At 71.5% G+C, this 110,664-nt stretch carries 103 protein-coding genes, 3 tRNA genes and 1 pseudogene (2 of these 107 cut by a window edge); 58 read left to right on the top strand and 49 right to left on the bottom strand.

Annotation, left to right across the window (positions count from 1 at the left end; all coding sequences use genetic code 11):
- On the top strand, window positions 1–567 hold the 3' portion of the coding sequence (locus ACZ7MF_RS23250) for a S66 family peptidase (RefSeq protein WP_471479376.1). It extends 462 nt beyond the left edge of the window; the window shows 567 of its 1,029 coding nt (coding positions 463–1,029); its start codon lies beyond the left edge, outside the window; it ends in the stop codon at window positions 565–567.
- On the opposite strand, the gene ACZ7MF_RS23245 is transcribed toward ACZ7MF_RS23250, so the two are convergent.
- Entirely contained in the window at window positions 548–1,135 is a 588-nt protein-coding gene (locus ACZ7MF_RS23245) for a TetR/AcrR family transcriptional regulator (RefSeq protein WP_471479375.1), read from the bottom strand. The genes ACZ7MF_RS23250 and ACZ7MF_RS23245 overlap by 20 nt on opposite strands.
- A 127-nt stretch (window positions 1,136–1,262) precedes the next feature.
- Here ACZ7MF_RS23245 and ACZ7MF_RS23240 point away from each other — a divergent pair, with 127 nt between their 5' ends.
- The 3 genes and pseudogenes from ACZ7MF_RS23240 to ACZ7MF_RS23230 all read left to right on the top strand — a co-directional run bounded on the left by ACZ7MF_RS23240 (window position 1,263) and on the right by ACZ7MF_RS23230 (window position 3,126).
- Window positions 1,263–2,117, top strand: coding sequence for an NAD(P)H-binding protein (locus ACZ7MF_RS23240; RefSeq protein ID WP_471479374.1), 855 nt, complete (start codon window positions 1,263–1,265; stop codon window positions 2,115–2,117).
- Between the two features lie 123 nt (window positions 2,118–2,240).
- Window positions 2,241–2,477, top strand: a pseudogene (locus ACZ7MF_RS23235) (helix-turn-helix domain-containing protein); the annotation flags it as partial.
- An 82-nt stretch (window positions 2,478–2,559) separates the two neighbouring features.
- Window positions 2,560–3,126 (top strand): dihydrofolate reductase family protein, encoded by a 567-nt coding sequence (locus ACZ7MF_RS23230; RefSeq protein ID WP_471479372.1) that lies wholly within the window; start codon window positions 2,560–2,562, stop codon window positions 3,124–3,126.
- Window positions 3,127–3,167: 41 nt separating this feature from the next.
- Here ACZ7MF_RS23230 and ACZ7MF_RS23225 read toward each other — a convergent pair whose 3' ends face one another.
- Window positions 3,168–4,025, bottom strand: coding sequence for a methyltransferase domain-containing protein (locus ACZ7MF_RS23225; protein ID WP_471479370.1), 858 nt, complete (start codon window positions 4,023–4,025; stop codon window positions 3,168–3,170).
- A 138-nt stretch (window positions 4,026–4,163) separates the two neighbouring features.
- Here ACZ7MF_RS23225 and ACZ7MF_RS23220 point away from each other — a divergent pair, with 138 nt between their 5' ends.
- The 3 genes from ACZ7MF_RS23220 to ACZ7MF_RS23210 all read left to right on the top strand — a co-directional run bounded on the left by ACZ7MF_RS23220 (window position 4,164) and on the right by ACZ7MF_RS23210 (window position 6,516).
- Window positions 4,164–4,757, top strand: a complete 594-nt coding sequence (locus ACZ7MF_RS23220; RefSeq protein ID WP_471479368.1) for a TetR/AcrR family transcriptional regulator — start codon at window positions 4,164–4,166, stop codon at window positions 4,755–4,757.
- 77 nt (window positions 4,758–4,834) lie between these two features.
- Complete coding sequence (locus ACZ7MF_RS23215; RefSeq protein ID WP_471479365.1) at window positions 4,835–5,296, top strand: pyridoxamine 5'-phosphate oxidase family protein; 462 nt, start codon at window positions 4,835–4,837, stop codon at window positions 5,294–5,296.
- 119 nt (window positions 5,297–5,415) lie between these two features.
- Window positions 5,416–6,516 (top strand): LLM class flavin-dependent oxidoreductase, encoded by a 1,101-nt coding sequence (locus ACZ7MF_RS23210; protein ID WP_356858366.1) that lies wholly within the window; start codon window positions 5,416–5,418, stop codon window positions 6,514–6,516.
- On the opposite strand, the gene ACZ7MF_RS23205 is transcribed toward ACZ7MF_RS23210, so the two are convergent.
- Window positions 6,492–8,396, bottom strand: a complete 1,905-nt coding sequence (locus tag ACZ7MF_RS23205; protein WP_471479363.1) for a putative bifunctional diguanylate cyclase/phosphodiesterase — start codon at window positions 8,394–8,396, stop codon at window positions 6,492–6,494. The genes ACZ7MF_RS23210 and ACZ7MF_RS23205 overlap by 25 nt on opposite strands.
- Window positions 8,397–8,680: 284 nt before the next feature.
- Here ACZ7MF_RS23205 and ACZ7MF_RS23200 point away from each other — a divergent pair, with 284 nt between their 5' ends.
- Window positions 8,681–9,997, top strand: coding sequence for a M6 family metalloprotease domain-containing protein (locus tag ACZ7MF_RS23200; protein WP_471479361.1), 1,317 nt, complete (start codon window positions 8,681–8,683; stop codon window positions 9,995–9,997).
- A gap of 167 nt (window positions 9,998–10,164) precedes the next feature.
- On the opposite strand, the gene ACZ7MF_RS23195 is transcribed toward ACZ7MF_RS23200, so the two are convergent.
- The 6 genes from ACZ7MF_RS23195 to ACZ7MF_RS23170 form a co-directional block, all read right to left on the bottom strand.
- Window positions 10,165–10,238: transfer RNA gene (locus tag ACZ7MF_RS23195), tRNA-Lys, on the bottom strand.
- Entirely contained in the window at window positions 10,229–10,843 is a 615-nt protein-coding gene (locus ACZ7MF_RS23190; RefSeq protein ID WP_471479359.1) for a bifunctional DNA primase/polymerase, read from the bottom strand. Before ACZ7MF_RS23190 ends, ACZ7MF_RS23195 begins: the two co-directional genes overlap by 10 nt.
- A gap of 142 nt (window positions 10,844–10,985) precedes the next feature.
- Window positions 10,986–11,333, bottom strand: coding sequence for a hypothetical protein (locus tag ACZ7MF_RS23185; RefSeq protein ID WP_356858374.1), 348 nt, complete (start codon window positions 11,331–11,333; stop codon window positions 10,986–10,988).
- A 147-nt stretch (window positions 11,334–11,480) separates the two neighbouring features.
- The gene (locus tag ACZ7MF_RS23180; protein WP_471479357.1) at window positions 11,481–13,049 is read right to left on the bottom strand and encodes a pectate lyase family protein; all 1,569 of its coding nucleotides are present in this window, start codon (window positions 13,047–13,049) and stop codon (window positions 11,481–11,483) included.
- 391 nt (window positions 13,050–13,440) lie between these two features.
- Window positions 13,441–14,172: a maleate cis-trans isomerase family protein gene (locus ACZ7MF_RS23175; protein WP_471479355.1), complete on the bottom strand. Its 732-nt coding sequence runs from the start codon at window positions 14,170–14,172 to the stop codon at window positions 13,441–13,443.
- The gene (locus ACZ7MF_RS23170; RefSeq protein ID WP_471479353.1) at window positions 14,169–15,074 is read right to left on the bottom strand and encodes a maleate cis-trans isomerase family protein; all 906 of its coding nucleotides are present in this window, start codon (window positions 15,072–15,074) and stop codon (window positions 14,169–14,171) included. The genes ACZ7MF_RS23175 and ACZ7MF_RS23170 overlap by 4 nt, the downstream gene beginning before the upstream one ends.
- Before the next feature lie 187 nt (window positions 15,075–15,261).
- Here ACZ7MF_RS23170 and ACZ7MF_RS23165 point away from each other — a divergent pair, with 187 nt between their 5' ends.
- The 3 genes from ACZ7MF_RS23165 to ACZ7MF_RS23155 all read left to right on the top strand — a co-directional run bounded on the left by ACZ7MF_RS23165 (window position 15,262) and on the right by ACZ7MF_RS23155 (window position 18,246).
- Window positions 15,262–16,245, top strand: a complete 984-nt coding sequence (locus ACZ7MF_RS23165; RefSeq protein WP_471479351.1) for a D-2-hydroxyacid dehydrogenase — start codon at window positions 15,262–15,264, stop codon at window positions 16,243–16,245.
- 35 nt (window positions 16,246–16,280) lie between these two features.
- Entirely contained in the window at window positions 16,281–17,663 is a 1,383-nt protein-coding gene (locus ACZ7MF_RS23160; protein ID WP_471479349.1) for an amidase, read from the top strand.
- A gap of 79 nt (window positions 17,664–17,742) precedes the next feature.
- The gene (locus ACZ7MF_RS23155; protein WP_471479347.1) at window positions 17,743–18,246 is read left to right on the top strand and encodes a hypothetical protein; all 504 of its coding nucleotides are present in this window, start codon (window positions 17,743–17,745) and stop codon (window positions 18,244–18,246) included.
- Here the strand turns inward: ACZ7MF_RS23155 and ACZ7MF_RS23150 are convergent.
- Window positions 18,227–18,721: a DUF3830 family protein gene (locus tag ACZ7MF_RS23150; RefSeq protein WP_356858388.1), complete on the bottom strand. Its 495-nt coding sequence runs from the start codon at window positions 18,719–18,721 to the stop codon at window positions 18,227–18,229. The two genes, ACZ7MF_RS23155 and ACZ7MF_RS23150, sit on opposite strands and share 20 nt — an antisense overlap.
- A 107-nt stretch (window positions 18,722–18,828) precedes the next feature.
- On the opposite strand from ACZ7MF_RS23150, the gene ehuB reads away from it, so the two are divergent.
- The 6 genes from ehuB to ACZ7MF_RS23120 all read left to right on the top strand — a co-directional run bounded on the left by ehuB (window position 18,829) and on the right by ACZ7MF_RS23120 (window position 23,007).
- A complete protein-coding gene (ehuB, locus tag ACZ7MF_RS23145; RefSeq protein WP_471479344.1) occupies window positions 18,829–19,758 on the top strand; it encodes an ectoine/hydroxyectoine ABC transporter substrate-binding protein EhuB in 930 nt (309 codons plus the stop codon).
- Window positions 19,755–20,456, top strand: a complete 702-nt coding sequence (gene ehuC, locus ACZ7MF_RS23140) for an ectoine/hydroxyectoine ABC transporter permease subunit EhuC (RefSeq protein ID WP_471479342.1) — start codon at window positions 19,755–19,757, stop codon at window positions 20,454–20,456. The genes ehuB and ehuC overlap by 4 nt, the downstream gene beginning before the upstream one ends.
- Window positions 20,453–21,103 carry an ectoine/hydroxyectoine ABC transporter permease subunit EhuD gene (gene ehuD, locus ACZ7MF_RS23135; protein WP_356858394.1) on the top strand — a complete coding sequence of 217 codons (651 nt, stop codon included), beginning with the start codon at window positions 20,453–20,455 and terminating at the stop codon, window positions 21,101–21,103. The genes ehuC and ehuD overlap by 4 nt, the downstream gene beginning before the upstream one ends.
- Window positions 21,093–21,878 (top strand): ectoine/hydroxyectoine ABC transporter ATP-binding protein EhuA, encoded by a 786-nt coding sequence (gene ehuA, locus ACZ7MF_RS23130; RefSeq protein WP_007449894.1) that lies wholly within the window; start codon window positions 21,093–21,095, stop codon window positions 21,876–21,878. The genes ehuD and ehuA overlap by 11 nt, the downstream gene beginning before the upstream one ends.
- Before the next feature lie 181 nt (window positions 21,879–22,059).
- A complete protein-coding gene (locus ACZ7MF_RS23125) occupies window positions 22,060–22,818 on the top strand; it encodes an IclR family transcriptional regulator (RefSeq protein ID WP_471479337.1) in 759 nt (252 codons plus the stop codon).
- Between the two features lie 115 nt (window positions 22,819–22,933).
- Window positions 22,934–23,007 (top strand) — tRNA-Lys (locus tag ACZ7MF_RS23120).
- Window positions 23,008–23,052: 45 nt separating this feature from the next.
- On the opposite strand, the gene ACZ7MF_RS23115 is transcribed toward ACZ7MF_RS23120, so the two are convergent.
- The 3 genes from ACZ7MF_RS23115 to ACZ7MF_RS23105 all read right to left on the bottom strand — a co-directional run bounded on the left by ACZ7MF_RS23115 (window position 23,053) and on the right by ACZ7MF_RS23105 (window position 26,048).
- Window positions 23,053–23,658 (bottom strand): lytic polysaccharide monooxygenase auxiliary activity family 9 protein, encoded by a 606-nt coding sequence (locus tag ACZ7MF_RS23115; protein WP_471479334.1) that lies wholly within the window; start codon window positions 23,656–23,658, stop codon window positions 23,053–23,055.
- A gap of 120 nt (window positions 23,659–23,778) precedes the next feature.
- A complete protein-coding gene (locus tag ACZ7MF_RS23110; RefSeq protein ID WP_471479331.1) occupies window positions 23,779–24,930 on the bottom strand; it encodes an SPFH domain-containing protein in 1,152 nt (383 codons plus the stop codon).
- Window positions 24,931–24,986: 56 nt separating this feature from the next.
- A complete protein-coding gene (locus ACZ7MF_RS23105) occupies window positions 24,987–26,048 on the bottom strand; it encodes a peptidoglycan-binding protein (RefSeq protein ID WP_471479329.1) in 1,062 nt (353 codons plus the stop codon).
- 197 nt (window positions 26,049–26,245) lie between these two features.
- Here ACZ7MF_RS23105 and ACZ7MF_RS23100 point away from each other — a divergent pair.
- From ACZ7MF_RS23100 to glxA, 3 genes are all read left to right on the top strand, one after another.
- Window positions 26,246–26,319, top strand: a tRNA-Lys gene (locus ACZ7MF_RS23100).
- 292 nt (window positions 26,320–26,611) lie between these two features.
- Window positions 26,612–28,579 (top strand): glycosyltransferase family 2 protein, encoded by a 1,968-nt coding sequence (locus ACZ7MF_RS23095; RefSeq protein WP_471479327.1) that lies wholly within the window; start codon window positions 26,612–26,614, stop codon window positions 28,577–28,579.
- Window positions 28,576–30,513, top strand: coding sequence for a radical copper oxidase GlxA (gene glxA / locus ACZ7MF_RS23090; protein WP_471479324.1), 1,938 nt, complete (start codon window positions 28,576–28,578; stop codon window positions 30,511–30,513). The genes ACZ7MF_RS23095 and glxA overlap by 4 nt, the downstream gene beginning before the upstream one ends.
- 75 nt (window positions 30,514–30,588) lie before the next feature.
- Here the strand turns inward: glxA and ACZ7MF_RS23085 are convergent, their stop codons facing one another.
- The gene (locus ACZ7MF_RS23085; RefSeq protein WP_471479322.1) at window positions 30,589–31,614 is read right to left on the bottom strand and encodes a glycoside hydrolase family 6 protein; all 1,026 of its coding nucleotides are present in this window, start codon (window positions 31,612–31,614) and stop codon (window positions 30,589–30,591) included.
- Window positions 31,615–31,695: 81 nt separating this feature from the next.
- Window positions 31,696–32,280 (bottom strand): hypothetical protein, encoded by a 585-nt coding sequence (locus tag ACZ7MF_RS23080; RefSeq protein WP_471479321.1) that lies wholly within the window; start codon window positions 32,278–32,280, stop codon window positions 31,696–31,698.
- 116 nt (window positions 32,281–32,396) lie between these two features.
- Here ACZ7MF_RS23080 and ACZ7MF_RS23075 point away from each other — a divergent pair, with 116 nt between their 5' ends.
- Window positions 32,397–33,290 (top strand): LysR family transcriptional regulator, encoded by an 894-nt coding sequence (locus tag ACZ7MF_RS23075; protein ID WP_471479319.1) that lies wholly within the window; start codon window positions 32,397–32,399, stop codon window positions 33,288–33,290.
- Here the strand turns inward: ACZ7MF_RS23075 and ACZ7MF_RS23070 are convergent.
- The 10 genes from ACZ7MF_RS23070 to ACZ7MF_RS23025 all read right to left on the bottom strand — a co-directional run bounded on the left by ACZ7MF_RS23070 (window position 33,280) and on the right by ACZ7MF_RS23025 (window position 42,171).
- Entirely contained in the window at window positions 33,280–34,020 is a 741-nt protein-coding gene (locus ACZ7MF_RS23070; RefSeq protein ID WP_471479318.1) for a class F sortase, read from the bottom strand. The two genes, ACZ7MF_RS23075 and ACZ7MF_RS23070, sit on opposite strands and share 11 nt — an antisense overlap.
- A gap of 2 nt (window positions 34,021–34,022) precedes the next feature.
- Window positions 34,023–34,577 (bottom strand): hypothetical protein, encoded by a 555-nt coding sequence (locus tag ACZ7MF_RS23065; protein ID WP_471479316.1) that lies wholly within the window; start codon window positions 34,575–34,577, stop codon window positions 34,023–34,025.
- A gap of 103 nt (window positions 34,578–34,680) precedes the next feature.
- A complete protein-coding gene (locus tag ACZ7MF_RS23060) occupies window positions 34,681–35,460 on the bottom strand; it encodes an HAD-IIA family hydrolase (protein ID WP_471479314.1) in 780 nt (259 codons plus the stop codon).
- Between the two features lie 75 nt (window positions 35,461–35,535).
- A complete protein-coding gene (locus ACZ7MF_RS23055) occupies window positions 35,536–36,597 on the bottom strand; it encodes a 2-aminoethylphosphonate ABC transporter substrate-binding protein (RefSeq protein ID WP_471479312.1) in 1,062 nt (353 codons plus the stop codon).
- 42 nt (window positions 36,598–36,639) lie between these two features.
- Window positions 36,640–37,437, bottom strand: coding sequence for an ABC transporter permease (locus tag ACZ7MF_RS23050; protein ID WP_471479310.1), 798 nt, complete (start codon window positions 37,435–37,437; stop codon window positions 36,640–36,642).
- Window positions 37,424–38,248, bottom strand: coding sequence for a 2-aminoethylphosphonate ABC transporter permease subunit (locus tag ACZ7MF_RS23045; RefSeq protein WP_471479308.1), 825 nt, complete (start codon window positions 38,246–38,248; stop codon window positions 37,424–37,426). Before ACZ7MF_RS23045 ends, ACZ7MF_RS23050 begins: the two co-directional genes overlap by 14 nt.
- Window positions 38,238–39,305: an ABC transporter ATP-binding protein gene (locus ACZ7MF_RS23040; protein ID WP_471479304.1), complete on the bottom strand. Its 1,068-nt coding sequence runs from the start codon at window positions 39,303–39,305 to the stop codon at window positions 38,238–38,240. The genes ACZ7MF_RS23045 and ACZ7MF_RS23040 overlap by 11 nt, the downstream gene beginning before the upstream one ends.
- Window positions 39,302–40,033: an HAD family hydrolase gene (locus tag ACZ7MF_RS23035; protein ID WP_471479302.1), complete on the bottom strand. Its 732-nt coding sequence runs from the start codon at window positions 40,031–40,033 to the stop codon at window positions 39,302–39,304. Before ACZ7MF_RS23035 ends, ACZ7MF_RS23040 begins: the two co-directional genes overlap by 4 nt.
- A 7-nt stretch (window positions 40,034–40,040) precedes the next feature.
- Window positions 40,041–41,186 (bottom strand): TIGR03364 family FAD-dependent oxidoreductase, encoded by a 1,146-nt coding sequence (locus tag ACZ7MF_RS23030; RefSeq protein ID WP_471479298.1) that lies wholly within the window; start codon window positions 41,184–41,186, stop codon window positions 40,041–40,043.
- A 67-nt stretch (window positions 41,187–41,253) separates the two neighbouring features.
- On the bottom strand, window positions 41,254–42,171 hold the full coding sequence (locus ACZ7MF_RS23025; protein WP_471479294.1) for a helix-turn-helix transcriptional regulator: 918 nt from the start codon (window positions 42,169–42,171) through the stop codon (window positions 41,254–41,256).
- A 141-nt stretch (window positions 42,172–42,312) separates the two neighbouring features.
- On the opposite strand from ACZ7MF_RS23025, the gene ACZ7MF_RS23020 reads away from it, so the two are divergent.
- Window positions 42,313–43,017: an SDR family oxidoreductase gene (locus ACZ7MF_RS23020; protein WP_471479291.1), complete on the top strand. Its 705-nt coding sequence runs from the start codon at window positions 42,313–42,315 to the stop codon at window positions 43,015–43,017.
- A gap of 12 nt (window positions 43,018–43,029) precedes the next feature.
- On the opposite strand, the gene ACZ7MF_RS23015 is transcribed toward ACZ7MF_RS23020, so the two are convergent.
- Together ACZ7MF_RS23015 and ACZ7MF_RS23010 are read right to left on the bottom strand one after the other, a co-directional pair.
- On the bottom strand, window positions 43,030–43,785 hold the full coding sequence (locus tag ACZ7MF_RS23015) for a GntR family transcriptional regulator (RefSeq protein ID WP_471479289.1): 756 nt from the start codon (window positions 43,783–43,785) through the stop codon (window positions 43,030–43,032).
- 259 nt (window positions 43,786–44,044) lie between these two features.
- Window positions 44,045–45,379 (bottom strand): ROK family transcriptional regulator, encoded by a 1,335-nt coding sequence (locus tag ACZ7MF_RS23010; RefSeq protein WP_471479287.1) that lies wholly within the window; start codon window positions 45,377–45,379, stop codon window positions 44,045–44,047.
- 56 nt (window positions 45,380–45,435) lie between these two features.
- Here ACZ7MF_RS23010 and ACZ7MF_RS23005 point away from each other — a divergent pair, with 56 nt between their 5' ends.
- From ACZ7MF_RS23005 to ACZ7MF_RS22995, 3 genes are all read left to right on the top strand, one after another.
- Complete coding sequence (locus ACZ7MF_RS23005; RefSeq protein WP_471479284.1) at window positions 45,436–46,518, top strand: Gfo/Idh/MocA family oxidoreductase; 1,083 nt, start codon at window positions 45,436–45,438, stop codon at window positions 46,516–46,518.
- On the top strand, window positions 46,515–46,991 hold the full coding sequence (locus tag ACZ7MF_RS23000; RefSeq protein ID WP_471479282.1) for a heme-degrading domain-containing protein: 477 nt from the start codon (window positions 46,515–46,517) through the stop codon (window positions 46,989–46,991). The genes ACZ7MF_RS23005 and ACZ7MF_RS23000 overlap by 4 nt, the downstream gene beginning before the upstream one ends.
- 106 nt (window positions 46,992–47,097) lie before the next feature.
- A complete protein-coding gene (locus tag ACZ7MF_RS22995) occupies window positions 47,098–47,970 on the top strand; it encodes an LLM class F420-dependent oxidoreductase (protein ID WP_471479280.1) in 873 nt (290 codons plus the stop codon).
- Between the two features lie 79 nt (window positions 47,971–48,049).
- On the opposite strand, the gene ACZ7MF_RS22990 is transcribed toward ACZ7MF_RS22995, so the two are convergent.
- The 5 genes from ACZ7MF_RS22990 to ACZ7MF_RS22970 all read right to left on the bottom strand — a co-directional run bounded on the left by ACZ7MF_RS22990 (window position 48,050) and on the right by ACZ7MF_RS22970 (window position 53,552).
- Complete coding sequence (locus tag ACZ7MF_RS22990; RefSeq protein WP_471479278.1) at window positions 48,050–50,638, bottom strand: SpaA isopeptide-forming pilin-related protein; 2,589 nt, start codon at window positions 50,636–50,638, stop codon at window positions 48,050–48,052.
- A 121-nt stretch (window positions 50,639–50,759) separates the two neighbouring features.
- Window positions 50,760–51,617, bottom strand: a complete 858-nt coding sequence (locus ACZ7MF_RS22985) for a fumarylacetoacetate hydrolase family protein (protein ID WP_471479275.1) — start codon at window positions 51,615–51,617, stop codon at window positions 50,760–50,762.
- 182 nt (window positions 51,618–51,799) lie between these two features.
- Window positions 51,800–52,513 (bottom strand): YidC/Oxa1 family membrane protein insertase, encoded by a 714-nt coding sequence (locus ACZ7MF_RS22980; protein WP_471479272.1) that lies wholly within the window; start codon window positions 52,511–52,513, stop codon window positions 51,800–51,802.
- 98 nt (window positions 52,514–52,611) lie between these two features.
- The gene (locus ACZ7MF_RS22975) at window positions 52,612–52,926 is read right to left on the bottom strand and encodes a DUF6412 domain-containing protein (protein WP_471479269.1); all 315 of its coding nucleotides are present in this window, start codon (window positions 52,924–52,926) and stop codon (window positions 52,612–52,614) included.
- A gap of 74 nt (window positions 52,927–53,000) precedes the next feature.
- The gene (locus ACZ7MF_RS22970) at window positions 53,001–53,552 is read right to left on the bottom strand and encodes a winged helix-turn-helix transcriptional regulator (RefSeq protein ID WP_471479267.1); all 552 of its coding nucleotides are present in this window, start codon (window positions 53,550–53,552) and stop codon (window positions 53,001–53,003) included.
- 118 nt (window positions 53,553–53,670) lie between these two features.
- Here ACZ7MF_RS22970 and ACZ7MF_RS22965 point away from each other — a divergent pair, with 118 nt between their 5' ends.
- The 3 genes from ACZ7MF_RS22965 to ACZ7MF_RS22955 all read left to right on the top strand — a co-directional run bounded on the left by ACZ7MF_RS22965 (window position 53,671) and on the right by ACZ7MF_RS22955 (window position 56,872).
- Window positions 53,671–55,095: an MFS transporter gene (locus ACZ7MF_RS22965; RefSeq protein ID WP_471479265.1), complete on the top strand. Its 1,425-nt coding sequence runs from the start codon at window positions 53,671–53,673 to the stop codon at window positions 55,093–55,095.
- Window positions 55,096–55,275: 180 nt separating this feature from the next.
- Window positions 55,276–56,310, top strand: a complete 1,035-nt coding sequence (locus ACZ7MF_RS22960; protein WP_471479263.1) for an SEC-C domain-containing protein — start codon at window positions 55,276–55,278, stop codon at window positions 56,308–56,310.
- 103 nt (window positions 56,311–56,413) lie between these two features.
- Complete coding sequence (locus ACZ7MF_RS22955; RefSeq protein WP_471479261.1) at window positions 56,414–56,872, top strand: SRPBCC family protein; 459 nt, start codon at window positions 56,414–56,416, stop codon at window positions 56,870–56,872.
- A gap of 8 nt (window positions 56,873–56,880) precedes the next feature.
- Here ACZ7MF_RS22955 and arr read toward each other — a convergent pair whose 3' ends face one another.
- Window positions 56,881–57,291, bottom strand: a complete 411-nt coding sequence (arr, locus tag ACZ7MF_RS22950) for an NAD(+)--rifampin ADP-ribosyltransferase (protein WP_471479257.1) — start codon at window positions 57,289–57,291, stop codon at window positions 56,881–56,883.
- Window positions 57,292–57,933: 642 nt separating this feature from the next.
- Here arr and ACZ7MF_RS22945 point away from each other — a divergent pair.
- From ACZ7MF_RS22945 to ACZ7MF_RS22930, 4 genes are all read left to right on the top strand, one after another.
- Window positions 57,934–58,185: a hypothetical protein gene (locus ACZ7MF_RS22945; RefSeq protein WP_471479254.1), complete on the top strand. Its 252-nt coding sequence runs from the start codon at window positions 57,934–57,936 to the stop codon at window positions 58,183–58,185.
- A 243-nt stretch (window positions 58,186–58,428) separates the two neighbouring features.
- Complete coding sequence (locus tag ACZ7MF_RS22940) at window positions 58,429–58,821, top strand: very short patch repair endonuclease (protein ID WP_398288756.1); 393 nt, start codon at window positions 58,429–58,431, stop codon at window positions 58,819–58,821.
- A gap of 5 nt (window positions 58,822–58,826) precedes the next feature.
- On the top strand, window positions 58,827–59,822 hold the full coding sequence (locus ACZ7MF_RS22935) for a DNA cytosine methyltransferase (protein ID WP_471479252.1): 996 nt from the start codon (window positions 58,827–58,829) through the stop codon (window positions 59,820–59,822).
- An 11-nt stretch (window positions 59,823–59,833) separates the two neighbouring features.
- Entirely contained in the window at window positions 59,834–61,147 is a 1,314-nt protein-coding gene (locus ACZ7MF_RS22930; protein WP_471479249.1) for a DNA cytosine methyltransferase, read from the top strand.
- A 15-nt stretch (window positions 61,148–61,162) separates the two neighbouring features.
- Here the strand turns inward: ACZ7MF_RS22930 and ACZ7MF_RS22925 are convergent, their stop codons facing one another.
- Genes ACZ7MF_RS22925 through ACZ7MF_RS22915 form a run of 3 tightly spaced genes read right to left on the bottom strand, consistent with a single transcriptional unit; the run spans window position 61,163 to window position 65,169 of the window.
- Window positions 61,163–62,026 carry a DUF6339 family protein gene (locus ACZ7MF_RS22925; RefSeq protein WP_471479247.1) on the bottom strand — a complete coding sequence of 288 codons (864 nt, stop codon included), beginning with the start codon at window positions 62,024–62,026 and terminating at the stop codon, window positions 61,163–61,165.
- On the bottom strand, window positions 62,023–63,018 hold the full coding sequence (locus tag ACZ7MF_RS22920) for a hypothetical protein (protein WP_471479245.1): 996 nt from the start codon (window positions 63,016–63,018) through the stop codon (window positions 62,023–62,025). The genes ACZ7MF_RS22925 and ACZ7MF_RS22920 overlap by 4 nt, the downstream gene beginning before the upstream one ends.
- 3 nt (window positions 63,019–63,021) lie before the next feature.
- Complete coding sequence (locus tag ACZ7MF_RS22915) at window positions 63,022–65,169, bottom strand: helix-turn-helix domain-containing protein (RefSeq protein ID WP_471479243.1); 2,148 nt, start codon at window positions 65,167–65,169, stop codon at window positions 63,022–63,024.
- A gap of 483 nt (window positions 65,170–65,652) precedes the next feature.
- On the opposite strand from ACZ7MF_RS22915, the gene ACZ7MF_RS22910 reads away from it, so the two are divergent.
- From ACZ7MF_RS22910 to drmB, 5 genes are all read left to right on the top strand, one after another.
- The gene (locus tag ACZ7MF_RS22910) at window positions 65,653–65,859 is read left to right on the top strand and encodes a hypothetical protein (RefSeq protein WP_471479240.1); all 207 of its coding nucleotides are present in this window, start codon (window positions 65,653–65,655) and stop codon (window positions 65,857–65,859) included.
- Window positions 65,860–66,015: 156 nt separating this feature from the next.
- The gene (locus ACZ7MF_RS22905; protein WP_471479238.1) at window positions 66,016–70,782 is read left to right on the top strand and encodes a DEAD/DEAH box helicase; all 4,767 of its coding nucleotides are present in this window, start codon (window positions 66,016–66,018) and stop codon (window positions 70,780–70,782) included.
- The gene (locus tag ACZ7MF_RS22900) at window positions 70,779–72,683 is read left to right on the top strand and encodes a UvrD-helicase domain-containing protein (protein ID WP_471479236.1); all 1,905 of its coding nucleotides are present in this window, start codon (window positions 70,779–70,781) and stop codon (window positions 72,681–72,683) included. Before ACZ7MF_RS22905 ends, ACZ7MF_RS22900 begins: the two co-directional genes overlap by 4 nt.
- On the top strand, window positions 72,680–75,925 hold the full coding sequence (locus ACZ7MF_RS22895; RefSeq protein WP_471479234.1) for a helicase-related protein: 3,246 nt from the start codon (window positions 72,680–72,682) through the stop codon (window positions 75,923–75,925). Before ACZ7MF_RS22900 ends, ACZ7MF_RS22895 begins: the two co-directional genes overlap by 4 nt.
- Entirely contained in the window at window positions 75,922–77,793 is a 1,872-nt protein-coding gene (drmB, locus tag ACZ7MF_RS22890; protein ID WP_471479232.1) for a DrmB family protein, read from the top strand. The genes ACZ7MF_RS22895 and drmB overlap by 4 nt, the downstream gene beginning before the upstream one ends.
- Before the next feature lie 16 nt (window positions 77,794–77,809).
- Here the strand turns inward: drmB and ACZ7MF_RS22885 are convergent, their stop codons facing one another.
- Complete coding sequence (locus ACZ7MF_RS22885; RefSeq protein ID WP_471479230.1) at window positions 77,810–78,448, bottom strand: ATP-binding protein; 639 nt, start codon at window positions 78,446–78,448, stop codon at window positions 77,810–77,812.
- Window positions 78,449–78,662: 214 nt separating this feature from the next.
- On the opposite strand from ACZ7MF_RS22885, the gene ACZ7MF_RS22880 reads away from it, so the two are divergent.
- Both ACZ7MF_RS22880 and ACZ7MF_RS22875 read left to right on the top strand, forming a co-directional pair.
- On the top strand, window positions 78,663–79,511 hold the full coding sequence (locus tag ACZ7MF_RS22880) for a helix-turn-helix domain-containing protein (RefSeq protein WP_471479228.1): 849 nt from the start codon (window positions 78,663–78,665) through the stop codon (window positions 79,509–79,511).
- Window positions 79,508–79,738, top strand: a complete 231-nt coding sequence (locus tag ACZ7MF_RS22875) for a DUF397 domain-containing protein (RefSeq protein WP_471479226.1) — start codon at window positions 79,508–79,510, stop codon at window positions 79,736–79,738. The genes ACZ7MF_RS22880 and ACZ7MF_RS22875 overlap by 4 nt, the downstream gene beginning before the upstream one ends.
- A 202-nt stretch (window positions 79,739–79,940) precedes the next feature.
- Here ACZ7MF_RS22875 and ACZ7MF_RS22870 read toward each other — a convergent pair whose 3' ends face one another.
- Window positions 79,941–80,522, bottom strand: a complete 582-nt coding sequence (locus ACZ7MF_RS22870; protein WP_471479224.1) for a hypothetical protein — start codon at window positions 80,520–80,522, stop codon at window positions 79,941–79,943.
- Window positions 80,523–81,076: 554 nt separating this feature from the next.
- Between ACZ7MF_RS22870 and ACZ7MF_RS22865 the strand changes: the two genes are divergently transcribed.
- The 7 genes from ACZ7MF_RS22865 to tgmC all read left to right on the top strand — a co-directional run bounded on the left by ACZ7MF_RS22865 (window position 81,077) and on the right by tgmC (window position 86,200).
- Entirely contained in the window at window positions 81,077–81,745 is a 669-nt protein-coding gene (locus ACZ7MF_RS22865) for a hypothetical protein (protein WP_471479221.1), read from the top strand.
- Window positions 81,746–82,021: 276 nt separating this feature from the next.
- Window positions 82,022–82,249, top strand: coding sequence for a hypothetical protein (locus ACZ7MF_RS22860; RefSeq protein ID WP_030180050.1), 228 nt, complete (start codon window positions 82,022–82,024; stop codon window positions 82,247–82,249).
- Between the two features lie 43 nt (window positions 82,250–82,292).
- Window positions 82,293–82,736, top strand: a complete 444-nt coding sequence (locus tag ACZ7MF_RS22855) for a DUF6879 family protein (protein WP_471480092.1) — start codon at window positions 82,293–82,295, stop codon at window positions 82,734–82,736.
- A gap of 40 nt (window positions 82,737–82,776) precedes the next feature.
- Window positions 82,777–83,622 carry a helix-turn-helix domain-containing protein gene (locus ACZ7MF_RS22850; protein ID WP_471479218.1) on the top strand — a complete coding sequence of 282 codons (846 nt, stop codon included), beginning with the start codon at window positions 82,777–82,779 and terminating at the stop codon, window positions 83,620–83,622.
- A gap of 62 nt (window positions 83,623–83,684) precedes the next feature.
- Window positions 83,685–83,990 carry a putative ATP-grasp-modified RiPP gene (locus ACZ7MF_RS22845; protein WP_471479216.1) on the top strand — a complete coding sequence of 102 codons (306 nt, stop codon included), beginning with the start codon at window positions 83,685–83,687 and terminating at the stop codon, window positions 83,988–83,990.
- A gap of 3 nt (window positions 83,991–83,993) precedes the next feature.
- A complete protein-coding gene (gene tgmB / locus ACZ7MF_RS22840; RefSeq protein WP_471479214.1) occupies window positions 83,994–84,974 on the top strand; it encodes an ATP-grasp ribosomal peptide maturase in 981 nt (326 codons plus the stop codon).
- Window positions 84,971–86,200: an ATP-grasp peptide maturase system methyltransferase gene (gene tgmC, locus ACZ7MF_RS22835; protein ID WP_471479212.1), complete on the top strand. Its 1,230-nt coding sequence runs from the start codon at window positions 84,971–84,973 to the stop codon at window positions 86,198–86,200. Before tgmB ends, tgmC begins: the two co-directional genes overlap by 4 nt.
- Window positions 86,201–86,218: 18 nt before the next feature.
- On the opposite strand, the gene ACZ7MF_RS22830 is transcribed toward tgmC, so the two are convergent.
- Window positions 86,219–87,487, bottom strand: a complete 1,269-nt coding sequence (locus tag ACZ7MF_RS22830; protein ID WP_471479210.1) for an alpha/beta hydrolase family protein — start codon at window positions 87,485–87,487, stop codon at window positions 86,219–86,221.
- Between the two features lie 142 nt (window positions 87,488–87,629).
- A complete protein-coding gene (locus tag ACZ7MF_RS22825; protein WP_471479208.1) occupies window positions 87,630–88,601 on the bottom strand; it encodes an SDR family NAD(P)-dependent oxidoreductase in 972 nt (323 codons plus the stop codon).
- 55 nt (window positions 88,602–88,656) lie between these two features.
- Between ACZ7MF_RS22825 and ACZ7MF_RS22820 the strand changes: the two genes are divergently transcribed.
- Both ACZ7MF_RS22820 and ACZ7MF_RS22815 read left to right on the top strand, forming a co-directional pair.
- A complete protein-coding gene (locus ACZ7MF_RS22820; protein WP_471479206.1) occupies window positions 88,657–89,079 on the top strand; it encodes a MerR family transcriptional regulator in 423 nt (140 codons plus the stop codon).
- A gap of 123 nt (window positions 89,080–89,202) precedes the next feature.
- On the top strand, window positions 89,203–89,766 hold the full coding sequence (locus ACZ7MF_RS22815; protein WP_471479204.1) for a GNAT family N-acetyltransferase: 564 nt from the start codon (window positions 89,203–89,205) through the stop codon (window positions 89,764–89,766).
- A gap of 282 nt (window positions 89,767–90,048) precedes the next feature.
- Here the strand turns inward: ACZ7MF_RS22815 and ACZ7MF_RS22810 are convergent, their stop codons facing one another.
- Window positions 90,049–91,563, bottom strand: a complete 1,515-nt coding sequence (locus ACZ7MF_RS22810; protein ID WP_471479201.1) for an MFS transporter — start codon at window positions 91,561–91,563, stop codon at window positions 90,049–90,051.
- A 257-nt stretch (window positions 91,564–91,820) separates the two neighbouring features.
- Between ACZ7MF_RS22810 and ACZ7MF_RS22805 the strand changes: the two genes are divergently transcribed.
- Window positions 91,821–94,547, top strand: a complete 2,727-nt coding sequence (locus tag ACZ7MF_RS22805) for a hypothetical protein (protein ID WP_471479199.1) — start codon at window positions 91,821–91,823, stop codon at window positions 94,545–94,547.
- A 78-nt stretch (window positions 94,548–94,625) separates the two neighbouring features.
- On the opposite strand, the gene ACZ7MF_RS22800 is transcribed toward ACZ7MF_RS22805, so the two are convergent.
- Complete coding sequence (locus ACZ7MF_RS22800; RefSeq protein WP_471479197.1) at window positions 94,626–95,519, bottom strand: SDR family oxidoreductase; 894 nt, start codon at window positions 95,517–95,519, stop codon at window positions 94,626–94,628.
- 90 nt (window positions 95,520–95,609) lie between these two features.
- Here ACZ7MF_RS22800 and ACZ7MF_RS22795 point away from each other — a divergent pair, with 90 nt between their 5' ends.
- From ACZ7MF_RS22795 to ACZ7MF_RS22765, 7 genes are all read left to right on the top strand, one after another.
- Window positions 95,610–96,302, top strand: coding sequence for a TetR/AcrR family transcriptional regulator (locus ACZ7MF_RS22795; RefSeq protein ID WP_471479195.1), 693 nt, complete (start codon window positions 95,610–95,612; stop codon window positions 96,300–96,302).
- Between the two features lie 497 nt (window positions 96,303–96,799).
- Window positions 96,800–98,419 (top strand): ATP-binding protein, encoded by a 1,620-nt coding sequence (locus tag ACZ7MF_RS22790; RefSeq protein ID WP_471479193.1) that lies wholly within the window; start codon window positions 96,800–96,802, stop codon window positions 98,417–98,419.
- 2 nt (window positions 98,420–98,421) lie between these two features.
- Entirely contained in the window at window positions 98,422–98,844 is a 423-nt protein-coding gene (locus ACZ7MF_RS22785; RefSeq protein WP_471479191.1) for a roadblock/LC7 domain-containing protein, read from the top strand.
- Window positions 98,841–99,194 (top strand): DUF742 domain-containing protein, encoded by a 354-nt coding sequence (locus tag ACZ7MF_RS22780; protein WP_115742341.1) that lies wholly within the window; start codon window positions 98,841–98,843, stop codon window positions 99,192–99,194. The genes ACZ7MF_RS22785 and ACZ7MF_RS22780 overlap by 4 nt, the downstream gene beginning before the upstream one ends.
- The gene (locus tag ACZ7MF_RS22775) at window positions 99,172–99,837 is read left to right on the top strand and encodes a GTP-binding protein (protein ID WP_471479189.1); all 666 of its coding nucleotides are present in this window, start codon (window positions 99,172–99,174) and stop codon (window positions 99,835–99,837) included. Before ACZ7MF_RS22780 ends, ACZ7MF_RS22775 begins: the two co-directional genes overlap by 23 nt.
- Entirely contained in the window at window positions 99,834–101,078 is a 1,245-nt protein-coding gene (locus ACZ7MF_RS22770) for a cytochrome P450 (RefSeq protein ID WP_471479187.1), read from the top strand. The genes ACZ7MF_RS22775 and ACZ7MF_RS22770 overlap by 4 nt, the downstream gene beginning before the upstream one ends.
- 11 nt (window positions 101,079–101,089) lie before the next feature.
- Window positions 101,090–102,316 (top strand): cytochrome P450 family protein, encoded by a 1,227-nt coding sequence (locus ACZ7MF_RS22765; protein ID WP_471479184.1) that lies wholly within the window; start codon window positions 101,090–101,092, stop codon window positions 102,314–102,316.
- Window positions 102,317–102,382: 66 nt separating this feature from the next.
- On the opposite strand, the gene ACZ7MF_RS22760 is transcribed toward ACZ7MF_RS22765, so the two are convergent.
- Together ACZ7MF_RS22760 and ACZ7MF_RS22755 are read right to left on the bottom strand one after the other, a co-directional pair.
- Window positions 102,383–102,856 carry a carboxymuconolactone decarboxylase family protein gene (locus ACZ7MF_RS22760; RefSeq protein ID WP_471479182.1) on the bottom strand — a complete coding sequence of 158 codons (474 nt, stop codon included), beginning with the start codon at window positions 102,854–102,856 and terminating at the stop codon, window positions 102,383–102,385.
- Window positions 102,857–102,958: 102 nt separating this feature from the next.
- Window positions 102,959–103,843, bottom strand: coding sequence for an alpha/beta fold hydrolase (locus ACZ7MF_RS22755; protein ID WP_471479180.1), 885 nt, complete (start codon window positions 103,841–103,843; stop codon window positions 102,959–102,961).
- A 150-nt stretch (window positions 103,844–103,993) separates the two neighbouring features.
- Here ACZ7MF_RS22755 and ACZ7MF_RS22750 point away from each other — a divergent pair, with 150 nt between their 5' ends.
- The gene (locus ACZ7MF_RS22750; RefSeq protein ID WP_356858487.1) at window positions 103,994–104,296 is read left to right on the top strand and encodes a hypothetical protein; all 303 of its coding nucleotides are present in this window, start codon (window positions 103,994–103,996) and stop codon (window positions 104,294–104,296) included.
- 15 nt (window positions 104,297–104,311) lie between these two features.
- Here the strand turns inward: ACZ7MF_RS22750 and ACZ7MF_RS22745 are convergent, their stop codons facing one another.
- Genes ACZ7MF_RS22745 through ACZ7MF_RS22735 form a run of 3 tightly spaced genes read right to left on the bottom strand, consistent with a single transcriptional unit; the run spans window position 104,312 to window position 107,644 of the window.
- Window positions 104,312–104,671 (bottom strand): VOC family protein, encoded by a 360-nt coding sequence (locus ACZ7MF_RS22745; protein ID WP_471479178.1) that lies wholly within the window; start codon window positions 104,669–104,671, stop codon window positions 104,312–104,314.
- A gap of 57 nt (window positions 104,672–104,728) precedes the next feature.
- Window positions 104,729–106,255: an MFS transporter gene (locus ACZ7MF_RS22740; protein WP_471479177.1), complete on the bottom strand. Its 1,527-nt coding sequence runs from the start codon at window positions 106,253–106,255 to the stop codon at window positions 104,729–104,731.
- A 30-nt stretch (window positions 106,256–106,285) separates the two neighbouring features.
- Window positions 106,286–107,644: a DUF445 domain-containing protein gene (locus ACZ7MF_RS22735; protein WP_471479172.1), complete on the bottom strand. Its 1,359-nt coding sequence runs from the start codon at window positions 107,642–107,644 to the stop codon at window positions 106,286–106,288.
- Window positions 107,645–107,842: 198 nt separating this feature from the next.
- On the opposite strand from ACZ7MF_RS22735, the gene ACZ7MF_RS22730 reads away from it, so the two are divergent.
- A complete protein-coding gene (locus ACZ7MF_RS22730; RefSeq protein WP_471479168.1) occupies window positions 107,843–109,207 on the top strand; it encodes an SGNH/GDSL hydrolase family protein in 1,365 nt (454 codons plus the stop codon).
- A 24-nt stretch (window positions 109,208–109,231) separates the two neighbouring features.
- On the opposite strand, the gene ACZ7MF_RS22725 is transcribed toward ACZ7MF_RS22730, so the two are convergent.
- Together ACZ7MF_RS22725 and ACZ7MF_RS22720 are read right to left on the bottom strand one after the other, a co-directional pair.
- Window positions 109,232–110,077: a DUF1707 SHOCT-like domain-containing protein gene (locus ACZ7MF_RS22725; protein ID WP_471479167.1), complete on the bottom strand. Its 846-nt coding sequence runs from the start codon at window positions 110,075–110,077 to the stop codon at window positions 109,232–109,234.
- Between the two features lie 33 nt (window positions 110,078–110,110).
- Window positions 110,111–110,664 carry the 3' portion of an ABC transporter ATP-binding protein gene (locus ACZ7MF_RS22720; RefSeq protein WP_471480090.1) on the bottom strand. 490 nt of this gene lie beyond the right edge of the window, so only the last 554 of its 1,044 coding nucleotides appear in the window; its start codon lies beyond the right edge, outside the window — the gene reads right to left on this strand; its stop codon occupies window positions 110,111–110,113.

Below are 110,664 nucleotides of genomic sequence, written 5' to 3'. Positions count from 1 at the left end.
GTCAGCGCCCCGCGCGGGCACCGCTTCAGCCAGACGCCGCCGGGCCGCCACCGGACCACCGGCTGGGACGACTACGCACTCCACCCGGACGTACGGGAGTACACACTCGACACCCCAGGCGGCTGGACCCGGCTGGACGGCGGCGGAGACGTCGAGGTCGAGGGCCGTCTGATCGGCGGCTGCGTCGAGACACTCTGCAACCTCACGGGATCCGGGTACCTGGACACCTCCGCCTTCGCCCGGACCGCGGCCCCGGACGGTCTCCTGGTGTACGTGGAGGCCTGCGGCGACGACGCCCTGACCATCTGCCGCAACCTGCACGGCATGCGGCTGGCCGGCTTCTTCGACGCCGCGAACGCGGTGCTGGTCGGCCGGACCTCGGCCCCGGGTGTCCCCTCGCTCTCCCAGCACCAGGCCGTGCTGGACGCGCTCGGCCCGCTGCGGGTGCCGATCGTCGCCGACGTGGAGTGCGGCCACGTCCCGCCCTACCTGCCGATCGTCAACGGCGCGCACGGCCGCCTGACCCATACGTCGACGCGGAGCGAACTCACCCAGACCCTGGTCTGATTCCGTCCAGCAGGTACCTGGTGCGGCGGTCGTAGTCCTCCCGGGCGGGCCGCTCGCCGTGCTTGAGGGCGAGGGCGTTGTCGAGGACGACTGCGTGGAGGTCGCCCGCCGTGAACTCCGGCCGCAGCGCCCCGCGGGCCCGCGCCGCCGCGACGATCTCCTCGTTGGCCCCGCTTCCGACCCGGCAGATCTCCATGAGCTGCTCCGAGTGCGGATACGTCTGCAACAGGACGTCGTTGAAGGCGGGCTGGCGGTACTGGAGGTCGCGGATCGCGGTGAGGTAGTACGCGATCCGCTCGCCGCCGTCGTCGATGGTCCGCGTGCGGTCGACGACGGCGAACAGCTCACTGGCGACGACCTCCTCGATGACGGCCTCGATGAGCCCGACCCGCCCGCCGAACCGGTTGAAGATCGTGGCCTTGCTCACCCCTGCCGCCTTGGCGACCTCCTCCAGCGGCACGGTCAGGCCCTGCCCCTGGAAGGCGCCGATCGCGGCGGAGCGGATCTGCTCCGAATTGCGCCGCGCGTCGGCGCGCAGCCGGGGTTCCGAAGGCACCGCACCGGCCATGGACCTCACCGTCTCTTCCTGTCACTCACTCACCGTCGCAACTTGACTCGCCGAGTCAGCTTACCTACGGTCGTCGGCAGAAAAGAAAGTGACCTGCGTGGTCAAGTTATGCGGGAAGGTCAGGAACATGATCGTTGTCACCGGCGCCACCGGTGGGCTGGGCGGCGCCACCGTCGAGCACCTCCTCAGGCGCGTACCCGCCGACCGGATCGGCGTCAGCGTCCGCGACCCCGCCAAGGCCCGGCACTTCGCCGACCGCGGCGTGCGCGTGCGGCAGGGCTCCTACGAGGACCCGGCCGCGCTGCGCGACTCCTTCGCCGGTGCCGAGCAGGTCCTCCTGGTGTCCGGCAACGACCCGGCCGCCGACATGGTCGGCCTGCATCGCCGCGCCGTCGAAGCCGCGGTCGAGGCCGGCGTCCGGCGGATCCTCTACACGAGCCAGCAGGGCGCCGTCCCCGGCAACCCGTACCGGCCGACGGACTTCCACGTCGCCACCGAGGCGATCCTCGGCGACTCCGGAGTCGCCTGGACGGCACTGCGCAACGGCGCCTACGGTCCGCTCGACCAGGTCCTCGGCCCGTGGCAGCGGACCGGCGTGATCGCCCAGCCGGAGGACGGCCCCGTCCCGTACACCGACCGTGCCGACGCCGCCGAGGCCACCGCGGTCATCCTCGCCGGTGACCGGCCCTTCGACGGCCCCGTGAACCTCACCGCGCCGACCGCCGTCACCTTCGACGATCTCGCCGGAATCGCCTCCGATCTCACCGGTCGCACCGTCGAGCGCGTCGTCCTGGACGACGACCAGTGGATCGCCGACCAGGTCGCGACCGGTGTGCCGGAGCAGATGGCCCGGCTCATGCTCACCTACTACCAGGCAGCCCGCGCGGGCTACTTCGCCGAAACCGGCCCCCTGCTGGCCGAACTCCTCGGCCGCGAGCCCCGCACCGTCGCGGACCGGCTCGCAGCCGACATCGCCGCCTGAGGGCCCGGCCGGGCATCGTGGGGAGCGCCGCGCGCAGCACGTTCCACATCCCGACGCGGAGGTAGGACCGACAGACCTCCCTTGGAGAAGCCGTCGTCGTTCCTGGCGGGACAGACTGGTTCCATGGCTCCCTGCAACCGCGAGCTGGCGGACTTCCTCAGGCGCTCCCGCGCCCAGTGCGATCCCGAGCGGGCAGGGCTGCCGCCGGACGGCCGCGTCCGGCGCGTGCCCGGACTCCGGCGGGAGGAGGTCGCCCGCCTGGCCGGTGTGTCCGCCGACTACTACGCCCGCCTCGAACAGGGCCGCTCCATCAACCCGTCCCCTGCCGTGGTCGAAGCCGTCGGGCACGCCCTGGGACTGACACGCGGTCCGTCATCGGTGGCCCCGCGCCGCCGTCGGCGGCCGTACCGTCGAACCCGAACGGCTACCGAGGAGGCTTGCGATGCGCAGAGTGATCTATTCGATGAACGTGTCCCTCGACGGCTACATCGTCGACGCGAGCGGCGCCTTCGACTGGAGCGACCCGAGCGAAGAGGTCTTCCGGTACTGGACGGACGAGATCCGCGAGGCCGGCGCCCACCTGCTGGGGCGGCGGCTGTACGAGACGATGCTGTACTGGGAGACCGCCGAGCAGGACGAGTCGCTCGGCGCGGCGGAGCTGGAGTGGGCCGCGCTGTGGAAGGCGCTGCCGAAGGTGGTGTTCTCCAGGACGCTGACGACGGTGCAGGGCACCAACACCCGTCTGGCCTCGGGCACCCTGGCGGAGGAGATCGAGCACCTGCGGGCCGAGCCCGGCGACGGCGACATCACGATCGGCGGCGCGACCCTCGCCGCCGAGGCGGCCGCGTCCGACCTGATCGACGAGTACCGGACCATGGTCCACCCGGTGCTGGTCGGCGGCGGCACCCCGTTCTTCCCCCGCAGCGAGCGCCGGGTGAACCTCGAACTCGTCGAGAACCGCCTCTTCGGCTCCCACGTCGCCTACCTCCGCCACCGCGTGACCCACTGACCCGCCCCCTCAACGTCCGCACCCGCCGGTCCGCTGCCCGGTCATGCGGCGGCGGCCGGACGGTCCGCCGTGACCAGCCACGACGTGCTGCGGAGCAGGACCGTGCCGTCAGCCGCCTCGTGCGCGCGCAGATGGTCCGTCAGGATGCCGCGGGCGCGGGCCCGCGCGGTCGGGTCGGCCCGGTCCACGAGATGGCGGCCGGGGCCCGTGCCCAGCAGGAAGTCCGCCGCGTCCTCGGCGTCCTGCCCCCACGTCCCGTGGGCCTGGACCCGGTCGACGTCGATGCCGACGAAGCCCGCCGCGGTGAGGACGTCGCCGATGCGGTCCGGGTCGGCCAGGGAGAACATGCCGGGCAGCCCGGGCTGTCCGAAGTCGCCGACCGGCAGGACCTCGCGCAGTGACGCCATCGCCGTGACCCAGCCGTTCAGCATCGCGTCGGCCGGGCAGACGAACGCCAGGCGCCCGCCGGGTCGCAGCGCCCGGCCGACGTTGCCGAAGGCGGCCACGGGGTCGGCGAAGAACATCACCCCGTAGCGGCTGACCGCCGCGTCGAACGCGCCCGCCTCGAAGGGGTGCACCTGCGCGTCGCCCCGCGCGAAGGCGACGTTCGCGACGCCTTCCCGCTCGGCACGGTCCCTGGCCTCGGCCAGCATCGGCCCGGACAGGTCGAGGCCCAGCGCGTGTCCTCGGGGCGCCCGCAGCGCGGCGAGCCGCGTGGTCTGGCCCGAGCCGCAGCCGAGATCGAGGACCCGGTGTTCCCCGGTGAGGCCGGCGGCGTCGAGGAGCGGCTCGTTGAAGCCCTCGTTCACGGCGTTCCAGCGGTCCTGGTGGCGCGCCCAGTGAGCTCCTTCCGGGCCGTTCCACGCTTGAGCCTGCTCGGTGTTGACGATGTCCGGCACAGGTGCCTCCCGGGCGCACGACGGAGAATGGGCGTGTGCCCAAACAGTATGGGCAAGTGCCCAAATCCCGCAATCCCCGTTACCATCCCTGGGGTTGAGCCCAGCCGGGGCAACCGATCCGGGACGAATGAGAGGCCCATGGCACCGCGCGGAGTGGCGACACCGGACGTACGCGAGCGGCTCTTCGCGGCCGCCGAGCGCATCGTGGAGCGGGACGGCCCCGGCGCGCTCACCAGCAGGGCGGTCACCACCGAAGCGGGCTGCGCCAAGGGCCTGTTGCATACGCACTTCGCGGGGTTCGACGCGTTCGTGGCCGAGCTCTGCCTCGACCGGTTCGCGAAGACGGCGGTGAAGGCGCGGGCACTGTGCGAGATCGCCGGAAAGGGCACGGTGGAGCAGAACCTGAACGCCGTCGCTCTCGCGCTCTTCGACTCCGGCGGCCTCGCCCTGTCCGGTCTCGCCATGACCCGCCCGGCCGCCACGCTCGCCATCCGCGAGGCGCTGGCACAGGGCGCACCCGGCTTCACCGCGATCCAGGAGGCCATCGCCGACTACCTGGAGGCCGAGCGCGCGCTCGGCCGCGTGGCGCGGACCCTCGACCCGCCCACGGTGGCCCTCGCCGTCGTCGGCACCGCCCACCACCTCCTGATGACCGGCCGGCCGGACACCCCCGACCCACGCCCCCTCGTGACCCGCCTGACCGCCACCCTCGTGGCCGCCCGGCCCTCCTAGGGCGGTCGGGGCTTCCACCTTGGCCTAGGACCCGCGCCCGATGCGCGTCGCCTCGCGACTGCCTAGGGTCGTCGTCCATGCAGGCTACGGAGATCACGCGCCGCACCGCGGCGGAGCGCAAACGCGACACCCTGGAACGGCTGAGCACGGAGCGCGACGTGTGGGTGTCGACCGCTCACCCCGACCACGGACCGCACCAGGTCCCCCTGTGGTTCCGGTGGGACGGTCAGGCGGTGTGGATGTGCACCAGAGCCTCCTCCGCGAGCGCACGCAACGTACGCGAGGACCCGCGTGTACGCCTGGCGCTGCCGGACACCTTCGATGTGGTGTTGCTGCAAGGAGAGGCGGCGGCGTACCCCGCGAGCGAGGTGCCCGACGAGGCCGCGGACGCCTTCGCGGGCAGGTTCGGCTGGGACCCGCGGACGGAACAGGGGTCCTTCCTCTACCTGCGCGTCAGGCCGACGACGGTGCGGGCCTGGCGCGGGGAGCCGGAGCTTCGCGGCCGGGTCGTCATGCGCGAGGGGGTGTGGCTGGCGTAGCACCACGTGGCCGGCGAAGGTCCGCCGGGGAATAACCGGAGACCCCCTCCTGTTACGTCGCGAAGCGAACCACGTACGACCACGTGTACGACCACGTCAAGCACAGGAGGCACCCCACCATGCCCGCAGACGCCGCAGAGGAGATCCGGGGCACCGCCCACGGCACCGCTCCCGTCCCCCTCTCCGTACTGGACCTGGTGACCGTCGGGGCGGGCCGGACGGCCACCGACGCGCTGCGGACCGGCGTGGACATCGTGCGGCTCGCCGAGGCCCGCGGCTTTCAGCGCTACTGGGTCGCCGAGCACCACTCCATGCCCGGCGTCGCCTCCTCCTCCCCCGCCGTGATCCTGGCCCACCTGGCGGCCCACACCGACCGCATCCGGCTCGGGTCGGGCGGCGTCATGCTCCCCAACCACGCGCCGCTCGTCATCGCGGAGCAGTTCGGGACGCTGGAGGCCATGGCGCCGGGGCGCGTCGACCTGGGCCTCGGCCGCGCCCCCGGCACGGACGGGGCCACCGCCGCCGCGCTGCGCCGCACCGACCGGCTGAACGAGGGCGCCGACGACTTCCCGCAGCAGCTCGCCGAGCTGATCCGGTTCCTGGACGACGACTTCCCGGACGGGCACCCGTACGCCCGTATCCACGCCGTGCCGGGGCCCGTGCAGGCCACCTCCCCCGGGGGCGTGCAGTCGGCGCACCGGCCGCCGGTGTGGCTGCTCGGCTCCTCCGGGTTCAGCGCGCGGCTGGCCGGCACCCTCGGGCTGCCGTTCGCCTTCGCGCACCACTTCTCGGCGCAGAACACGGTCCCCGCCCTCGACCTGTACCGGGAGTCCTTCCGGCCGTCCGCCGTGCTGGACGCCCCGTACGCCCTCATCGGCGTCTCCGCGCTCGCGACCGACGAGGAGAAGGAGGCGCGCAGGCAGGTGCTGGCGGCCGCGCTGAACATGGTCCGGCTGCGCACCGGGCGCCCGGGGCTGGTGCCGACGCCGGAGGAGGCCGAGGCGTACGACTTCAGCCCGATGGAGCAGGACTTCATCCAGTCCTGGAACGCCAACGTCATCCACGGCACCGCCGACGAGGTGCGGGCCGGCCTCGACGACCTGCAGAAGCGCACCGGCGCCGACGAGCTGATGCTCACCGCCAACGCCCACGGCGGCGACGTACGCCTGCGCTCCTACGAGCTGATCGCCGACGCCTACGGGTTGCCGACGCCGGCCTGAACCCCGGCCGGGCCGCCGGGCTCCGCGTGGCCCAGCAGCGCGGAGATGCGGTCCGGTGCCACCGGCCGGGAGTACAGCCAGCCCTGGCCGGTGTCGCAGCCGATGCGGCGCAGGCGGGTCGCCTGGTCCGAGGTCTCCACGCACTCGGCGGTGACGGTCAGGCCGAGGCGGTGGGCGAGCTGGACCATCGCCTCGACGATGACCTCGTCGGCCGGATTGGCGACCCCGGCACCCGCACCGACGTCGGCAGCCTCCGAAACGGCGGCCTCGTACTGGAAGCCCCGGACGAACGCACCGTCCAGCTTCAGCACCGAGACCGGCAGCCGGCTGAGGTAGGCCAGGTTCGAGTAGCCGGTGCCGAAGTCGTCGATGGCGATGTGGACGCCCATGTCGCTGAGCGCCTTGAGGACCTGGAGCGGGCGCCCCGCCGAGCCCATCACCGCCGACTCCGTCAGCTCCAGCTGGAGGAGGTGGGGCGCCAGGCCCGTCTCCTCCAGGGTGCGGGCCACGTCCGCCACCAGGTCGGAGTCCCAGACCTGGCGGACCGCCACGTTGACGCTGACGAAGATCGGCGGCTCGCCGGGGTGGGCCAGCTGCCAGCGGCGGGCCTGGTGGCAGGCGGTGCGCAGGATCCAGCGGCCGAGGGGAACGATCGAGCCATCCTCCTCCGCCAGTGCGATGAACCGATTCGGCGCCAGTACGCCGAACTGAGGATGATTCCAGCGGATGAGCGCCTCGACGCCCCGCACCCGGCCGTCCTCCATGCCGACCAGCGGCTGGTACTCCAACGCGAACTCGCCGCGTTCGATGGCCGGGCGGAGCGTGGCGGCCAGCGCCTGGCGGGTCATGCGGTTGGCGTTGCGCTCGGGGTCGAACAGGGTCCAGCGGGCCCGGCCGTCCGCCTTGGCCCAGTACAGGGTGGTGTCGGCGGCCTGCATCAGGGCGGTGGGGGTGGTGCCGGCGGTGTGGCGTTCGACGACGCCGACCGAGGCGGTGACCGACAGGCGCCGGTCGGAGAGTTCGAAGGGCGGCTGGAGGGCCGCGAGGACCGCCCCGGCCAGGTCGGCGAGCTGGTCGGTGCCGGTGGAGTCCTCCACCAGGAGGGCGAACTCGTCGCCGCCCAGCCGGGCCACCAGCGGGGCGCCGGACCGGGCGTGGGCCGCCTCCTCCGCGCACCTGGTGAGCCGTTCGGCCACGGCGGCCAGGAGCCGGTCGCCGACGCGGTGGCCGTGGGTGTCGTTGACGGCCTTGAAGCCGTCCAGGTCCAGGTAGCACACGCCGATCCGGCCGGTGCCGCCGTGCTCGTACGACTCCGCCTCCAGTGCGGCGGTCAGGCGTTCGAAGAACAGGGCGCGGTTGGGCAGCCGGGTCACCGGGTCGTGCATCTGGAGGTGGCGCAGCCGGGCCTGGAGTTCGCGCCGGGCGCTCACGTCGGCGACGGAGAGCAGCAGCCCCGGGGCGTCCCCGCCCCCGGAGTCCCCGGAACCGGCCAGTGGCTCGACCGTCACCTGCGCCCACAGGGAGTGCCCGTCGGCCCGCTTCAGCCGTCTGGTGCAGCGCAGCCGGGGCCGGTGGCCGCGCAGCACCTCGCGGTACGCGTGCCAGGTACCGGCGTCGGAGGCGAGGTCGACGAGGTCGGCCGCCACCGACCCGGCCAGCGCGCCGGGGTCGGTGCCGAGCAGGGCGCCCAGGGTGTCGTTGGCGCTGACGACCAGGCCCTCGGCGTCGACGACGGCCATGGCGAGCGGGGCCGTGGTGAACACCGACCGGTAGGCCGGGGGCTCCGTACGCACGGCACGAGGAGCCAGACCTTCATCACTCTCTGTAATGGCCGGGCCGAGATCCGCTGCGGGCGCCGGCCCTTCGGAGGTTCCGTTCACCGCTCGCTCCCGCAGTGCCTCGATCTCTGTTCGTGCTCTGTTCGTGCAGGAAAGTGTGCCGATCATAGAGGCTGACACCGGCCCCTTCCAGCCGCCGTTCCGCGTTCGGGACCGAGCGACCCGTCCGGCAGATCGTTTCTGCTCACACCTGGACGGGTCCGTCACCCCTCCGACCAGTTGTGACGTTCCGTGAGTGCCTTCGAGGTGTCAACCGGGAGAACCCCTGCGAAATCCCGGACGGCTCACCCATCCGGTGCACGCGAACAGGGCGCAATACGACAATCATGCACAAGCTGGGTGCGGTGTCCCGTCAACCGCGTCCGGAGGTCCATGTGCCGCGCCAGCTCCCCCGGACCAGGCTGCGCAGCACCGCCGCGGTGTGCACCACGATGTCGGCCCTCGCCGCGACCTCCCTGATCGCCGCGCCCTCGGTCGCCGAGCCCTTCTCCCCGGAGCCCTGCGCGCTCGAGCGCACCGCCGTGCACCACTCCGAGGGCCTGGACACCTGGAACGCCACCTATCCGCGGCCCGCCCGCGCCCTGGACGCGGTGATGGTGTTCCTGTCCTTCCCCGACTCCCAGCCGCTGACGGCACCGGCCGAACTCGCCGCCGACCACTTCCCCGCCACCGGGGACTTCTTCCGGCGCGCCTCCTACGGTGCCTTCACGCTCCGCCCGCACCCGCTGCGGGACTGGATCCGGATGCCGAGCCCGTCGACGTCGTACGCCATACGGCGGGACTGGAGCCCGGAGCACCGGGCCGCCTACCTGCGCGACGCGCTGACCGCGGCCGACCGGTACGTCGACTTCTCCCGGTACGACGTCGTCTACTTCGTCGCGGACCCGGACGCGCCCGGGGTGGACTCCGACGCCACGAAGGTCGTCAACCTGGACACCCCGCTGCGGGCGGACGGCACGGACATCCGGCGGGTCGTCACGGTCTTCGAGAACCATCCGCCGGACCGGCTGGTCCTGGCCCACGAGACGGGGCACGTCTTCGACCTGCCGGACCTGTACCACCGGCCGGCGGACGGCGAGGGCGACTGGGACACGCACGTCGGCGACTGGGACCTGATGGGCAGCCAGTTCGGGCTCTCCCCGGACCTGTTCGGCTGGCACAAGTGGAAGCTGGGCTGGCTGCGGCCCCGGCAGGTGGCCTGTGTGCGGGGCAGCGAACCGACCCGGCTGACGCTGGAGCCGCTGGGCGCGGGCCCCGGGGTGGTGGTGACCGGCGCCGCGGGCGCGCCGGCCTTCGGCCTCGGGCGGGGCACGAAGCTGGCGGTGGTGCGCACGGGCGCGGGCAGCGCGCTCGCCTTCGAGGTGCGCACGCCGGTCGGCAACGACGCGGCATCCTGCCGCGCGGGGGTGCTGGTGTACCGGGTGCACAGCGGGGCGGAGTCGGGCGGCGGACCGATCGAGGTGGTCGACGCCCACCCGGACACCGAGGCCTGCTGGGCCGACTCGGTCTACCCCCCGCTGGCGGACGCCCCGGTGGCCCTCGGCGAGAGCTTCACGGTGCCGGTCGACGGCGTACGGGTAGAGGTCGAGGACCGCACGGAATCGGGCACCTGGACCGTACAGATCACCCCCGGCAGACGCTGACCCGCCCACCCCGGACCACAGACACCCGCCCCGAGCCCCGGCCTCCGGTCCACCGACCCGGGGGGGTGTGGGTGGCGAAGCCCCCACAACGCGCGGCGAAGCCGCGCAAAAACAACGATGGCGAGGAGGTTCGCGCTTTCCGCGAACACGCCTCGCCATCGCCATCGTGCGCCGCCAGGGACTCGAACCCCGGACCCGCTGATTAAGAGTCAGCTGCTCTAACCAACTGAGCTAGCGGCGCCTGCTGACGTCGTAGACCTTAGCATCCTGGTCGGCGGGAGGAAAAATCGAAATCCGCACCGCCGCGCGGGCCGCCCGCACGGCCGCCCAGAGCATGATCTCCGGGCCGGGCAGCCACGGCTGGCGGGTGTCCGGGGCCACGAGCCAGCGGGATCCGGAGCGTGGCGGCGCATCCGCGTGGGCGGCGGGGCCCGCGGGGGCCGGTACGGTCACCGCGTCCCCGGCGCCGTGGCACAGCAGCGGCGGCACCGCTCCCGTACGGCCGCCCTCCCGGCCGCGGGCGCTCCACTCCTCCCAGTCGAGCAGCGACGGCAGCCGCTGGGCGGTGCCCGGGGCGGCGAACAGCAGCATCCGGCCGCGGAACTCCGCCACCGGGCCGGAACCGGGGCCGTCGTCCCAGAGCCGGTCCAGCATCCGGCGGCCGAAGATCGCGGGAGCGCTCACCACGTCGAAGGCGGAACCGCAGGGCAGGACGACCGGAGCCTCGGGCCGCTCCTCCCAGAGCGCGAGCGTGCTGCGCGGGTACGCGCCCGCCGAGGCCAGCCAGGCGGCGCCGTCCGAGGTGACGTCCGAGGCATGGGGCGTGGCGTTGCGTGTGCTGCTCATACCGCAAATATCTACCGGGCGTGAGGACTCCGCTCCGCTGGGTTGCGGGAAACCGGGACACAGCGGCCGGGAGGGGAGTATCTTGCCCAGCCTTCTGGCATATGCGCTCCGGTCTCCCGCCCGCCGTCTCGGCGAACTCGGCTCACTCGGCCGAATCGCCGCGCATCAGGTCCCGACCGAACTCCACCATCTTCTTGGCGTAGTCCTCGGTCCACTCCGCGCGTTCGGCGATGTCCGCCGCCGTCAGCCGGTCGAACCGCCTTGGATCGGCCAGCTGCGCCGCCGCGAGCGCCTGGAACTCCATCGCCCGGTCCGCCGCCGCGCGGAACGCGTGGGTCAGCTCGGTGGCCCGTTCGAGCAGGTCCCGGGGGTCGTCGATCGACTCGAGGTCGAAGAAGTGCTCGGGATCGGCGGCCGCCTCCGCCGGCTCGAAGAGCAGGGGCGCGGGGCGTAGCCGCGGTTCGTGCCGACGCGGCGTGGGCTCCGCCATGTCTTCTCCTCCTCGTGCGGGACGACGGCCCGTCCCCGGGTGCGGGGTCACTCCGGTGGAGTGGGCCACCGTCCATTGTCCCGCGCCCGCGCAAGAGGGCGGGGCGTGCCCGGAGCCGCGATCCGGACACACCCCCGCCTGGCCGTGTCAGCCCGCGTACGTCTCGAACTCGGCGATCCTCGGGGTGCCGGAGGCGCCGGTGATCTCGAAGGTGATCTTCTCCAGCGAGACCGGGGAGAAGCCGATCACGCCCGCTCCGCTGCCCGAGGCCAGGACGGCGCCGGTGTCGTGGTTGACCACGCGGTACGAGCCGACGGTGCCCTCGGAGCCTGCCGCCTCACGGATGTTGATCTTGCCGACGGTGGTGGCGGAGGACCACTTCACGGAGATGGAGCCGGTCGTGCCGGCCGGGGACCAGTACGTGCCGAGGTCGCCGTCGCGCACGTTGCCGTAGCTGGTGCCGCTCGCCTTGGACGAGCCGTCGGCGCCCGCCCCGACGCTCAGGTTGGTCCCGGTCGGCGGGTCGGTCGGGTCCGGGTCGGTCGGGTCCGTCGGGTCGGGGTCGGTCGGGTCCGGGTCGGTCGGGTCGGTCGGGTCCGGGCTCTGCGGGGTGCAGCTGCCGTCCGAGACCTTCAGGCCCTTGTTGGCGCCCGCCGTGCCGCTCACGACGGACGGCACGCAGGAGGCGTCGTCGAGGCTGTAGGAGTACGGGATGGACACCGTGGTGTTGGACTGCGGGTCGGGACCGGCCGGGTTGTTGTCCTCGCCGGGCTCGGACCAGGTCACGTTGTCGAAGATGTTGCCGCTGACCTGCCAGGAGCCGGCCGCGTCGGTGTAGAAGGTGCCGAGGACGTCCTTGGAGTCCTCGAAGTAGTTGTTGTCGACCTTGGCCTTGGCGCCGGCGCGGGAGTTGATCCCCGACTTGTTCAGGCTCACGTAGTGGTTGTTGTACATGTGGGCCGTGCCGCCGCGCAGCAGGGGTGCGCGGGAGTCGATGTTCTCGTACAGGTTGTGGTGGAAGGTGACGTACCCGTTCGAGGTGTCGCTCTCGCTGGACCCGATCAGCCCGCCGCGGCCGGAGTTGCGCAGGACGCTGTAGGACAGGGTGACGTACTGGGTGTTGTCCTTCATGTCGAAGAGGCCGTCGTAGCCCTCCGACTCCCCGCCGGAGGCCTCCAGGGTGGAGTGGTCGACCCAGACGTTGCGGACGTCGCTCTCCATGCCGATGGCGTCGCCGCCGTTGGAGGTGGGCGAGCCGGACTTCTTGACGTTCCGGACGGTCACGTTCTGGATGATGATGTTGCTGGACTCGCGGATGTGGATGCCCAGCTGGTCGAAGACGGCGCCGTTTCCGACCCCGACGATCGTGATGTTGCTGACCTGCTTCAGCTCGATCTTGTCGGCCGCGGTGTTGCAGCTGTCGCCCGACACCTTGCTGGTGTTGCCGTGGTTGATGGTGCCCTCGACCTCGATGGTGATCGGGGTGCTGCTGCTGGCCCGGCCGCACAGGGCCTCGTGGATCGCGGTGCCGGTGGCGGCCCGTACGGTCTGCCCGCCCGCACCGCCGGTGGTGCCGCCGTTCTGGGTCGCGTAGCCGGTGGCGCCGCCGGCCGCTGCCGTCGCCGTCTCGGGCATCGTCAGCACCACACCGGCCGCGGCCGCGAGGGCCAGCGTGCCCAGTGCCGCTTGGAGTCGCAGCGCGACTGGTCGTCTCATCCTCGGTCTCCCCATTCGCCTTCACATGCCGGAACGGAAGCCATGGCGTGATCATGTCAATCACACGATGGCGGAAAGCGCTTTCTCGGCGTGAGAATAGGGGGAGCTTCGAGTGCTGACAAGGGTTCAGGTGAGTAAGTGATGGTTCAGATTTGCGATCAAAGTCCATCTACTTGAACGGATGACGCTCGATGTGCACCCCGGCCGGAGCTGCGGTACGATCATCTTGCCTGATCACGGGGGCCAACTCCCCGCAACGGGCACTGCGTTGGTGGTCCAAGGAAAGACGCCCCACTTCCCGTGGGGAAATGCAGGTGCAAGGCCTGCCCAGCGCTCGACGAGAACCCCGGTCCGCACCCGCGGACCGGGGTTCTCCCGTCTCACGCCCTGCTCAGGCCTGCACCACCGGCTCCCGCGTGAACAGCGCGCCCAGTTCCGGCGCGTTGACCCGGCGGTCGGCCAGGCGCAGGCCCTCCCAGATGGTGACCTGGTTGGCGGTGAGAACCGGCTTGCCCAGCTCCTTCTCCAGGGCCGGGATGTACGCCGCCGTGTGCAGGGCCGTGTCCGGGAGGAGCACCGCCCGGGCGTCCGGGCGGTCGGCCGCGCGGGCCAGCGCCAGCACCTCCTCCTCGGTCCAGGTGCCGACCTCCGCCGCCGTGACGATGCCCGAGCTGACGACGTCGGCCACCTCGATGCCGGCGGCACCGAGGAAGTCCGCGAAGAGCCGCGCCACGTCCTCCGGATAGGTCGCGCCGATCGAGACCCGCCGCACCCCGAGCTCCTTCGCCGCGTGCACGAAGGCGAAGGAGGTGGAGGAGGCCGGCAGACCCGCCGCCCGGGCCAGGGCGCGCACCTGTTCGTGCGCGCCGTCCCAGCCGTGCACGAAGCTGCCGCTGGTGCAGGCCCACACCACGGCGTCGGCGCCGGCCAGCCGCAGCTCGGCCACGCCCGCCTCGAGCCGCGCGGGCGAGCCCATCTCGAGGAGCGCGTCCACCCGGTGGGCGTCCTCGCCGATGTCCGTGTGCACCAGGTCCACCCGGATGCCGCCGCTCAGGAGCTGCTCGATGCGTGGGTAGTCGTCCTCGCCGGAGTGGCCCGGGTACAGGATTCCCAGTGCTGTCATGTCCACCCTTCCTGCTGCTGTTCCGTGTCCGGGACGTCACCGACGCCCGGCATGTCCACCGCCGCGGGTCCGACCGGGCCCGCCACCGCGGGGTCGACGGGACCCACGGGTCCCACCACCGCCGCGGGACCCGACGCGCCCGCCGCCGCGGGGCCGAGGCGCGCGGCCGGATCGGTCAGCGCCTGGTACGGCCCCACCGCAGGGGTACCCAGTCGGCGCAGCGCCGCCCACATCGTCACTTGGTTGGCCGAGATCACCGGGATCCGCAGCTCGGCCTCCAGCTGGGGGATCACGTCGTAGGTGGGGAGGTTGGTGCAGGAGATGAACAGGGCGTCCGCCGCTCCCGGTGCGGGTACGGCCTGGCGCGCCATGTCGGCCACGTCGCGGTACGGCACCTTCCAGATGTGCCGGGTGAGCCCCATGAAGGCGCAGCCCGTGATGGTGACGCCCGCCTCGGCGACGTACGCCTCCAGCGCCCGGGTCACGGACACGGTGTACGGCGTCACCAGCGCGACGCGGCGCACGCCCAGCTCGGTCAGCGCGTCGAGCAGGGCGCCGGAGGTGGTGACGGACGGGACCGCGCCCGCCCAGGTCATCGCCTCGCACATGGCGCGTTCCCCGGCGATGCCGCCGACGAAGCTGCCCGAGGTGCAGGCGTAGGCGACGACCTCGGGGGCGATGGCGTTGAGGGTGCGCACCGCCTCGCCGAGGGTTTCGTGCTCGCTGACCATCCGGGCGAGGTCCAGACTGACCTCGACGGGCACGAAGGGGGTCCGTGTCATGTGCAGTGACACGTCGTCGGGCACCCATCGCCACAGCTCGCGATCGAGTGCGAAGTCGAACGGGGCGACCACGCCGACCCCGCGTTGCGGAGCTGGTCCGCCGAGAAAGGAGATGTCCATGGCACGCACCGGCCTCACACTGAGAAAGGGGAGGGCAACGCACCGTTACGCACGGCCGTGTTGACGAAGGTAGGTTCCGGTGCGAGCGTGGTCAATCCGCCCGCATCACTCCCAGGTCAACAGCCGGTTAACTTCCGCGTCAACACCTGAACCGCCCCCGCTTCCACCGACCGGAGACAGGCCGCCGATGACCACGTCCCCGCGCCCGCCCGCGCCCGCGCCGACTCCCGCTCCTGCCCTCCTCGTCCTGGACGCCGAGCCGCTCCCCCGTTTGGGTCGGCTGACCGGCCGGGCCCGGATCGAGCACGCCGACGCGGCGACGCTGGCGGAGCGGCTGCCGCACGCCGACGTCCTGCTGGTGTGGGACTTCACCTCGCACGCGGTGCGCGAGGCGTGGCCGGGCGGCGGTCCGCGTCCGCGCTGGGTGCACACGGCGAGCGCCGGCGTGGACCATCTGATGTGCCCGGAGCTGGCCGAGTCGGACACGGTGGTGACCAACGCGCGCGGGGTCTTCGACCAACCGATCGCCGAGTACGTCGCCGCGCTCGTCCTGGCGATGGCCAAGGACCTGCCCACCACGCTGCGCCTCCAGGGCGAGCGGACCTGGCGGCACCGCGAGTCGATGCGGGTGGCCGGAACGCGCGCCTGCGTGGTGGGCTCCGGCCCGATCGGCCGGGCGATCGTGAGCACGCTGGGGGCGCTCGGCATCACCACCGCGCTGGTCGGCCGCACCGCACGCCCGGGTGTGCACGGCCCGGAGGACCTGGACCGGCTGCTGGCCGGGGCCGACTGGGTGGTGGCGGCGGCGCCGCTCACCGACGACACGCGCGGCATGTTCGACGCCCGGCGGTTCGCTCTGATGCGGCCCTCCGCCCGGTTCGTGAACGTGGGGCGTGGGCCGCTGGTCGTCGAGGGCGACCTGGTCGAGGCGCTGACCGCGCGCCGGATCACGGGCGCCGCGCTGGACGTGCTGAGCCACGAGCCCCTGACGCCGGACAGTGCCCTGTGGGAGGTCCCGGGGCTGATCGTCTCGCCGCACATGAGCGGGGACACGATCGGCTGGCGGGACGAACTGGGCGCGCAGTTCGTGGAGTTGTTCGAGAGCTGGGCGGCGGGTGGACCGCTGGCCAACGTGGTCGACAAGAAGCGTGGATACGTGCCCGGACACTGACGTCGCCGACGTCTCCGACCCGCGGAGGGTGCCGCATGACCGACCTCACCGAGCTGACCGCCGTACAGCTCGTCGACGGCTACCGCAAGGGCGCGTTCAGCCCCGTGGAGGCGACCCGGGCCGTGCTGGAGCGGGCCGAGCGGATCCAGCCGGAGGTGAACGCGTTCGTCCGGCTGACCGGCGAGGAGGCGCTCGACCGGGCCCGGCGGGCCGAGGAGCGGTGGCGCCGCGGGGAGCCGTGCGGGCGCCTCGACGGGGTGCCGGTCACGGTGAAGGACATCCTGCTGACGCGCGGTCAGCCGACCCTGCGCGGCTCCCGGGCCGTCTCGCCGGACGGGCCCTGGGAGGAGGACGCGCCGTCCGTGGCCCGGCTGCGTGAGCACGGCGCGGTGTTCGTCGGCAAGACCACGACGCCGGAGTACGGCTGGAAGGGCGTGACGGACTCGCCCCTGTCCGGTGTGACACGGAATCCGCACGATCCCTCCCGTACCGCGGGCGGTTCCAGCGGGGGCGCCGCGGCGGCCGTGGCGCTCGGGGCGGGGCCGCTGGCGCTGGGCACGGACGGCGGCGGCAGTGTGCGCATCCCGGCGTCCTTCTGCGGCATCTTCGGCCTGAAACCGACGTACGGCCGGGTGCCGCTGTACCCGGCGAGTGCGTTCGGGACGCTCGCGCACGTCGGTCCGATGACGCGGGACGCGGCGGACGCGGCGCTGATGCTGGACGTCGTCGGCACCCCGGACGCCCGGGACTGGTCGGCGCTGGGCCCGGCGCCCGGGTCGTACACCGAGGCCCTGTCCGGCGGGGTGCGGGGACTGCGGGTGGCGTACTCGCCCTCGCTCGGCGGACAGGTGGCGGTGCGTCCGGCGGTGGCCGGGGCGGTGCGGCGGGCGGTGGAGCGGCTGGCGGAGCTGGGCGCGTACGTGACGGAGGCCGACCCCGACTTCACGGACCCCGTGGACGCCTTCCACACCCTGTGGTTCAGCGGGGCGGCGCGGGTGGTGCAGCATCTGCGGGCGGGACAGCGGGAGTTGCTGGACCCGGGGCTGCGGGAGATCGTGGGGGCGGGGGCTCGGTACTCGGCGCTGGACTATCTCGCGGCGGTGGACGTCCGGATGGAGCTGGGGCGGCGGATGGGCGTCTTCCACGAGGCGTACGACCTGCTGGTGACGCCCACGTTGCCGGTCACGGCGTTCGAGGCGGGGGTGGAGGTGCCGAAGGGGTCGGGGTACCGGCGGTGGACGGGGTGGACGCCGTTCACGTATCCGTTCAATCTCACGCAGCAGCCGGCGTGCACCGTGCCGGTGGGGGCGGACGGCGACGGGCTGCCGATCGGCGTGCAGATCGTCGCGGCCCGCCACCGCGACGACCTGGTCCTGCGGGCGGCGCACACGCTGTACGAGGCGGGCGCCGCCTCATGACCGTCCGGGGGGACGCGATGGTGGCCCAGGGGGACGCGATGACGGTCCGGGGGGACGCGATGACGGTCCGGGGGACGGGATGAGCGCGGAGACGGTCATCGCCGTCGCCGCCACCGTCGTCGCGCTCGGATCGCTCTGGGTCAGCTGGTCGCAGACCAGGGCGACCCGCCTGCACAACCGGCAGTCGGTCAGACCCCTGCTGCGGATCCGGCGGATACGGCAGGACGACGTCGTCGGGCTGAAGCTCGTCAACGCCGGACTGGGACCGGCCGTCGTGACGCGCAGCGCGGTGCTCCTGGACGGGGTGGTGGCCGGGGAGTGGAACCGGGAGGTCAAGCCGGCCGTCTTCGCACCCGGCCTGTGGCCGAAGACGTACTCCCTGCGGGCGGGTTCCGTCGTGCTCGCGGGGCAGGAGACGTTTCTGGTGCGCCTGGAGTCGGACGGAACCGAACAAAGCGGTTCCGACCGGCTCCAGGAGTTCTGGAGTCTGGTCGACCGGCGGCTCGTCATCGAGGTCGAGTACGAGTCGCTGTACGGCGGTGAGGGGTTCTCCGTGACGTCGGCTACGCCCGGCGGAAGCTGAGGGTCTCCCCCGCCGCTCCCGTGCGCCACAGGTCGTTGCAGGCCTCGGCCATCTCGTCGAGGCCCTCCGTGATGCGGCCCCAGACGGTGCCCGGTACCCAGCCGACGTCGGCGTTGAGGAGCAGGTTGTTGCGCTCGTAGAAGAGCGCGAGGTCGACGAGGGTGGTGCCGGGGCGGACCTCGCGGTCGTAGCCGTACGCCTTCGTGCCCAGCTCGGCACCCGCGAAGGCGAAATAGCACAGATCGCCCGGAATCGGCGTTACCGTCGGGTTCTCCAGCGGGGGTTCGGATGTCGCGAAGGGCGGGAAAAGGGCATAGATCTCGTTGCGGGCGTATTTGGCGTGGTACACGTCGCCGCCGAGGGGGAGCGCGTCCCAGACGGCCGCGCAGGTGATCGGGGCCCGGTCGTCGAGCAGTTGGGCCGTGCAGGTGATTCCGCGCTTGACCAGCGAGACTTCGATGTAGCGATCAGCCATGCCCTCCATGGCAGTGCCCCGCGGCCCCGCGGTCAAGGGCGCCGGGCCGATGTATCGGACTGAAAAAGATCGGCATAACCTGCCCACCTTCGGGTAGCTGCGCGCCCATGGCTCCACCACACAGAACCCCACCAAGGGGTATATCCGACCAATGGTCCAGGACAGCCGGGCCCACCCGCCGGTCGCTGCTCGCGGGGGTCGCGGCGCTCGGTGCGCTGGGGGCGGCCGGCTGCTCGCGGGTGGCCAGCGCATCCGACGTGGAAGGCGGTGACCTTCTCGGCAGGCTCAGGGCACAGGGAGTGGCCCGGCTCGGCATCGCGGGCGAGGTTCCCTTCGGGTACATCGACAAGAACGGCGAGCTGACCGGTGAGGCGCCGGAGCTGGCGAAGGTCATCTTCAAGCGGCTCGGAGTGGACCGGGTGCAGCCGGTGCCGACGGAGTTCGGCTCCCTCATCCCGGGCCTGGCGTCGCAGCAGTTCGACGTCGTGGCGGCCGGGATGTACATCAACGCCGACCGCTGCGAGCAGGTCATCTTCTCCGACCCCGACTACCAGATGCTCGACGCGTACATCGTGCGCAAGGGCAATCCGCTCGGGCTGCACAACTACAAGGACGTCGTCAAGAAGAAGGCGAAGTTCGCGACCGGCACCGGCTACGCCGAGATCGCCTACGCGGTGGAGCACGGGTACAAGGAGGACGACATCCTGATCGTCCCCGACCAGGTGGCCGGACTCAACGCCGTCGAGTCCGGGCGCGTGGACGTCTTCGCGGGGACCGCGCTGACCGTCCGCGAGGTGGTGAAGAAGTCCAGCAAGGCGGAGGCGACCGAGCCCTTCTCGCCCATCGTCGGCGGCAAGCCGCACATCGACGGCGGCGGTTTCGCCTTCCGTCCGGACGAGACCAACCTGCGGGACGCCTTCAACGTCGAGCTCCAGAAGCTCAAGAAGAGCGGCGAACTGCTGCGGATCCTCAAGCCCTTCGGTTTCACCGAGAACGAGATGACCGATCTGACCGCGAAGGAGCTCTGCGGCGGATGACCTCGGGACTGTGGGAACTCGTACTCCAGGGCGTCTGGGTCACCATCCAGCTGCTCTTCTTCAGCGCCCTGCTGGCGACGGCCGTCTCCTTCGTGGCCGGCATCGCGCGCACCCACCGGCTGTGGATCGTCCGCTTCCTCGCGGGCCTCTACACCGAGGTGTTCCGGGGGACCTCCGCGCTGGTGATGATCTTCTGGGTCTTCTTCGTGCTGCCCCCCGCCTTCGGCTGGCAGCTGGTGCCGATGTGGGCGGGCACGCTGGCGCTCGGGCTGACCTACGGGGCGTACGGCTCCGAGATCGTGCGCGGCGCGCTCGCCGCGGTCGACCCGGCGCAGAAGGAGGGCGGCATCGCGCTCAGCTTCACGCCCTGGCAGCGGATGAAGCTGATCCTGCTGCCGCAGGCGGTGCCGGAGATGATCCCGCCCTTCTCCAACCTGCTGATCGAACTGCTCAAGGGCACCGCCCTGGTGTCGATCATGGGCATGGGCGACCTCGCGTTCAGCGGCAACCTGGTGCGCCTGGCGCTGCAGGAGAGCGCGGAGATCTACACGTACATCCTGCTGATCTACTTCGTGATCGCGTTCCTGCTCACGCGGGTGATGCGCGGCCTGGAGAAGAAGCTGAAGGCGGGCGTCGGAAAGGCGCCGCAGAAGAAGACGGCGGCCGTGCGCGTGCCTGAGGGAAGTGGTGTGTCGTGAAATGGGACTGGAGCGCGGTCTCCGACTTCATGCCGCACTTCTGGGACGGCCTGCTGGTCACCCTGCAGATCCTGGTCCTCGGCTCGCTGGTCTCCTTCGGTCTGGGCCTGGTGTGGGCGCTGCTGATGCGGGTGCCGAGCCGCTGGGTGACCTGGCCGGTCGGTGTGGTCACCGAGTTCATCCGGAACACCCCGCTGCTGGTGCAGCTGTTCTTCCTGTTCTACGTGCTGCCCGAGTGGAACATCACCTTCTCGGCGCTCACCACCGGCGTGGTCGCCATCGGCCTGCACTACTCGACGTACACGATGCAGGTCTACCGGGCCGGCATCGAGGGGGTGCCGGTCGGCCAGTGGGAGGCCGCGACGGCGCTGAACCTGCCGATGCGCCGGACCTGGACGGCCGTGATCCTGCCGCAGGCGATCCGCCGTGTGACTCCCGCCCTCGGCAACTACGTGATCTCCATGCTGAAGGACACGCCGCTGCTGATGGCGATCACGGTGCTGGAGATGCTCGGCGAGGCACGGCTGTTCTCGCAGCAGAACTTCCAGTTCACCGAGCCCCTGACGGTGATCGGTGTGGCCTTCATCATCATCTCCTACCTGGCCTCCCTTGCCCTGCGAGCCCTGGAGCGACGCCTTGCCCACTGACACTCTTCCCAACCCCGAGAAAAGCCCCGAGCGCAGCTCCGGCGAGCTGATCCGCCTGGAGCAGGTCACCAAGCGGTTCGGGGACAACACCGTCCTCGACCACCTGGACTTCTCCGTCGACGCCGGCAAGCACGTCACCCTGATCGGCCCGTCCGGTTCGGGCAAGACGACGATCCTGCGGCTGCTGATGACGCTCCTCAAGCCCGACGAGGGCACGATCACCGTGGACGGGCAGAAGCTCTTCCCGGCGACCGAGAAGGAGCGGCGCGAGGTCCGCAAGCAGATCGGGATGGTGTTCCAGCAGTTCAACCTGTTCCCGAACATGAGCGTCCTGCGCAACATCACCGAGGCGCCGGTCACGGTCCTCGGGATGTCCAAGGACGAGGCGGTGGAACGGGCCAAGGGCCTGCTCGACATGGTGGGCCTGGCCGACAAGTGCGACGCCCGGCCGGCCCAGCTCTCCGGCGGCCAGCAGCAGCGGGTGGCGATAGCCCGGGCGCTGGCGATGCGCCCGAAGGTGCTGCTGCTCGACGAGGTGACCTCGGCGCTCGACCCGGAGCTGGTCGCGGGCGTCCTGGACCTGCTGCGGGACATCGCCCGCACCACGGACATCACCATGCTCTGCGTGACCCACGAGATGAACTTCGCCCGGGACATCTCGGACCAGGTCCTGATGTTCGACTCGGGCCGGGTCATCGAGGCCGGCGCGCCGGAGAAGATCTTCAGCGAGCCGGAGCACGACCGGACGCGGGAGTTTCTCAGCGCCGTCCTGTAATTGCGCGGCGTCGCCGCCCCAACGTCCGAGGTCGGGACGTTGGGGCAGGCCGTCGGCATATGCCAGAGGGCCTGCGTCGCAGATGGGGGCCCCGAAATCCGGTCAACACCCCCTCACGAGCGGCCTCTTGGCGGCTATCGTGAACGCAGGGATGCATCAGCGAGCGCAGGGGGAGACCACCGTGGCGCTGCAGCACAGGCCGACCGCGCCGCACCGCTCGACCGAGGACGCCCTGCGCGTCCTGGAGACGGTGGCGCGGCACACCTCCGGTGTCACCGACACCGAGATCGCCCGCGAGAGCGGCATCGGCCCGGAGCGCCTGACCACGCTCCTGCGGATGCTGCGCCGCGAGTCATACGTCGAGCAGACCGCCGACGGCGCGTACGTCACCGGGGAGGCACTGGCCCGCCTCGGCTCGGCCAAGGGCCGCGAGCAGGCGCTGCGCGAGAAGCTCCAGCGCACCCTGGAGGGGCTGCGCGACTCGGTGGGCGCCGCCGTCTACATCAGCCGGTACGTCGACGGCGAGGTCAGCGTCACCCAGTACGCCGACAGCCCGGCCGCGCCCAGGGTGAACGAGTGGGTGGACTTCCGCGTCTCGGCGCACGCCACCGCGGTGGGCAAGTCCCTGCTGACCCAGCTGGACCACGCGGGCCGCCGCGACCACCTGTCCCGGCACCGGATGGCCCGTCTGACCTCGCGCACCATCACCAGCGACAAGCTGCTGCTGTCCCGGCTGGAGTCGCAGCCGGCCACCGTGCCCGTCCTGGACCTCCAGGAGTACGCGGTGGGCACGGTCTGCGCGGCCGTCCCGATCACCGCCGGTTCCGCCGTGGGCTGCCTGGCGCTGTCGCTCCCGGTCGAGCACGCGCACCGGCTGCGCCGGGCCGCGGACGAGCTGAACCGGAGCGCGGCACCCGTGCTGCTGTCCCTGGCGATCTAGGGCCTCTCCGGCGGGCCCCTCCGGCGGACCGGCCCGGAGCTGGTCACGAGCACTGCCCGGGACCGGGTAGTATTTTCGTCGTCACCGACCGCGGGAAGCGGACGGCGGGAGTCATGCGCCGCTAGCTCAGTTGGTTAGAGCAGCTGACTCTTAATCAGCGGGTCCGGGGTTCGAGTCCCTGGCGGCGCACAGAAGGAAGGGCCTCCTCGCCGAGCGAGGGGGCCCTTCCCGTGTTCAGAAGGTGACGTCCGAGCAGGCGTAGAACGCGTTGCCCGTGTCGTGCACCGTCCACACCGCGAGGATCACGTGGTGTCCGCTCAGCCCGGACGGCAGCGTGCCGCTGTGGGAGAGGGTGGCCGGGGGCTGCTTGCCGCCGTAGGGCACCGTGAAGAACGGTGTGAGGTTGAGGTCGGCCCGGGTCAGGTTGTGGTTCTGGTTCCAGCCCGGCTTGGTGACGTAGTACTTGAAGTCGGTCGTGGCGTGCCGGGCGGTGAACTGCCAGCGGAAGGTGTAGCTCTGCCCGCCGTTCACCCTGGTGGTCGGCCACGCCTGGCCGTTCGGCTGCTTGGGGCTGTCGAGCGCGGCGAACGACCCGTGTCCGGCCGAACAGATCTTGCCGTCGGCCGGCCCGGAGGCCGGGAAGCCCTTGGGCCCCTCCACGCTCTGCGGCTCCCACTGGATGGCGCCGCAGCCGCCGACCGTGCCGTTCTGGCACACCTTCTGCCGGCTGACGGGCAGGTCGGTGTAGCCGTGACCGCTGGCGCCGCCGGACGAGAGCACGAGGGCTCCGGTGGTCGCCATGCCCAGCGCGGCCGCGTACAACTTGGTCCTTGTGCGCATACTGCTGCTCCCTGTGACGTGTGGGGAAGTTCAGGGGAAGTTCAGTGAGCCGTGCAGGTCTAGACCAAGTCTCAGATTATTGCTGACAATTGAACATGTCCATACCAAACGCGGAACGGGTCAGTGCCCCGTGTCCCCCCGCCCCGCGCAGAACGCCACCGTCAGGTCCTTCACGAGCACCTTGCGCTCGTAGTCGTCCAGCTCCACCAGTCCGCGCATGGTCAGCCGGGTCACCGTGTCCTCCACCGAGTCCACGACGGAGGTGAGCACGCTCGCCCGCTGCGCCGCGTCCAGCGCCGCGATCCGGCGCCGGTGCATCGCGGCGGCGACCTCGGGGGCATACTCCACCCGGACCGGCCGCACCGAGAACACCTCCAGGCCGACCGGCGCCGCGTCCGCCGCCACCAGCCGGGTCAGCGTGTCCCCGGCCACGTCCGCCGAGCTGCGCACCGTGCCGAGCGGCTCCACCGGGACCCGGGCCAGCGCCGCCTCGACACACTCGCGCAGATACGTCTCGTGGTCCTCGACGCCCAGCGTGGCCTTCGCGGTGTCCCGCACCCGCCACACCACCAGCGTCACCGCCCTCAGCGCCACCCCGTTGCCGTCGGCCGCGGGCATCGGCTCGCTGCGCCAGTGCCGCAGCCGCACGTCCACCCGGCGGCGCAGCAGCAGCGGGTTCACCCACATCAGGCCGGTGCGCCGCACCGTCCCCCGGTAGCGGCCGAACAGGCCGAGCACCCAGGCCCGTCCGGTCCGGCCCCGGGCCAGCCCTCCGAACCCGAACATCCCCAGCGCCCCCGCGGCCGCGTACGCCGCCCACTGCGCAGGCCCGAGCCCGGCACCCGCGTACGCCGGCAGCCCCAGCGCCTGGGCCGCGAGCGACGGCAGGAGACCCGCCCACCAGGAGGTGGCCGCGCACCCGGCCGCCCCGCACAGACCGGCGGCCACGCCCGCGGCGCCGGGCAGCACCCGGGCCGGACGCTCCGTCAGCTCCGGGTCGACGCACGGCGCCGGGCGCGGTCGCGCCGCGACGGGGCGCCGCGCGCCCGGCCGTGCCCCGGTCCGCTCCCCCGGCCCCTGGCGGCGCGCGACGACCGCGGGCCGCAGCGGGACCGGCGCCGGATCGGGGTCGTCGCGGAACAGCAGGTGGACGGGGATCTCGGTGGTGGCCTCGTTGTGGATGAGCCGGGCGGGCCGCTGAGCGGCCGCCGCCGCGGACTCCTCCGGTGCCGCCGGCGCGGTCTCCGGGTTCGTTGACGATGTCGTACTCATGCGTGCTCCAGCCTCCGCGCCAGACGCGTCATGAACGGATGATCACCCCGGTGCGCTCAGGAGAAGAGCCGCCGCCAGGTCTCCGGGCCCGGGTAGCCGTCCGCCGCTCCGCCGCGCCAGCCCTGGGCGCGCTGGAAGGCCTGGACGCCCCGTCGGTCCGCCTCGCCCCAGCGCGGACCCGGCCCCCTCGTGTAGTACGTGCCGAATCCCTTCCTCACCAGCTGCCTGCCGAGCCGGGTGATGTACGGGTTGTCCGCGCCCGGCCGGAACATCGCCCGGCCGGGGTATCCGGCCACCCCGTGCGAGGCGGGGCCCGCGGCGCCGGGCGGCGCCTCCTCGGTGCCCGCCGCGGCCGCCTTGCCCGCGTCGCTCGCCGCGATCCCCTTGTAGCGGTACGGCAGGTACTGGGCGGAGTTGCTCCAGTAGGCGTAGGGCGTGTCGAGCTTCCGGGTGTGCGGCGGGGTCTGCTCGTACGCCGTGTAGGCGGTGCGGGTGCCGTCCGTCCAGCCGCCGAAGATCACCACGTGGGAGCCCTTCTGGGGGTCGGACGCGTTGTGGAAGAGCAGGATGTCGCCGGGCTGCAACTCCGCCTTGGTGATGCGGTCGGCGACGGTGCCGAGGCTTCCGGTCCACTCGTTGGCCGGCAGCTTCCAGGCCATCGACACGAAGCCCGAGCAGTCCTGCCGGTATCCGTCGGACCAGTAGGCGGTCAGGCTGTACGGGACCTTCGCGGCCACCCAGCTCCTGGCCCGGTCGATGATCTCCGTACGGGTGATGCCGGCCAGTTCCGCACCGGCCGGGGGCGCCGCGGGCCGGCCGGCCGGGCCGTGCAGCGGGGCTCGCGGGCCCTGGGGGGTGCCGGGCTCGTCACCCGCGGGAACGCCGGGCCGGTGGGGGGCGTGCGCGGCCGCCGGGAGCGCCGCCGCCCCGCCCGCGCCGAGGACGGACACGGCGGTGGCGGAAGCGGCGGCGGTGGCCACGACCAGCGTGCGGTACGCCGCCGGATGGGCGAGCGCGCGGCCCGCCGGGGCGTGCGGCAGAACGCGCCGCCAGTGGCGGCAGCCGGCGCAGTCGCAGTCGCTCGCGGGCTCGATCTCCTCGAATACGGGAGTCTCCATGCGATTCCCCTCACACTCCCGGTGGGCAGGCCCGCGGCGGTGCACTTCGGTACATGTCGGTCAGTTTCGCAACTGTCCCCACCACGCGCATGTTGACGGTCCGAATGATGTACCCGGCCGAAGGGGCGGCCCCGCGGGGGCTGGGGCGGTGGTCCGGAGCACCGGTCGGCATCGGGTAGAGTTGTGCAGGTCAGCAGGCGCCGCTAGCTCAGTTGGTTAGAGCAGCTGACTCTTAATCAGCGGGTCCGGGGTTCGAGTCCCTGGCGGCGCACCGACGGTCGAAGGCCCTCCGTATCACACGGGGGGCCTTCGGCGTATCCGGCGCCGGGACGTCTTGCGATCATGACGAACGCCGTAGAACCCTGGTCCGGTTGGGGGCCGGATGCCGAGGGGATGCCGAGGGGGCATCATGCAACCGGGGGTCACCATTCCATGTCTATATAAGGTGTGCATGCCGTGGTGACTGTGACCCACCACTGATACGTCCGTGACGGTCGAGGGGGACCGGTGCAGGCGAAGGAAGCGACGAAACACGCATGACCCGCGTGTGGGGGGAATGACTCATGACGTCGACGCCGACGGGCGCCGGGCCAGACCACGACCCGTCCCAGACCACCCAGCTCAGGGTGCCCGGGCACCGGAACTGGAACACCGGTTCGTTCCGCCGGATAAAGAAGACGCTGCCGAAGTACGACTACGAGCACTACAGCCGCCTCGCGGGCCCCCTCACCCAGCCCGACCCGAACAAGCCGTACCGGGTGCAGTACCGCTCGCTGATCTCGCAGGAGCCGCACCGCATCCGGGTCGCCCTGATGCTGGCCGCCGCCCCGCTGCTGTCGGTGGTGCTGCTGGTCTGGCTGCTCCAGCCGGAGCACTGGACCGAGCGCGACTACGTGGCCTTCGACTGGCTGCCCGCGCTCGACATCGTGATGCTCGTGGCGATCGGCCTGATCGAGCTGTTCCGCTGTCTGAACGTGCTGTCGAACGCGCACGCCACCCTGGTCGCCCGCGACCCGGTCCCGGTGGTGCCCGAGACCGGCACCAAGGTCGCCTTCCTCACCTCCTTCGTGCCCGGCAAGGAGCCGCTGGAGATGGTGACGAAGACCCTGGAGGCGGCCGTGAAGATCCGCCACCGCGGTCTGATGCACGTCTGGCTCCTCGACGAGGGCGACGACCCGGAGGTGAAGGAGGTGTGCGCGCGCCTGGGCGTGCACCACTTCTCCCGCAAGGGCGTCGCCAAGTGGAACCGGAAGAAGGGCCCGCACCGCGCCAAGACCAAGCACGGCAACTACAACGCCTGGCTGGACGCGCACGGCGACGACTACGACTTCTTCGCCTCCGTCGACACCGACCACGTGCCGCTGCCCAACTACCTGGAGCGGATGCTCGGCTTCTTCCGCGACCCGGACGTCGGCTTCGTCATCGGCCCGCAGGTCTACGGCAACTACGACAACCCGATCACCAAGGCCGCCGAGTCGCAGCAGTTCCTCTTCCACGCGCTGATCCAGCGCGCCGGCAACCGCTACGGCGGGCCGATGTTCGTGGGCACCTCCAACGCGGTGCGCATCAGGGCGCTCAAGCAGATCGGCGGCCTGTACGACTCGATCACCGAGGACATGGCGACCGGCTTCGAGATGCACCGCCACAAGAACCCGGCCACCGGCCGCAAGTGGCGCTCGGTCTACACCCCGGACGTGCTCGCGGTCGGCGAGGGCCCCAACGCCTGGACGGACTTCTTCACCCAGCAGATGCGCTGGTCGCGCGGGACGTACGAGACGATCCTCAAGCAGTACTGGAAGGGCTGGTACTCGCTGCCGCCGAGCAAGCTCTTCAACTACACGATGATGATCATCTTCTATCCGATGTCGGCCCTGAACTGGATCCTGGCGGCGCTGAGCTGCTGCCTGTTCCTGGGCCTGGGCGCGTCCGGCGTCAACATCGACCCGGCGGTCTGGCTGATGCTCTACGGCAACGCCTCCGCGCTCCAGATCGGCCTGTACGTCTGGAACCGCCGCCACAACGTCTCCCCGCACGAGCCGGAGGGCTCCGGCGGCGTGGCCGGCATGGTCATGTCCGCGCTGTCGGCGCCGCTGTACGCGAAGGCGCTCATCGACTCCGTGCTGCGCCGCAAGAGCAAGTTCGTGGTGACCCCGAAGGGCGACTCGGCCAGCCCGGACACCCTGTTCGGGACGTTCCGGTACCACTGGTACTTCATCGTGATCTTCGCCGGCTCGATCACCGCCGGCTTCGTCTACGGCCACTCCCACCCCGCGATGATCATCTGGGCGACGTTCGCGCTGCTGATCACCGCGTCGCCGATGTTCGCCTGGCGCCACGAGCTGAGGAAGGCGAAGAAGCAACCGCCGGTCGCGGCGGCGGAGCCCGCACCACGGGTCCCGCCGCAGCAGCCGCACGGACGACACTCGGCGCACGCGCCGCAGCAGAAGCCCAACTGGGCCGCCCCCGCCGACGGGGGAGACGACCAGACCATGCAGATCGCCCTTGGTGGACTTGGGGGACGTAAGGAATGAAAGACCGTGCCGGCCGCCGCCGCGCCCGTCGCTTCGCGATAGGTACGGCGGTGGTAGTCGCGCTGGCCGGGATGAACGGGCCGTGGCTCTACCGCTTCAGCACCGAGAAATACCACCAGTACAAGATCAACCAGCCGGAGTACAAGGCCGCCAACGGCAAGTGGGAGATCATCGAGTTTCCCGAGAAGTACCGGCAGAACACCATCCACGCGGCACTGCTGCGCACCGGCAAGGTGCTGATGGTCGCCGGGTCCGGCAACAACCAGGACAACTCCGACGACAAGCAGTACGACACCCGGATCTGGGACCCCGTCAAGGGCACCATCAAGAAGGTGCCGACGCCCACGGACCTGTTCTGCACCGGACACACGCAGCTCGCCAACGGCAACCTGCTGATCGCGGGCGGCACCAAGCGGTACGAGAAGCTCAAGGGCGACGTCACCAAGGCCGGCGGCCTGATGGTCGTCCACAACGAGAACCCGGACAAGCCGATCACCCTCCCGGCGGGCACCAAGTTCACCGGCAAGGAGAACGGCAAGACCTTCGTCTCCAAGGACCCGGTCCTGGTGCCCCGCGCCAAGAAGGTCTTCGACCCGGCGACCGGCGCGTTCGTGCGCAACGACCCGGGCCTCGGCCGGATCTACGTCGAGGCGCAGAAGAGCGGCAGCAAGTACGAGACGGGTACGGAGGACAACTACCGCATCCAGGGCCTGTCGGGTGCCGACGCCCGCAACACGTACGGCATCGCGCAGAAGCTCGCCCTCGACAAGAAGGACTTCCAGGGCATCCGGGACGCCTTCGAGTTCGACCCGGTCGCCGAGAAGTACATCAAGGTCGACCCGATGCACGAGGCCCGCTGGTACCCGACGCTCACCACCCTGGGCGACGGCAAGATCCTCAGCGTCTCCGGCCTCGACGACATCGGCCAGCTGGTCCCCGGCAAGAACGAGGTCTACGACCCGAAGACCAAGGAGTGGACCTACACCGACAAGGTCCGCCAGTTCCCGACGTACCCGGCGCTGTTCCTGATGCAGAACGGCAAGATCTTCTACTCGGGCGCGAACGCGGGGTACGGACCCGACGACGTGGGCCGCACCCCGGGCATCTGGGACGTGGAGACCAACAAGTTCACCAAGGTCCCCGGCATGAGCGACGCGAAGATGCTGGAGACGGCGAACACGGTGCTGCTGCCGCCGGCACAGGACGAGAAGTACATGGTGATCGGCGGCGGCGGGGTCGGCGAGTCCAAGCTGTCCAGCGAGAAGACCCGGATCGCCGACCTCAAGGCGGACGACCCGAAGTTCGTCGACGGACCGTCACTGGAGAAGGGCACGCGCTATCCGCAGGCCTCGATCCTGCCCGACGACAGCGTGCTGGTCTCCGGCGGCTCGGAGGACTACCGGGGCCGCGGCGACTCCAACATCCTTCAGGCGCGGCTCTACCACCCGGACACGAACGAGTTCGAGCGGATCGCCGACCCGCTGGTGGGGCGCAACTACCACTCCGGTTCCATCCTGCTGCCCGACGGGCGCCTGATGTTCTTCGGCTCGGACTCGCTCTACGCCGACAAGGCCAACACCAAGCCGGGCAAGTTCGAGCAGCGGATCGAGATCTACACGCCGCCGTACCTGTACCGCGACTCGCGGCCCGACCTGTCCGGCGGCCCGCAGACCATCGCGCGCGGTGAGTCGGGGACGTTCACCTCGCGTGCGGCGTCGACGGTCAAGAAGGTGCGGCTGATCCGGCCGAGCGCGTCGACCCACGTCACGGACGTGGATCAGCGGTCCGTCGCGCTGGACTTCAAGGCGGACGGGGACAAGCTGACGGTGACGGTGCCGGAGGGCAAGAATCTGGTGCAGTCGGGGTGGTACATGATGTTCGTGACGGATGGGGAGGGGACGCCGAGTAAGGCGGAGTGGGTGCGAGTTCCGTAGCGCTCCCGCGGGTTGTGCTTCGGGTGCGGGGAGCGTCGTGGTGGACCGCGCCGTTCCCCGCGCCCCTGAGGGCGTTTACCCCTGCGCCAGTTTCAAGGCGTACTCGGGGTACCACTCCCCCGCCTTCGGGCCGCCCTTGCACTCGCCGTCGGACTCTCCGGGGCGCTTGACCCACAGGTAGGCGTCCACGAGGGGGTCCGACGTCTTGGTGGTCGGGGTCTCACCGAGGGCTCGGCCCGGAGGGTTGCACCAGCGTTCGTCCGGGGCGCCCTCGGTGTAGGGGCCGTTGCCGTTGCGGCTGGTGTCGATGACGAAGGGCTTGCCGCCCACCTTGGCGGAGAGCTGCTTGCCGTAGGCGATGGAGTCCTCGGTGGTGTAGAAGTTCGACACGTTGACCGCGAAGCCGTCGGCCTGGTCGATGCCGGCCCGCTTCAGGGGGTCGAAGATCTGGTCGGGGTGGCCCCAGCCGGCGTTGCCCGCGTCGAGGTACACCTTGGTGTTCTTCAGAGCGCCCAGCTTGGCGATCGCGCCCTTGAGGAGGTCGTAGCGCTCCTCGTGGAACTCCTGCGGGGTGCAGCCGTCGACGAGGTGGAGCACCGCGTCCGGTTCCAGGACGACGGTGGCGGCACGGTCGCCGATGCCCTTGGCGACGCCGTCGACGAAGGAGCGGTAGGCGTTGCCGTCGGCGGCGCCGCCCTCGGAGTACTGGCCGCAGTCGCGGTGCGGGATGTTGTAGAGGACGAGCAGCGCGGTGCGGCCGGCCTCGTCGGCGGCCTCGGTGAAGCCGCGGGCCTGCTCCTCGGGGTTCTCCGGGCTGATCCACTCGCCGGTCGGCTGCTGGGCGATCTTGCGGATCTCTTCGGCCTGGTCCTTCTTGCCCGCGTCGGCCAGGGACGCGACCTGCTGGGCCGCGTTGCCGTCCGGGTTGACCCAGAAGGGGTCGGTCTCCTTGGGCTGCTGGGTGATCCCGGCGCCCGCGCCCTTGTCGTCCCCGTCGCCGGACGAGGAGCAGCCCGCGAGCAGCAGGGCCGCCGCTCCGAGTGCCGCCGCCGACGCAGCCCGCCTCCTGGACATGTTTCCGGCCGGCTTGCTGCCGTACATCCAACCCCCCTGGGTGCACTGTTCCGAGGCTCAATCCTGACATACGCCTCGTGCGCCCACGCGGTCATCGGCCGACGGGCGTCAGGAGATGAAATCGGTCAGTGTGCAACCGTCCACGAGACCCTTCTCCTTCGTGTAGCCGCTCGGGATCTGGGTCTCCGGGTCGCAGACGAGGGCGAGGAGCCCGGACCCCCTGAGGTCGGCCGTCGTCGTGGGGCCGCCCGTGACGACGAAGTCCTCCCCGACGAGGTACCCGGCGGGGCCCCGTTTCTGCGCCTGGGTCTGGAAGCTCTTCATGTCGTCGACGGACATGAGCGTGACCCCGTTGCCCTTCGCGTCCCAGCAGACGGCACGCTCCTTGATGCCCCACAGCTTGCCGGTCGACTCGGCCTCCGGGTCGTCCTCGTGGTCGGAGTCCCGGTCCTCCATGTGCAGATCGGTGCACGTGGTGCGGGTGCTGACGAACGCCTCGATGTCGGCCATGGTGGGGGCGCTCGGACGGCCTTGCGGCTCGGTGTCCATGAGCCGTCCCCCGCTGCCGGCGGACTGCCCGTAGCCCCCGCCGTCGGCCCCCGTACTCCCGCCGCCCTCGTCGTCGCCGCAGCCGCTGACCGCCGTCAGCATCAGGACTGCCGCACCCACCGTGACCACGCCCCGCATCCGCATTTCTTCTCCTTGCCGCCCTGCGTCCGACCCAGGATGCGGGGCGGGAAGGACGCGAACAATCTCCCGCTGCACATGGTCTGATAACCCAGCTGTTATCGCTGACGGACCGGGGGCAAGTGGTGGAACTACGGGACATCGAGATCTTCCTGACGCTGGCCGAGGAGCTGCACTTCGGCCGGACCGCGGACCGGCTGCACGTGTCGCAGGCGCGGGTGAGCCAGTCGATCGCCAAGCAGGAGCGCAGGATCGGCGCGCGTCTCTTCGCCCGGAGCAGCCGCAAGGTCGAGCTCACCGCCATCGGCGCACAGCTGCGGCGCGATCTCGGTGCGGGCTACCAGCAGATACTCGACGGCACCAGCGCGGCCACCGCTGCCGCCCGTGGCTCGACGGGCACGCTCTCTCTTGGCCTGCACGGTTCCCAGGCTCACGACCACGCACACCTGCTCGACCTGTTCCGCAGCCGGCACCCCGAGGTCGCCCTGCGCATTCGGGAGGTCATCTTCACGGACCCCTTCGGCCCGCTCCGGAACGGCTCGGTGGACGTGGCGACCGCCTGGCTGCCGGTCCGTGAACCGGATCTCACCGTCGGCCCGGTCGTGGTGACCGAACCCCTGCTCCTCATGGTCGCCACCGACCACCCCCTCGCCCGCCGTGACGCCGTCAGCATGGAGGACCTGGCCGACTGGCTCCTGCCGCACTCCGCCACCGCCATCCCCGAGTACTGGCAGCAGACGCTCGTCCCCACCCACACCCCCGGCGGCCGGCCCACCCGGCGCGGCCCGGAGGTCTCCTCGTTCCAGGAACTCGCCGCCGTGGTCGCGGCGGGCGGGGCGATCAGCCTCGTCCACGGCGACGCCGCACGCTATTACCAGTGGCACGGCCTCCGCTATCTCCGCCCGTACGACGCTCCGACGGCGAGCTGGGCCCTGATCTGGCCGACGGCCGGGGAGACGGGGCTGGTCCGCGCCCTCGCGAGGGCGGCGCGGGAGACGGGACCGCTCATCGGATGACGTCGCGGGCGGGGCCGGTTCCGGTCAGGTAGGCGGAGACGACGACGTTGGCCGTGTAGCTGTCGGTGGTGTGGTCGAAGGTGCCGCCGCAGGTGATGAGGCGGAGTTCGGAGCGGTCCGTGTCGCGGGGTCCGTAGGCCTGCTGGGCGTCGAAGCCGTCGCGGGTGAGGACCTGGACGTCGTCGACGGTGAACTCGGCGACCTCGGCGTCGTCGCGGACCACCCGGATCGTCTGGCCGGGTTCCAGGGTGCTGAGCTCGTAGAAGACGGCGGGCCGGGTCTCGGTGTCGACGTGGCCGACCATCAGGGCGGTCCCGGCGGCTCCGGGGGCGACCCCGGCCGCGTACCAGCCGACGGTGCCGGGCTGGTCGAAGGGCGGTGCTTCGATGGCGCCCTTGGCGTCGAGGCCGCGGGCCACGACGGGGGCGTCGATGTCGAGTCCGGGGACGTCGAGCCGCTGCGGCCGGGCGTCGTCGAGGGGCGCGTGGGCCGGGGGCAGGGGGACGTCGGGGGGCCGTCCGGCGGCCGCCATGTCGCCGGTGGCCGGCCGCGATATGCCCTCGCGCACGTCGGTGGCCTCGCGGCCCCACAGCCACAGCCCGAGGAGCAGCACCGCCCAGGCGATGCCGGTGACCAGGCGCCCGCCGGGGGCAGCGGTCCTCGGTGCGCTCTCCGGCGCGGTCGGCGACGCGGTCCCCCGTGCGGTGTCCTGCTCGTCCTGTTCGGACATGGTCAGTCCGTCCCGCGGCTCCGGCTGCGGACGCTGCGCAGTGCCACGGCGACGGCGGCGATGCCCGCGAGCACCAGGCCGGTCAGGGTGTGCGCCGTGCCGGGGGGATCGACGCGCGCCCCGTCCCCGGTCTGCGACGCGGCCAGCTCCGCGGTGCCGCCGCCGCCCGCGTCGACGGGGGCGACGGGCGAGGCGGGTGCGGTCGGGCGCCTCTCGTCGTGCACGGTGATGGTGCCCTTGCGCGCCTGCTCGCCGCACTTGACCTGCACGGCGTACGCACCGGCCCGCACGCTGGTGCGGACCGTGCTGGAGCCGACGAGGACACCGTCGCCCGCGGCCAGGCTGAGCCGTACGTCCGACTCGAAGGCCGCGGACACGGCGACGGCCGTCTTCTCGGTGCAGTCGGGCACGCGGAGCGTGACATCGGTGCCGGGGGCGGGCGAGGACGGCGACACGGAGACGCCACCGCCGTCCGCCGCGTAGGTGTAGGCCGCCGGTGCGCACAGCGCGGTGGCCAGCGCGGCACCCGCACAGAGTGTGACTTTCAGTGAGCCCATCGTGTACCTCCAGTTACCTGGAGGCTCCCCCGCGAGCCCCGGCACCGCATCCTGCGCGGGGCCGGGGCTACTCCGATCGGGTCATGCGGAGGAAATCCGCGTTTCAGACCCGTTCCACGAGGTCCGCGATGGAGTCGACGACCTGGGAGGGGCGGTAGGGGAAGTTCTCGACCTGCTCGGGCCGGGTCAGGCCGGTCAGGACGAGGAAGGTCTGCATCCCGGCCTCCATGCCGGCCAGCACGTCGGTGTCCATGCGGTCGCCGATCATCGCGCTGGTCTCGGAGTGGGCGCCGATCGCGTTGAGCCCGGTGCGCATCATCAGCGGGTTGGGCTTGCCCGCGAAGTACGGCTGCTTGCCGGTCGCCTTGGTGATCAGGGCGGCCACCGCGCCGGTCGCCGGGAGCGGCCCCTCGGCGGAGGGGCCGGTCTCGTCGGGGTTGGTGCAGATGAAGCGGGCGCCGGCGTTGATCAGCCGTACCGCCTTCGTCATGGCCTCGAAGGAGTAGGTGCGGGTCTCGCCGAGGACCACGTAGTCGGGGTCGTGGTCGGTGAGGATGTAGCCGATGTCGTGCAGGGCCGTGGTCAGGCCCGCCTCGCCGATGACGTACGCCGAGCCGCCGGGCCGCTGGTCCTCCAGGAACTGGGCGGTGGCCAGCGCCGAGGTCCAGATGGACTCGATCGGCACGTCCAGCCCCATGCGGCGCAGCCGGGCGTGCAGGTCGCGCGGGGTGTAGATCGAGTTGTTGGTCAGGACCAGGAAGGGCTTGCCGGATTCGCGGAGCCTCTTGATGAAGGCGTCGGCGCCGGGGATCGGCACGCCTTCGTGGATGAGGACCCCGTCCATGTCGGTGAGCCACGACTCGATGGGCTTGCGGTCTGCCATGTGCGGGTCTCCTGCCTGCGCGGTCCTGCGTGCGCCCCAGCCTAGACAGTGCGGGATCTTGTGGGAACGGCCGTCTCAGCTTCCGGTGGCTTCCTTCCAGGCGTCGATGTAGGAGGTCAGGTTCTCCTCGATGTCGTTCCAGTCGGGCTCGAAGACCTCCACGCCGTCCATCAGCTTGGTGAGGGCGATGGCGTTGGCGTCGGTGGCCTTGACGTCCTGGCGGGCCGCGAAGCCGCCGCCGATCTCGCTGACCTGCCGCTGTGCCTGCTGGCTCAGCATGTAGTCGAGGAGCTTCTTCCCGTTCCCGGTGTGCGGGGCGTCGGTGACGAGACCGGCGGCATAGGGCAGGGCGAAGGTGGTGGGCCTGCCGCCTTCGGGGGCGGGGAACCAGATGCCGAGGTTGGGCATGGACTTGGACTGGGCGTAGTTCATCTGCACGTCGCCGTTGGCGACGAGCAGTTCGCCCTTGTCGACCTTGGGGGCGAGCTTGCCGGTGGAGGCGGACGGGCCGACGTTGTTGGCCTGGAGCTTCTCCAGGTACTCCATGGCGGGCCGCTCGCCGCCGAAGTCGTGCATGGCCTTGATGAGGACGGCGGTGCCGTCGCCGGCGACGCCGGGGGTGGAGTACTGGAGCTTGTTCTCGTACTTCGCATCGAGCAGGTCCTCCCAGGTGGCGGGGGCCTGCTTCAGCTCCTTGGTGTTGTGGACGAAGCCGAAGTAGTTGTTGACGACGGCGGTCCAGGTGCCGTTCGCGGCCTGGTCGGCGCCGCTGACCCGGTCGGCGCCCTTCGGGGCGTACTTCTGGAGCAGGCCCTTGACGTCGGCCTGCTGGATGAAGGGCGGGAGGGTGACGAGGACGTCGGCCTGCGGGTTGCGCTTCTCGCGGACGGTGCGCTGCACCATCTCGCCGGAGCCGCCCTCCACGTACTCGACCTTGATGCCGGTCTCCTTCTCGAAGTCGGCGAAGACCCGGTCGTACCAGCCGTCGCCGTTCTCGCCCTTGAGGCCGTCGGCGCTGTAGACGGTGACGACGTTCTCGTCGGAGGCGGCGGAGGTGCCGGAGCAGGCGGTCAGCGGGACGGCGAGGGCGGTGACGGCCGTGAGGGCGGTGAGCGGCTTGAGGGCGTTTCTGGGCATGGCGAGGTGGACTCCTTGCGTGTCGGGGCGGGCGGGGCTGGTTCAGCGGTAGGAGGCTCTGGTGCGGATCCGGGAGACGGCGAGCAGCACCAGCAGGGTGGCCGTCATGAGGACCACGGCGACGGCGGAGCCGGTGAACAGGGCGCCGCGGTCGGTGGCCGCGTGGATCAGGACGGGCAGCGGGGTCCAGTCGGGCGGGTAGAGCATCATCGTGGCGCCCAGCTCGCCCATGGACAGGGCGAAGCAGAGTCCGGCGGCGGCGGTCAGGGACGGCAGCAGCAGGGGCAGCTTCACCCGCCACAGGACGTACGCCGGTGCGGCGCCCAGGGACGCGGCGGCCTGCTCGTAGGCCGGGTCGAGGCGGGTGAGGGCGGCGGACACGGACTGGTGGGCGAAGGCGGTGACCAGCACGGTGTGGGCGATGATCACGATCCAGCGGGTGCCGTTGAGCAGCATCGGCGGCTGGGAGAAGGCGACCAGGGTGGCGAGTCCCACGACGACGGAGGGCACGGCGAGCGGCAGCACGAACAGGGCGTCGAGCGCCTTGCGGTGGCGCTGCTTCAGCGCCGCGGCGGCGAGGGCGGCCCAGGTGCCAGCCGCGAGGGCGAGGAGGCTGGCGGCGGTGGCGGTGACCAGGCTGGTGGTGAGCGCCTCCAGGGCCTCGCCGCGGGTGGCCGCCTCGTAGTGGGCGGTGGTGAAGCCGGAGGGCAGGACGCTGGACCAGTTCGTGGCGAAGGAGGCGCCGAGGACCACGAGGAGCGGGAGGGCGAACAGCGGCAGGAAGAGGACGAGGAAGAGGGCCCACACGGCCCACCTCGCCGCCCGGCTATGCACCAGCACGGCGGCTCACCACCCGGTAGAGGCCGTAGAGGCCCACGGAGATCAGGACGTTGACGACGGCGACCACGCAGGCGCCCGGGTAGTCGGACTCCAGGATCGCCTTGCCGTAGACGAGGGTCGGCAGGGTCGTGACGCCCTTGGCGCCGGTGAACAGGACGATGCCGAACTCGTTCAGGCAGAGCACCAGGACCAGGCTGCCGCCGGCCGCGAGGGCGGGCAGCGCCTCGGGCAGGACGACCTGCCGGACGATGCGCGGCGCGCGGGCTCCCAGCGAACCGGCGGCCTCCAGCTGCCCGGTGTCGAGCTGCGAGAACGCGGCGAGCAGCGGGCGCATCACGAAGGGCGTGAAGTACGTGATCTCCGCGAGGAGCACGCCCCAGGGCGTGGTGAGGAACTGGAACGGCCCCTCGGCCGCGCCCGTCACGTCGGTCCAGGCACCGTTGGCCATGCCGACGGTGCCGTAGACGAACAGCAGGGCGAGCGTGATCAGGAAGGACGGGATGGACAGGAAGACGTCGACGAAGCGGGCCACCGCCTTCGCCCCGGGGAACGGCACGAAGGCGATGACCAGCGCGAGGACGAAGCCGAGCACCAGGCAGCCGACGGTGGCCGCCACCGCCAGCCACACGGTGGTCCACAGCGCCTCGCGGAAGGCGGTCGACGCGAAGACGTCCGCGTAGGGCTGGAGCGAGGTGCCGCCGGTGTCGGGCTGGAAGGACTGCTGGACGACGAGGGCGAGGGGGTACAGGAAGAAGAGGGCGAGCAGAGCCACGGGCGGCAGGGCCCACAGGTAAGCCGTTCTAGTCCTCACCGGTGCTCACCCCCGCGGGCAGCAGCACCGCGTCCTCGGGTGCGAAGTGCAGGCTCACCGGCTCCCCGTGCACCGGCGGAGCCTTCAGCTCGCGCAGGTCGGCCATGACGCGGTGACCGTCCACTTCGACGTAGAGGCGGTGCGTGGCCCCCCGCCACTGGATCTCCCCCACCGTCCCGGTGAGCAGGTTGGGTCCGTCGCCGAGCCCGACGAGGTGCGGGCGTACGCACAAGGTGGCCGACGCGCCCCGCGCGACACCCCCCGTGTCCACCCTGATCTCCGCGTCCCCGAAGGACACTCCCCCGGTGCCGACGGTCACCGGCAGCAGGTTCGCGTTGCCGACGAAGGACGCCGTGAAAGCGTTGGCCGGCGCCCGGTACAGCTCGCGCGGGGTGCCGCAGGCCTGGAGCCGGGCCCGGTCCATCACGGCGATCCGGTCGGCGAGGGTGAGGGCCTCGACCTGGTCGTGGGTGACGTACAGGATCGACACGTCGGGCAGCTCGCGGTGCAGGCGGGCCAGTTCGGCGAGCATGCCGGAGCGCAGCTGGGCGTCGAGGGCGGACAGCGGTTCGTCGAGGAGCAGGACGTCGGGCCGGATGGCGAGCGCGCGGGCGATGGCGACGCGCTGCTGCTGGCCGCCGGACAGCTCGCGCGGGTGGCGGCGGGCGTAGGCGCCCATGCCGGTCATGTCCAGGGCTTCGGCGACCCGGGTGCGGATCTCGTCCTTGGGGACCTTGCGGGCCTTCAGCCCGAAGGCGACGTTGTCCGCCACCCGCATGTGCGGGAACAGGGCGTACTGCTGGACGACCATGCCGATGCCGCGCCGGTGCGGGGGCAGGCCGGTGACGTCGCGGTCGCCGAGGAACACCCGCCCGGAGGCGGGCCGTACGAACCCGGCGACCGCCCGCAGCGCGGTGGTCTTGCCGGATCCGGACGGCCCGAGCAGCGCCATGACCTCGCCGGGTTCGACGGTGAGGTCGAGGGCGTCGAGGACGACGTTGCCGTCGTAGGCGACGGTGACCGAGTCGAAGCGGATGCCGCTGCTTGTGGTGCTCATCGGCCGGATGCTCCCCGCAGGAGGGCGGGCAGACCGGCGACGGAGTCCAGCACGTGGCTCGCGCCCGCCTCGCGGAAGGCGTCGTCGCCGTGCGCCCCGGTGCGCACCCCGGCGACCAGGCCCGCACCCGCCCGTACGCCGCTGAGCACGTCGTACGAGGTGTCTCCGACGACGGCGACCTGCCGTACGGCGTCGGCGGCGCCGGTGCGCAGGAAGGCGGTGAGCACCATGTCCGGGTGCGGGCGACCGCGTCCGCCCGCGTCGGCGGGGCACAGGGTGAGCGGCACCAGGTCGCGCCAGCCGAGCGCGTCGAGGATGGCGTCCTGGGTGACGCGGGCGAAGCCGGTGGTGAGGACGACGGTGCGGCCGTCGGCCGTCAGCTCCTCGACGGCCTCGCGGGCGCCGGGGACCGGGGCGATCAGGCCGTCGTCGACGAGGGCGCCGTACGCCTGCTCGAAGGCGGTGTTGGCGCGCCGGGCGCGGTCCTCGTCGCCGAACAGGTGCCGGAAGACGGAGATCTTGGACTCGCCCATGGTGGCGCGGACGTAGGCGAGCTTCTCGGCGTGGTCCGGGGTGCCGGGTTCGACGCCCAGTGCGCGGGCGGCGGTGTCGAAGGCGCGCTCGACGAGGCCGCCGTCGGCGACGGTGGTGCCGGCCATGTCGAGGACGACGAGGCGGATGTCGGGGGAGGCCGTGGTCGTCGTGGTCGTCGTGGTCGTCGTGGTCATCAGGGGGTCACCAACCCAGTTCGTTCGCGGTGGTCTCGGCTATCGCGGGTGAGCAGGTCATGCCGCGCCCGCCGGGCCCGGTGACCAGCCACACGCCCTCGCGCACCCGCTGCCGGTGCACGACGCGGCTCGGGTCGGTGCACTGCGCGTACACCCCGGCCCAGCGGCGGCGGATCCGGGGCAGCGGGCGGCCCAGGAGGGACTCGACGACGCCGGTGAGGTGCTCGTAGGGGTCCTCGACGGTGTCGAAGGCGAAGGGGTGCTCGTACGCGTGGGTGTCGCCGATGGTCAGGCCGCCGTCGGCGCGCTGGACCATCAGCAGCTGCATACGGTGCTCGGCGGCCGTGGCCGGCTGCGGCTGCCGGGCGTTCAGCTCGTCCAGGGCGGGCGAGCCGTACGCGGGGTAGTAGCGGAAGCTGTCGGCGTCGGCGACCGAGGTGGTGAGCGGTTCGCCGAGAGGGTCGGTCTGCATCATCTGGAGCCGCACCCGGCGCACGGGCAGCCCGGGCCCGGCCAGTTCGCGCACGAGGCCGCCGAGCCAGGCGCCGGTGGCGAGGACGACGACGTCACCGGTGTGCGTGTCGCCGTGGTCGTCGCGGACGGCGTGTTCGCCGACGACGTCACGGACCTCACGGCCGGGCAGGAAGGTGTAGCGCGGGGACCTGCTCAGTTCCGCGCGCAGGGCGAGCTGGGCGGTGCGCGGTTCCACCGCGGCGTCGCGCTCGCAGTACAGCGCGGCGTCGAACGCGCCGCGCAGGGCCGGGTTCAGGGCGCGGGCCTCGCCGGGGGTGAGCAGCTTGTGGCCGCGGGCGGCGGCGTCCGGGCGGGCGACGGCCGCCTCGGCGACGGCGCGCTCCAGGTCGCCGCGGAGCGGGGTCAGGGAGCCGTTCGGGCGGAACCCCAGCGCCGGGATCCGGCCGCCGATCTCCTCCCACAGCTCCCGGGCCCGCAGCGCGGTCTCCAGCTCCTGTCCGCCCGCTCGGCCACTGACCCAGATCTGGCCGAAGTTGCGCAGTGAGGCGCCCCTGGCCTCGGTCTCGCGCTCGATCTGTACGACCTCGTGGCCGCGGTTCACTGCGTGCCAGGCGTGCATGGTTCCCACCACGCCGGCTCCGACGACTATCACTCTCACGACCGCCACGCTCCTTGGCATCGGGGAACCGGAGGAATCCGGCCGACAACGAGAGCGTGAACTGGTCGTCACGTTTGGGCTAGACCCGTTACCCCTTCGTTATGTCCTGAGATGCTGTCCGACTGGCGAGGAGTCTGAGTCGGTCGGCCCAGGGGGTGCCCGGCTCGGCCGTGTAGATGATCAGGTCGTGGACGGCCCGTTGGGGCAGGGGCAGGTTCAGCTGGCGGAAGGTCAGCTCCAGGCGGCCGGCTTCGGGATGGTCGAGCCGCTTGACGCCTTCGTGACGGATGCGGACGTCGTGACTGGCCCACATGGTGCGGAAGTCGGGGCTGAGCGTGGCCAGTTCGCCGACGAGCTCGCGCAGGGCCCGGTCGTGGGGTTCACGTCCGGCCTCGGCGCGGAGTACGGCGACCGTGGCCCTCGCGCCTTCCTCCCAGTCGACGAAGAAATCGCGGGAACCGGGGTCGAGGAAGAAGTAGCGGGGGAAATTGGCGCAGCCCCGGTCGCGGGTGGTGTCGCTGTCGAACATCGGCGCGTACAGGGCCCTGCACAGCGCGTTGCTCACGACGATGTCCAGGCGGCCGCTGCGCACGAAGGCGGGGGCCATGGTCATGGCGTCCACCATCCACTGGACGGGGGACGGGATCGCGACGTCCTTGCGGCGGGCCGAGGGCGACCTGCGGCGGGCGGGGCGGGCCGCTCTGGCCAGGTCGAGCAGGTAGGTGCGCTCGTCCTCGTCGAGGAGCAGGGCCCGCGCGACCGCTTCCAGCACCTCCTCGGAGACGCCGCCGATGTGGCCCTTCTCCAGCCGCGTGTACCACTCGGTGCTCACCCCGGCGAGGGCCGCGACCTCCTCGCGCCGCAGTCCCGGCACCCGGCGTCGTCGGCCGGTGGGCAGTCCGACCCGCTCCGGGGTGAGCTTGGCGCGCCGGCTGACGAGGAAATCGCGGATGTCCGAGCGGTTGTCCGTATGACTCCCGGTGTGCTTTCCGGGCGCAGGTTCCATCCGCCCACGCTACCCATGGTCCGGCCGACGGGGAGAGACGGAGGGAGGTTGTGCCTGTACCCCCCATGAACGCGACCTTGTCCGCTTCCGGCGGCACCGGTTTCGTGAGGCCGTCCCCCTCCACGCCCAGGGAGCATGACCATGACTATGACCATGACCGGCAAGACCGTACTGATCACCGGCGCGACCAGTGGTATCGGCGCCCACACCGCGCGGTTGCTCCTCGACCGCGGCCACCGCGTGGCCGTCACCGGCCGCGACGAAGGCAGACTGAAGGCCTTCCTCGACGAGGCCGGTCGCCCCGACCGGCTGCTGGGCCTGGTCGCGGACGCGGCGGACTGGCGGGCCACCGAGTCGGCCGTGACCCGTACCGTGACGCACTTCGGTGCCCTTGACGCGGCGGTGGCCAACGCCGGATTCATGTCCGGCGGCTCCATCGGGGCCGGCGACCCGGCGCTCTGGTCGCCCATGGTCCTCACCAACGTGCTCGGCCCCGCCCTGCTGGCCCACGCCACCCTGCCCCACCTCGAGGCCACCGGCGGACGGCTGGTGCTCATCGGCAGCGTCGCCGGGTTGAAGAACTCTCCCGCCAACCTCTACTCGGCCACCAAGTGGGCCACCACCGGACTCGCCGAGAACCTGCGCCTGCACGCCACGACCCGCGGCATCGGCGTCACTCTTGTCAACCCCGGCATGATCGACACCCCGTTCTGGCAAGGCGCCGACGTTCCCTCCTTCGCCCTGCCTCCCCAGCCCGTCGCCGAGGCCATCTGCTTCGCCCTCGACCAGCCGGCGGGCGTCGACCTCAACACCCTGACCGTCCGGCCCCTGGGCCAGCCCGCCTGACCGGGGTGCTCCTCAGCCGCGCAGGTGGGTGGTGAAGGAGAAGCGGTCGCCCCGGTAGAGCGTGCGCACCCGCTCCAGCGGGCGGCCCTCCGTGTCCCGGGACACCCGGTGGATGAGCAGCATCGGGAGGGCCGGCGGGGTGCCGATGAGCAGCGCCTCGCGCGGGGTGGCGAGCACGGTCTCGATGCGTTCGTCGGCGTCCCCGAAGGCGATGCCCTGTGCGGCGAGGTGGGCGTAGAAGGACGAGTCGGGGTCGAAGGCGGAGTCGAGGTCGGGGATGCGGGCCACGGCGACGTACGTGCTCTCCAGCCCGACCCGTTCGTCGTCCGCGAGCAGGACGCGCTCCAGGTGCCAGACGGGCTCCCCGCGCGTGAGGCCGGTCTCGGCGGCGAGCGCGTCGGGGCAGGGGAAGCGGTCGAGGGTGACGAGCGCACGGCCCGGGGTACGGCCCTGGCGCCGGACGCCCTCGGTGTAGCTGGCCAGGGACAGCGGCTGCGCCAGCTTGGGTCCGGCCACGACGGTGCCGCGTCCCTGGCGGCGCAGCTTGCCTTCGAGGAGGAGTTCCCGCAGCGCCTGCCGCACGGTCTCGCGGGCGACCCCGTAGCGCTCGGACAGGTCCCGCTCGGTGGGGATGGCGCTGCCCTCCCCCAGTTCACCGACGAGACGGTCGATGCGCGCCTTGACGGCGTAGTACTTCGGCACGCGCCCGTGCTCGGGGATCCCGGAGCGGACGGGGGCGCCCGGGGCCTGGTCGTTCGGATAGTCCACGCAGGGATGTTCGCAGACCCGGGTGACGCCGGCCCTCCGGGACCGGGGGGCGGCGACGAGGCCGGGGCGGCGGGGGACCGGCAACCGGCCCGGCGACGGCAGAGGCGACCGCAGCGGCGCGGCACCAGAGGGCCGGAGCCGCGACCGCCCAGGGCGACGGCGAGGAGGCCGGGCCGACGGTCCGCCCGGTGGCGGCGGGGCTTGCCGGGACGGGCGCCGCAGCGGGCTCGGTGGTGGGGCTCCGGTGCCGGGGCGGCGGTCAGCCGCCGTCCCCCCGGCCGAAGAGTGGGGCGAGCAGCAGTTGGGCCGCGCCCTCCGCGACGCCGCGCGGCCCGCCCGGCGCGAGCCGCACCGGTACGGCGCCGTCGTGACCGCCCTCGCGCCGGGCGCGGGCGTCGAGGACCGCGCCGACCCCGTGGACGAAGGCCTCGGGCGCGGCGGCGACGGTACGGCCGCCCAGCAGTACCTGGTCGATGTCCAGCAGCCCGGCGAGGTTCGCGGCGCCCGCGCCGAGCACCCTGGCCGCCTCCGCGAGGTCCCCGCGGGCGACGGCGGCGAGGCACAGGGCCTCTATGCAGCCCCGGGCGCCGCAGGTGCAGGGCGGCCCGTCGAGCTGGACGACCTGGTGCCCGAACTCCCCGGCGCCGGTCCGGGCGCCCCGGTGCACGCCGCCGCCGAAGACGAGACCGGCGCCGAGTCCCGTACCGAGGTGCAGATACGCGAAGGAACCGGCCCCGGCGCCCGCGCCGCCCTCCGCGTTGCCCGCGCCGCCGACCGCGAGGCCGAGCGCCGCCGCGTTGGTGTCCTTGTCGACGACGACCGGCACGCCCAGCCGCCGCTCCAGCGCGTCCCGCAGCGGGTAGCCGTCCCACTCCGGGAAGCCGGTGACCCGGTGCAGCACACCGCGGACATGGTCGAGCGGCCCCGGCAGGGCGACCCCGAGCCCGAGGAGGGTGGGGACGGCGGCGAGGCCGGACCCCGGCGGCCACGCGCCCTCCACGGCGGCAGCCCCCGGCTCCTGCGAGGTCCACTCCCCGGCACCCGTGCCCGTGCCCGTGTCGGCCGGGCCCGGCGCTCGCAGCCCCTTCGCGACGAAAGTTCGCGATCCCTCCGCAGAACGCGGCCCCGGCGCCTCCGCCGCCAGTTCCTCCGCCGCCCGCGCGACCCCCTCCAGCACGGTCTCCGCGCCCGCACCCAGGTCCAGCGGCGCGCGCCGCTCCGCCACCACGGTGCCGTCGAGGTCGACCAGCACCGCACGCAGCTCGTCGCGGTCCAGGTGGACGCCGAGGGCGTGGCCCGCCCCGGGCACCAGGCGCAGGACCGTGCGCGGTTTGCCGCCGGTGGACGCGCGGCGTCCGGCCTCGGCGGCCAGGCCCTCGCCCCGGAGCCGGGCGGTGATCTTGCTGACCGCCTGCGGGGTGAGCCCCGTGCGCTCGGCGAGCTCCAGCCGGCTGATCCCCTCCGCACCGGCGCCGCGCAGCAGGTCGAGCACCAGGGCGGTGTTGTGGCTGCGCAGCGCGAGCAGATTGGCGCCGCCCGCACCCGTACCCGTGCCTCGGCCGATCGCCGTGCCCCCGCCGTTGCTCCTGTTCACTCCCCCATTGTCCCCGGCGCTTGCACTTTGGCAACACCGTTGCGAAAGTAGGGCGCATGACTGCTACCCCTCCCGGCACTCCCCCGCTGCGCGTCGGCCTCGTCGGCTACGGCCTCGCGGGCTCCGTCTTCCACGCCCCGCTGATCGCCGCCACCGAGGGCCTGGCCCTGGACACGGTCGTCACCTCGAACCCGGAGCGGCAGCAGCAGGCCCGCGCCGAGTTCCCGGACGTGCGCACCGTCGCCACGCCCGACGAGCTGTTCGACCGGGCCGCCGAGCTGGACCTGGTCGTCGTCGCCTCCCCGAACAAGACGCACGTCCCGCTCGCGAGGCGGGCCCTGGAGGCGGGTCTGCCGGTCGTGGTGGACAAGCCGGTGGCGGGCACGGCGGCGGAGGCGCGGGCGCTGGCCGCCCTGGCCGAGGAGCGCGGCCTGCTGCTCTCCGTCTTCCAGAACCGCCGCTGGGACAACGACTTCCTCACCCTGCGCGAGCTGCTCGCCGAGGACGCGCTGGGCGACGTGTGGCGCTTCGAGTCCCGCTTCGAGCGCTGGCGGCCGAAGCCGAAGGGCGGCTGGCGCGAGTCCGGCGACCCGGCGGAGATCGGCGGTCTCCTGTACGACCTCGGCAGCCACGTCGTCGACCAGGCCCTCGTCCTCTTCGGCCCGGTCACGCAGGTGTACGCCGAGTCCGTGGTCCGGCGTGCGGGCGCGGAGGCGGACGACGACACGTTCCTCGCGCTCACGCACGCGAACGGCGTCCGCTCCCACCTCTACGTCTCCTCCACCGCCGCCCAGCTCGGCCCCCGCTTCCGGGTGCTCGGCTCGAAGGCGGGCTACGTCAAGCACGGCCTCGACCCGCAGGAGGCGGCGCTGCGCGAGGGCAAGCGGCCGGGGCCCGGCTGGGGCGAGGAGGACGAGTCGCTGTGGGGCCGCCTCGGCGCCGGGGACTCCCCGCCGACCGGCGGCGGGCAGGTCGCGGCGACCGTCCCGGGCGACTACCCCGCGTACTACGCGGCGGTGGCGAGGGCCCTGCGCGAGGGCGGCCCGAACCCGGTGGACGCGCTGGAGGCGGCCGCCGCCCTGGACGTACTGGAGGCGGCCCGCCGGTCCGCCCGCGACGCAGTGGTGGTGACCCTGTGAGCACCGCACCGACGCCCCCCACCGTCGCGGAGCTGGAGGAGCAGGAACGCCGCCTGGTCTTCCGCCGGTTCACGCACGACGACGCGTGGGCGCTGGGCTCCCTGCTCGTCGAGCTGGCCCGGGAGCACGAGGCGCCGGTCGCCATCGACATCCACCGCGCCGGACAGCAGCTCTTCCACGCCGCGCTGGCCGGCTCGGCCCCCGACAACGACGCCTGGATCGCCCGCAAGCGCCGCGTCGTGGAGCGGTACGGCTCGGCCTCGTACCTGGTCGGCTCGCGTTTCCGGGCCAAGGGCACGACCTTCGAGGAGTCCTCGCGGCTCGACCCCGACAGGTACGCGGCACACGGCGGCTCCTTCCCGGTCACCGTCGCCGACGTCGGCGTCGTGGGCGCGGTGACGGTCTCCGGGCTGCCGCAGGTCGAGGACCACCGGCTGGTCGTCGAGGCGCTGGAGCGGTTCCTGGGCGAGTAGCCCGACCGGCCCCGCGCTGCGTGGTCGGGGAATCAGCGGTGGGTACCCGTGGTTGGCAGGCAGACACGCAGGTTGATCACGGTGCCCACCGGAGGGATCGCAAGCGATGAACGAGGCGACGGCTTCCCCGAAGGAATCGGTCGGACGGTACGGCGTCTGGAGCGCCCAGCTGCGCTCGGAGGACCCGGAGGGCGCGGCGGAACGCGCCGAGGCCGCCGCCGAGCTGGAGCGGCTCGGCTACGGCGCCCTGTGGCTCGGCGGCAACAGCGCCGCCCGGCACGCCGCCCCGCTGATCGGGGCGACGGAGCGGATCGTGGTCGGCACCAGCATCCAGAGCATCTGGGAGCACAAGCCGTCCGAGGCGGCGGCGGGCTTCGCCGAGCTGGAGGTGGCCCACCCGGGCCGCTTCGTGCTCGGCCTCGGGGTGAGCCACGGCCCGCGCGTGGAGGGGTACCGCCGCCCGTACTCGACGATGGTCGGCTACCTGGACGAGCTGGACCGGGCCGGGATGCGCTCCGGTCACCGGGTGCTGGCCGCGCTCGGCCCGAAGATGCTGGACTTGTCCCGGGACCGGGCGGCGGGCGCCATCCCGTACCTGGTCACCCCGGAGCACACCGCGCAGGCCCGCGAGCGGCTCGGCGAGGGCCCGCTGCTGGCCCCGGAGTTCAAGGTCGTCCTCGACTCCGACCCGTCCCGCGCCCGTGCGACGGCCCGCGCCTACCTCGCCATGTACCTGAAGCTGCCGAACTACACGAAGAACTTCCTGAACCTCGGCTTCACGGACGACGACGTCACCGGCGGCGGCAGCGACCGCCTCATCGACGCCGTGTTCGCCTGGGGCGACGAGGCCACGATCCGCGCCCGCATCGACGCCTTCCACGCCGCGGGCGCCGATCACGTGGCCCTCCAGCTGGTGGAGGACGACATGGCCCGCCTCCCGAGGGAGGGCTGGCGCAGGCTCGCCGAGCTTCTGGACTGACCGCGGGCGGACGCACGAACGCCGGCCACGGGGTGAGGTCCCCGCGACCGGCGTGGTGTGCGTCCGGGTGGCGCCGGCGCTACTTGGTTCCGTAACCGGAGCCGGAGCCGTAGCCGCCGACGTGCCCGTCGTCACCCCCGTGATCGCCGTCGTCGCCGTAGCCGCCGTGGCCGTCGTCGCCGCCGTCGTCGCCCTCGCGCTCGTTGGCGATCCGCACGGTGACGCCGTCCCCGGCGTTCTCCTCGGTCACCCTGATCGGGCCGGTCACCGGGTCCCCGGGCAGTTCGTACCCGTCGGGCACCGCGGTCTCCCGCAGGTAGTACGACCCCGGTTCGAGGTCGTCGAAGGCGCAGCCGCCGGAGGCGTCGGTGGTGCAGTCCCCGGCCAGGGTGTCGGCGTTGCCGCCGGAGGTCTGGAGACCGGCCAGCCCGTTGGTCTCCTCCCACAGCTCGAAGACCGCCCCGGCGAGCGGCTCGCCGTTCTCGGCGTCGGTCTTCTCCACCTCGATGGAGCCCTCGTCGTCGGGTCCGGGCGGGCCGGGCTCGTCCTCGGCGGTGTTCTCCGCCTCGACCTGCACCCCGCCCTCGAGGTTCCCCTCGGTCAGGACCAGCGGGCCGAAGACGTTCGGGTCGGGCAGCTCGTACCCGTCGGGCGCGGCCGTCTCACGCCAGTAGTACGTGCCGGCCTCCACCGTCCGCGCGCAGCGCCCCAGGGCGCCGGTCACGCAGTCGCCGCCGACCTGGGTGTCGGGGTCGTCCCCGTCGGTCTGGAGACCGTCGACGCCGTTGGTCTCCTCCCACAGCTCGAAGACCGCTCCCTGCAGCACGGCACCCGACTCGGCGTCGATCTTCCTGATCCGCACCTGCCCGGTCTCGGGGCCGGGCTCGTCACCGGCGGCGTTCTCGGCCGCGACCTGCACTCCGCCCGCGGCGTTGTCGTCCGTCAGGACCAGCGGGCCGAAGACGTTCGGGTCGGGCAGCTCGTACCCGTCGGGCGCGGCCGTCTCACGCCAGTAGTACGTGCCCGTCTCCACCGTCCGCGCGCAGACACCGTCGGTGTCCGTCGTGCAGACGTCACCCACCTGCGTGTCCGGGTCGGCCCCGTCGGTCTGGAGACCGTCGACCCCGTTGGTCTCCTCCCACAGCTCGAACTCCGCACCGGCCAGCACGTCCCCGCTCGCCGCGTCGGTCTTCTCGACCCGCACCTCACCCGTCACCGGGCCGGGCTCGTCCTCGCCGGTGTTCTCGGCCTCGACCCGGACGCCGTCCTCGGCGTTGTCCTCGGTCAGGACCAGCGGGCCGAAGACGTTCGGGTCGGGCAGCTCGTAGCCGTGGGGAGCGGCCGTCTCACGCCAGTAGTACGTGCCCGTCGCGACCGTCTGCGCGCACACGCCGTCGGTGTCCGTCGTGCAGACGTCACCCACCTGCGTGTCCGGGTCGGCCCCGTCGGTCTGGAGACCGTCGACCCCGTTGGTCTCCTCCCACAGCTCGAACTCCGCACCGGCCAGCGCGTCCCCGCTCGCCGCGTCCGTCTTCTCGACCCGCACCTCACCCGTCACCGGGCCGGGACCGGGGCCGGGAGGTTCGTCCCCGCAGTCCGGGAGGTCGCCGTCGAACGGGTAGGCGTGGAACTCGACGCCCGTCTGCTCGCTGGTGTGGGTGATGGAACCGCTGCTGAAGAAGCGGCCGTTGATGCCGGGCAGCGACACCGTGGACATGGAGTTCTGCGGGCCGACCAGCACGCTGCCCTGGAACTGGCCCGTGCCGACGAAGTTCGCCGAGGTGGCGTCCGGGAAGTTCCACAGAAGGCGTTCGCGGTAGGCGTTGAGCGGGTCGGTGTCGTCGGCGATGCCACCGCTGTAGGTGTTGATGGTGCGCTCGGAGCCGAGCATGTTCACCAGGACGGTCGCGTCGTCGGGGATGTTCTCGAAGACGATCCCCTGCTGCCCGCCGGAGGCACTGGCGAGGTCGAAGTCCACGTTGAACACCTGGAGCCCGGACGTGCCGTCACCGGTGAACACGGTCTGGTAGCCCTGGTTGACGGCCGTGCCGGTGGCGGTCCGCAGCTCGCCGTCCACGCGGGCGTAGCACTGGCTGGCCACGGTGAGCTGGTCGCGCAGATCGAGGTAGGGATCGGCGGCGTCCGGGTCGTGTTCGAGGTCGCCGGTCACGGTCCCGGTCACCGTTCCGCCGTAGCGGACGACCCCGCCCTCGGCGAGCAGCCGCTGCCCCGGGGCGACCGTGATGTCGTTGCCGGTGGTCAGGAAGTCCGCCCCGTCCGGCGGCGGCACCCGCGAGCCGACGCCCGCGATGCCGATGTCGTAGACGGCGCTGCCGCCCTCGCTCTTGTTCATGTCGAAGTCGTCGAGGACGACGACCCGCCCCTCGGCCTCGGCGGCCCGTCCCCGGACGCGGAAGTCGTCACCGGCGAAGACGTTGATGCCGTTGTCGCGTCCGGCGAACGGGCCGTTGTTGATCTCGGGGAACTCGTCCGGGCACAGCGGCCCGGCGCAGGGCCCGAGCCCGCCCGGCAACGGGGCGGCCTGCGCCTGCGCGGCCCCGGCCCCGACGACCAGGGCGGGCGCGAGGCCGGCCACGAGGGCGCAGGCCAGCCCGGTCCGGCCCAGGTGGGGCCGGAGGGCGGCCATACGTTGTCTGATGGAGTGCATGGCCCACAGGCTTCACGCGGGCCGCCCGCGCCTCTCGCAGCACATCCCGGTGCCGGACGACCGTCACACGAACGGGCCCGGCACGGGCACCCACCTGGCTCGCCCCCCCCGGCTCGCCGTCTCAGGCTCCCTTGAGCTCCTGCCGCTGCCGCCCCAGTCCTTCGACCTCCAGCTCGACCACGTCCCCGGCCCGCAGGTACGGCTTCGGCTCGGGCTGCCCCATCGCCACGCCCGCCGGCGTCCCGGTGTTGATGACGTCACCGGGGCGCAGCACCATGAACTGGCTGACGTACCGCACGACCTCCCCCACGGGGAAGATCTGCTCGGCGGTCGTCCCGTCCTGCTTCAGCTCGCCGTTCACCCACAGCCGCAGCGACAGCCGCTGCGGGTCGGGCACCTCGTCCGCGGTCACCAGCCACGGGCCCAGCGGGTTGAACGTCTCGCAGTTCTTGCCCTTGTCCCAGGTCCCGCCGCGCTCGATCTGGAACTCCCGCTCGGACACGTCGTGCGCGACCGCGTACCCGGCGACGCACGCGAGCCCCTCCTCCGCCGAGTCCAGGTAGCGGGCGGTGCGTCCGACGACGACCGCCAGCTCCACCTCCCAGTCGGTCTTGGTGGATCCGCGCGGCACGAGCACCGTGTCGTGCGGCCCGACCACCGTGTCCGGCGCCTTGAAGAAGACGACCGGCTCGGCGGGCGGCTCGGCCCCGGTCTCGCGGGCGTGGTCGTGGTAGTTCAGCCCGATGCACACGATCTTGCCGATGCGTCCCACCGGCGGTCCGACGCGCAGCCCGGTGCCGTCCAGGGCGGGCAGCTCACCGGCCTCGGCGGCGGACCGTATCCGGCCGAGCGCGCCCTCGTCGGCGAGCAGCTCGCCGTCGATGTCCGTCACGACGCCCGACAGGTCTCGCAGGGTCCCGTCGGCGTCGAGCAGCGCGGGCCGCTCCGACCCCGCCGTACCGACTCGCAACAGCTTCATGATCCCCAACTCCTCGATCGCGGGCAGCCCGCCCGACGATGCGCGACCTGGGTGCGGCAGCGACGCGACAGCCGTCGGAGGACTGGTCGATCCTCCAAGGCCGGGGTCCACTCCGCAATACCCCGTTCACGTACTGGACCGTAGCCACCCGGGCCGCGGCCACGCGCCGGGCCGACCCGCGTTCAGCGGTGGAGCACGGCCCGTTCGACGGCGCTCCACGTGGTGCTGGTGACGACGTAGAGCGCGGCGGCCAGTGGCACCACGGCCACGGTGACCAGCGTGAAGAAGGACATGAACGGCATGACCCGGGTGATCGCGCCGACGCCCGGCACGGCCCCGGCGTCACCGGCGGGCAGCACCGGCCGGTCGGCCATCGTCCGCCTGGTGAGCCGGTAGCTGAAGGTGGCGACCCCGGCGACCACCGCGAACAGCGCCACGTACACGAGTCCGGCCCCGCCGAGGAGCCCGCCGTCCCCGAACGCGTCGGCCCACCGCCCGCCGAGCGGGGCGGCCAGGAGCCGGTGGGAGAGGAGGGCGTTGGCCTCGCCGCCGATCGAGGAGCTGGAGAAGAGGTGGTAGAGCAGGAAGAACGCGGGGATCTGGCACAGGCTGGGCAGGCACCCCGACAGCGGGGACACCTTCTCCTCGGCGTGCAGTTCGAGCACGGCCCGCTGGAGCTTCTCGGGGTTCTTCGCGTGCTTGCGGCGCAGTTCGGCGATCCTCGGCTGGAGCCGGGTGCGCGCCTTCTGCCCGCGGGCGGCGGCCCGGGAGAGCGGATGTACGAGGAGCCGTACGAAGGCGGTGAACAGGACGATGGCGGCGGCCGCGGCGGAGGCGCCGAACAGGGGCTGAAGCAGGTCGGCGAGGTGCTCGACCAGACTGGCGAAAACGGACATGGGTGGATGAGCCCTCCGGGGGTCTCGTCGTGCCGGGTTGAGGTGGGGCGGCATGACGACACGACCGGCGCGGGGCCAGGTGTGGAAGGTGCTGTGCCCTACGCGGTGGTCGCCGGGAGGGCGTGTCCGGGCGCTCGGGGCCGGCGGCGGCCGGGGGCGTCGGGATCGCGTTGGGGCAGGAAGGCCGTACGCAGGTCCCGGTCCCTGATGGCCGTACGCACCCGGGTGCGCGGCACGGCGGGCGCGCAGCGCGCGGCGATGACGGCGCAGACGGCGAGCGCGGAACCGACCGCGGCGGTCGCGGCGAGCGCGACGGTGGCGGAGAGGCTGCCGACGTCGACGAGCGCGACGGGCAGGAGGACCAGCAGCAGGACGAGGAGAGGGCGTGGCACGGCGGCCCGTTCTCGGGTCATCGGCTGCTCCCCCTCTCGTACACGCGTTTGCCCCAGTTATACAGGACGGCTCAGGACGGCTCGTCCAGCGCGACTTACGCAGGACGACGTGGTGCGGGACCCTGCTGTTCGGTCTCGATCGGCTGGAGCAGCCGCCGGGGTCCGAGCAGCGCCCGGCTGACGTGGTCCGCCGGGTCGGGGTCGAGTCCGGGGCCCGGCCGCATGTCGACGTCGCGCACGGCGACGAGGGTCCCGCAGGTCGCGCAGGCGCCGTAGGGACTGAGTTCGGTGCCGCAGTCGGCGTGCCAGAAGGTGCGCATCGGCTCGCCGCCGAGCTGCTCGCGCCCCCAGATGCCGAGCGCACGCAGGGCGGGCCACAGGGCGATGCCGCGGTCGGTGAGGACGTACTCGTCCCGGGGCGGCGATTCCTGGTACCTGCGTTTCTCCAGGATTCCCTCGGCGGTGAGCGCCTGGAGGCGGTTGGCCAGCACGGCGCGCGGAATGCCGAGGTGGACGAGGAAGTCGTTGTAACGCCGGACGCCGTAGAGCGCGTCGCGGATCACCAGCAGCGTCCACCGCTCGCCGACGACCTCCAGTGCGCGGGCGATCGAGCACTCCTGCGTCGCGTAGTCCTTGCCCAGTGCCATGCGGTCCACTGTAGCCACTTTTCCCCTGTCGGTTCATTCACCGAACCAGCGGTGCTAGGTTGGGCCGTCCCGACTCAGTTCATTGACCGAACCAACGCAGAGCGGACGGCCAGCAGCCATGACCGACACCGGCACGGACTCCCCGACCACCCCGACCAACGAGACCCCGGCGGCCACGGCCGCCGCCGCTCCCCCACCGGAACGGGCCTCGCCGCCCCCGGACCCGGGCCGCACCCTCGCGCTGACCAGCGCGGCGACCGCCGTGGCCCTGATGGCCTTCACCGCGCCGATGGTCACGCTCCCCGAGACGGCCGCCGACCTGCACACCTCGCTGTCCGCCCAGGCCTGGCTGCTGAACGGCACCCCGCTGGGCCTCGCCGCCCTGCTCCTGGTGGCCGGCAGCCTGGCCGACGACTACGGGCGCCGCCGGCTCTTCGTCTCCGGCACGCTGGCCCTCGGCGTCACCACCGTCCTCGGCGCCTTCGCGTCCACGACCTGGCTGTTCACGCTGGCCCGCATCGCCCAGGGCGCGGCGAGCGCGGCGCTGCTTGCCAGCAGCCTCGGCCTGCTCGTCCACGCCTTCCCGACCCCGGCCGGGCGGCTGCGCGCGACCGGCGTGTGGGGCGCGTTCGTGAGCGGCGGGATAGCCGTGGGACCCGTGCTCGTCGGGGCGATCCCCGACTGGCGGGTGGCGCACGGCGTCCTCGGCGCCGCCGCGCTGGTGGTGGCGGGACTCGGCGCGCGGGCCCTGTCGGAGTCGCGCTCACCGCGGGCGGGCCGGCCGGACTTCGCCGGGGCGCTGACGTTCGGACCGGCGCTGGTCGCGCTCGTGGCGGCGCTGACGCTGGGCCGCGACGGGTGGCTGCGGGCGCCGGTGGGCCTGCTGCTGGCGGCGACCGTGCTCCTCGGCGCGCTGTTCGTCGTACTGGAGCGCCGCGCGGCCACCCCGATGATCGACCTGTCGCTGCTGCGCCGCCCGCTGTTCCTGGCGTCCTCCGCGGGCGGACTGTTCACGGGCCTGTCGGTGATCGGTCTGTTCAGCTTCCTGCCGACGGTGCTCCAGCGGGCGCTCGGCCTGTCCCCGCTGGACACGGCCCTGCTCTCGCTGCTCTGGGCGGGTCTCGCCTTCGCGGTGGCCCTCCAGGTCCGCCGCATCGCCCACCGCGTCCCGCCCCGCCACCAACTGGTCGTCGGTTTCGCCCTGCACGCGGTCGGCGTCCTGACCATGCTCGGCGCGGTCGGCGCGGGCTCCTGGGCCCGGCTGCTGCCCGGCCTGGTGGTGGCGGGCGTGGGCAGCGGCCTGCTGAACGCCGCGCTGCCGCTGCTCGCGGTGGAGTCGGTCCCGGCGGCCCGAGCAGCGATGGGCTCGGGCGCGCAGCAGACGTTCCGCTACATCGGCTCGTGCGCCGGGGTCGCCCTGACCATCGCGATCGCGACGTCGGCGGGCAGCCCGGGGGCGGGCACGGACGTGGCGCTGTGGGTGTCGGCGGGGCTGGCGGTGGCGGCGGGGGCGCTGGTGGCAGTGGTGCGGGAGCGCACCTGATCCGCGACCTGATCCACGGCGCGAGCCGCGGGGTACGGCACGCCGCGCCCCCGACCCCTTCCGTCGGGCGGCGGCGACGCCGGTCCCGGGTCACGGCCTCCCGGCCTCCTGCCTCCCGCCTCCCGCCTCCGGCCCCGGGGTGGCTGACCCTTGTCACCTCACGGCAGTACGGTGTCCCCCATGCGCCCCGACACGCCCGCCGAAAACGTCGACCACGCCGCCGAGGCGGCCCGCCTGGAACGCACCGCCGGCCTCTACCCCGAGGACACCGAGGCCCTGCTCCTGCGCGCCGCCGCCCACCTGGAACTGTCCGGCGACCGCCCCGCCGCGACGAAGCTCTACGACCGCCTGCTGTCCTCCGAGACCTCCGTCCCGCTGGACAACCCGTCCTTGGTCCGTGCCCTGAAGGCCTCGAACCTGTGGGAGTACGACCACGAGGCGGAGGCCAGGGCGATCATCGACGGCGTGCGGGCCGCGTCGCCGCGCGACCCGGCCCCCTGGGTGATCGCGGCCGAGGCCCTGGAGTCCCACGACGAGCTGGAGGCGGCCCACGAGACGTTCACGGAGGGCGCCCGCCTCCTCCTGACGGACGTGCCGGAGCCCCCGTACGCCACCCACCCCCTCCTCTACGGCCGCCACCGCGTCCGCAGGATGCTGGGCCTGGCCCACGACGAGTGGGACACCCTGGCCGACACCCTGCACTCGATGCCGGTCTCCCTGGACGAGCTGCACGACCCGAAGCGCGTCTGGTCCCTGGGCTCGGACAATCCGGCGGACCTGGAGGCGGAGATCCTCCGCCTGCGCGCCGAACTGGGCGCCTACCGCGAGGCCCTGTCCCGCCCCTTCCCGGTGGCCATGCTCCACTGGCCGGCCGCCGAACTGACGGAACTGATCGAGGCGTACCCGGCCCTCGCCGCCGAGTACCCCTCCTACGACGCCCACCTGGCGTCGATAGAGGCGGCCCTGCGCGAACTGGCCTCCTCGGGCACCCCGAACCTGGGCGTGGTCCCGGGCACCGTCCCCTCCTACGAGGCCTTCGCGGCGTCGGAGGGCGCGTCCCCGGCCGACCCGATCCTGCTCCCGCAGTACGCGACGACCCTGGCGGCCCGGGGACTCGCGGTGGCGTGGCCGCCGCAGCGCGGGGCGGCTTGCTGGTGCGGGTCGGGGCGGGCGTACGGGGAGTGCCACGGGGAGGATCTCGCCGGGGACCGATGAGATTCGGCGGCGCCGGTCGTCTACAGATGCGAAAGCCTCACCGAGACCCACAAGCGGCCGGGCGAGGCGTCATCACCCGAGCGGACCGAGGAGACACGACGACATGAGCACCGACCAGACGCCCACCGCGGCGGGCAACGGCTTCTCCTACACCCTGACCCGCACCCTGGACGCCCCCGCGGCCCAGGTCTGGCAGGCGTGGACCACCCCCGACCAGTACGCCCAGTGGGCCTACGCCGTCCCCGGCTCCGTGGAGATGGACGTCCGCCCCGGCGGCACCTGGAAGGCCACGATGCGCACGCCCGACGGCACGGAGTTCCCCCTGACGGGCTCCTACATCGAGGTCGCCGAGCACCGCGCCCTGACCATCGGCATGGACGTCCCGGGCCGCCCGGACCCGGCGACGATGACCGTGGAACTCGCGGAGGAGGGCCCCCGCAACACCGTGATCACCCTCCGCCAGACCTGCGACACGGCGGAGGAACGGGACGGCGCGGAGCAGGGCAGCGGCATGCTGCTGGACGGTCTGACGGGGTTCCTGGCGGGCGGAACGCAGGGCTGAGGCCCCCGTCAGTTGATGATCTCGGCGCGCCCTTCCGACCGCATCGCGGCCAGCCGCTCCCGCCACATCTGGAGGGCTTCGGGCGTCTGCCGCGTCCAGTCGGTGACTTCGCCGACGACCCGGAGCGGCTCCGTGCTGCGGTAGGAGCGGGTGGGATTGCCGGGGAACTTCTTGTCGGTCACGTTCGGGTCGTTCTCGAACGCCCCGGCCGGCTCGACGGCGTACACGCGCGGTTCCCCGTCCCCGGCGGCAAGCTCGGCGGCGAGTCCCGCGCCGTCGCGCAACGCGGTGAAGTAGATGTGGTTCATCAGGATCTCGGGCCGGTAGTTCGAAGGGAAACCGGCGGTGAGGTGCTCCCCGACCCGCAACTCGGCCTTCGTACCGTGAAAGAACGGTCCTTCGTCCAACACCTCGTCCATCGCGGCAGATTACCAACCGGGACCGTCGTGCCGCCGGGACCGCCCGGACGCAGCGCGCGCTACCTGATCCTGCAACGGATCATCCACCCGTGGCCGCGGCCCTTCGGAGAGCACGGTGGAGTGCCCTCTTGTCTGCCCCCGCGCCTCCTGCGCCCCGACGGCTGGGCGACATGGTGAGAGGCGTCATGCCGAGCCCGAGGGGGACGCCTTGCACCAGCACGAGCGCGTGGACAGGAAACCGACCGGAGGGACACCCGCCCGGGTACCGCGGTCGTCTGCCCCGGCCGGCCCTGCTGGTGACCTACGGCGGGGAGCGGTCGGCCCCCTGGGCCCGTCGGCGGTGACCGTCCTGCAACGCGCGGCGGGCAACGCCGCGACGACGCGTGCGGTGGCGGCCGGCTCCGGTCGTACGCCACGCGGCGCGGACCTGACCGTCCAGCGTGCGGAGAACGACAACGCCGGCGGGGCGCTTCAGCGGGCGCGGCGGAGGCGAAGAGCGTCGCCGAGGGCGAAGTCAAAAGCGTCGGCCCCAGCGGCACGATCACCTATCCCTCGGTCACGAGCTGCCTGACCATCACCGTCTACCTCCGCGACGGCGGCAAGGTCGGCGGTCATGCCAGCCTGTTCAAGGCGTCCGGTGGCATGTACTCGGACCAGATCCTGCCCGCGATAAAGGCACAGGTGGGCAAGAGCAGGGTGGAGAGGATCGACGTCAGCGGTGCCATCTCGTCCTGGAACCCCGCGTACTTGAAGACCGCCATCGAGAATTCCAACCCGGCCCCCGAGCAGAAGAACGACCCGGACGGTATCCGCGCGGTCGTGTCCGCGGCCCTGGACCGACAGGCGAAGAAGATCTCCGTACAGGAAACCCCTGACGGCACGCTGACCAGGTAGGAGCGCGAGAGACCGCCGCTCTCGGTCCACCGCCGGGCATGGCGCGGGCACCTCCGGGTCCTGGGTGACCACACGCCGACTCGCCCTCTCGTCGCCCCTCGTCCTGTCGGCGGTAGCTTTTCTGACCGTCCTGGTGCTCCTGGTTACCGCGAGCAATGATCGATGTACTTCTCGTACAAGGATGGCCGGCACAATGGCAGCGTGCCCGAGCCCGTCCCCTCCTCCGCCTCCGTGTCCGCCCGCATGAGCCGCCAGGGTTCCCGCGACACGGCCCCGGAGATCGCGGTGCGGCGACTGCTCCACGCGTCGGGCCTCCGCTACCGCGTGAACGTGCCGGTGCCGGGCATGGCCCGCCGCACGATCGACATCGTCTTCCCCAGGACCAAGGTCGCGATCTTCCTCGACGGCTGCTTCTGGCACGGCTGCCCGCAGCACGCCACGCAGCCGAAGTCGAACGCCGAGTGGTGGCGGGCCAAGCTCGACAAGAACATGTCCCGGGACACCGAGACGACCGGGCACTTGCGGGACCAGGGGTGGACGGTGCTCCGGTTTTGGGAGCACGAGAGTCCGGAAGAGGTGGCCGCCCAGGTGCGGGCGGCCTTGGACCGGCGCCTGGCGGACCAGGCGGGAAGGTGAGAGACGTGGGGGGACCGACCTTCGTGGACGTGTGCTCCGGGGCGGGAGGGCTCGCTCTCGGCCTGGAGCAAGCCGGATTCGAGCCTCGTCTGCTCCTGGACGACGACGATGACGCCGTCACGACGCTCCGGGCCAACAGGCCGCAGTGGAACGTACTCCGAACCGACCTGCTCGACTTCGACCCGGCCGAGCACCCCGAGAGCTACGACGTGGACCTCCTCTCGGCCGGCCTGCCACGGGTGAAGTCGAGTGCGACCGTCGGGCGGGCCGAATCGGGCTCGGAGGAGCGCCTGTTGGAGGCCACGGTCCTCCTGGCCCACGCCATCAGGCCGCGAGCAGTGATCATCGAGAACGTTCCCGATCTCGCCCACTCGGACAGGTACCAACGCTTCCGTGACTTCGCGCGTGCCGAACTGGCTCACCTGGGCTACGAGTTCATTTGGTTCGTCGTGAACGCCGTCGACTTCGGGGTGCCGCAGAACCGCAAACAGGGGGTTCTCGTGGCCGTCGAACGGCGTTGGGCAGGGAACTTTCAGCCACCGGCACGCACGGTGTCGGAGCCGCGGACGGTAGGTGCCGCCCTGGCGCAGTCGATGGCAGCACGCGGTTGGCCGGACGCCGCCCGGTGGGCCGCACAGGCCGACCAACCGGCTCCGACGCTGGTCGGAGGCTCGAAGAACCGAGGTGGCGCGGACCTCGGGCCGACCGGAGCCAAACGGAAGTGGGCGACCATGGGCGTCAACGCCCACACGGTGGGCAACGAGGTCCCCGGCCCCGAATTCGTGTGGGACCCACGGCTCGGCAGGGACAACATGGTGAAAATCACAGTCGAGCAGGCGGCGCTCCTCCAGGGGTTCCCCGAGTCGTGGGAGGTCACGGGCCTGAAGACCGCCCGCTACCGCCAGATCGGACACGCGACGCCACCGCCCGTCGGCCGGGTGCTGGGGCGGGCCGTCGCCGAAGCTCTGGACGGGGAGCGGGCGGCCCCCGCTGCCGGCTAGACTTCCGCCACATGACCAGCACGTCACCTCACCAGTCCATCCTCGACAAGCCCTTTGTCCTGGACCTCTTCGCAGGGCCCGGTGGGCTGGACGTCGCTGGTCACCGGCTGGGTGTCCCCAGTCTCGGGATCGAGTGGGACAAGAGCGCGTGCCTGACGCGCTACGCGGCCGGCCTGGACACCCTCCACGCCGACGTGAGCGCGGTTCGCAGGGAGTCGTTCGAGTCGCTCCCGCCGGAGATCAACGTGCTCGCCGGCGGGCCTCCGTGCCAGACGTACTCGGTGGCCGGCAAGGGCGCGGGCCGTAAGGCTCTGGAAGAGGTCAAGAAGTTCATCGACCGACTCATGGCGGGCGATCCCGACAAGGAGATCGACAAGGAGCTGAAGAACCTCAGCGATCCTCGAACCGCGTTGGTGCTCGAGCCCCTGCGCTACGCGATTCAGGCGACCCGGAGTCCGAACCGGGGGCACCGGCCGTACGACGTCATCGTCCTGGAGCAGGTCCCCGCCGTGCGGGCGCTCTGGGACCGTTACGCGGAAGTGCTGCAGGAGATCGGCCTCCCCGACGGCACCAAGTACAAGGTCGTCGTCGACGTCCTGGCCACGGAGACCTACGGCGTGCCGCAGACCAGGTCCCGCGCCGTGTTGATCGCCCGTCGCGAAGGACTCGGCGCTCCCTCACTGCCCGAGGCGACCCATCGCGCCTACGAGGCAAGGGCGTGGAGTCGCAGGAACGGCACCGTCGCGGCACCTATGATTCAGCCGACCCTCTGCGACACGGATGTCCCCGAACCGGGAGAGAGCCCCGCGGAGGAGGACGAGGGTCTGGAGCACTGGACGTCGATGGGCGACGCCCTCGCCGAGCCGGTCGGCACGCACCCCGGGCGCAGGACGCCCTTTTTGATCCGGTCGAACTACGGCAGTTCCGGGGACCCGGGACGACGCGGAGTGCGGACCGACCGACAGCCCGCCACCACCGTCACCGGTCGCATCTCGCGCTTCGTTGTCTTCGAACCCGTCGGCGACCACCACCAACACGTCGTGTGTGAGGGTCCGCGGTTCAGCATGAACGAGGCGGGGATGCTGCAGAGCTTCCCACCGGACTACCCGTGGTCGGGTAACGCCCAGGCCCAGCAGGTGGGCAATGCCGTACCGCCGCTCTTCGGGGCCCACCTCCTGAGCGCCGCTCTCTGCCTTCCCACACCGGCCCCGGCGGCGATGCGGAAGCCGTGGGTGCCGGCGACGGAGGAACACCGGGCCAAGTTGCGGAGCCACGGTTGCGGAGCGGCGGACGACTGCACCGCCCGCTGCCCGCGTCCCGAGTAACTCGACGCCGCCGTATCAGTCCTCGTTCTTCCGTCCCCTGACCGGGGCGGTCTCGAACAGCTCGGTGAAGTAGTCGGTGAGCGCGGTCACGGAGTGATCCGGGGCAGGGTCTTCGTCGGGCCCCGCCGGAAGGACGTGGCGCGAGACCGGTGGCGCCGTCTGCGCCTCCTCGATCCAGTCCCGCAGACGCGCCGGGTCTCTGGGCTCGTCCGGTGCGAGAACGTCGTAGATCAAGGTCGCTCCGGCCGCGTTGATGGCCACGCTCAGGCCGTTGATCTCCCGTCCGGTGGTGACCTTTCCGCTTTTCAGGAGGCCGACCAGCGCCTGGGCGGTGGGACGGTGGTCGATCAAGTCGTTCCTGATGACGGTGTGGATGAGGTCCTGATTGCCGCAGGCGACCTCGACCGGCCCGTAGTCCGGCCCGTTCCGGAAGAGTTCGGCCGCCCACCACAGTCGGGAGAAGCACTGTCGGTCCGCAGGTCCCTGGAAGCGCGCCGCAGCCACACGCCGAGACGCATCCGACAGGTGCCGCCACACCACGTAGTCAGGGGCGACAGCCAGCGCCAGGTGGTTCCACAGCCTGCTGTCCGCTGCTTCCTGCCGTGTCAAGCGCAGTGTGGCGTGGAGCCGGGGCGCGAGCCACGCGTCGGCCCGGGTTCGCTCTTCCTCGAAGGCGAACATCACGTCGTCCACCAGGCTGCGGATCGACTCGACCGACCACCTGGCGTCGTCCTCGGGAAGGGGTTCGACGACCTTGGCGAGGTCGACACCACTGTGGACCTCTTCACCTCTGAGCAGACCCTCGGTGAGGAAAGCGTCCGCAGCCGCGCCGGAGAGCAACGCCAGGCGCTCCGGCACGTGGTGGGGCTGGGTGATCACGTCTCGCTCTCCCTGTTCGTCCGTTCCAGGCTGCGGATCATGTAGCCCACCGCCTTGGCGGCCTCGGCACGCCGGACCGCCGCGTAATGGATACGTGTCTGCAACTCGCCCCAACCCGAGTCACCGGTGCGTCGGCGGTGCACGTGGCGCAAGGCCTCCTCGACGTGCACGCCGGGGACGACGTCCGGGAGCATCTCCCGCAGCACCTCGCCCTGCCAGTCGGTCGGGAAGACCGGGCCACCGCCGGGTTCCACCTCCAGGTCGCCGATGGCACCGTGAAAGACCGCCGTCCACACGTCCGTGGCCATCTGCGCGACCAAGAGGTCACGGACCTTGCTTTCCACACCGGATCCGTTGCTGTCCAACAGTCCGACGATGCCGTCGATGTCGGTGTTGACGAACACCGTGGGGACCCGCGCCGTGGTGTCCACGAGCCAGGGGGCGTCGGCGTAGGCATGCAGCCATTCCCTGGAGCTCTTGCTGAACGACGCCTTCCGGACGTCCAGTCGCAGTCCCCTGACCGGCTCGTCGGAGACGGTGTCGACGACCCAGTTCCGGTCGGTCTCGGTGATCGACCGTCCGCGTACTCCGTCGACCGTCCCGACGGCGTACGCGCTGAGGTTGGCTCGTCCCACGTGGTCGTCGCGGAGCAGCTCCAGGAAGCCCGACCAGTCACGGCTGTTCTCCGTGTCCCGCGTGAGGGCCGTCGAGGTACGGACGTTGGTCTCACCATCGGTCAGTACGGCGAGGACACGCAGGTCCGACCAGGCCGCGTCCGGCGCGTCGGCGCCGGGCGGGAGCGTGACCGAGAGACCGATTTGTGCGCTCACCCAGTCCGCGTGGCCCGCGACGCCGAGAGCGACGGCCTGCTCCTGAGTCGAGTAGGCGCTGGTGTCCAGTGGATCGCGGGTGCCGTCGAAGAGCTTGAGGGAGACCGACGTCACCCTGAGCCCGATCGGGCGGCCGAGTCGCTTGTACGGGTAGATCTTCACGCGTCACGCCCCCTTGCCGGCACGCAGTTCGACGACGAGGCGGGTGAGTGTGGTCCGCACCGGGTGGCTGGAGGCATCGGTGGCCCCTCGGAACTTCGCGCGGCGCGTGCCGGGCGGGAAGCGCAGGGTCCCGTCCTCCACCTCGCACCCCTCCACGGCGACGAGTTCCGCCCAGTCGAGGCGCGGACGCCCTCCGGAGCGGACGTCCAACTGGGCGACCGGCACCATCGGGACGATCTCGTCACCGCGTGGGATCTTCACCTCGGCTGTGATCAGCCACTCCCCCTGGTCGCCGATCGTCGCGTCGAGAGCGTCCAGCACCGGCGCCACCGGGCCGGAGGGCACCTTGGCCTTGGGTCGGCTCTTGACGGTCAGCGCCTTGCGCAGGGCCTCCCCGCCTTCGCCTCTGCCACGCTTCGGGCGGGCGACGAGTTCCCGGACCGCGCTGTTGACCTCCGTGGTCAGATTCTGGATCCGTCGATAGGCGGAAGGGGACCAGCGCAGGGTCAGCTCCTCCGTCTGGCCCCAGCGGTCGTGCTCCGGCGGTTCCGCCGCACGCAGGAACTCCTCGGCGTCCTTCGCGAAGGGTGCCGACGCGCCAGCAGCTTCGCCCACCAGGACAACGGCCTGGAAGGGGTTGGTTCCGAGTGGCAGGTTCGGAACCGTGACCTTCCTGACCGTCATGCGATTCCCTCGCAGGGAGTGCACCTGGTTCACGGGAGTATCCCGGTCGCCCGCGGCCTCGGTGACCAGCAGGACCGCCTGGTGAGTGCCAAGCGTGGCCCCCTTGGCTCCGCCGGCAAGTGGCAGCTTCAGTGGAACGTTTCTGGAGGCCACCTGACCCGACTCGGTGAGCCGGTCCACCGTGGTGCCCTCGTAGTGGGCCCGCAGGGCACGCGTGCGGGAGGGCTGCTCGACGGACGGGTCCACCTTCGTCTCGGCCACGACCTCCTCGCCGTTGCGCAGGGCTCGGACCGAGGCCTCCAGCAACGGGAGTCGGCCGCCGCCACCGACCATGGCCGCCCAGAAGTCACGGCCCAGCGCCTCGACCAGACGGCGGTGCATCCTCTCGATGTCGCGGGTGTCCTCCGGACCTTCTTCGTCGCGGGGCCTGCCATCCTGCTCCGAGGACTTTCCTTCGAGGCTGGCCACGTCGTGCGCGCCCACGATGAGGAAGGACGTACCGGGTTCGTCGCTCTCCCGGCTCAGATGGAGGCGGGTCGCGGTCTCCTCGTCCGCCCACCAGGAACGGGCGACCTCGGCACCCTGCGAGTCGGGATCGGGGCGCCCGAACCAGGCAGGCCCCGCGTAAGCACGTCCGTCGACCTCCCGCCAGGGCAGTTCGAGACGGCCGATCACTCGACGCTCGGTACGCCCCTCGTGCGGCACGGACAGGGTGGAGTTGATGAGTACGAGCCCGAGAGCGCTGGTGGCCCACAACGTGGCCTTGCCCAGACCGTAGGAACCACCGGCGGCGGGGCCGGACTTCAGGCTCTCCAGCTGGCGCCGGACGACGGCCGCGAACTTGCCGTCCGCGTAGTCGTCGCCGGTGAGCCCGGAGGCGTTGTAGTCGTCGACCCTCAGCAGGACCAGACGGCCCCTCTCGTACATGTCGCGTACACCGGCGTCGACAACCCTTCCGACCTTCTGGCTCCCGGCGAGCTCCGAGACGGCGGAGTAGTGAGGAAAGAGGTCGTTCCAGAGGATCGCCTCACGGAAGGCGTCCAGATGTTCACCGGTGAGTTCGTGCAGGGTGTAGCGGACCCGGACGGGGCGGCCGTTCTCCGGCAGGCGCTCGTCGAGGCTGTTCTGACACGTCTCGCGCGCGAGGACCTGCACGTCGGCATCGAAGGCGAAGGCTGCGGCGTTGCCCAGGTCCCGGCCGCCGTCGAGATAGCCGGGACGGTGGTACCAGGTGACCGGGAGGCCGGCTTGGGTGTCGGTGGTGCGGGTGTGCACCGTACCGACGTCCGTACCGAGCGCGTTGGCGATCTCCGTCATGACGGTCGGGCGAGGGGTCGACCGCCCGGCGATCCAGGCGGAGACGGCGGCCCGGGTCAACCCGAGTTCCTTGGCCAGTTCGGCCTGCGTCTTCCCCGCCAGCTTGAGCTGCCGGGCCAGCCACGGCCCGAACTCCTCACCTGTCTCCACGCGCCACCTGCTCTTCCTCGGGTCCTAGGGGGAGGCTAATTTGACGGTCGCGATCACGTCAACCAACAGTTAACCGGACGAGGAGGGTCTGATGACTTCGCACCTCTGTCCGATTGATCCGTTTCACCCCCGATGACACTGTCCGCCCCTCGCCGAGAGAGGGGGGAATCTCGAACTCCGCTCGTGAACCCGGAAGTTGGGTTGCCAACGCCGTAAGACCCCGCTATGTTCGCCACGTTGGAATAGCCAACTCGCTCGGGAACCAGAAGTCAGGGGACCGTGCGGCCGGGGAGGAAGTGCGTCCGTACGAGGCGGACACACGCATGGAGAAACATTTTCGGAAAAGGCTGGCAGCTCGCAAGATCCAGCCGCTGGCGTGACCAGCGGGAGAAATCCGTAGCAGGAACCTTTCACTTCATGGGGCGTGGCTCGGTGACACCCCTTTACGGTTGCAAGGAAACGAATCGACAGGGGTGGGACTCTTTGAACGAGGACGACTGCATTCCCTTGCTGCTCTCCCTGCGGGAGTGCAGCGAGATCGACGCGCACATTCGGACTGCGGCGAGCAAGGCTGAAGTGGCCGACATTTTGAACCGGCACGACCTGTCCGAAGACGATTTTCTCGCGGGATTCCCCGACCTGGCGAAGGCTGTCCAGGAGTTGCCGGGCGAAAGCCGCCCCGCAACCTGACGACCTGACACGTCGCCCGCCTGAACCCGGTGCTTCCGAACGTCCGTCGGACGCACCGACCAGCAGCGCACGCCGAACCACGGGCCGGCTCGACACAGCCGGCGAGCCGGCCCGTCACCCAGACTCTCGCCCACTTCGACACCAGGAGCAGAAATCGTGTCGTCCTCGTCCTCAGCAGTGATCGATACCGTCCTCGAACAGTCCTCCCGTGTCTTGCAGACGTATGCCGTGGACTCCGGCCTCGTGGCCGAACACGCCAATGGCGAGCGTCGTATCACGCAGGGCGGATACGGTGACCGTCAGCTTTTCGAGCTCGTACAGAACGCGGCCGACGAAATCGCGAACGAGCCCGGCGGACGGGTCCATGTGGTCCTCACGGAGACCCACTTGTACTGCGCCAACGAGGGAAGTCCGGTGACCGCGGAAGGCGCGGAGACCATCCTTCGGATGAGTATGTCGAAGAAGCGCGGCGGGCAGATCGGACGGTTCGGGGTCGGGGTGAAGTCGGTCCTCGTGGTGACCGACGCTCCGGAATTCTTCAGCCGCACCGGGAGTTTCGGCTTCGACCGCGCCTGGTCGTACGAGGAGATCAAGTCCGTGCCCGGTGTGACGGAGCGCTACGGGCCTGAGTTCGACGCCCCCGTCCTGCGGATGGCCCGTCCGCTCGACATGCGGGCCGAACGCGCCTCCGACTCCGTACTGGACAAGCTGTTGACCTGGGCGACCACGGTCGTCCGGCTCCCGCTGCTCCCGAAGGCCGACGACCGGCTGGGCAAGGACATGCACGGCAACCGCGGCAAGGACCACGGTGAGCCCCGCGAGGAATTCCCGGTCGGGTTCCAGCTCTTCTCGCCGCACGTCGCCAAGGTCGTGCTGGAGGATCACCGCCCGCGGCCCATGGCACGCCGGACGCTGACCGCCCAGCAGTCCGGCGACCTGCACACCGTGACCGAGGAGCGCACCGGGAAGGCGCTCTCCACGGAGCGGTGGCGCGTGTTCACCACCACGCACGAGCCGGGCCCCGCGGCCCGCGCGGACGCCGGAGAGCTGCACGACCGGGTCGCGCTCGACCTGTCGTGGGCCGTCCCCGCGCTGGAACGGGACGCCGAGAGCGGGCTGTACGTCAGCCCTCGATCGCGCGGACGGGGCAAGTTCTGGTCCTTCTTCCCCACCAAGTACGAGACGTCGCTGAGCGGCATCCTCAACGGGGCGTGGAAGACCAACGAGGACCGACAGAACCTGCTCGACTCCTCCCCCTTCAACCAGGAGATGATCAAGGTGTCGGCGCAGTTGGTCGTCGACTCGCTTCCCGGGCTGACCCCGGCCGAGGACCCGGCCGCCTACCTCCCCCTGCTGCCCGGTCGTGTCAAGGAGTCGATCAGCTGGGCGGACGAGTTCCTGACCCGCGAGATCTGGGCCCGCACCGCCACGAGCCCTTCGCTGCCGGACCAGGACGGCGTCCTGCGTGCCCCGAGGCAGCTCCGGGTCCATCCCCGGTTGGACAGGGATCTGAAGCAACTGACGCGATGGCTTCGGATGTGGCACGAGTGTCCCGGACGCCCCTCGAACTGGCTGCACCCGAGCGTCGAGGCCGACGTCCTGCGCTCCGGCAAGGTCGAGCACATCCTCACCGCCGCCGGACACGAGCGGGCCGGGGTCCGCGACTGGCTGGAGGCCCTCGTCGCGACCGGCACCGCCGAGGCGTCGGCGGTGGCCGTCCGCATCCTGGCCGACATGATCGAGAGGCGTTCCTCCTTCGCCGACGAGGCCCGCAAGGCCCGCGTCGTGCTGACCGAGGAGCACGGGCTCGTCGCCCCGGTCCACGGCAAGGTGTTCCGTCGGGCCGAGCACCAGGACGGGCTGCGCGAGTCCACGGTGTACGTCGTCGACGAACTCGCCCAGGACCCGTCGCTGGCGCATGCGCTCAACGTCCTCGGTATCCACGAGGCCGACCCCGAGGGTCGGTTCGCCAGCGTCCTCGATCAGGGCTTCGACCACTACGGAGAGTCGGACTGGGAGCGCTTCTGGGAACTGTTCCGTCAGGCCGGCATCCGTCGGCTGGCCCACAAGGTCCTGGAGCACCTGCCCGACGCGCGCACGACGCTTAGGGTACGGACCGTCGACAAGCACTTCCGGTCGGTCGCGGACTGCATGCTGCCGGGTGTCGTTGTCGACGCCGAGCGCGACCCGAGTGTCGCCGTCGACATGACGTTCCACTCCGACGACACATCCTTCTTCTCACAGATCGGTCTGCGAGAGCGTCCGGCCGGCGGCGTGCAACCGCGCGCCGACGAGCCCTGGTTCGAGGAGTACCGCGCCGCCGTACACGCGGCCTCTCTGCGCAACCTGGACAGCGGCGCCCCGCGCCCGAAGCTGGACCGGATGAAGGTCGAGGGCGCCGCGATCGGTGGTCCCCTGCATCTCTTCCGTGCCTTGTCCGAGGAGTCCCGCGCCGCCTTCCTGAAGGCGCTGCCCGACGACGCCGTGGTGGACAACTGGACGCGTCAGTTCGGCGCCCAGGCCGGCACTCGGCAAGCGGTGACGTCCCCGATCCGCTGGATGCTGCGCAAGTACGGGAGGGTCGCCACCTCCCAGGGGCTCAAGCCGCTGACGGAGGCCGTCGGCCCCCAGCTCGCCGCCTATCGCGATGTGCTGCCGGTCGCCGACATCTCTCCGGAGAAGGCCCGCAAGCTGCGGTTGCCGATCACCGTCGACGAGGTTCCCGCCGACCGCTGGGACGCGCTCCTCGACGACGTGTCCCGCAGTGAGGACGACTCCTTCGTCGGCGCCACCTACGTGATGCTGACCAGGTTCGGGGCGGACTTCCCCGAGGACTCCCTCACCCGCTGCCGGATCGGGGACACCTGGGGCGCCCGCCCCGACAACGAGATCACCCTCGCCGTGGGCGCCGCCGAGTACCGGGCCCTGCGTGCCGAGCAGTTGCCCGCCCTGCTCGTGCCGACCGCCGAGGACGCCGAGCTGATGGTCGAGAAGTGGGGCATGCTCCGCTACGCCGACGTGATCAGTCGGGAGACCCGCGAGGTGCCCGAGGGCGACCCCGTTCCCCTCGTCGAGCTCTTCCCCGCCCTGCGGCAGCGCCTGGGCACCGGCAACCGGAACAGCATGGTGCAGCGGTGCGCCGAGCTGGAGGAGGTCACACGTACTCCCAACGGTACGCACGCCTCTCCCCTGGATGCCGTGCGTCAGGGGGGCACGGTCAAGATCCGTGTGCCGCGGGAGGCCGAGCCCATGCTGCGGCTGATCGACCGCGAGCTCGGGCTCGGCCTGGGCGCGGCCGGCTGCCGCGCGGTGCTGGAGCACCAGGACCGCATGGCCAAGGACAGCGCCCTGAAGGCGGCGCAGAAGGCCGTGCGCGACGCCGAGGACGTCGTGATCAAACTCGAGCTGCTGATCGGGGCCGACGCGCTCAGGGCCGGCCTGCCCGAAGGGCTGATGGACGCCGAGCTGCAGGCGACCGGCGGTGCGGAGCCGTCCGGGCGTCGTATCGCCCAGATGGCGTTCAACGCGCACGGCGACGGGGTGCTCCAGCAGCACGCCCGGGACATCCAGGCGCGCTTCCCCAACGCGCCGGTGGGATACGGAGGTTCGTCCGCCGCCATCGCCTTCGTCTCCGACCTGCGTCTGCCCGTGACGTTCGCCGGTTCCAGGACTCCGTCGCCGCCTTCCTCCGAGACGATCGAGGGGCCCCGGGACTTCCCAAGGCTCCACGACTACCAGGAGGATCTGGTCCGGAACATCTCCACCGTGCTCGACCGGCTCGCCCCGCAGCGCGGCATGCTGTCGCTGCCGACGGGCGCCGGCAAGACACGGGTCACCGCCGAGGCGGTGATCCGTTGGGTGAAGCGGGTCGGCGATCTCAAGGGCCCTCTGCTGTGGATCGCGCAGACCGAGGAACTGTGCGAGCAAGCGGTACAGAGCTGGAAGTTCGTCTGGGGCAAGGTCGGGGCCGAGCGACCGCTGACCATCAGTCGCCTGTGGAGCAACAACGAGGTCGGCAACGTCGTCGATCACCCCCACCTGGTGGTCGCCACGGACGCGAAGCTGGAGCGGTGCCTGGGCACCGATCAGTACGCGTGGCTGCGTGAGCCCGCCCTGGTGATCGTGGACGAGGCACACACCGCGATCTCCAAGCGGTACACGGAGATCCTCGGCCTGATGGGCCTGACCCAGTACGAGACGCATCGGCATCTGCTCGGCCTGACGGCCACCCCGTTCCGCAACACCAACGAGGACGAGACCCGCCGGCTGATCACTCGCTTCGGCAACCGGCGTCTCGACGAAGGCGTGTTCCCCTCCGGCGACCCGTACCGCGACCTGCAGGAATGGGGCATGCTCGCCCAGGTCGAGCATCGCACCCTGGAGGGTGGTCGGATCGTGCTCAACCAGGACGAGAAGACGCACGCCGAACGCATGGCGATGCTGTCCCGTGCCGCCGAGCAGCGACTCGCCGACGACCACGAGCGGAGCATGCGCATCGTCGACTCGGTGGCCGACCTGCCGTCGGACTGGCCGACGCTGCTCTTCGCCACCTCCGTCGACCACGCCAAGTACCTGGCGGCCATGCTCAACGACCGAGATGTTCCGGCCGCCGCCGTGGACTCGACGACCAGTAGGCAGGACCGTCGGACGCGGATCGAGAACTTCAGGAACGGCCGCATCCGTGTGCTCACCAACTACGGTGTTCTGACCCAGGGGTTCGATGCCCCCGCGACCCGGGTCGTGGTGGTGGCGCGGCCGGTCTACAGCACCAACGTGTACCAGCAGATGATCGGCCGCGGACTGCGCGGTCCCAAGAACGGCGGCAAGGACACCTGCCTGATCCTCAACGTCGACGACAACATCGCCAACTTCGACACCTCGCTGGCCTTCACCCAGTTCGAGCACCTCTGGAGCCGTCCGTGACCGACGTCTACCTCGACAGTCCGCAGCTCACCACCGAGCAGCGGGCCGTCGTCAAGCAGCTCTGGGACGCGCGGGTCCTGGTCACCGCCGGGGCCGGCGCGGGGAAGACGCACACGCTGGTGCGTCGGCTCGACGCGCTGTGCGGTCACGAGGACCCGGAGGAGGCGCTGGAGGCCGCCGACATCCTGGTGCTCACCTTCTCGCGGGCGGCCGCCCGCGAGCTGCGCGAGCGCATCACCCGGCACGGGGACCGGGCCCGCCGGGTGCGTGCCCAGACCTTCGACGCCTGGGCATACGGGGTACTCCTCCAGGCGCACCCGGACCGGGACTGGGCCACGACCACCTTCGACGAGCGAATCAGGGCCGCGGCCGAGGCCGTCGAGGAGGGCGCGCTGGAGGCCGGGGACTCGGTCCCGCCCTCCCACGTGGTGATCGACGAGGTGCAGGACCTGCTGGGCGACCGCCGGGAACTGGTGGAGGCCCTGCTCGACCGCTACCAGGAGACCTGCGGTTTCACCGTGGTCGGTGACGCCGCCCAGTCGGTGTACGGCTTCCAGATCGAGGACCCGGCCGAGCGCAACGCCGAGACCGGCCGGTTCTTCGAGTGGCTGCGCCTCTCGTTCCTCGACGATCTGGTGGAGCTGCCTCTCACCGAGAACTTCCGGGCCGTCACCCCGGAAGCACGCGTCGCGCTGGCGCACGGCCCCCGGCTCCAGCGGGTCCGGGACGCGGAGGAGGCCGCCACGCTCTACGAGGAACTGCGCGACCTCCTCCTGGACCCGACGAACTCACTGGGCGACCTCACCGACGAGTACACGCTCCAGGGTCTGCGAGACCTCGACGAAACCTGCGCGATCCTCACCCGCGACAACCGACAGGCCCTGGTGGTCTCCCGACTGCTGCACGAGAACGGCATCGGACATCGGCTGCGCCGCCCTCTCGAGGAGCGGCCGGTGCCCTACTGGGTGGGCGAGATTCTGCGCCGTACCGAGGCGACCGGCCTGTCCGAGGAGCGGTTCCGCTCGCTGCTGAAACAGATCCCGCTCCCCCACGAACCGAACCCAGGCGCCCTGTGGACGGTGTTGCGACGCGCGACCCGCTCGCCCGGGCGGACCGCGCTCGATCTGGACCGGCTGCGCCGCCTGGTCGCCGACGGCCGTTTCCCCGACGAGGCGGCCGACCCGGAGACCGCGCGGATCGTCGTCTCCACCGTGCACCGGGCCAAGGGGCTGGAGTTCGACCGAGTGATCGTCCTGACCCCACCGACCGTCGCGGAACTCCGCAAGCAGTACGGCACCGAGACTGACCTCCCGGCGGAGGCCCGCGCCCTGTACGTGGCGATGACTCGCGCCCGACACGACGTCTACCATGTCCGCTCCCCCGAGTTGCCGATCATCAAGAGGGCGGGGAACCGCAGGACCGGTCGGCGGTTCGTCGGCGGGTGGCGGTCGTGGGACAGGTTCGGTGTGGTGGCCGAGGCCGGCGACGTGTGCCGGGACAACCCGCCCGGTCACGCGACCGACGCCGTGGCGACCCAGACCTACCTCCTGCACGAGGTCGGCCCCGGCTCGGAGGTGCTGCTGCGCAAGCGCCACGATCTGCCGGTGGGCGAGGCCCAGAGCCCGCCGTACGCCCTGCTGCACCGGGGACGGGAGATAGGCGAGGCTTCGGAGCGGTTCCGGCAGGAGCTGTTCCGGGTGCAGAAGGTGAACCGGACCTGGGACCCGTGGTGGCCGGACGAGATCCGCGGCCTGCGGATCGACACCTTGGAGACGGTGACGGGCAGCGTCGCGGCCGGTGCCAACGCCGGCCTGGGCGACCGAGGCGTGTGGACCGTGCCGCGGATCACCGGCATCGGTGTGTTTCGACGGGCTGACAACGACGAGGAGCAGGGCGCATGACGCACGTGGCAGGTCGGCACTCCGAGCACTATCGGGTGCGGGACGAGGAACTCCTCGTGGGACTGCGCAGGGAACTCTTCGGCCCCGCCGAGGACGCGGCACCGGAGGACCGGGACGAGGTCCTCGCCCAGGACGCGCCCATCGACCGCTACCTGACCGGCGTGCTGTATCCGCGTGCCTCGCGGGAGCGGAGGGCCGAGAACGCCGCCGTGCAGGACGGCCTGGACGCGACGCCCGTTCTCGCCCGGGAGGACACCGAGGAGTCCGGTGCCGCGCAGGAAGCCGGTGTCTCGGGCGACAAGCGCCCGTCCTCCATGGGCCTGACCTTCGCGGTCGACCCGGGCAGAGGCAGCACGATCGTGGTCTCGACGCGCGCGGCGGTCTACGAGCCCACCGACGCGGACGGCAACCCGGTCCCCGCCCGCCGCGCCGAGGCCCGGACCGTCGCGGAGCAGCGTGAGTGGTGGCGGCGCAGGGAACTCGAACTCCCCGAGAGGAGCATCGACGTCACCTCCTCCACCCCGGGCGAGGTGATCGTCCTCGTGCCGGACAAGGTCGCGCTGCACGTCATCGTCCGCCGCCACGATCCGGTCAGCGACACGGTCACCGTCACGGTCACACTGATCAACCTGCAAAAGGTCGGTGAGCGGGACCTCCAGGACGCCTTCGCCCTGTTCCAGTGCGGCGTGGTTGTCTGGGCCGCCGACGGCTCCAGCGCCTTCGTCGAACGCCCCGCCCCGGACGCGGCCCCCGACCCGGAGATCGCCACCAGTCGGCTGCTGCACCGCCATGCCCCGACCTTCGCCATCGGCCACGGCTGCGCCGCCGGCTGGGACTGGGTTCCGTCGCCGATCGGCATGACCGACACCCGCAAGGCCGCAGTTCCCGAGGTACGCAGCGAATTCGTACCCAGCGTCGAGGTGCTGCTGACCGACTCCAATCCGGAGATCGACAGCTCGTCGTTGTCGATGCTTGGACTGGCCGAGAAGCCCGACACCGACGTTCTGGCCGCGCTGGAGGCACTGGCCACGGGGTACGAGGATTGGATCGCCCGCAAGTCGGCGGAAGCCGTCGCTCTGGCGGGCAGTCCCCACGAACAGCCCGCCCGGGACCAGGTGGACGTCTGTCGCGAGGCGCTCGGCCGGATCCGCGAGGGCATCGAGCTGCTGCGAGCCAAGCCCGACCTGATGCGGGCATTCCGGCTCGCCAACCGGGCCATGGCCGACCAGCGGGCCCGCAGCGCCTGGGTGAAGGGTGGACGCGTCGGCAGCCCTGATCCGTCCTCCGGCCGCTGGCGTCCCTTCCAGATCGCCTTCCTGCTGCTCTGCATGGCCGGCATCGACGACCCCGAGCACGACGATCGGAAGATCTCCGACCTGCTCTGGTTCCCCACCGGTGGCGGCAAGACCGAGGCCTACCTCGGACTGATCGCCCTGACGTCCTTCCTGCGCCGCATCCGCAAAGGCACGAACGGTGGCGGTGTCACCGTCCTCATGCGCTACACGCTGCGGCTGCTCACTCTGCAGCAGTTCGAACGTGCGGCGATCCTGCTCTGCGCCATGGAACACATGAGGCACCACACGCCCGAGCTGGGCGACGAGCCGTTCTCCGTCGGCATGTGGGTGGGACGCTCGGCCACCCCGAACACGCTGGCCGAAGCCGCCGGGAGGCTCGACGAGCTGCGCGCCGACCTCGACAAGCGTCTCGCCACCGAGAACCCCGTCCAGTTGCACGCCTGCCCTTGGTGCGGGACGCGGCTCGACGCCCGGGACTACGGAGTCGACGAGGACGCCAAGCGGATGTACATCCGCTGCCCCGGGGCAGACTGCGACTTCTCCGGCGGCCTTCCCGTCCACCTGATCGACGAGGCGGTGTACGACGCACGTCCGACGCTGGTGATCGCCACCGTCGACAAGTTCGCCTCGATGCCGTGGCGCCCCGCGACCTCCGCACTGTTCAACCTGGACGACCCGACCGACGGCACTCCTCCCCCCGAGCTGATCGTCCAGGATGAGCTCCACCTGATCTCCGGCCCCTTGGGCACCCTCACCGGCCTCTACGAGACCGCGGTGGACGCGCTGGCCGAGCGGCCCAAGGTGATCGCCTCCACGGCGACCATCCGTCGCGCCGCCGACCAGGGCCGCCACCTCTTCGCCCGCGAGGTGCGGCAGTTCCCGCCCGCCGGCCTGGACTCCCGCGACTCGTGGTTCGCCGTGGAGACCCCTCGCGAGGAGAAGGCGAGCCGCCGCTACGTCGGCCTCCTGGCACCCGGCACCAGTCAGTCCACCTTGTTGATCCGCACGTACGCCACATTGCTGCACCGGGCCCTGCACGCGGACACCGACGACAAGGTGCGCGACGCCTACTGGAGCCTCATCGGCTACTTCAACAGCTTGCGGCTGCTCTCCGCGGCCGAGCTCCAGGTCCACGACGACGTGGTGGCCTATCTCGAGCTGCTCGCCGACCGCGAGGGCGTGGCCGTGCGCTCGGTGGCCAACTACTCGGAGCTGACCAGCCGGATCGACGCCAGCGAGATCCCCACGCGCCTCAAGGGCATCGAGAAGAAGCTCCCGGACGAGGACACCGTAGACGTCCTGCTCGCCACGAACATGATCGCGGTGGGTGTGGACGTGGACCGGCTCGGGTTGATGGCCGTGATGGGCCAACCGCAGACGACCGCCGAGTACATCCAGGCCACGAGCCGCGTCGGCCGCGCCCATCCCGGCCTGGTCACCATCATGCTCAACTCGGCGCGAGCCCGAGACCGCTCGCACTACGAGAACTTCCAGCACTACCACTCGGCCCTCTACCGCGAGGTCGAGTCCACCTCAGTGACCCCGTTCTCCGCCCGCGCGCGTGAACGAGGACTGCACGCGGTGATCGTCGCTCTCGCACGCATCCTGATCCCGGCCGCCCGCCCGAACGGGGGCGCCGGTCAGGTCGAGACCTACGAGCCCACCCTTCGTGGCCGCATCAGGTCCCTGCTCCTGGACCGCGTCCGCGCGGTCACTCCCTCGGAGGCCGAGGCCGTGGAGCAGGGCTTCGACGAGTTCGTCGACTGGTGGTGCAAGGAGGCCGACATCCACGGCGAGTTGCTCTTCGAACCGAAGCGGGGCAGCCGCGCCCCTTCGATCCTGAAGTCGTACGACGACGAGTCCGAGGACCGCGAGGCGTGGCCCACTCTGTGGAGTCTGCGCGATGTCGACGCCGAGTCCGCCCTGTTCATGGAGGGAAACCGATGACCCCACTCCCCGCCCGCCGTCGTCGGAACGCTGCGAACGGCACCGCCCCGTCCCACAACCTGCCCCGCCGCGGCACGGTCCGCCGGGCTCAGGCGATCAGCACGTACGGCGTCGGGTCGCTCATCGCCGTCGACCACGAGTCCTTCGTCGTATCGGGTCTGGACGAGGCCGACCGCAGCTGGCGCGAGGACGAGTCACCCGTCGTCCATGAGCGGCGACTGGCCCGGCTGCTGGACGTCGACTTCTTCCGGTTGCCGCCAGCGTCCGACGACACCAGCAAGGACGGCCTTCGGGTCCGCCGCTTCCCCTTGATGCACTCGTGTCCGGAGTGCAACGACCTGCAGCCCCACCGCGATTTCTCACCGCCGGCCGGTCGAAGCGTCTGCGGCACGTGCGAGGTGGGCCTCGTCCCCTCCCGTTTCGTCGTCGCCTGCGAGGCGGGGCACCTCGACGAGTTCCCCTACTGGCAGTGGGTGCACCGCTCGCCCGACCGTGATTCCACGAGGATCGGGAAGTGCGGCGGCAAGCTCAGGATGCGCACGACCGGGCGCACCTCTTCACTCCGCTCCATCGTCATCTCCTGCACCTGTGGTCAGGTGCCCGAGGTCTCGATGGAGGGTTCCTTCCGCCGGAACGCGTTGAAGGACCTGCGTCTCACCTGCCGGGGCGCCCGTCCGTGGCTCGGCCTTTCCGCCACGGACCCGGCGGGGTGCGGGCTTCCCGTGCGCACCCTGCAACGCGGTTCCTCGTCGGTGTGGCAGCCGGTGCTCAAGTCGGCACTCTCCATCCCCCCGTGGAGCAGCGGCCGTGCGGATCCACTCGCCGCACACTGGTCCAAGCTGAGGGGGTACGACAACCCCGCGCGCATCGAGGGCTATCTCGATGCTGTCTTCGGTGACGACAAGTGGCCTCTTCCCTTGGAGGAAATCCTGACGCTGCTCGACGCCGAACGCGAGGAGGACCTGGACGGCGAGACGGCACCCACCTTCGACCACCGCTACCGCGCCCTGCGCAACAAGGAGTACGAGCGTCTGCGCTCCGGCAATGACGAGAGCGAGCAGTCCCGTGACGAGCAGTTCGTTTGCGAGACGCCGCTCGGTGATCCGAGCGTGCTCCAGCCTCTCGGGATCACCGGCCCGATGCTCGTCAAGAAGCTGCGCGAGGTGCGGGCCCTCAAGGCGTTCACCCGTCTCCTCGACGCCGAGTCGACGACCGACCCGCAGGAGATGCCGCTCTCCCAGAAGCCGCTGCGCTGGCTGCCGGCCATGGAGGTCCGGGGTGAGGGTGTCTTCCTGCGCCTGGACGAGAGCCGCCTGGAGGCCTGGGAGAAGGCACCCGAGGTGGCGGCCCGGGTAGAGCGCATGCGTACCGCTCATCAGCGGGTACTCGATCAGCGGGCCGACGATCCGAGCCTGGCCGTGTCGTCCCCGGCGACACCTCGCATGGTGCTGGTGCACACCCTGGCCCATGTCCTCATCAACGAGTGGAGCCTGGGGGCGGGTTACCCGTCTGCATCCTTGCGCGAGCGCCTGTACGCGGCGGACGACATGGCCGGGATGCTCATCTACACGGCGACGAGCGACTCCGCGGGCAGCCTCGGCGGTCTCGTCGTCCAGGGCGAACCGGAACTCCTCGACAGCACGGTGCGCTCGGCCCTCCGCCGCACCGAGTGGTGCTCCTCCGACCCCCTGTGCATGGAGGCCGACGCGGCGCGCTCGACCGAGACAAACCTCGCCGCCTGTCACGCCTGCGTGATGCTCCCGGAGACGAGCTGCGAGCACAACAACATCCTGCTGGACCGCGCACTGCTCGTCGGCACGCCGGATGCGCCCTCCCTGGGATTCTTCGCGCCCGTCACCGTGGGCTGAAGCCTGACGCCGCGGCTCACCAGAGTCCCTTGAAGACCTCGGTTTCGAACCGCACCTGGGCACGGTCCAGTACGTCGTCCCCGTCACGACCGTGCGCGCTGAGCCAGTGGAGGAGGTCGGTGATCACGGAGATCGCCGCCTCCTCCCCCTCAGTGACGCCGAGCCTGCCGGGTCGAGACCCGGACCTGGCTCCGTGGTCGCCGTACAAACCGATCACCGTCTCGACCTGGGTCATCCTGAGACAGCCGTCATGACCGCTCACCGGCGGCAGCCCCGTGGCGAGTTCGCACCAGGTGACCTTCCCATCGGCACCGAGCTGGACGCCCCACCGATCCGTTACCGCCCCGACGAGGGCCATTCCGCGCCCCCCTTCCGACTCGAAGTCGGCAGCGACGACCTTGGGCAGCGCGCGGGTGTCCGGGTCGTGGACCTCGATGCGCAGGGACGGGCCATTCAGCTGCACCGCCAGCTTCGTCGGAGTACCGACACCCACGTGAGTGATGACATTGACCACGAGTTCGGTGACGCAGAGCTGCGCCTCGTCCACAAGATCCCGCAGGCCCCACGCCCCGAGATGCGCCCGCACCTCTCGTCGTAGTACCGCCACCTCCTCCTTCAGGGCAGCGAACTCCACAGCCCACGACGGCTGCGTCATGCAAGCAGTTGGGATCACTCCCGACCTCCCACGCTCGTGGGTCCGAGCAGCCGCCAGTGCGCCGCGCCGGTCCCGCACCGGTCGTCCTGATTGCCAGCATGGCCGGCGCGCATCTCGCCGTACAATGTGCACGGAGAGAATCCCACCTTCGGGTGATTGGCGGACGGACCCCTTGTCACAGAGACTGAACGCCGTTCGGACGAAGGGGGCCCTGATGGCCGGATCACCGACGGCACGCCGCCGTCGCCTCTCCATCGAGCTGAAGAAGCTTCGTGAGAAGAACTCTCTGACCTGCGCACAAGTGGGTGCCGCCCTCGACTGGAGCGGTTCCAAGGTCAATCGCATGGAGACCGGCAGCGGAAGGGTTCAACCGTCCGACGTGGACGTCCTCTGCCGCTTCTACGAGACCACGGACGAACTGCGCGAGTTTCTCAAGTCGCTGGCCCGGCAGGCCAAGACACGCAGTTGGTGGCAGGTCCACGGCTCGGGCGTACCCGAATGGTTCTCCATCTACATCGGCCTCGAACAGGACGCCTCCACGCTGCGGCAGTACCAGTGCGAGGTGCTGCCCGGACTGCTCCAGACGGAGCCGTACGCCCGTGAACTCCACACGTGCGGCTCCTACATGCCGCCCGAGGACATCGATCGAGCGGTGAGAGTACGCCTGGAACGTCAGTCAATGATCAGTGCACCCGATGCTCCCGACTGCTGGTTCGTCGTGAGCGAGGGAGCGGTACGCAGAGTCATAGGAGACCGCGAACTGATGCGGGCCCAACTGGAACACGTGTTGGACGCCGTGCAGCGCCCGAGCGTAACGCTCCAGGTACTCCCGTTCGACGCCGGCACCTGCCCGACCACAGGCCCGTTCACCGTGCTGGGCTTCCCGGACCCGGAGGACCCGGACGTCGTGTACCGGGACGGCATCACCGATGCGATGTACCTGGAGGGCGAACCTCACGTCCGGGAGTACAACAGAGCCTTCGACGAGTTGCGCGCGGCGGCCCTGAGCCCGCGGCGCAGCATGCAACTGATCAACAGCGTGATGAAGGAGTCGACACGATGAACACCGAACTCGATGGCCTCGGCGAGACAGGGCCGTCGCTCACTTGGATCAAGTCGTCCCACAGCAACGGCGCGGGAGGCGAATGCGTGGAGTGTGCCGCCGAGGACGGTCGGACATACGTGCGCGACACGAAGACCGGTGGCGCCCTCATGACCTCCGTGGGCGTCGCCGCTTGGCATGCCTTCACGCGGGCCGTGGGTCGGGGTGAGCACGACTCGCCGGCCTGAGCCGCCCTGCTGGCCGGCCACGGGCTCCCCGGCGACAGAGATGACTTCCAGACCGATCCGCAGCGCGCACTGGAAGGTTCGTCGCAGGCCGACCTGCCGAGCGTGGCCGCAGGGACGGCGAACTACCGAGGCCGCATCCGAGAGTTGTCGTGACCGTTCGAGCAGCACAGCCGGCCAAGGCCCGCATGGCAACGGGGAAGCCTCAGGCCTGGCCGCCGCCCTGCCCGTCGCCCCCATCCTCGACGATCTTCAGGTCGGCTCGCTTCCCGGCATACGGATCTGGCGCGTCCGCGGGAATGCCCTGCACCGCCTGCCCCTGCGCCGCGCCGTTTCCGTTGAAGACGAAGTCGGGCCGGATACGCCAGTTACGGCCCTCTGGGTAAATGAAGCCCTGAGAGGCGAGCTGCTTGAGGGCGCGGGAGACGGAAGCCTGCGACATGCCCACCTGCTCGGCGAACTTCACCTGGCTCTCGATGAGGACCAGGCCGTGATCCTTGCGGTTCTGGAGGGCGCACATCTTGTGGAACAGCTTGTACGCGCTGACGCTGAGGTCCGCGTCGGCGAGGGCGTTGTGGGCCGCGTATCCCATCGTGGTGAAACCTCCTCCCCTGAACCAGAGGCCGTGCGCGGCAGAGGCCGAGGAGTGGACGGTGAAGTCGTTCACCTCACCCGTCCGCTTGTTCACGGTCTCGATCCGGGTCACTCGCCGGGCCGCACGCACAGAGTACTCCCAAGGGTGAATGAGGGACGCGTAGCGCTGACTGATCCGATCCAGTGCTGCCACTGACTGATGCAGTGATGAATAGACTAGGCGAAATATTCTGCACTGAATGAGCTTATCCAGAATCGCAATACGTGTTCCACGTTCTTGCAGGTCAGCGCCCCGAGCTCGCTCGTGCGTCTTTAACAGGTAAGCGCCCCGCCGTCCTGGCTCAGCTCACATCCTCGTGAGCGGGCGCCGCCGTCCACCTCCAGCCATCGTGGGTGTCCGTCCTCTTCGAATGGACGTGGTCGATGACGGGACGTGGCTGATGGAGGCACACGTGACGGACGACCGTCCGGCCAACCCGCCGCCGTGGCGGGCTTTCGGGGGCTGAGGTATGCAGGCTCGTGGATGTCATGAAGGAGCGGACCGACAGGGCTGGCGCATCCAGGGCCGTCACACGGTGCGCGCGGTACCGCGACGCCGAGGCCCCGGACGGTCCACGACCTTGCCGGACCACCATGTCGCAATGTCGTGACAGTGGGTATACGAACACTCGTCTCAGCGTGTCGTCGCCACCACAATGAGCCCATGGCTTCCATGAGAAGGCACAACACGACTGGGTGGAGGGGCGTGTGAGCAGTTCATCGGGCGCTCCCTTACCGACCCCGCCCCGGCCCTCCGTACCGCCACCGGGACCAGGACCGGCACCGGGCAGGCGTCGCCCTGGGGAACTGGCGGCGTGGATCTCCGCGATCACGGGTCTGCTTGGGCTCGCGCTCGGCTTCGTCGGCCTGCCGGCTCTGGTCACGCCGCCGACGGGGGTGCAGGTCACGACCACCGTCACCGCCACGGTCACGGCGACAGCAACGGTGACCGCCCCCGCCGACCCCTCGCCCGCCGCGGGCGGCTCCGCCTCGCCCACACCGACCAACACCCAATCGTCCGCGGTGTTCCGGGCAGCCACGGTGGAGATCGCTGATGACTACGGGATCGATCTGGACGACGACCCACTGCGGCCGGTCTCCAGGGATGAGGACAAGGAGCTGTACTGGTACCAGGGAAGCCTATGGGCAGGCAAAGGGGCGGAATTGGTCATACTGGAACGCAAGGAAAGCAGCACGTTCGAGACCTGCAGCACCGTAACTCGGTTCCAGGACAGGGTTTCGGTGTACATGGAGAACGGTGCGCGGTTCTGCGTCCTCTCTTCAACAGGGCTGATCGCCCTCGCCGAGTACGTCAGAGGTGGGTCAGGAGAGGAATACATCACGCTCAAATTCACCATCTGGAAGGGAAGTTACTAGCCTCACCACTGATCGCCCGGGAGGTCTTCCATGCTGCGGTGGCCGCGTTCTGCGAAGTCGCGGATTTGATACTCCCGCACCTCCGAGGTACTCCGAGCTGCCGCCCACGCGTGGCAGAGGCACGGGCGGAGCGGAGGGCCATCGGGTTGATGGCGCGGCACCCGTCGGCAGGGCAGGCGACGGCCTGATAGAAGTTCGTGCAAGTCGCTGGCACACCGAGCTTCGACCGCGCAAGCCTGGTCACCTCGGCAGACATCAATGCCACCGGAGGACATCATGGCGCTGCACCGCCTGGGCAAGGACCCCGAGAGTCCCAACAACGGGTCTCCGACCGTGTACCTGGACGACGAAACCGGGAACTACATCCTGCAGGGCTGGCGAGTCACAGACGCGGAGCGCCTGGCCCAGCTGGACATCCCTGGGCACGAGACGGTGATCGAGTTCCCCAGGCGCATGATGCAGTTCTTCCCGGAGGTGAGCGGCGGTGCCGCAGCCGACGTTTGAGGAGCTCTTCCGCTCAGTCCGGCACAGCGCTCTTCACTTGGAGATGCGCGATGCCTACGACCTCGATGCGGACTACCGCGAGTGGTCGGCGGGCCACCGCTTCGACCCGGCGGAGCGCTGGCCCTGGTGGATCGAACTCGTCTCCTCGGCCGTGGCTCGCGGCGTGGCCGTGCAACGCGCCCGCGTCGTCTCCGAGCCGCTGTCCTCCTACACCCGCTACGAGTACGAGCTGACCAGCGGGCACAACGTCAAGGCCGGTGAAGACGTCCGCTGGCTGCCCCGCAGGCGGGCGTCGGACCTTGCGCTGCCGGGGAACGACTTCTGGCTCTTCGACGACAGCGCCGTCCTGATCAACCACTTCACCGGGGACGGGACCATGACGGGCGAGGAACTGGTGACAGACCAGGCCGTCGTCGGCCTCTGTTCCTCCGCCTTCTCCGCCGTCTGGGAGCGAGCGATCCCCCATGAGGAGTACCGGCCGGCCTGACAGGGACCGCCCCTCGCCGCAGTCCATGTCCTCACACTCCATGTCCTCGTCATCCAGCGTCCAGCAGGCCCGGGAGGCCCTGGGCAAGCGACTGCGCGAGATCCGGAAGGACTCGGGTCTCACCGCGCGGGAGCTTGCTTCCAGGGCGGGCTGGCACGAGAGCAAGTGCAGCCGCATCGAGAACGGACGTACGCCACCCTCCGACGACGATCTGCGCGTGTACACGCTGCACTGCGCCGCGGCCGACCAGACGGCCGACCTGATCGCCGCGGCCCGCAACATAGACGGTGCCTACGTCGAGTGGCGCCGCATGGAGCGTTCCGGACTGCGTCGCGCCCAGGAATCGGTCATTCCACTGTGGGAGCGAACCCGGCACTTCCGGGCGTACTCGTCGTGGCTCATACCGGGACCGTTTCAAACACCCGCGTATATCAGGGCCCTTCTGATGTCGATCCGTGACCGCCGCGCGCTGCCTGACGACCTTGAGGCAGCCGTCGACGTTCGCGTGGACAAGCAGCGCGTCCTGCACGAGGGCGCACGCCGTTTCGCCGTAGTGCTGGAGGAGAGCACCCTTCGGCACCTGATCGGTGGTCCCGAGGTCATGGCTGGGCAGCTCGGACACCTGCTGTCGCTGGCCACTCTCCCCAACGTCAGCCTGGGCGTGATTCCCCTGAGCACGGACCGTACGGCGCTATGGCCCGTCGAGGATTTCTGGATCTTCGACGACTCCCAAGTGAACGTCGAGTTGGTCTCCGCCTTCCTGACCATCACACAGCCGCACGAAGTCGGCATGTACGCGCGGACCTTTTCCGCTCTCGCCGAGTCGGCGGTCTACGGCACCCCCGCACGCACTCTGATCACCGCGGCGATCGACTCACTCGGATGACTGCGTGCAAGTTCGCACACGTTGGTTGAGGGGCGGTCTCCGGCCTTCCTAGCTTGGTCGCCATGGAACTCATGGAATTCACGGACAGGGAGCGGGAATTCAGCCCCGCGGTTTCCTCCCGGGCCCCCTGGGCGATGCGGTTCGTCACGGACCGTCTTCCGGTGTCCCCTGCCCCCTACACGTCCGTCACCCTCAACCCGGCCACCCAGACCGCCCGCTACACCGACGTCGTGGGCCGGGTGGTGGAGATGGGCAAGCACGGGACCTCGCGGACGTGCGGTACGGCATCCGTGTCGGGTGGCGGGGACGGGCAGCAGCCTCAGCCCCAGTCTCAGGACGACAACACCACCGACTACGAGTCGGACTGAACGATGGCTCGTACCGTGCTGGTGGTCACCGCTCTGGAGGACGTGACCGCGGACTGGGTCGTCGCCGCGCTGAACGAGCGCGAGGTGCCCGTCGTGAGGGTCGATCCCGCCGACATCGGGCCAGGTCTGGCCTTCGGCTTCCGCCTCGACGGCGAGCCCGCCTGGAGCGGGCCGCTGCGTACGGGGAGCCGAGAGGTGAACGTGGAGGAGGTTGGCGCCGTCTACTGTCGGCGCCCTACTCCGTACCGGCACAGATTCGCGCAGTTGCCGCGACAGCAGCGGGACTTCGCGGCGGCCGAGGCTCGGTACGGACTCGATGGTGTCCTGCACGGTCTGCGTCGGGCTCGGTACGTCAACCACCCGGCGGCCGTGGCGCGCGCGGAGTTCAAGCCGGGGCAGCTCCAGAGGTTCGTCGAGCTGGGGTTGCGGATTCCCGCGACGCTTGTCACCAACGACGTGATGGCGGCCCGGGACTTCGCCGCGGAGCATCCGTCCGTCGTCTGCAAGACCTTCCGAGGGTTGCCGCCCGGTGAGGACGGCCGTGCCGGTGCCATCTGGACGCAGCGCGTCCACTCCGACGACTTCGACGACTCGCTCTCGGTGACGGCACACCTGTTGCAGGCCGAGGTGCCGAAGGTCGGTGACGTGCGGATCACCGTGGTCGGCCCGTGTGTCTTCGCCCAGCGGATCACCGCCCGGCACGGTGCCGTCGACTGGCGGCGCGGGGACTGGGGCGATCTGGTGCACACACCCGTCGCCGTCCCCTCGGTCGTTGAGACCGCCCTGCACCGGTACCTGGCCGCCGCCGGTCTGGTCTTCGGGTGCTTCGACTTCGCGCTCACCGGTGACGGGAGTTCTCCTGACGACTGGTGGGCGATCGAGTGCAATCCGAACGGACAGTGGGGCTGGCTTCCGGACGCGCCCGCGATCACCGAGGCCTTCGCGGACATTCTGAGCATGGAAGGGATCAGTAGCAGCTCATGACTCTGCCCACAGACCTCGACAACGACGCGAAGGCACTGCGCCTGGCCATGGTGAGGGAGCTCGCCGAGGCCGGTGCCGATGCCGATGCCGACCCCGGGTTCCCGTTCGACCCGGCTTGGCTCGCCACCGCGCGCAAGGTGCCCCGCCACCTCTTCGTGCCCGGCTTCTACCTCCCCGCCGGCCAGTGCGACGCACACGGACCGACGCTGTGGGAGCCGGTGACGTCGCGGATCGACTACGGGCGTTGGCTGGCCGCCTCGTACTCGGACACCACGTTGATCACCCAGTTCGACGGCGAGGAGACCGACTGGGAGCAGCCGGCCGTCCGGCACGGTGGAGCGCCCACGTCGTCGTCGACGCTCCCCTCGCTCGTCCTGCGCATGTGGTCGGACGCGGATGTCGTCGACGGACACACGGTCCTGGAGATCGGCACGGGGACCGGATACTCGACCGCGCTCGCCTGCGAACGGCTGGGCTCGTCCCATGTGAGCAGCGTCGAGGTCGACGCCGTCAGGCTGGAGCGAGCGGCCGACGCCCTGTACGGCTACGGCTGCACACCGACGCTGGCCCGGGCCGACGGGCTGTACGGGTACTGGCCCGAGGCCTGGTTCGACCGGATCGTGGCCGCTTGTTCCTTCCGGTCCGTGCCGCCCGCTCTGCTCAGACAGACCCGCCCCGGCGGTAAGGTCCTGCTCCCCCTGTCGGGGTGGCTCTACGGCAACGCCCGCGTCCTGCTCACCGTTGCCGGGGACGGGACCGCCGAGGGGCCCCTGCTGTCCGGCACCATCTCCTTCATGCCCGCCCGGACCCATGCGGCACCGGCATTCGGGAATCCCTCGGACTGGGCAGCCGGGCTGCACGAGGAGCGGTCCCGGTCCGTGCGGCACGCACCGGAGCGGCTCACGGCTGCGACCGAGGAGGCCTTTCACCTGCGGTTCCTCGCGCAGAGTGCCGTACCGGACGCGCAGATGGTCACGGTCGACGGGGTGCTGCACCTCATCGACGTGGTTTCCGGGTCCGCCGCCACGCTCACCTCCGTCGGTGGGGAGTGGAGTGTCCGGGAAGGCGGTCCGCTGAAGTTGTGGAGCCGGATCGAGGACATCATCAACGCCGTCGACGCCGCGGGACGGCCTGGACCGCAGACGTACACACTGCGGGTGGACGGCGACGGGCAACACCTGCTGCACGCACAGGTGCCGCGGCTGGAACTGCCGCTGGAGCGCTGAGCGGCAGGGTGGGACCCCCTACCCCAACGACCGGAACCACCGCACCACCGCCGTGGTCCCCGCCTGCTGGGAACCCAGGTGGCGGGAGCCGCCGTAGTCGGGGGTGCCGAGGTCGATGAGTGGGGCGTGGACGCCGCGGGCGTGCAGGGCGGCGTGGCAGTGGGCGGTGTTCGCGGTGACGGCCTGTTCGTCGGCGTCGGCGTAGTAGAGGCGGATCGGTACGCGTGGCGTCCAGTCGGTGCAGACGCCGTCGGCGATGCGCAGGGCGGCCGCCAGGCGTCCGGTGGGGTGGGCCAGCATCGCCCGGCCCCGGGGGGTGAGGAGCGCGTCGACGGTGTCCGGGGTGCCCGCCTCGACCTCCCGGCCGGAGTGGGTGCCGTCCAGCAGGCCTTCGATCGTCCGGGCGTACGGTGCGCGGAAGGCCTGGGCCGGGGTGTCGTACAGGTGGTGCAGGCGGTTGAAGGCGACCAGGGTCAGGGCCGCGTAGATCACGCTTGCCTTCGGCTCGGTCCGGCCGGCCAGCAGGGCGGGCAGTTCCGCGTCGCGGAAGGCGTACGCGCCGCTGATGGGCGCCGCGGCGCGCAGGCGGAACCAGTCGTCGTCGCCGTCCTGCAACGATCTGGCCAGTCCCAGTGCCGCCGAGGCGCCCTGCGAGAAGCCGGTGACCAGGACGTCGCGGCGCAGCTCGCGGCCCTTCGACCTCGCGGCGGCGCGGGAGGCGCGCAGCATGTCGAGGGCGGCCGTCGTCTCCGACGGGACGTCCATCCAGGGATGCGGGCCGGGGCCCGAGCCCAGTCCGAGGTAGTCGGGGAGCACCGCGGCGAAACCGGCGGAGGCGTGGGTGAGGGCGGGTGCCTGGTCCCAGACGCTGGTCGACACGGAGGCGACGTCGGTCTTGGACAGTTCGGTGCCGTGGGTGAAGGAGACGGTCCGCAGGCGCCGTTCACCGTTGCGCGGCAGGGCCAGCAGGCCGCTGGCCGTGGTGGGGCGGCCGTGCGGGTCGACGGTGCGGTACACGATCCGGTAGGTGGTCAGGCCGTACCGTACGGCGCCGGTGTCCCAGGCACCGGCCTTGTCTCCCGCCAGTTCGGCCGCGGCCTCGCGGGCGGTGAGGGTGCGCAGGCGCTCGACGGACACGAGCGTGCCCCGCGGTGAGTCCGGCGTGACCTGCGCGACGGCGGCGGGCCTGGGGGCGCCCGTCGTCGTCGCGGCCATGGCCGTCGTGCCGCCCGCCGTCAGCGCGACCGAGATCGCCGAGATAGCCGAGATCGTCAGTATGCTGCTCATTCGCCTCATGCCGTGACCGTAGGTATCCGTCGGCGGGGGCAGCCATCCGGTCAACCTCCAAGGGGTACGGGGGTTTTCCTCAGGGTGGCCGCGCCCCCGGCGCGTCAAGTACGGCAGCAGGTCCGCGTCGAACCTCGCGAGGTCACCGGGTCGTCGGCGGCGCGCCCGTCGCGGCGAGGGACAGGTCCCAGAGGCGGGCGGCGTTGTCGGGGTCGACGGCGTGCGGGCGTACGCCGTTGTCGTCCATGGGGGTGTCGGGGGCGAAGACGCGGGCGACGTCGCAGTCCGCCAGGTAGAGGCCGCCCCGGCCGTCGAGGAGTGGGGAGGTGGCGGCCCACAGGCCGGTGGCGGCGCCTTGGGAGGGGGTCTTGAAGTCGGCGGCGACGACGTTGCGGTGCTCGTCCACCCAGCCGGCGTCGATCTGTTCCTGGAGCGGCATCTCCCGCTGGAGGCCGGTGATGATCTTGCCGGGGTGGAGGGCGAACGCGCGGATGCCGTCGTCCTTGCCGAGGGCGTCGAGGTGCACGGCGAACAGGGCGTTGGCGGTCTTGGCCTGGCCGTAGGCCAGCCACTTGTCGTAGCCGGTGCGGAAGTGCGGGTCGTGCCGGCGGATGTCGGTCATGGCGTGTCCGGCGGAGCTGTACGCCACGACCCGCGCTCCGTCCGCGGCGGCCAGGAGCGGGTAGAGCTCGCAGGCGAGCGTGAAGTGCCCGAAGTGGTTGACGGCGAACTGGAATTCCCAGCCGGGCCCGACGCGCCGCTCCGGAGTGGCCATGACTCCGGCGACGGCCATCAGGAGGTCGATCCGGTCGATACGGTCGCCGATGTGCGCGGCGGCGGAACGGACGCTGCCGAGGTCGGTCAGGTCCATGGGGACGACCTCGCTGCCCTTCACGTCCCGCAGGGCGGCTCGGGCGGTGTCGGGTCGGCGGGCGGGAACGAGGACCCGGGCCCCGGCGGCCGTCAGGGCCCGGGTGGTCTCGAGGCCGAGCCCGGAGTAGCCCCCGGTCACCACGGCGGTCAGGCCGGAGAGGTCGTGGCCGGCCATGACGTCCTCGGCGGTGCCGGTGGCGGAGAAGGGCGAGTTGAGCGGCTGCTGATCGGTGTGGGTCATGCCGCCGACGCTACGATCTAGAGCGAGGTCTAGATCAAGCCCTGGGGTGAGCTGCGTGACCAGCACCGAAGTAACCGGGCAGTCGCTGAGCATCGGCGAGGTGGCCGACCGGACCGGACTGAGCGTGCACGCGCTGCGCTTCTACGAGCGCGAGGGTCTGCTCGTCGGGCCGGTCCAACGCACGTCGGGCGGCAGACGGCGGTACAGCTCCTTCGACGTCGACTGGCTGCTGATCTGCGTCAAGCTCCGCGAATCCGGCATGCCGCTGGCCGACCTCAAGCAGTTCGCCGAACTGGTGCGCCAGGGACCGGGCAACGAGGCGGAACGGCTGCGGTTGCTCGACGCTCATCAGCGGCGCGTCGACGCACAGATCAAGGCGCTGGAGGAGTGCCGGTCCGTCATCGCCTGGAAGGTCGGCATCTACGCCGAGCACCTCGCGCGCGGCGAAGCCGGTGGGCTCTGGGATCCTACGGCCTGAGGCCGTGGCGCCCGGGAAGGCCGTGTCACGCGGGCGGGCGTAGCGCCCGGTCGGGCGTTTCAGCGACGCCTTGGTCGGATATTCGCTGTCGCGCCCGCCCCATGAGGGCGCAGGATGACGGCCATGACTCTGGCCACCCCCACCCTGGACACCGATCGCCTGCGGCTGCGACCCTTCGCCGAGGACGACGCGGAGTCCCTCTACGCCATGCACAGCAGCAGGCAGGTGATGCGCTACTGGGACTCCCCGCCGTGGACCGACCGGGCCCGCGCCGGGCGCTTCGTCGCGATGTGCCGGAAGATGGCGGACGAGGGCACGGGCGTACGGGTGGCCGTCGACCGGGCCTCCGACGGCTCCTTCGTCGGCTGGTGCTGCCTGGTCGAGTGGAACCCGGTCTACCGCAGCGCGTCGCTGGGTTACTGCCTCGACGAGGCGATGTGGGGCCACGGCTATGCGACGGAGGCCGCGCACGCCCTGCTGCGGTGGGCGTTCGACACGCTGGACCTGAACCGGGTGCAGGCCGAGGCCGATACGCGCAACGCGGCGTCCGCCCGGGTGCTGGAGAAGGTCGGGTTCGTGCGCGAGGGGACGTTGCGGGAGGACTGCGTCGTCGACGGCGAGGTGTCCGACTCCTGGGTGTACGGGCTGATCAGGCGGGAGTGGCGGCCGTCGGCCGGACCGCTTTGACGGCGGACCAGCCCCCGGTGGTCCGCTTCACTCCGATCAGGCCGACAGGTCGGGCTTTGGGAGCTTGGCGATGAACAGCTGGGGCGTGCGTACCCGCGCGGGTGCGGTCCGGGGATCGACGCGGCGTCGCCCGGCACGGACGGCTGCGCGCCTGCGACCAGCGGGAAAGCATGCTGCCCGCACGGAAGCGGGCCCGGTACTCGTCGAGATCGCCGAGAGTACCGGGCCCGTCGCTCGCATCCGCCCCGTCCCCACAGGTGGGTGCGAGCCTCCACATGCCGCTTACATGTGGACCGAGGGGGCGGCGTCGGGGTTCGCCGCCGCCGGGACGCCACGCCGGTAGAGCAGCGCCGCGATCAGCCCGCCCGCGGCGAAGAAGGCGGCCGACCACAGGAAGCTGGTGGAGTAGGACTCCATGGACGCCTGGGCCTGGACGAGCTTGTTGGTCGGGTCCCTGCCGACGAGGTAGGACGTGGCGGCGCTGGCGGCGAGGGTGTTGAGCAGGGGCGTGCCGATGGAGCCGCCGATCTGCTGCATCGTGTTGACGGAGGCGCCCGCGACTCCGGCGTCCTCGGTGGCCACGCCGCTGGTGGCGACACTCATGGCCGGGGCCATGATCAGGCCGATACCGAGGCCGGCGACCAGGAGGGGCGGCAGGACGTTGGCGGCGTACGAGCTGTCCAGTCCCAGGGCGGTGAGCCAGAACATGCCACCGGCCGCGAGTGCCATGCCGACGGGGACGACGATCTTCGGTCCCACGAACGACAGGATGAAGGTGGTGGACAGGGTCGCCGACAGCATCAGCGTCGCGACCATGGGCAGGAACGCCACACCGGTCTGGATCGCGGAGAAGCCCAGGGTGAGCTGGAGGTAGTAGGTGAGGAACAGGAACACGCCGAACATCCCGGCGCTGGCGACCAGCATGGACACGAAGGAAGCGCCACGGTCGCGGTCCAGGAGCACCCGCAGCGGCAGCAGCGGATGCGCGGCCTTGGTCTGCCACCAGGCGAACACGGCCAGCAGCGCGGTGCCGGCGGCCAGGAAGCCCCACGACAGCGGCGAACTCCAGTCGTGCGACTCGGCGTTGGAGAAGCCGTAGACGATGCCGAACAGTCCCGCGGTGACCAGAACGGTGCCGGGAACATCGAGCTTGGCGCCGCGGTCGCGCTCCGTGCCGTGCAGCAGCAGCCAGCCGCCGACGATCGCGACGGCCGCGATGATGAGGTTGACGTACAGGGTCCAGCGCCAGTTCAGGTACTCGGTGAGCACGCCGCCCAGCAGCAGGCCGACGGCCGCGCCGGAGCCCGCGATGGCACCGAAGATGCCGAAGGCCTTCGCTCGTTCCTTGGCGTCCGTGAACGTGGTGGTGAGGAGGGAGAGGGCGGCCGGGGCCAGCAGCGCGCCGAACAGGCCCTGCAGTGCGCGGCCGGTGACGAGTACCTCGAAGTTCGGGGCGGCGCCGGCTATCGCGGAGGCGACCGCGAATCCGCCGATGCCCACCAGGAAGGCCGGCTTGCGGCCGAAGAGGTCGGCGATCCGTCCGCCCAGCAGCAGCAGGCTGCCGAAGGCGAGTGAGTAGGCGGTGACGATCCAGGTCCGGTTGCCGTCGGAGAAACCGAGGTCGGCCTGGGCGGACGGCAGGGCGATGTTCACGATGGTCGCGTCCAGCACGACCATCAGCTGGGCGAGCCCGATCATGGCGAGGATCCACCAGCGGCGACCGGACGAGGCTCCGTCTGCCGGAGAGCCGGGCTTCCGGGTCGGGGGCGCGGACGACTCTGCTGTCATTTGGGACATGGGGACGTACTCCAGTCCTTGATTCAGGGAGTTCACGTCGAAACGAAACCGTTTCGTATCGCTATCAGCATACGCCTGCCGTAACGGAACGGCAGCGTTTCGATCGCCGATTTGGGTGTGAGAGCGACCACACGGGGCGATCCGGGCGCCGCGGCGTTCCGCGCGCGTCCGTGGAGTGTTTCCCCTCCGCACCCCTGCTGTTCGCCGTGCCTGGCTACCTTCGCGTGGCCCGGTCCGGCAGCAGGAGAGGTATGTCCATGAGCGCCCCTGTCCACCGCACCTCCGAACGGACTTCCGCTACCGCCCTGGCAGCGGCCCGGCGGCGTCGGGAGGAGGGACGGACCGGGAGTTCGTCCGGGTCGGGGACCTCGGCGGAGCAGGCCTTCCTCGGGCTCCAGTCCAGTGCCGGCAACCAGGCGGCGACCGCCACGGTGCAACGCGTCAGGGGCAGGACCCTGGAGCGGACCCCGGAGACCGACACCGCCCGGCCCGGCTCGGAGCCCGGCGCCCGACGCGCCCCGGCCGGCCGCGCCCGAGGCGGCTCGGCCCCCGGCGATCTGACCGACCGCGCCCCGCTCGACACGGGGTCCGGCACCCGGCAGCCCGCCTCCGTTCCCGAAGTCCGGGGCACCACCAGGACTCCGGAACGCGTCGCGGCGCCCGAGGCCACCACGGCGACCCGCTTCGCCCCGTCGGGCCGCACCCGGCGCGGCTCCGAGTCCGACACCCGGCCCGCCCCGGCCGGCCTCACCCGGCGCGGCTCGGTGTCCGGCACCCAGGACATGGAGGCCGACCCCCGCTTCCAGGAGGAACTCGACGCGGCCCGGGAGGAGGCACGCGCCGCCGCCGAGGAAGCGCGCCTTGCCGCGGAACGCACGGCCGCGGAAGAGGCTCGCCTCGCCGCCCTCGCGGCCCGTTTCGCCCCGTCGGGCCGCACCCGGCGCGGCTCGGACCTCGACACCCGGCCCGGCCCGGCCGACCTCGCCCGGCGCGGCTCGGTGTCGGGCACCCAGGGCATGGAAGTCGACGCCCGCTTCCAGGAGGAACTCGACACGGCCAGGGAGGAAGCGCGCGCCGCCGCCGAACGTGCCGCCGAGGAAGCACGCCGCGCCGCCCTCGCGGCCCGCTTCACCTCGTCGGGCCGCACCCGCCGCGGCTCCGACCTCGACACCCGGCCCGACCCCGCCGCCCTCACCCGGCGCGGCTCCGACTCCGGCACCCGGGGCATGGAAGTCGACCCCCGCTTCCAGGAACACGTCGACACGGCCAGAGACGAAGCACGCCGCGCCGCCGAAGAGGAAGCCCGCCTCGCCGAAGCACGCGCCGCGGCCGAGAGGGCACGCCGCGCCGCCGAACGCGCCGCCGCGGAAGAGGCACGCCTGGCCGCCCTCGCGGCCCGCTTCACCCCGTCGGGGCGCACCCGGCGCGGGTCCGAGGCCGACACCCGGCCGGGCCCGGCCGACCTCACCCGGCGCGGCTCGGTGTCCGGCACCCAGGGCATGGGAGTCGACCCCGACTTCCAGACGCGCCTCGACACGGCCAGGGACGAAGCACGCACGGCCGCCACCGAACGGGCCGCCGCCGAGACCAGAGCGGAGGTCAGGAGTGATCGCCTGAAGGCGGTCGCCGAGAACGCGGACCAGGGGAAGAGGATCCTCGATCCCGCGGACGCCCTGGGCAAGGGCGTCCAGGCCCCCACCGCCGCGGGCCTCGGTCAGGAGGCCACCGAAATGGCCGCCAACGCCCCGAAGCCGGACACCGGCGGGGGGACGGGCGCCGAAACCCTCAAGCACGACGCCGCCGCCGCGGGGGTCTCCGGCGCGTCGCTGAGCGCCGGCGCGGAGCTCCTCGCTCTCGGGGCAAGCGTCGCGGACGCGTTCCGGAACCTGAGGACGTCCCTGCAGAAGAGGGCGGGAGCCGGGTACCACAACGCGCGCAGGAAGGCCAAGGTCAAGGCGGGCGACGCGGGCATGAGCGTCCTCAGTACGGGTGCCAACGCGGGCGCCATCGCCAAGGACGCGGTCAAGGTCCAGGGGGTGGCGAGCACCGTGGCCGCGACTGAGGCGAGCGGTGTGCTCAGCGGCGTCGCCGGCCTGGCGAAGAGCATGCGTGCCGTCTTCAAGACCGGCGGAGCGATCCGCAAGTACCGGGGCCTGGGGAAGCTCCCGGACGCCGAGGCCGCCAACGCCGAAGTGCTGAACCGTCTCAAGGCTGCGGCGGATGCCGAGGAGCAGCGCGCCAAGGACGCGTACGACGTGGTCGTGGCGCTGCAGAGGGAGTCCGACCAGGGTCACCCGCGGGAGGGATGGAACGAGGCGCTCGACGCCGCCGCGACCGCCTACGAGGCGGCGGCGCATCGCGAGGCCCAGGCCAAAATCCCCTACCTCGCCGCCAAGGACGACGCGAGGACCGTGAACCAGACCAAGAAGTTCGCGAGGCGGAAGCAGGTCTCCAAGGGCGCCAAGGAGGCGGTGGGCGGCGGCCTGGGCGAGGGCCTGAAGGGCGCGGGCGGCATCACGACCGTGGCCGTCGTCGCCACCGTGGGCCTGGCGTCCAACCCGGCCGGTTGGATCATCGCCGCGGTGGGGGCGGGCCTCGTCGTCAGCGTCACCGCCTACAAGGGAGTGCGATCGGGTTACGGGCGCTTCCAGGAGGCGCACCACCCCGAGCGCTATACGCCGCACGGCGAGGAAGTACCGGAGGCCCTGCCCACCTGGGAATCGCTGAAGCACGCCATGAAGGTCTGGAAGAAGATCTCGAAGTACAAGCGCCAGCTGGCGGCGCACAAGCTCTACGGCATGCTCTCGCGTCCCGACACCCAGCCCGAACTGCGCCGCTCCGCCATGGATCTGCTGGTGGTGCTCAAGGCCGGTCCCGCGGACCACGGGATGGATCAGGCGACGTGGGAGGCGCACCTCATGGACCCGGCGAACAAGGCCGACTTGATCAAGGAGATCACGGACCAGCTGAGCTCCGGATCCTGACGGAACAGAACGGAGCGGGGCGGGGCGGGGCGGGGCGGGAGCGGCGATGGCAGCCCCGCTCCCGCCCTGCGGACCGGATCAGCCCTCGGACGACGGCTCGCCCGGCACCTCCCGCAGCTCCTCCCCCAGCACCTCCCGCATCCCGGCCGGCTCCCGGCCCAGCAGCGCGGCCAGCGTCGGGTCGGTCGTCGCGAACTCGCCGGCGCGGGCGGCGGCGAAGATGCCGAGGAACTGGTCGGCGTACTGCTCGGGGACGCCCTGGGCCATCAGCTGGTCGCGGAAGGCGGCCTCGGGTGCGGTGCTCCGCGTGAACTCCCGGCCCGTCACCTCGGTGGCGAGGGCCGCGATGTCGTCGAAGGTCAGCGCCCGCGAGGCGGTGAGGGGCGGCGTGGGACCGTCGATGCGGCCCTCGTCGGCCAGGACGGCCGCGGTCGCCTCGGCGAGGTCGGCGTGCGTGGTCCAGGCGACCGGGCCGTCCGCGGGGAGCAGGATCCGGCCGGTCTCCAGGGCGTGCCCGAGGAAGCGCGTCGCGCTGGCGGCGTAGAAGCCGTTGCGCAGCGAGGTGAAGGGGACTCCGCAGCCGCGCAGGATCTCCTCGGTGGCGGCGTGGTCGCGGCAGGCCTGGAAGTGGGACGCCGCGCCGGCGCCCATCTGGCTGGTGTAGAGGATGCGGCGGGCGCCCGCCGTGACGGCCGCCTCGATCGCGGTGCGGTGCTGCTTGACGCACTCCTCGCCCAGTTTGTCCACGGAGACGACGAGGACCTGGGAGGCGCCCTCGAAGGCCTGGGCGAGGCTCTCGGTGTCCGTGAAGTCGCCCCTGCGCACCCGCACCCCTCGGTCGGCGAAGGTCCGCGCCTGCGGATGGCCCGGGTCGCGGACGCTGACGCCGACCTGTTCCGCCGGCACACGGGCGAGCAGGTGCTCGACGATCCGACGGCCCAGCTGTCCGGTGGCTCCGGTAACGATGATCATGACGCACTCCCGTTCCTGTTTCCAGTGGAATCACTTTCACAGTAACAGCGATAATCACGATGGCAACACCAAAGCGGTATCGTTGGCTGCATGCCCTCTCGTTCCGACCAGACCCGGCAGCGGGTCATCGAGGCCGCCATCGGCCTGCTGACGCGCGGCGGCCGTGACGCCGTCACCACGCGGGCGGTCGCCGAGGCGGCGGGACTTCAGCCGCCGGCCATCTACCGGCTGTTCGGCGACAAGGACGGGCTGCTCGACGCGGTCGCCGAGCACGGCTTCGCGAGCTTTCTCGCCACCAAACACGTCGACCCGGATCCGCCGGACCCGATCGAGGACCTGCGGGACGGCTGGGATCTGGCGGTCGAGTTCGGTCTGGCCAATCCCGCGCTGTACACGCTGATGTACACCGAACCGGCGCGCACGGGTTCGGCCGCCTTCAAGGCCGGCATGGAGATCCTGATGGCCCGCATGCGACGGCTCGCCGCCGGCGGATGGCTCCGCGTGGACCAGGAGCTGGCGGCCCAGATCATCCACGCCACGGCGCGCGGCGCGGTGCTCACCTGGCTGTCCCTGCCGGAGGACCGGCGCGATCCGGCCCTGTTCACCACCCTGCGCGAGTCCATGGTCGCCGCCGTCACCCACGAACGCCCGGCCGTGCGGGACGCCGGCCCGGAGGGCGCCGCCCGCGCGCTGCGCGCCACCCTCCCCGAGCAGACGGTGCTCAGCGAGGCGGAGCAGCGGCTGCTCGGCGAGTGGCTGAAGCGCCTCTCCGACACCGACTGAGCCACTACCAGGACCTCGCCCGACGGGCCAACTCCCTTTTCAGCCACAGTGGTTCGGCCCTCATCGGGGCATTTTTCGCGCCAAAGCCCCGGCGCTTCCAGGCCGTGATCACGAGTCCGGCACCGAGCATCAGCACAACGTGAGCACAAGCGGTATGGTCCCCTTCCGTATGCCGAACGCCGGTCGCGGATACGGGAGTTCGAGGCGCCTCGGGACGTGCGGTCCCGCTCCGTCTCGAGTCCGCGTCATCGGCACCCCCTGCTCGTACCGGCCCTCGTACCGGCCCTCGCCTGTTCCCGGGAGATCCATGTCGTGCGCCTTCGCCGTCGACCGCGTCGCTGCCGACTCCGCGGCACGGGACGACCGTGGGAGACACCGGTCCGCTCCGGCCTGTTGAGAGCCCGGTCGTCATCGGGCCGGCCGGCGCCCCGCCCCTGCGCGCCGGCCCGCCTCGGCCACCTCGCCCACACCGACGGCTTCCGATCCGTGAGGACCTGATGACTGAACTGATAGTGACCGCCACCGCCGCGCTGGCGGTGGCCGGAGCCGGGGCCGCGTGGTACTTCCGGCGCAAGGCCGAGCAGGCCCGGCGCCGTGGTGAGCAGCTGCGCGAGCACGCCGACCGGCTGACCCTGCAACTCGTCGCGGCGGAGCAGTGCGTGGGACACCTCGCGGCCACCGTGATCCCGGCGGCGGCGAAGGGCGGGCCCGGCGGCGCGGGCCCCGGGGGCGGTCTGCTCGTGCCGGCGCAGCTCGACGGGACACCGCTCGCCGAGCGGCTGCGTGCCGTGCCCGGCGCGGTGGCCTCGGCGGTGGACGACGTACGGACCGAGGAGCGGGCGGCCGCCGAACGGGCCGCGGTCCACGTCGCCGAGCGGGTACGGCAGGACACCGAGCGGCAGATCGCCCAGGCCCGCCGCGAGTCCGTCGGCGTGGCCCGGGCCGCCGTGCGCGGCTTCGCCAACAACGTCGTGGCCCGCTCCGCGCGGCTCGGCCGGGCCGTCAGCCAGGGTGTACGGCGGCACATCTCGGACGAGGCGTACGCGACGCTCGTGGAGATCGACCACCTCACGCAGCAGATGCTGCTCACGGCGTCGGGGTACTCCGTGCTCGCCGGGGACAAGCTGTCCCGGCGCTGGCCCGCCACCACGCTGACCGACATCGTGCGTGCGGCCATGGGCCGGATCGAGGGGTACGAGCGGATCAAGCACCCCGAGATGGGGTCCGTGGTGGTCGAGGGCCGCGCCGTGGAGGCGGTCGTGCACGCGCTCGCCGTACTGCTGGACAACGCGCTGCGCTACTCGCCGCCCGCCGCCAGTGTCCACGTCTCGCTGGAGCAGGGGCACCACGCGTGCTTCCTGATCGTGGACGACGCCGGGCTGCGCATGGACGACGAGCGGCTGCTGTGGGCCAGCGACGTGATGTCCGGCGAACAGCGCGACGACATCACGCGCCTGGGCGCCCACCCCCAGACCGGGCTGCGCGTCGCCTCCCTGCTGGCGGAGAACTACGGCTTCCGAGTCGAGCTGACCGCGCCCAACATCTACCAGGGGACCCGGGCCATGGTCGTCCTGCCGAAGAACCTGATCGTCGACCCTGCGGTGGCCCAGCCGGTACCGAGGCCTGCCGCCCATGCGTCCCAACCGGCCCAGGCAGCCCCGGCGGCCCCTGCGGCTCCGGTGGCCCAGGTGACCCATGCGGCTCCGGTGGCCCAGGCGGTGGCCGCGTCTGCCGCGGTCGCCGAGCCCACCGCAACCGCCGCGCCGGGCGAGCCCGTCGCCGAGCCCGCCGCTCCGCCTGCGGCGTCCCCCGGCGGAGCCCCGGCCGCAGCGGCCGTACCCGACCCAGCCATCTCCACGTCCACCACCACCTCCACCTCCACCTCCACCAACTCCACCACCGCCAGCGGCCTGACCGTCCGCCGGCGCTCCGCCGCGCCCACCCCCGCGCGGCGCCCGGCCGCCCCCGACGACACCGAGCCCGGGCGTCCCGCCGTCGCCGCCGCCTGGGCGGCCGGGACCCGCCGCGGCCGGGACGGGGAGCAGCCCTCGCCGGCCCCCGCCGACACCGCCGCCCGCACCACCCCCCACGACGCCGCTGACGACGAAGGACACTGATCGTGCAAGACACACACACCAACAGCCTGGGCTGGCTGCTGGACCAGGAACTCGGCAGCGTCGAGGGCGTCCGGTACGCCGTGCTGATGAGCAGCGACGGACTGCTGAAGGCCCGTACGCAGACGATCGGCCAGGACGACGGGGAGAGGTTCGCCGCGCTGACGGCGGCGCTGCGCGCGGCGGGCAAGGCCTGGGACGAGTTCACCGGCGGCGCGGGGATGCGGCAGCTGCTGATCGAGTCGGTCGGCTGCATCGGCCTGACGACGACCGCCGCGAAGAACACCATGCTGTCGGTGTGCACGACCGGCCCCGACGCCGACGTCGGGCTGATCTCGCACCACATGGTCCGGCTCGCCACCCGGGTGGGACACGAGCTGGCCACGGAGGAGCGCGTGCCGGTCGCGGACGGCGGCCAACCGGTATGAGCGGGCCGCGGCGCGATCCCGACATGGTCCGGCCCTACGTCCGCACCGGGGGCCGGATCCGCGCACGCGAGGACGTGCGCCTGGAGAGCGTGGTCATCGCCGCGACCGGTCCCACGGACACCCTCGGCCCGGACGCCCGCCGGGTGATGCGGCTGTTCGCCGGCGCGGACGGCGGCCTGGCCGTCGCCGACATCGCCGCCGCGCTGGAGCTGCCGCCCTCCACGGTGCGCATCCTCGTCTCCTCGCTGATGGACTCCGGCCACCTCTCCAGCCCGGTCGCCGCGATCGACGACCAGCCCGACTTCGACCTGCTGCAGGAGGTACTCCGTGGACTTCGCTCCATGGTCTGACCGGGCCGACCGGACCGACCGGACCGACGGAACAGACGGGACCGACCGGCCCGTCACCTACGTCCCGGCCACGGTGACCCGGTCCGCCAAGATCGTGGTCGCGGGCGGCTTCGGTGTCGGCAAGACGACGCTGATCGGCAGCGTCTCGGAGGTACGGCCGCTGCGCATGGAGGAGCCGATCACGCAGGCCAGCGCCGGTGTGGACGATCTGCGCGGCACCCCGCACAAGACGACGACCACCGTGGCGATGGACTTCGGCCGCATCCACATGGCCGGCGGACGGCTCGCGCTGTACCTGTTCGGGCTGCCGGGGCAGTCCCGCTTCCAGCCGCTGTGGGAGGACCTCGCCGAAGGCGCCCTCGGCTGCCTCGTCCTGGCCGACACCCGCGACCTCGACGCCTCCCACGACGCCCTCGGCCTGCTGGACGGTGCGGGCATCCCGTACGCCGTCGCCATCAACACCTTTCCCGGATCCCCGGGTTACCCCGAGGCGGAGCTGCGCGAGGCGCTGGCCCTGGAACCAGCCACGCCGCTGACGTACTGCGACGCCCGTGACCGCACCTCCTCCCTGCACGCCCTGATCACGCTCACGGAGTACCTCTCCGAGCACCGTTCAGCCGCCCTCCTGGAGTCCCGCCGATGACGTTGCCCTCCACCGAGACCGCGCCGGCGAGCGGTCCTGGCCGGATCGCCCTGTACGCACCGGAGTTCGCCGCCGACCCGCACGCCGCCTACCGGAGCATGCGCCGCACCCACGGTCCGCTCGTCCCCGTCGACCTGGCGCCCGGCGTCCCCGCGACCCTGGTGATCGGCTACTACCAGGCCCGCCGCATCCTGAACGACCCGCTGCACTTCCCTGCCGACCCCCGCGCGTGGGAGAAGCTGATCCCGGCGACCTGCCCGGTGCGGCCGATGATGGAGTGGCGGCCCAACGCGCTGCGCTCGGGCGGCGCCGAGCACACCCGCTACCGGTCCGCGAACACCCACGCCATCGACCAGGTCGACCAGCACGGGCTGCGCGCCCTCGTCGAGCAGGTCGCCTCCGAGGCCATCGACGGGTTCCGCACCGTCGGCTCGGCCGACCTGCTCACCCAGTACTCCTTCCCCATCGCCTTCCGCGTGCTGAGCGCACTGCTCGGCTGCCCGGACGAGATCGGGCAGCGCATCGCCGACGGCATGGCGAAGATCTTCGACACCACCAACGCCGAGCAGGGCAACGTGATCCTCGCGCAGGCCGTGTCCGACCTCGTGACCCTGCGCCGGACCCACCCCGGCGACGACATCACCTCCCGGCTGGCCCTCCACCCCGTCGAGCTGAGCGACGAGGAGATGAGCCACCAGCTCGTCACGCTCTACGGCGCCGGAATCGAACCCATGACCAACCTGATCAGCAACACGATCCTGAAGATCCTCACCGACGAGGAGTTCTCCGCGGACCTGCACGCCGGGCTCTCCACGGTGCGCGACGCGCTCGACGCCGTCCTCTACACCGACCCGCCGATGGCGAACTACTGCATCTCCTATCCCCCGTACCCCATCGACGTGGAGGGCGTGCTGCTGCCGGCCGACCAGCCGGTGGTGATATCGATGGCGGCCGCGAACAACGACCCGGCCCTCACGGAGGGCGTGCCCCAGGGACAGCACGGCGGCAACCGCGCCCACCTGGCCTGGAGCACCGGTCCGCACACCTGCCCCGCCCGCTCGCACGCCTACCTCATCGCCGAGACCGCGGTCACCCACCTCCTGGACGCGCTCCCCGAGACGGACCTCGCCCGGCCCCCGGCCGAACTGGCCTGGCGACCCGGTCCGTTCCACCGCGCCCTCGAATCCCTGCCCGTCACCTTCCCCGCCGCGCAGCCCGCCGCGCACCGAGCCGCACACTAAGGAGCCAGGTCATGGCGACCCAGCAGCCCGCCCTCGTCCTCGACCCCACCGGCGCCGACCACCACGCCGAGCACCGCACCCTGCGGGAGGGCGGCCCCGCCACCTGGGTGGACGTCCTCGGGGTCCAGGCCTGGTCGATCACCGACCCCGCCCTGCTCAAACAACTGCTCACCAGCCCCGACGTCTCCAAGGACGCCCGGGCGCACTGGCCCGCCTTCGGCGAGGTCGTCGGCACCTGGCCGCTGGCCCTGTGGGTGGCGGTGGAGAACATGTTCACCGCGTACGGTCCCGATCACCGCAAGCTGCGCCGGCTGGTGGCGCCCGCCTTCAGCGCCCGCCGCGTCGACGCGATACGGCCGGCCGTCGAGGCGATGGTGACCGGTCTCGTCGACCGGCTCGCGGAGCTGCCCGCAGGTCAGCCGGCCGACCTGCGCCAGGAGCTGGCCTACCCGCTGCCCATAGCGGTGATCGGTCACCTCATGGGCGTGCCCGAGGAGCAGCGGCCGGACTTCCGGGCCGTCGTGGACGGCGTCTTCGACACCACCCTGGACCAGGCCGAGGCGCAGGCCAACACCGCGCGCCTGTACGAGGTCCTGGACCAGCTCATCGCGACCAAGTCCGCCGCCCCGGGCGACGACATGACGTCCCTGCTCATCGCCGCGCGGGACGACGAGGGGGACGGCGACCGTCTCTCCCCCGATGAGCTGCGCGACACCCTGCTGCTGATGATCAGCGCCGGGTACGAGACCACCGTCAACGTCATCGACCAGGCGGTGCACACCCTGCTGACCCGCCCCGACCAGCTCGCACTGGTCCGCAAGGGCGAGGTCACCTGGGCGGACGTGGTGGAGGAGACGCTGCGCCACGAACCGGCGGTCAAGCATCTGCCGCTGCGGTACGCGGTCACCGACATCGTCCTGCCGGACGGGCGGACCATCGCCCGCGGGGAGCCGATCCTCGCCTCGTACGCCGCCGCCAACCGTCATCCGGACTGGCACAAGGACGCCGACACCTTCGACGCGACCCGCACCGTCAAGGAGCACCTGGCCTTCGGCCACGGCGTCCACTTCTGCCTGGGCGCACCGCTGGCCCGCATGGAGGTGACCCTCGCGCTGAAGAGTCTCTTCGGCCGCTTCCCGGACATCCGCCTCGCCGATCCGGCCGAGGAGCTGCCACCCGTGCCCTCCCTGATCAGCAACGGCCACCAGCGGCTCCCGGTCCTGCTGCACGCCGGCTGAGCGGCGGGCGACGGGACCGGGCGGCCGGGACCGAACGGCCGGGACTGCGGCTGAGGGGTGCCGGCTTCAGCCGAACATCCCCGGCTCGTAGTCGCCGGCCGGCTGCTGGGTGATGACGTTCAGGCGGTTGTAGGTGTTGATGACGGCGATCAGCCCGACCAGGGCGGTGAGCTGCTCCTCGTCGTAGTGCTTCGCCGCGTTGGCCCAGGCCTCGTCGGTGACGCCGCCGGAGGCGTCGGCGAGGCGGGTACCCTGCTCGGTCAGTTCGAGGGCGGCGCGCTCCGCGTCGGTGAACACCTTGGCCTCCCGCCAGGCGGCGACCAGGTTGAGGCGCAGCGAGGTCTCCCCCGCCTTCGCGGCGTCCTTGGTGTGCATGTCGAGGCAGGCGCCGCAGCCGTTGATCTGGCTGGCGCGGATCTTGACCAGTTCCTGGGTCGCGGCCGGCAGCGCCGAGTCGGTCACGGCCTTGCCGGCGGAGTTGATGTGCCGCAGCAGCTTGCCGGCGAGCGGGTTGGTGAACAGGTTGAGACGCGCTTCCATGGTGGACTCCCTCATCGTTGTTCCGTCGGTCGTACACAGCTACGACGGACGCCGGCGGCGCGATGTGACAGGCCGCACCACGGCCCACTTGTGACCTGCGTCTCACCCGTTCGGAGTAGTGCGTTCCAGCAGTCGGCCCAGCGCCCGCGTCACGGCGGCCGGGCGTTCGTCCATCACCCAGTGGCCCGCGTCGTCCAGCATCGTCAGCTCGGCGCGGGGCACCGACCCGGCCAGCTCGGTCGCGATCGCCGGGCTCAGGTACGGGTCCGCGCGGCCCCAGACGACGGCCGTCGGGCAGGTGATGCCGGACAGCCCCCGGCGCAGCCCGGGGCGGGCCGGGGTGCGGTACTCACCGAAGTAGTGGAGCAGCCAGCGGCGGCCCTCGGGCTCGGCCATCCAGTCGACGTAGCCGTCCAGGACGTGGGCGTCGAGGTGGCCGGCGCGCACGAGCGGCGCGAAGGAACGGCGGTGGAGGGCGACGTACGGCAGGTGCCGTGCCGGGCGCCGGAGCAGGGGGCTGCGTCCGGCGAGGCCGAGCAGGCTGAACACGGCGTACCAGCGGCGGGTGAAGGTGTCGTGCGCGCGGCTGTTGAGGAGCGCCAGCCTGCGCACCCGGCCCGGGTGGTGCTGGGTGAAGCCGAGCGAGAGGAAGCCGCCGTAGTCGTGGCCGACCAGGTTCACCGAGTCCAGGTCCAGTGCGTCGAGGAGCCGGCCGACCCGGGCGACCTCCGTGTCGTAGTCGAAGGGCAGGTGGAGGGGGCGGTCGGACGCGCCCCAGCCGAGGAGGTCCGGCGTGATGACCCGGTGCCGGACCGACAGGGCCGGGACCTGGTGGCGCCAGCAGTGGTGGTCGGCGGGGTAGCCGTGCAGGAGGACCACCGGTTCGGCGTCGGGCGGTCCCGACTCCCAGCAGGCGACGCGGGCGCCGTCCACCGTGACCGTCCGGGGGCGCGGCGGGTCGTAGGTGCGGGGGCGCTGCGTGGTCATCGGTCTCCTCCGGGTGCTCGTCTCCCCAACGCAGCGGATACCCGGAAGTGTCGCGATCAGGGCTCGGTGTTCGGCCGAAAGGGGTGGGGATTAGCCTCGGTCCCGACAAGTCGGTACGCCGGAACGGGTCCGGCGGGGCAGGAGGCAGAGATGGCGAGGGTTCCCAGCGCGGTGGTCGCCGCGGGTGGTCTGGTGGGCGGGTACGGCGTGGCCCGCTGGACGAAGAAGCGGCAGCTCGGCGGGGCCGTGCTCGCCGTCGCCGGGGCCGCCGCCGCGCAGCAGTGGCGGGCCCGGGCCGGCGGGAAGGCCGCGGGTGCGCTGACGGCGGCCTACGTCGCCGGTTTCGCGGGGTCGCACCCGCTGGCCAAGAAGGTGGGCGCCTGGCCCGCCGTGTTCGGTGTCGCGGGTGCCGTGGCGCTGGCCTCGTGGGCGGTCGCCGACCGGCGCTCCTGAACGCGGCGGTGCCGGTCAGGCGTGGTGGGTGAGTACGTTGATCACCCGGCCGTTCGGGTCCCGTACGAAGAAGCGCCGTACGCCCCACTCCTCGTCCTGCGGCTCCCGGACGATCTCGGCGCCCGACGCGACCACCTGGGCGTAGACCGCGTCGACGTCCTCGACCTCCACGCTCAGGTCGGGGACGACGGGCGCGGTGCGCTCCTCGGTGAAGAGGCTGATCTGGGCGGTGGGGTTGGACGGGGAGGCGAGGGTCGTCACCCAGCCCATGTCCATGACCTCCTCGAAGCCGAGCAGGCCGTAGAACTCGCGGCTCGTGTTCCACTGCTCCTCGGCCTGGACGTGGATGTTGGGGACGATCCTGCGGATACTCATCGGGGCTCCTCGGCGTCTGGCGTCCGTGCCGGTCGGGTCGGGTCGGCGTGTGCGACGCTACGCGGTCTTCGCGCCGGGGCCCGCCGTTCCCGGCGAATCCGGTACCGCCGTCGACAGCGGCTCCGCGATGTCCTCCAGCGAGCGGCGTTCCGCCTTCACCGCGAGGAACGCCGCGACCAGGCCCGCCGCGCACATCAGCCCGGCGCCGATCCGGAAGGCCAGGACCGTGTCGCCCACCACGCCGGACTCGGTCAGGTCGGCGAAGAGCAGCGGGCCGCTGATGCCGCCGGCGGCGGTGCCGAGGGCGTAGAAGAAGGCGATGGCCATGGCGCGGGTCTCCATGGGGAAGATCTCGGAGACCGTCAGGTAGGCGCTGGAGGCGCCCGCCGAGGCGAAGAACAGCACCACGCACCAGCAGGCCGTCATGGTCGTCGCCGTGAGCGAGCCCCGGTCGAACAGCCAGGCCGTGCCGAAGAGCAGGATGCCGGAGATCAGATAGGTGCTGGAGATCATGATGCGGCGGCCGACCGTGTCGAAGAGGTGGCCGAGGAGCAGCGGGCCGCAGAAGTTGCCCGCGGCGATGACCGCGAAGTAGTAGCCGGTGCTGCCGGTCGGCACGTCGAAGAAGGTGATGAGGATGGTGCCGAAGCCGAAGGTGATCGCGTTGTAGAGGAAGGCCTGCCCGATGAAGAGGGACAGGCCGAGGACCGCGCGGCGCGGGTAGCGGCCGAAGACGGTCTTGGCGATCAGGCCGAAGCCGATGGACTTGCGCTGGTGGATGGTGATCTCACCGGCCGGCGGCGGCAGCTTCTCACCCTTCTCCCGCTCGATCTCCCGTTCGACCGAGGAGACGAGGGTGTCCGCCTTCTCGCCCTGGCCGTGGATGAACTGCCAGCGTGGGCTCTCCGGGACGTGCCGCCGCACAAGGAGCACCACCAGGCCCAGGACCACGCCGAGGGCGAAGCTGAGCCGCCAGCCGAGGTCCTTGGCGAAGATGTCGGTGTCCAGCATCACGATCGACAGCAGGGCGCCGCCGATGGCGCCCAGCCAGTAGCTGCCGTTGATGATGAGGTCGACCCGGCCCCGGTAGTGGGACGGGATCAGCTCGTCGATCGCGGAGTTGATCGCCGCGTACTCGCCGCCGATGCCGAAGCCGGTGAGGAAGCGGAAGAGGAAGAACCACCAGGACTCGAAGGAGACCGCGGTCAGCGCGGTGGCCGCCAGATAGACCACCAGCGTGATCATGAACAGCTTCCTGCGGCCGTGCCGGTCGGTCAGCCAGCCGAAGAACAGGGCGCCGGAGCAGGCCCCGGCGACGTACAGGGCGGCGGCCAGGCCGGTGATCTGGGCGGAGCTGATGTCCAGCCCGCTGCCGTCCTCGGCGATGCGTCCGGCGACGTTGCCGACGATCGTGACTTCCAGGCCGTCGAGGATCCAGACGGTGCCCAGGCCGATCACGATCATCCAGTGCCAGCGCGACCACGGCAGCCGGTCCAGGCGGGCCGGGACGGCCGTGGTGACGGTCCCCGTGGAGGCGGGCACCGAGCCCGACGGGTCCGGCGGGTCCGACGAGTCTCCTGTCATGGCGTGAGGGGTGCCCCGCGGGGGCCGGGGCTACGCCCCCAAGATGCGGGAGACCGTGTAGATCAGCAGCCCGGCGAGTGAGCCGACCACCGTGCCGTTGATACGGATGAACTGGAGGTCGCGGCCGATGTTCGCCTCGATCTTCTTCGTGGTGTGCTCGGCGTCCCAGCCCGCCACCGTGTCGGTGATCAGCGAGGTGATCTCCTTGCGGTAGGTGGTCACCACGTACACCGCGGCGCCCTCCACCCAGCCGTCGACCTTGGCCTGCACCTTGGCGTCGGAGGCCATCCGGGCACCCAGGGAGAGCAGCGAGGCGCGCACCCTGAGCCGCAGTTCGCTGCGCTCGTCCTCCGCCGCCGAGACGATCATGGACCGTACGGCCGTCCAGGCGGACGCGATCAGGTCCTGGACCTCGCCGCGGCCCAGCACCTCGGTCTTCAGCCGCTCCACCCGCGCGCGGGTCTCCGTGTCGGACTGGAGGTCGGCGGCGAAGTCGGTGAGGAAGCGGTCGAGGGCGCCGCGCGCGGGGTGGGCGGGCATGTCGCGCATCTCGGTGACGAAGCGCAGCAGCTCCTTGTAGACCCGGTCGCCGATCCTCTTGTCGACGAAGCGGGGGGTCCATCCGGGTGCCCCGCCCTGTACGGCGTCCATCACGGAGTCGCCGTGCAGGATCAGCCAGTCGTGGGCGCGGGAGACGATCAGGTCGACGGCACGCTTGTGACCGCCGTCGGAGACCACCCGGTCCAGCATCTTGCCGATGCCGGGGGCGATCTCCTGGGCGTCGGCACGGCGCGTGATCGCCTCGCCGACCACCGCCTGGACGTCGGAGTCCCGCAGCACGGTGAGGGCCCCGCGCAGGGCGGCGGACAGCTCGGCCGTCACCCGGTCGGCGTGTTCGGGCACGGCGAGCCAGGCGCCGAGGCGGCTGCCGATGCCGACGGCGCGCAGCCGCTGGCGCACGACCGCCTCGGAGAGGAAGTTCTCCCCGACGAACTCGCCCAGCGAGACGCCCAGCTGGTCCTTCTTCTTCGGGATGATCGCGGTGTGCGGGATGGGGATGCCGAGCGGGTGGCGGAAGAGGGCGGTGACCGCGAACCAGTCGGCGAGCGCGCCGACCATGCCGGCCTCGGCGGCCGCCGACACATAGCCCGCCCAGGCGCCCGCGCCCCGGTGGGAGGCCCACTCGGTCAGGACGTAGACCAGGGCGACGAAGAGCAGCAGGCCGGTGGCGGTGAGCTTCATCCGGCGCACGCCGCGGCGCTTCTCCTCGTCGGCGGGGCTGAAGGACGTCATCGCACGGTCGCGGACCGCACCCGTACCCGCACCCGCACCCCCGGAACCACCCGTACCCCCCGTGCCCTCAGGAAGTTCCGCCTTCGTGCGTTCCATCCGCTCCACCGTTCGCTGATACGTCCCTCACACATTGTCCCTTCCTGACCGACTCCTGGAACGGAACACAAGTTCCCGGCGTCTGCCCTGGAGGGGGAACGCCCGCGGCTTCTGCGGCCTTTCCTCCGCCCATGACGCATCATGGGGTCATCGGACCGGAGCCTCGGGGCTCCCCTCGCCCGAGGAGAACAGCACAGCATGACCCGGGGTCGTGACGGGGGTGCGGGGGCGCCCCCCACCAAGCACCGTGCCCTGCTCGCGGCGATCGTCACCCTGATAGTGGCGATCTCCGCGGCCATATACGCCGGAGCGTCCGCGGACGACGGCAGCAGGGACCACGCGCTGCAGGCCGGAGGCCGTCTCCCGCGAGGGGACGCCGCCCCCGCCTCCACGGGTGCCTGGGTGGGCGCCTGGGCCACCGCACCGGCCGCGGCCGAGCCGGGCACCGAGACGACCGGCATGGCGGGCCGCTCCGTGCGCAACGTCGTGCACACCTCGGTCGGCGGCACCAGCGCGCGGATCACCCTCTCGAACCTGTACGGGCAGTCGCCGCTGACCGTCACGCACGCTTCGATCGCGCTGGCGGCGGGGCCCGACACGGCGGCCGCGATCGCCGACACCATGCGCCGGCTCACCTTCGGCGGCAGCGCCCGGGTGATCATCCCGGCGGGCGGCCAGGTGATGAGCGACACCGCCCGCATCGCCATCCCCTACGGGGCGAACGTCCTGGTCACCACGTACTCCCCCATCCCGTCCGGGCCGGTGACCTACCATCCGCAGGCCCGGCAGACCAGCTACCTGGCCGACGGCGACCGCACGGCGGACGTCACCGCCGTCGCGTACACCACCCCCACGCCGTACTGGCGCTACCTGACCGCCCTCGACGTGCTGAGCCACGAGGCCGACGGCACGGTCGTGGCGTTCGGCGACTCCATCACCGACGGCGCCCGCTCGGAGAGCGACGCCAACCACCGCTGGACCGACGTCCTCGCCGCCCGCCTGCACGAGGCGGCGGGCGACGGCCAGGACACGCCCCGCTACAGCGTCGTCAACGAGGGCATCAGCGGCAACCGGCTCCTGACCAGCAGGTCGGGGCGGCCGGCCGACAACCCGAGCGGACTGAGCCGGTTCGAACGGGACGTACTGGAACGCACCAACGTCAAGGCCGTCGTCGTCGTCCTCGGCGTCAACGACATCCTGAAAAGCCCGGAACTCGCCGACCGCGACGGCATCCTCACCGGCCTGCGCACCCTCGTCGACCGGGCGCACGCCCGGGGCCTGCGGGTCGTCGGCGCCACGATCACGCCGTTCGGCGGCTACGGCGGCTACACCAAGGCCCGCGAGACGATGCGGCAGGAGGTCAACGAGGAGATCCGCTCCGGCCGGGTCTTCGACACGGTCGTCGACTTCGACAAGGCCCTGCGCGACCCCTACGACCCGCGCCGGATGCGCTCGGACTACGACAGCGGCGACCACCTGCACCCCGGCGACAAGGGGTACGCGCGCATGGGCCAGGTCATCGACCTGGCCGCGCTGAAGGGCGCGGCGCCGGTCAGGGCGTAGCGGTCCGGCCGGGGCGGGGGGCGCTCAGGTGTCCCGGCGCCGCTCGCGCTCCCGTTCCAGCTCCCGCTCGCGGCTGCTGCCGTGCAGGTCGTGCAGACCGTCGAAACCGTGGCCGCCGTGGCTGTCGTGACTGTCGTGGCGGGAGGCGTCCAGCTCCGCCCGGCCCGAGCCGCGCTCCAGCCGCTCCCGCTCCCGTTCCTGGCGGCGCTCCAGCTTCTCCTGGCGGCGCTCCTCCTTCAGCCGCTGCCGCTCGGCCCGCGTCACCTTGCGCTCGACGCCGACGCCGCCCCAGAAGGCGAAGCCCGTCACGACCACGCGCGGGGCGCCCGGGTCCCCGAGCACGCCCTCCTCGCTGTGGTCGAAGCCGCCCATGAAGCCGATGCCGCGCACGACCACCTCGACGCCCGGCGGCACGACCACGTTCATCCCGCCCATGATCGCCACGCAGTTGATCACGACCTCGCCCGCCGCGAAGTCCGCGTCGCGCAGGTCGATCTCCCCGCCGCCCCAGAACGCGAAGCAGTTGAACCGCCTCGGCACCGTCCAGCGCCCCTTGCGCTGGAAGCCGGACATCACGGCGACGGCCCAGGTCGACGATCCCTCGGCGCCGGTGATGCGCCCCGCCCAGCCCGCGTCCCGCTCGGGTTCCTTGGTCATCGACACCCGGGGCGCCGCGCCCGCCCCGCCGACCGGCAGGTCCCGGGTGATCGGCGCCAGGTCCCCGTACGTCCGCGCGCTGTAGGTGGCGTCCAGCCGCTCCTCGAACTCGGCCATGTCCAGGCGTCCCTCGGCAAGGGCGTCGCGCAGGACCTCGGCGACTCGTTCACGGTCGGCGTCGGATGCGCGGAGTTCCGGGGCGTCGTCGGTCATGTACAGCAGCCTACGAGGTCACCGCGCCGGACACTACGCGCCCGCGCGTTCCGCGTACATCTTCGCGATCACCGACTCGATGTCCGGCTCCCGCACCGACAGGTCCACCAGCGGATACCGGGCCGCGATCCCCGCCACCAGCCCGGCCGCCGACGCCGCCGCCGGGAACGCCAGCCACTGCCGCGGACCCTCCACCCGCACCACCCGGGCCGGCTCCGGCGCCTCGATCGGCGGCAACTCCCGCTCCAGGTCCACCACCAGGGTGCGTTCGCTCTCCCCCGCCTCGTGCAGACCGTCCAGCGGGCCGTCGTACATCAGCCGCCCGTGGTCGATGACCATCACGCGCGAGCAGAGCTGCTCGATGTCCTGGAGGTCGTGCGTGGTCAGCAGCACCGTCGTGCCGCGCTCGGCGTTCAAGTCCCGCAGGAAACCCCGCACCTTGGCCTTCGACACCACGTCCAGGCCGATCGTCGGCTCGTCCAGGTACAGCACCTCCGGGTCGTGCAGCAGCGCCGCCGCGATGTCGCCGCGCATCCGCTGCCCCAGGGAGAGTTGCCGCACCGGCACGTCGAGCAGCTCCTGGAGCT

The organism is Streptomyces sp. NPDC111628 (assembly GCF_055635195.1).
The sequence above is the reverse complement of the archived record's forward strand: the minus strand, read 5'-3'. Positions and strand labels throughout refer to the sequence as shown.

Bases quoted from the DNA above. Each gene is read 5' to 3' on its own strand.
- ACZ7MF_RS23060 (WP_471479314.1), bottom strand. From the start codon at position 35,460: ATGGCAGACCGCAAGCCCATCGAGTCGTGGCTCACCGACATGGACGGG.
- ACZ7MF_RS22760 (WP_471479182.1), bottom strand. From the start codon at position 102,856: ATGGAAGCGCGTCTCAACCTGTTCACCAACCCGCTCGCCGGCAAGCTG.
- ACZ7MF_RS22830 (WP_471479210.1), bottom strand. From the start codon at position 87,487: ATGAGCAGCATACTGACGATCTCGGCTATCTCGGCGATCTCGGTCGCG.
- ACZ7MF_RS23115 (WP_471479334.1), bottom strand. From the start codon at position 23,658: ATGCGCACAAGGACCAAGTTGTACGCGGCCGCGCTGGGCATGGCGACC.
- ACZ7MF_RS23070 (WP_471479318.1), bottom strand. From the start codon at position 34,020: ATGTCCGAACAGGACGAGCAGGACACCGCACGGGGGACCGCGTCGCCG.
- ACZ7MF_RS22885 (WP_471479230.1), bottom strand. From the start codon at position 78,448: ATGACGCAGCCGTCGTGGGCTGTGGAGTTCGCTGCCCTGAAGGAGGAG.
- ACZ7MF_RS23220 (WP_471479368.1), top strand. From the start codon at position 4,164: ATGGCACCGCGCGGAGTGGCGACACCGGACGTACGCGAGCGGCTCTTC.
- ACZ7MF_RS22735 (WP_471479172.1), bottom strand. From the start codon at position 107,644: ATGGAACGCACGAAGGCGGAACTTCCTGAGGGCACGGGGGGTACGGGT.
- drmB (WP_471479232.1), top strand. From the start codon at position 75,922: ATGACCCCACTCCCCGCCCGCCGTCGTCGGAACGCTGCGAACGGCACC.
- ACZ7MF_RS23030 (WP_471479298.1), bottom strand. From the start codon at position 41,186: ATGCCAAGGAGCGTGGCGGTCGTGAGAGTGATAGTCGTCGGAGCCGGC.
- ACZ7MF_RS22845 (WP_471479216.1), top strand. From the start codon at position 83,685: ATGGAACTCATGGAATTCACGGACAGGGAGCGGGAATTCAGCCCCGCG.
- ACZ7MF_RS23085 (WP_471479322.1), bottom strand. From the start codon at position 31,614: ATGTACGGCAGCAAGCCGGCCGGAAACATGTCCAGGAGGCGGGCTGCG.
- tgmC (WP_471479212.1), top strand. From the start codon at position 84,971: ATGACTCTGCCCACAGACCTCGACAACGACGCGAAGGCACTGCGCCTG.
- ACZ7MF_RS22975 (WP_471479269.1), bottom strand. From the start codon at position 52,926: ATGACCCGAGAACGGGCCGCCGTGCCACGCCCTCTCCTCGTCCTGCTG.
- ACZ7MF_RS23005 (WP_471479284.1), top strand. From the start codon at position 45,436: ATGACTGCTACCCCTCCCGGCACTCCCCCGCTGCGCGTCGGCCTCGTC.
- tgmB (WP_471479214.1), top strand. From the start codon at position 83,994: ATGGCTCGTACCGTGCTGGTGGTCACCGCTCTGGAGGACGTGACCGCG.
- ACZ7MF_RS22945 (WP_471479254.1), top strand. From the start codon at position 57,934: ATGTACTCGGACCAGATCCTGCCCGCGATAAAGGCACAGGTGGGCAAG.
- ACZ7MF_RS22780 (WP_115742341.1), top strand. From the start codon at position 98,841: ATGAGCGGGCCGCGGCGCGATCCCGACATGGTCCGGCCCTACGTCCGC.
- ACZ7MF_RS23110 (WP_471479331.1), bottom strand. From the start codon at position 24,930: ATGAGTACGACATCGTCAACGAACCCGGAGACCGCGCCGGCGGCACCG.
- ACZ7MF_RS23040 (WP_471479304.1), bottom strand. From the start codon at position 39,305: ATGAGCACCACAAGCAGCGGCATCCGCTTCGACTCGGTCACCGTCGCC.
- ACZ7MF_RS22990 (WP_471479278.1), bottom strand. From the start codon at position 50,638: ATGCACTCCATCAGACAACGTATGGCCGCCCTCCGGCCCCACCTGGGC.
- ACZ7MF_RS23105 (WP_471479329.1), bottom strand. From the start codon at position 26,048: ATGGAGACTCCCGTATTCGAGGAGATCGAGCCCGCGAGCGACTGCGAC.
- ACZ7MF_RS22805 (WP_471479199.1), top strand. From the start codon at position 91,821: ATGAGCGCCCCTGTCCACCGCACCTCCGAACGGACTTCCGCTACCGCC.
- ACZ7MF_RS23065 (WP_471479316.1), bottom strand. From the start codon at position 34,577: ATGGGCTCACTGAAAGTCACACTCTGTGCGGGTGCCGCGCTGGCCACC.
- ACZ7MF_RS22930 (WP_471479249.1), top strand. From the start codon at position 59,834: ATGACCAGCACGTCACCTCACCAGTCCATCCTCGACAAGCCCTTTGTC.
- ACZ7MF_RS23170 (WP_471479353.1), bottom strand. From the start codon at position 15,074: ATGGACATCTCCTTTCTCGGCGGACCAGCTCCGCAACGCGGGGTCGGC.
- ACZ7MF_RS23160 (WP_471479349.1), top strand. From the start codon at position 16,281: ATGACCGACCTCACCGAGCTGACCGCCGTACAGCTCGTCGACGGCTAC.
- ACZ7MF_RS22795 (WP_471479195.1), top strand. From the start codon at position 95,610: ATGCCCTCTCGTTCCGACCAGACCCGGCAGCGGGTCATCGAGGCCGCC.
- ehuB (WP_471479344.1), top strand. From the start codon at position 18,829: ATGGCTCCACCACACAGAACCCCACCAAGGGGTATATCCGACCAATGG.
- ACZ7MF_RS22815 (WP_471479204.1), top strand. From the start codon at position 89,203: ATGACTCTGGCCACCCCCACCCTGGACACCGATCGCCTGCGGCTGCGA.
- ACZ7MF_RS23020 (WP_471479291.1), top strand. From the start codon at position 42,313: ATGACTATGACCATGACCGGCAAGACCGTACTGATCACCGGCGCGACC.
- ACZ7MF_RS22895 (WP_471479234.1), top strand. From the start codon at position 72,680: ATGACGCACGTGGCAGGTCGGCACTCCGAGCACTATCGGGTGCGGGAC.
- ACZ7MF_RS23210 (WP_356858366.1), top strand. From the start codon at position 5,416: ATGCCCGCAGACGCCGCAGAGGAGATCCGGGGCACCGCCCACGGCACC.
- ACZ7MF_RS22750 (WP_356858487.1), top strand. From the start codon at position 103,994: ATGGCGAGGGTTCCCAGCGCGGTGGTCGCCGCGGGTGGTCTGGTGGGC.
- ACZ7MF_RS22790 (WP_471479193.1), top strand. From the start codon at position 96,800: ATGACTGAACTGATAGTGACCGCCACCGCCGCGCTGGCGGTGGCCGGA.
- ACZ7MF_RS22725 (WP_471479167.1), bottom strand. From the start codon at position 110,077: ATGACCGACGACGCCCCGGAACTCCGCGCATCCGACGCCGACCGTGAA.
- ACZ7MF_RS22940 (WP_398288756.1), top strand. From the start codon at position 58,429: ATGAGCCGCCAGGGTTCCCGCGACACGGCCCCGGAGATCGCGGTGCGG.
- ACZ7MF_RS23245 (WP_471479375.1), bottom strand. From the start codon at position 1,135: ATGGCCGGTGCGGTGCCTTCGGAACCCCGGCTGCGCGCCGACGCGCGG.
- ACZ7MF_RS22765 (WP_471479184.1), top strand. From the start codon at position 101,090: ATGGCGACCCAGCAGCCCGCCCTCGTCCTCGACCCCACCGGCGCCGAC.
- ACZ7MF_RS23035 (WP_471479302.1), bottom strand. From the start codon at position 40,033: ATGACCACGACGACCACGACGACCACGACGACCACGGCCTCCCCCGAC.
- ACZ7MF_RS22960 (WP_471479263.1), top strand. From the start codon at position 55,276: ATGCGCCCCGACACGCCCGCCGAAAACGTCGACCACGCCGCCGAGGCG.
- ACZ7MF_RS22965 (WP_471479265.1), top strand. From the start codon at position 53,671: ATGACCGACACCGGCACGGACTCCCCGACCACCCCGACCAACGAGACC.
- ACZ7MF_RS23190 (WP_471479359.1), bottom strand. From the start codon at position 10,843: ATGAGCAGCACACGCAACGCCACGCCCCATGCCTCGGACGTCACCTCG.
- ACZ7MF_RS22855 (WP_471480092.1), top strand. From the start codon at position 82,293: ATGCGCGATGCCTACGACCTCGATGCGGACTACCGCGAGTGGTCGGCG.
- ACZ7MF_RS23215 (WP_471479365.1), top strand. From the start codon at position 4,835: ATGCAGGCTACGGAGATCACGCGCCGCACCGCGGCGGAGCGCAAACGC.
- ACZ7MF_RS22860 (WP_030180050.1), top strand. From the start codon at position 82,022: ATGGCGCTGCACCGCCTGGGCAAGGACCCCGAGAGTCCCAACAACGGG.
- ACZ7MF_RS22985 (WP_471479275.1), bottom strand. From the start codon at position 51,617: ATGAAGCTGTTGCGAGTCGGTACGGCGGGGTCGGAGCGGCCCGCGCTG.
- arr (WP_471479257.1), bottom strand. From the start codon at position 57,291: ATGGACGAGGTGTTGGACGAAGGACCGTTCTTTCACGGTACGAAGGCC.
- ACZ7MF_RS22850 (WP_471479218.1), top strand. From the start codon at position 82,777: ATGTCCTCGTCATCCAGCGTCCAGCAGGCCCGGGAGGCCCTGGGCAAG.
- ACZ7MF_RS23025 (WP_471479294.1), bottom strand. From the start codon at position 42,171: ATGGAACCTGCGCCCGGAAAGCACACCGGGAGTCATACGGACAACCGC.
- ACZ7MF_RS22730 (WP_471479168.1), top strand. From the start codon at position 107,843: ATGACCCGGGGTCGTGACGGGGGTGCGGGGGCGCCCCCCACCAAGCAC.
- ACZ7MF_RS23180 (WP_471479357.1), bottom strand. From the start codon at position 13,049: ATGAGACGACCAGTCGCGCTGCGACTCCAAGCGGCACTGGGCACGCTG.
- ACZ7MF_RS22875 (WP_471479226.1), top strand. From the start codon at position 79,508: ATGAACACCGAACTCGATGGCCTCGGCGAGACAGGGCCGTCGCTCACT.
- ACZ7MF_RS23080 (WP_471479321.1), bottom strand. From the start codon at position 32,280: ATGCGGATGCGGGGCGTGGTCACGGTGGGTGCGGCAGTCCTGATGCTG.
- ACZ7MF_RS22740 (WP_471479177.1), bottom strand. From the start codon at position 106,255: ATGACAGGAGACTCGTCGGACCCGCCGGACCCGTCGGGCTCGGTGCCC.
- ACZ7MF_RS22770 (WP_471479187.1), top strand. From the start codon at position 99,834: ATGACGTTGCCCTCCACCGAGACCGCGCCGGCGAGCGGTCCTGGCCGG.
- ACZ7MF_RS23200 (WP_471479361.1), top strand. From the start codon at position 8,681: ATGCACAAGCTGGGTGCGGTGTCCCGTCAACCGCGTCCGGAGGTCCAT.
- ACZ7MF_RS23240 (WP_471479374.1), top strand. From the start codon at position 1,263: ATGATCGTTGTCACCGGCGCCACCGGTGGGCTGGGCGGCGCCACCGTC.
- ACZ7MF_RS23175 (WP_471479355.1), bottom strand. From the start codon at position 14,172: ATGACAGCACTGGGAATCCTGTACCCGGGCCACTCCGGCGAGGACGAC.
- ACZ7MF_RS23185 (WP_356858374.1), bottom strand. From the start codon at position 11,333: ATGGCGGAGCCCACGCCGCGTCGGCACGAACCGCGGCTACGCCCCGCG.
- ACZ7MF_RS22955 (WP_471479261.1), top strand. From the start codon at position 56,414: ATGAGCACCGACCAGACGCCCACCGCGGCGGGCAACGGCTTCTCCTAC.
- ACZ7MF_RS22810 (WP_471479201.1), bottom strand. From the start codon at position 91,563: ATGTCCCAAATGACAGCAGAGTCGTCCGCGCCCCCGACCCGGAAGCCC.
- ACZ7MF_RS22995 (WP_471479280.1), top strand. From the start codon at position 47,098: ATGAACGAGGCGACGGCTTCCCCGAAGGAATCGGTCGGACGGTACGGC.
- ACZ7MF_RS23165 (WP_471479351.1), top strand. From the start codon at position 15,262: ATGACCACGTCCCCGCGCCCGCCCGCGCCCGCGCCGACTCCCGCTCCT.
- ACZ7MF_RS22880 (WP_471479228.1), top strand. From the start codon at position 78,663: ATGGCCGGATCACCGACGGCACGCCGCCGTCGCCTCTCCATCGAGCTG.
- ACZ7MF_RS22980 (WP_471479272.1), bottom strand. From the start codon at position 52,513: ATGTCCGTTTTCGCCAGTCTGGTCGAGCACCTCGCCGACCTGCTTCAG.
- ACZ7MF_RS22825 (WP_471479208.1), bottom strand. From the start codon at position 88,601: ATGACCCACACCGATCAGCAGCCGCTCAACTCGCCCTTCTCCGCCACC.
- ACZ7MF_RS23150 (WP_356858388.1), bottom strand. From the start codon at position 18,721: ATGGCTGATCGCTACATCGAAGTCTCGCTGGTCAAGCGCGGAATCACC.
- ACZ7MF_RS23230 (WP_471479372.1), top strand. From the start codon at position 2,560: ATGCGCAGAGTGATCTATTCGATGAACGTGTCCCTCGACGGCTACATC.
- ehuC (WP_471479342.1), top strand. From the start codon at position 19,755: ATGACCTCGGGACTGTGGGAACTCGTACTCCAGGGCGTCTGGGTCACC.
- ACZ7MF_RS23095 (WP_471479327.1), top strand. From the start codon at position 26,612: ATGACGTCGACGCCGACGGGCGCCGGGCCAGACCACGACCCGTCCCAG.
- ACZ7MF_RS22755 (WP_471479180.1), bottom strand. From the start codon at position 103,843: ATGACCACGCAGCGCCCCCGCACCTACGACCCGCCGCGCCCCCGGACG.
- glxA (WP_471479324.1), top strand. From the start codon at position 28,576: ATGAAAGACCGTGCCGGCCGCCGCCGCGCCCGTCGCTTCGCGATAGGT.
- ACZ7MF_RS23055 (WP_471479312.1), bottom strand. From the start codon at position 36,597: ATGCCCAGAAACGCCCTCAAGCCGCTCACCGCCCTCACGGCCGTCACC.
- ACZ7MF_RS22970 (WP_471479267.1), bottom strand. From the start codon at position 53,552: ATGGCACTGGGCAAGGACTACGCGACGCAGGAGTGCTCGATCGCCCGC.
- ACZ7MF_RS22745 (WP_471479178.1), bottom strand. From the start codon at position 104,671: ATGAGTATCCGCAGGATCGTCCCCAACATCCACGTCCAGGCCGAGGAG.
- ACZ7MF_RS22800 (WP_471479197.1), bottom strand. From the start codon at position 95,519: ATGATCATCGTTACCGGAGCCACCGGACAGCTGGGCCGTCGGATCGTC.
- ACZ7MF_RS23155 (WP_471479347.1), top strand. From the start codon at position 17,743: ATGAGCGCGGAGACGGTCATCGCCGTCGCCGCCACCGTCGTCGCGCTC.